At 66.7% G+C, this 115,343-nt stretch carries 95 protein-coding genes, 3 tRNA genes and 9 pseudogenes (1 of these 107 running past the window's edge); 55 read left to right on the top strand and 52 right to left on the bottom strand.

All coding sequences use genetic code 11. The annotated features are described in order from the left end of the window. Positions 1–183, bottom strand: the beginning of a protein-coding gene (locus MPSD_RS23320; protein ID WP_174524088.1) for a hypothetical protein. It extends 402 nt beyond the left edge of the window; the window shows 183 of its 585 coding nt (coding positions 1–183); it begins with the start codon at positions 181–183; its stop codon lies beyond the left edge, outside the window. Positions 184–186: 3 nt separating this feature from the next. Then, positions 187–1,254, bottom strand: a complete 1,068-nt coding sequence (locus tag MPSD_RS23315) for a M23 family metallopeptidase (protein WP_020786107.1) — start codon at positions 1,252–1,254, stop codon at positions 187–189. 275 nt (positions 1,255–1,529) lie between these two features. Here MPSD_RS23315 and sucC point away from each other — a divergent pair, with 275 nt between their 5' ends. Further along, positions 1,530–2,693, top strand: a complete 1,164-nt coding sequence (gene sucC, locus MPSD_RS23310) for an ADP-forming succinate--CoA ligase subunit beta (protein WP_020786108.1) — start codon at positions 1,530–1,532, stop codon at positions 2,691–2,693. 14 nt (positions 2,694–2,707) lie between these two features. Further along, positions 2,708–3,610 carry a succinate--CoA ligase subunit alpha gene (gene sucD, locus MPSD_RS23305; RefSeq protein ID WP_015357031.1) on the top strand — a complete coding sequence of 301 codons (903 nt, stop codon included), beginning with the start codon at positions 2,708–2,710 and terminating at the stop codon, positions 3,608–3,610. Positions 3,611–3,700: 90 nt separating this feature from the next. On the opposite strand, the gene MPSD_RS23300 is transcribed toward sucD, so the two are convergent. Then, entirely contained in the window at positions 3,701–5,029 is a 1,329-nt protein-coding gene (locus MPSD_RS23300) for a PE family protein (RefSeq protein ID WP_119571748.1), read from the bottom strand. 163 nt (positions 5,030–5,192) lie between these two features. Here MPSD_RS23300 and MPSD_RS23295 point away from each other — a divergent pair, with 163 nt between their 5' ends. Beyond that, entirely contained in the window at positions 5,193–6,713 is a 1,521-nt protein-coding gene (locus tag MPSD_RS23295; protein WP_086085279.1) for an acetyl-CoA acetyltransferase, read from the top strand. 7 nt (positions 6,714–6,720) lie between these two features. Here the strand turns inward: MPSD_RS23295 and MPSD_RS23290 are convergent, their stop codons facing one another. Then, on the bottom strand, positions 6,721–7,569 hold the full coding sequence (locus MPSD_RS23290; RefSeq protein ID WP_036426297.1) for an LLM class F420-dependent oxidoreductase: 849 nt from the start codon (positions 7,567–7,569) through the stop codon (positions 6,721–6,723). A 219-nt stretch (positions 7,570–7,788) separates the two neighbouring features. Here MPSD_RS23290 and MPSD_RS23285 point away from each other — a divergent pair, with 219 nt between their 5' ends. The 6 genes from MPSD_RS23285 (at position 7,789) to MPSD_RS23260 (ending at position 15,863) form a co-directional block, all read left to right on the top strand. Then, complete coding sequence (locus MPSD_RS23285; protein ID WP_015357027.1) at positions 7,789–8,694, top strand: DUF5336 domain-containing protein; 906 nt, start codon at positions 7,789–7,791, stop codon at positions 8,692–8,694. Positions 8,695–8,742: 48 nt separating this feature from the next. Continuing rightward, entirely contained in the window at positions 8,743–10,134 is a 1,392-nt protein-coding gene (locus tag MPSD_RS23280; protein ID WP_015357026.1) for a cell division protein PerM, read from the top strand. 52 nt (positions 10,135–10,186) lie between these two features. Then, entirely contained in the window at positions 10,187–10,834 is a 648-nt protein-coding gene (gene purN, locus MPSD_RS23275; RefSeq protein ID WP_015357025.1) for a phosphoribosylglycinamide formyltransferase, read from the top strand. Then, on the top strand, positions 10,831–12,402 hold the full coding sequence (gene purH, locus MPSD_RS23270) for a bifunctional phosphoribosylaminoimidazolecarboxamide formyltransferase/IMP cyclohydrolase (protein ID WP_015357024.1): 1,572 nt from the start codon (positions 10,831–10,833) through the stop codon (positions 12,400–12,402). Before purN ends, purH begins: the two co-directional genes overlap by 4 nt. A gap of 76 nt (positions 12,403–12,478) precedes the next feature. Continuing rightward, positions 12,479–13,873 (top strand): sigma 54-interacting transcriptional regulator, encoded by a 1,395-nt coding sequence (locus tag MPSD_RS23265; RefSeq protein ID WP_086085278.1) that lies wholly within the window; start codon positions 12,479–12,481, stop codon positions 13,871–13,873. Continuing rightward, a complete protein-coding gene (locus MPSD_RS23260) occupies positions 13,866–15,863 on the top strand; it encodes a vWA domain-containing protein (RefSeq protein WP_020786115.1) in 1,998 nt (665 codons plus the stop codon). The genes MPSD_RS23265 and MPSD_RS23260 overlap by 8 nt, the downstream gene beginning before the upstream one ends. A gap of 27 nt (positions 15,864–15,890) precedes the next feature. Here MPSD_RS23260 and MPSD_RS23255 read toward each other — a convergent pair whose 3' ends face one another. The 7 genes and pseudogenes from MPSD_RS23255 to MPSD_RS23220 form a co-directional block, all read right to left on the bottom strand. Then, the gene (locus MPSD_RS23255; protein WP_036426299.1) at positions 15,891–16,493 is read right to left on the bottom strand and encodes a DUF1707 SHOCT-like domain-containing protein; all 603 of its coding nucleotides are present in this window, start codon (positions 16,491–16,493) and stop codon (positions 15,891–15,893) included. Positions 16,494–16,955: 462 nt separating this feature from the next. Then, positions 16,956–17,729: an enoyl-CoA hydratase family protein gene (locus MPSD_RS23245; RefSeq protein ID WP_020729674.1), complete on the bottom strand. Its 774-nt coding sequence runs from the start codon at positions 17,727–17,729 to the stop codon at positions 16,956–16,958. A gap of 10 nt (positions 17,730–17,739) precedes the next feature. Then, a pseudogene (locus MPSD_RS23240) lies at positions 17,740–18,903 on the bottom strand (acyl-CoA dehydrogenase family protein). Beyond that, entirely contained in the window at positions 18,903–20,885 is a 1,983-nt protein-coding gene (locus MPSD_RS23235; protein ID WP_086085282.1) for an acetyl/propionyl/methylcrotonyl-CoA carboxylase subunit alpha, read from the bottom strand. Before MPSD_RS23235 ends, MPSD_RS23240 begins: the two are co-directional and overlap by 1 nt. A gap of 5 nt (positions 20,886–20,890) precedes the next feature. Beyond that, positions 20,891–22,486, bottom strand: coding sequence for an acyl-CoA carboxylase subunit beta (locus MPSD_RS23230; RefSeq protein WP_086085277.1), 1,596 nt, complete (start codon positions 22,484–22,486; stop codon positions 20,891–20,893). 49 nt (positions 22,487–22,535) lie between these two features. Continuing rightward, positions 22,536–23,684, bottom strand: coding sequence for an acyl-CoA dehydrogenase family protein (locus tag MPSD_RS23225; protein WP_086085276.1), 1,149 nt, complete (start codon positions 23,682–23,684; stop codon positions 22,536–22,538). Continuing rightward, complete coding sequence (locus MPSD_RS23220) at positions 23,681–25,393, bottom strand: acyclic terpene utilization AtuA family protein (RefSeq protein ID WP_020786120.1); 1,713 nt, start codon at positions 25,391–25,393, stop codon at positions 23,681–23,683. The genes MPSD_RS23225 and MPSD_RS23220 overlap by 4 nt, the downstream gene beginning before the upstream one ends. 265 nt (positions 25,394–25,658) lie before the next feature. Between MPSD_RS23220 and rpmF the strand changes: the two genes are divergently transcribed. From rpmF to MPSD_RS23195, 5 genes are all read left to right on the top strand, one after another. Next, positions 25,659–25,832, top strand: coding sequence for a 50S ribosomal protein L32 (gene rpmF / locus MPSD_RS23215; RefSeq protein ID WP_011742229.1), 174 nt, complete (start codon positions 25,659–25,661; stop codon positions 25,830–25,832). Between the two features lie 272 nt (positions 25,833–26,104). Continuing rightward, positions 26,105–26,797, top strand: coding sequence for a two-component system response regulator MprA (mprA, locus tag MPSD_RS23210; RefSeq protein WP_020726450.1), 693 nt, complete (start codon positions 26,105–26,107; stop codon positions 26,795–26,797). After that, positions 26,797–28,332 (top strand): HAMP domain-containing sensor histidine kinase, encoded by a 1,536-nt coding sequence (locus tag MPSD_RS23205; RefSeq protein ID WP_020786123.1) that lies wholly within the window; start codon positions 26,797–26,799, stop codon positions 28,330–28,332. Before mprA ends, MPSD_RS23205 begins: the two co-directional genes overlap by 1 nt. A gap of 100 nt (positions 28,333–28,432) precedes the next feature. Continuing rightward, positions 28,433–29,872, top strand: coding sequence for a S1C family serine protease (locus tag MPSD_RS23200; protein WP_086085275.1), 1,440 nt, complete (start codon positions 28,433–28,435; stop codon positions 29,870–29,872). Between the two features lie 44 nt (positions 29,873–29,916). Next, positions 29,917–30,414 carry a MogA/MoaB family molybdenum cofactor biosynthesis protein gene (locus MPSD_RS23195; RefSeq protein ID WP_020786125.1) on the top strand — a complete coding sequence of 166 codons (498 nt, stop codon included), beginning with the start codon at positions 29,917–29,919 and terminating at the stop codon, positions 30,412–30,414. Between the two features lie 19 nt (positions 30,415–30,433). Here the strand turns inward: MPSD_RS23195 and mscL are convergent, their stop codons facing one another. The 4 genes from mscL to MPSD_RS23175 form a co-directional block, all read right to left on the bottom strand. Next, the gene (gene mscL / locus MPSD_RS23190) at positions 30,434–30,889 is read right to left on the bottom strand and encodes a large-conductance mechanosensitive channel protein MscL (protein ID WP_011742224.1); all 456 of its coding nucleotides are present in this window, start codon (positions 30,887–30,889) and stop codon (positions 30,434–30,436) included. A 76-nt stretch (positions 30,890–30,965) separates the two neighbouring features. Continuing rightward, on the bottom strand, positions 30,966–31,640 hold the full coding sequence (locus MPSD_RS23185) for an SAF domain-containing protein (RefSeq protein ID WP_086085274.1): 675 nt from the start codon (positions 31,638–31,640) through the stop codon (positions 30,966–30,968). 67 nt (positions 31,641–31,707) lie between these two features. Beyond that, positions 31,708–32,043, bottom strand: coding sequence for an FmdB family zinc ribbon protein (locus MPSD_RS23180; RefSeq protein WP_086085273.1), 336 nt, complete (start codon positions 32,041–32,043; stop codon positions 31,708–31,710). A 74-nt stretch (positions 32,044–32,117) separates the two neighbouring features. After that, positions 32,118–32,711, bottom strand: a complete 594-nt coding sequence (locus MPSD_RS23175; protein ID WP_015357012.1) for a 5-formyltetrahydrofolate cyclo-ligase — start codon at positions 32,709–32,711, stop codon at positions 32,118–32,120. 77 nt (positions 32,712–32,788) lie between these two features. Here MPSD_RS23175 and MPSD_RS23170 point away from each other — a divergent pair, with 77 nt between their 5' ends. The 5 genes from MPSD_RS23170 (at position 32,789) to MPSD_RS23150 (ending at position 37,233) form a co-directional block, all read left to right on the top strand. Continuing rightward, positions 32,789–33,706, top strand: a complete 918-nt coding sequence (locus MPSD_RS23170) for a UTP--glucose-1-phosphate uridylyltransferase (protein ID WP_020786127.1) — start codon at positions 32,789–32,791, stop codon at positions 33,704–33,706. A gap of 51 nt (positions 33,707–33,757) precedes the next feature. Continuing rightward, the gene (gene glp / locus MPSD_RS23165) at positions 33,758–35,047 is read left to right on the top strand and encodes a molybdotransferase-like divisome protein Glp (RefSeq protein ID WP_086085272.1); all 1,290 of its coding nucleotides are present in this window, start codon (positions 33,758–33,760) and stop codon (positions 35,045–35,047) included. Positions 35,048–35,069: 22 nt separating this feature from the next. Continuing rightward, a complete protein-coding gene (locus tag MPSD_RS23160) occupies positions 35,070–35,723 on the top strand; it encodes a GNAT family N-acetyltransferase (RefSeq protein WP_012396071.1) in 654 nt (217 codons plus the stop codon). 206 nt (positions 35,724–35,929) lie between these two features. After that, entirely contained in the window at positions 35,930–37,108 is a 1,179-nt protein-coding gene (gene sepX / locus MPSD_RS23155; RefSeq protein ID WP_020786128.1) for a divisome protein SepX/GlpR, read from the top strand. A 52-nt stretch (positions 37,109–37,160) separates the two neighbouring features. Continuing rightward, positions 37,161–37,233 (top strand) — tRNA-Ala (locus MPSD_RS23150). 109 nt (positions 37,234–37,342) lie between these two features. Here the strand turns inward: MPSD_RS23150 and MPSD_RS23145 are convergent. Further along, positions 37,343–38,125 (bottom strand): FkbM family methyltransferase, encoded by a 783-nt coding sequence (locus MPSD_RS23145; RefSeq protein WP_036426300.1) that lies wholly within the window; start codon positions 38,123–38,125, stop codon positions 37,343–37,345. 335 nt (positions 38,126–38,460) lie between these two features. On the opposite strand from MPSD_RS23145, the pseudogene MPSD_RS23140 reads away from it, so the two are divergent. The 4 genes and pseudogenes from MPSD_RS23140 (at position 38,461) to MPSD_RS23125 (ending at position 43,291) form a co-directional block, all read left to right on the top strand. Next, positions 38,461–39,846: pseudogene (locus MPSD_RS23140) on the top strand (tyrosine-protein kinase domain-containing protein). Then, complete coding sequence (locus MPSD_RS23135) at positions 39,843–41,318, top strand: O-antigen ligase family protein (RefSeq protein WP_086085271.1); 1,476 nt, start codon at positions 39,843–39,845, stop codon at positions 41,316–41,318. The pseudogene MPSD_RS23140 and the gene MPSD_RS23135 overlap by 4 nt, the downstream one beginning before the upstream one ends. Continuing rightward, positions 41,315–42,436 carry a glycosyltransferase family 4 protein gene (locus MPSD_RS23130; RefSeq protein ID WP_020786133.1) on the top strand — a complete coding sequence of 374 codons (1,122 nt, stop codon included), beginning with the start codon at positions 41,315–41,317 and terminating at the stop codon, positions 42,434–42,436. The genes MPSD_RS23135 and MPSD_RS23130 overlap by 4 nt, the downstream gene beginning before the upstream one ends. A 93-nt stretch (positions 42,437–42,529) precedes the next feature. After that, complete coding sequence (locus MPSD_RS23125; protein WP_223161212.1) at positions 42,530–43,291, top strand: class I SAM-dependent methyltransferase; 762 nt, start codon at positions 42,530–42,532, stop codon at positions 43,289–43,291. A gap of 92 nt (positions 43,292–43,383) precedes the next feature. Here MPSD_RS23125 and MPSD_RS23120 read toward each other — a convergent pair. Then, positions 43,384–43,973: pseudogene (locus MPSD_RS23120) on the bottom strand (carbon-nitrogen hydrolase family protein); the annotation flags it as partial. A gap of 161 nt (positions 43,974–44,134) precedes the next feature. Between MPSD_RS23120 and MPSD_RS23110 the strand changes: the two are divergent. From MPSD_RS23110 to MPSD_RS23100, 3 genes are all read left to right on the top strand, one after another. Further along, a complete protein-coding gene (locus MPSD_RS23110; protein WP_420811969.1) occupies positions 44,135–45,337 on the top strand; it encodes an ISAs1-like element IS2404/ISMul1 family transposase in 1,203 nt (400 codons plus the stop codon). Between the two features lie 224 nt (positions 45,338–45,561). Further along, a complete protein-coding gene (locus MPSD_RS23105) occupies positions 45,562–46,185 on the top strand; it encodes a class I SAM-dependent methyltransferase (protein WP_086085531.1) in 624 nt (207 codons plus the stop codon). Positions 46,186–46,344: 159 nt separating this feature from the next. Then, positions 46,345–47,124, top strand: coding sequence for a class I SAM-dependent methyltransferase (locus tag MPSD_RS23100; RefSeq protein ID WP_232022647.1), 780 nt, complete (start codon positions 46,345–46,347; stop codon positions 47,122–47,124). On the opposite strand, the gene MPSD_RS29820 is transcribed toward MPSD_RS23100, so the two are convergent. Then, positions 47,104–47,484 carry a hypothetical protein gene (locus MPSD_RS29820; RefSeq protein ID WP_020786137.1) on the bottom strand — a complete coding sequence of 127 codons (381 nt, stop codon included), beginning with the start codon at positions 47,482–47,484 and terminating at the stop codon, positions 47,104–47,106. The genes MPSD_RS23100 and MPSD_RS29820 overlap by 21 nt on opposite strands. Continuing rightward, positions 47,466–48,074 (bottom strand): FkbM family methyltransferase, encoded by a 609-nt coding sequence (locus tag MPSD_RS29815; protein WP_020786138.1) that lies wholly within the window; start codon positions 48,072–48,074, stop codon positions 47,466–47,468. Before MPSD_RS29815 ends, MPSD_RS29820 begins: the two co-directional genes overlap by 19 nt. A gap of 436 nt (positions 48,075–48,510) precedes the next feature. Here MPSD_RS29815 and MPSD_RS23085 point away from each other — a divergent pair. Then, positions 48,511–50,473 (top strand): annotated as a pseudogene (locus MPSD_RS23085) (hypothetical protein). A 133-nt stretch (positions 50,474–50,606) separates the two neighbouring features. Continuing rightward, positions 50,607–51,476, top strand: coding sequence for a class I SAM-dependent methyltransferase (locus MPSD_RS23080; protein ID WP_232022646.1), 870 nt, complete (start codon positions 50,607–50,609; stop codon positions 51,474–51,476). Between the two features lie 14 nt (positions 51,477–51,490). Here the strand turns inward: MPSD_RS23080 and MPSD_RS23075 are convergent, their stop codons facing one another. From MPSD_RS23075 to MPSD_RS23045, 7 genes and pseudogenes are all read right to left on the bottom strand, one after another. After that, positions 51,491–52,546: a glycosyltransferase family 4 protein gene (locus MPSD_RS23075; protein WP_164497874.1), complete on the bottom strand. Its 1,056-nt coding sequence runs from the start codon at positions 52,544–52,546 to the stop codon at positions 51,491–51,493. After that, positions 52,543–54,533 (bottom strand): annotated as a pseudogene (locus MPSD_RS23070) (glycosyltransferase). The gene MPSD_RS23075 and the pseudogene MPSD_RS23070 overlap by 4 nt, the downstream one beginning before the upstream one ends. Further along, positions 54,530–56,005, bottom strand: a complete 1,476-nt coding sequence (locus MPSD_RS23065; RefSeq protein WP_020786146.1) for an oligosaccharide flippase family protein — start codon at positions 56,003–56,005, stop codon at positions 54,530–54,532. Before MPSD_RS23065 ends, MPSD_RS23070 begins: the two are co-directional and overlap by 4 nt. A gap of 14 nt (positions 56,006–56,019) precedes the next feature. Then, on the bottom strand, positions 56,020–57,525 hold the full coding sequence (locus MPSD_RS23060) for a sugar transferase (RefSeq protein ID WP_020786147.1): 1,506 nt from the start codon (positions 57,523–57,525) through the stop codon (positions 56,020–56,022). A 77-nt stretch (positions 57,526–57,602) separates the two neighbouring features. Continuing rightward, positions 57,603–58,406 carry a WecB/TagA/CpsF family glycosyltransferase gene (locus tag MPSD_RS23055; RefSeq protein ID WP_106407445.1) on the bottom strand — a complete coding sequence of 268 codons (804 nt, stop codon included), beginning with the start codon at positions 58,404–58,406 and terminating at the stop codon, positions 57,603–57,605. 188 nt (positions 58,407–58,594) lie between these two features. Next, positions 58,595–59,767: a PPE family protein gene (locus MPSD_RS23050; protein WP_020786149.1), complete on the bottom strand. Its 1,173-nt coding sequence runs from the start codon at positions 59,765–59,767 to the stop codon at positions 58,595–58,597. Positions 59,768–60,083: 316 nt separating this feature from the next. Further along, positions 60,084–60,620, bottom strand: coding sequence for a hypothetical protein (locus MPSD_RS23045; protein ID WP_015356994.1), 537 nt, complete (start codon positions 60,618–60,620; stop codon positions 60,084–60,086). A 125-nt stretch (positions 60,621–60,745) separates the two neighbouring features. On the opposite strand from MPSD_RS23045, the gene MPSD_RS23040 reads away from it, so the two are divergent. Both MPSD_RS23040 and MPSD_RS23035 read left to right on the top strand, forming a co-directional pair. After that, entirely contained in the window at positions 60,746–61,525 is a 780-nt protein-coding gene (locus tag MPSD_RS23040) for a bestrophin-like domain (RefSeq protein WP_020786150.1), read from the top strand. Positions 61,526–61,639: 114 nt separating this feature from the next. Then, positions 61,640–61,891, top strand: a complete 252-nt coding sequence (locus MPSD_RS23035) for a hypothetical protein (protein WP_012396050.1) — start codon at positions 61,640–61,642, stop codon at positions 61,889–61,891. A 35-nt stretch (positions 61,892–61,926) separates the two neighbouring features. Here MPSD_RS23035 and MPSD_RS23030 read toward each other — a convergent pair whose 3' ends face one another. After that, on the bottom strand, positions 61,927–62,673 hold the full coding sequence (locus MPSD_RS23030; RefSeq protein ID WP_086085528.1) for a class I SAM-dependent methyltransferase: 747 nt from the start codon (positions 62,671–62,673) through the stop codon (positions 61,927–61,929). Positions 62,674–62,837: 164 nt separating this feature from the next. On the opposite strand from MPSD_RS23030, the gene MPSD_RS23025 reads away from it, so the two are divergent. The 3 genes and pseudogenes from MPSD_RS23025 (at position 62,838) to MPSD_RS23015 (ending at position 65,279) form a co-directional block, all read left to right on the top strand. Beyond that, the gene (locus MPSD_RS23025; protein WP_085981874.1) at positions 62,838–63,839 is read left to right on the top strand and encodes a GNAT family N-acetyltransferase; all 1,002 of its coding nucleotides are present in this window, start codon (positions 62,838–62,840) and stop codon (positions 63,837–63,839) included. Positions 63,840–63,910: 71 nt separating this feature from the next. Continuing rightward, a pseudogene (locus MPSD_RS23020) lies at positions 63,911–64,598 on the top strand (DUF5642 family protein). 27 nt (positions 64,599–64,625) lie between these two features. Then, positions 64,626–65,279: a DUF5642 family protein gene (locus tag MPSD_RS23015; RefSeq protein ID WP_015356990.1), complete on the top strand. Its 654-nt coding sequence runs from the start codon at positions 64,626–64,628 to the stop codon at positions 65,277–65,279. Positions 65,280–65,304: 25 nt separating this feature from the next. On the opposite strand, the gene MPSD_RS23010 is transcribed toward MPSD_RS23015, so the two are convergent. Then, entirely contained in the window at positions 65,305–65,901 is a 597-nt protein-coding gene (locus tag MPSD_RS23010; protein WP_179953042.1) for an alpha-ketoglutarate-dependent dioxygenase AlkB, read from the bottom strand. Between the two features lie 79 nt (positions 65,902–65,980). On the opposite strand from MPSD_RS23010, the gene arcA reads away from it, so the two are divergent. Further along, positions 65,981–67,189: an arginine deiminase gene (arcA, locus tag MPSD_RS23005; protein ID WP_036426305.1), complete on the top strand. Its 1,209-nt coding sequence runs from the start codon at positions 65,981–65,983 to the stop codon at positions 67,187–67,189. Here arcA and MPSD_RS23000 read toward each other — a convergent pair. Continuing rightward, positions 67,186–68,742, bottom strand: coding sequence for a dolichyl-phosphate-mannose--protein mannosyltransferase (locus MPSD_RS23000; protein ID WP_036426306.1), 1,557 nt, complete (start codon positions 68,740–68,742; stop codon positions 67,186–67,188). The two genes, arcA and MPSD_RS23000, sit on opposite strands and share 4 nt — an antisense overlap. 25 nt (positions 68,743–68,767) lie before the next feature. Here MPSD_RS23000 and rsmI point away from each other — a divergent pair, with 25 nt between their 5' ends. Continuing rightward, the gene (gene rsmI, locus MPSD_RS22995) at positions 68,768–69,622 is read left to right on the top strand and encodes a 16S rRNA (cytidine(1402)-2'-O)-methyltransferase (RefSeq protein WP_020786156.1); all 855 of its coding nucleotides are present in this window, start codon (positions 68,768–68,770) and stop codon (positions 69,620–69,622) included. A gap of 7 nt (positions 69,623–69,629) precedes the next feature. Here rsmI and MPSD_RS29805 read toward each other — a convergent pair. The 4 genes and pseudogenes from MPSD_RS29805 to MPSD_RS22975 all read right to left on the bottom strand — a co-directional run bounded on the left by MPSD_RS29805 (position 69,630) and on the right by MPSD_RS22975 (position 74,567). Beyond that, a pseudogene (locus MPSD_RS29805) lies at positions 69,630–70,999 on the bottom strand (hypothetical protein). A 106-nt stretch (positions 71,000–71,105) separates the two neighbouring features. Next, positions 71,106–72,380, bottom strand: coding sequence for an aminodeoxychorismate synthase component I (locus tag MPSD_RS22985; RefSeq protein ID WP_036426308.1), 1,275 nt, complete (start codon positions 72,378–72,380; stop codon positions 71,106–71,108). Positions 72,381–72,480: 100 nt separating this feature from the next. Further along, positions 72,481–73,386: an RNA polymerase sigma-70 factor gene (locus MPSD_RS22980; protein WP_015356983.1), complete on the bottom strand. Its 906-nt coding sequence runs from the start codon at positions 73,384–73,386 to the stop codon at positions 72,481–72,483. After that, positions 73,383–74,567 (bottom strand): NAD(P)/FAD-dependent oxidoreductase, encoded by a 1,185-nt coding sequence (locus MPSD_RS22975; protein WP_011742189.1) that lies wholly within the window; start codon positions 74,565–74,567, stop codon positions 73,383–73,385. Before MPSD_RS22975 ends, MPSD_RS22980 begins: the two co-directional genes overlap by 4 nt. A gap of 497 nt (positions 74,568–75,064) precedes the next feature. Between MPSD_RS22975 and MPSD_RS22970 the strand changes: the two genes are divergently transcribed. Further along, the gene (locus MPSD_RS22970; protein ID WP_015356982.1) at positions 75,065–76,768 is read left to right on the top strand and encodes a hypothetical protein; all 1,704 of its coding nucleotides are present in this window, start codon (positions 75,065–75,067) and stop codon (positions 76,766–76,768) included. 67 nt (positions 76,769–76,835) lie between these two features. Here the strand turns inward: MPSD_RS22970 and MPSD_RS29800 are convergent, their stop codons facing one another. Next, positions 76,836–77,066 carry a hypothetical protein gene (locus MPSD_RS29800; protein WP_232022644.1) on the bottom strand — a complete coding sequence of 77 codons (231 nt, stop codon included), beginning with the start codon at positions 77,064–77,066 and terminating at the stop codon, positions 76,836–76,838. Positions 77,067–77,470: 404 nt separating this feature from the next. Here MPSD_RS29800 and MPSD_RS22955 point away from each other — a divergent pair, with 404 nt between their 5' ends. Continuing rightward, a complete protein-coding gene (locus tag MPSD_RS22955) occupies positions 77,471–78,673 on the top strand; it encodes an ISAs1-like element IS2404/ISMul1 family transposase (protein ID WP_420811968.1) in 1,203 nt (400 codons plus the stop codon). A 388-nt stretch (positions 78,674–79,061) separates the two neighbouring features. Here MPSD_RS22955 and metG read toward each other — a convergent pair whose 3' ends face one another. Beyond that, entirely contained in the window at positions 79,062–80,618 is a 1,557-nt protein-coding gene (metG, locus tag MPSD_RS22945) for a methionine--tRNA ligase (RefSeq protein WP_015356980.1), read from the bottom strand. Between the two features lie 33 nt (positions 80,619–80,651). Here metG and MPSD_RS22940 point away from each other — a divergent pair, with 33 nt between their 5' ends. From MPSD_RS22940 to MPSD_RS22910, 5 genes are all read left to right on the top strand, one after another. Further along, on the top strand, positions 80,652–81,500 hold the full coding sequence (locus MPSD_RS22940) for a TatD family hydrolase (RefSeq protein ID WP_174524111.1): 849 nt from the start codon (positions 80,652–80,654) through the stop codon (positions 81,498–81,500). A 170-nt stretch (positions 81,501–81,670) separates the two neighbouring features. Further along, positions 81,671–82,798, top strand: coding sequence for a resuscitation-promoting factor (locus tag MPSD_RS22930; protein WP_197716254.1), 1,128 nt, complete (start codon positions 81,671–81,673; stop codon positions 82,796–82,798). After that, a complete protein-coding gene (gene rsmA / locus MPSD_RS22925) occupies positions 82,795–83,727 on the top strand; it encodes a 16S rRNA (adenine(1518)-N(6)/adenine(1519)-N(6))-dimethyltransferase RsmA (protein WP_036426311.1) in 933 nt (310 codons plus the stop codon). Before MPSD_RS22930 ends, rsmA begins: the two co-directional genes overlap by 4 nt. 58 nt (positions 83,728–83,785) lie before the next feature. After that, on the top strand, positions 83,786–84,748 hold the full coding sequence (locus tag MPSD_RS22920) for a 4-(cytidine 5'-diphospho)-2-C-methyl-D-erythritol kinase (RefSeq protein ID WP_179953019.1): 963 nt from the start codon (positions 83,786–83,788) through the stop codon (positions 84,746–84,748). A gap of 365 nt (positions 84,749–85,113) precedes the next feature. Further along, complete coding sequence (locus MPSD_RS22910; protein ID WP_020786165.1) at positions 85,114–86,748, top strand: fatty acyl-AMP ligase; 1,635 nt, start codon at positions 85,114–85,116, stop codon at positions 86,746–86,748. 90 nt (positions 86,749–86,838) lie between these two features. On the opposite strand, the pseudogene MPSD_RS30470 reads toward MPSD_RS22910, so the two are convergent. Then, a pseudogene (locus tag MPSD_RS30470) lies at positions 86,839–87,802 on the bottom strand (PE family protein); the annotation flags it as partial. On the opposite strand from MPSD_RS30470, the gene MPSD_RS29785 reads away from it, so the two are divergent. After that, the gene (locus tag MPSD_RS29785; protein WP_020786167.1) at positions 87,693–88,019 is read left to right on the top strand and encodes a hypothetical protein; all 327 of its coding nucleotides are present in this window, start codon (positions 87,693–87,695) and stop codon (positions 88,017–88,019) included. The pseudogene MPSD_RS30470 and the gene MPSD_RS29785 sit on opposite strands and share 110 nt — an antisense overlap. Positions 88,020–88,269: 250 nt before the next feature. Next, positions 88,270–89,112, top strand: a complete 843-nt coding sequence (locus MPSD_RS22900) for a DUF302 domain-containing protein (protein ID WP_232022642.1) — start codon at positions 88,270–88,272, stop codon at positions 89,110–89,112. A 13-nt stretch (positions 89,113–89,125) separates the two neighbouring features. On the opposite strand, the gene pth is transcribed toward MPSD_RS22900, so the two are convergent. From pth to MPSD_RS22860, 8 genes are all read right to left on the bottom strand, one after another. Then, a complete protein-coding gene (gene pth, locus MPSD_RS22895) occupies positions 89,126–89,701 on the bottom strand; it encodes an aminoacyl-tRNA hydrolase (RefSeq protein WP_020726405.1) in 576 nt (191 codons plus the stop codon). A gap of 12 nt (positions 89,702–89,713) precedes the next feature. Beyond that, entirely contained in the window at positions 89,714–90,358 is a 645-nt protein-coding gene (locus MPSD_RS22890; protein ID WP_020786169.1) for a 50S ribosomal protein L25/general stress protein Ctc, read from the bottom strand. Between the two features lie 229 nt (positions 90,359–90,587). Next, positions 90,588–91,469 carry an oxidoreductase gene (locus tag MPSD_RS22885; RefSeq protein ID WP_020786170.1) on the bottom strand — a complete coding sequence of 294 codons (882 nt, stop codon included), beginning with the start codon at positions 91,467–91,469 and terminating at the stop codon, positions 90,588–90,590. Then, complete coding sequence (locus MPSD_RS22880; RefSeq protein WP_181005692.1) at positions 91,469–92,077, bottom strand: LpqN/LpqT family lipoprotein; 609 nt, start codon at positions 92,075–92,077, stop codon at positions 91,469–91,471. Before MPSD_RS22880 ends, MPSD_RS22885 begins: the two co-directional genes overlap by 1 nt. 44 nt (positions 92,078–92,121) lie before the next feature. Next, complete coding sequence (gene arsC, locus MPSD_RS22875) at positions 92,122–92,490, bottom strand: arsenate reductase (glutaredoxin) (RefSeq protein WP_020729728.1); 369 nt, start codon at positions 92,488–92,490, stop codon at positions 92,122–92,124. Next, the gene (locus tag MPSD_RS22870) at positions 92,491–93,471 is read right to left on the bottom strand and encodes a ribose-phosphate diphosphokinase (RefSeq protein ID WP_020786172.1); all 981 of its coding nucleotides are present in this window, start codon (positions 93,469–93,471) and stop codon (positions 92,491–92,493) included. It abuts the gene before it with no gap. Positions 93,472–93,583: 112 nt separating this feature from the next. After that, a complete protein-coding gene (gene glmU / locus MPSD_RS22865; RefSeq protein WP_086085541.1) occupies positions 93,584–95,062 on the bottom strand; it encodes a bifunctional UDP-N-acetylglucosamine diphosphorylase/glucosamine-1-phosphate N-acetyltransferase GlmU in 1,479 nt (492 codons plus the stop codon). 111 nt (positions 95,063–95,173) lie between these two features. Next, positions 95,174–95,245: transfer RNA gene (locus MPSD_RS22860), tRNA-Gln, on the bottom strand. Positions 95,246–95,538: 293 nt separating this feature from the next. Between MPSD_RS22860 and MPSD_RS22855 the strand changes: the two genes are divergently transcribed. The 9 genes from MPSD_RS22855 (at position 95,539) to MPSD_RS22815 (ending at position 106,000) form a co-directional block, all read left to right on the top strand. Further along, complete coding sequence (locus MPSD_RS22855; protein ID WP_011742173.1) at positions 95,539–96,132, top strand: TetR/AcrR family transcriptional regulator; 594 nt, start codon at positions 95,539–95,541, stop codon at positions 96,130–96,132. A 66-nt stretch (positions 96,133–96,198) separates the two neighbouring features. Then, positions 96,199–99,867: a transcription-repair coupling factor gene (gene mfd, locus MPSD_RS22850; RefSeq protein ID WP_086085540.1), complete on the top strand. Its 3,669-nt coding sequence runs from the start codon at positions 96,199–96,201 to the stop codon at positions 99,865–99,867. Continuing rightward, a complete protein-coding gene (locus MPSD_RS22845; protein ID WP_020786175.1) occupies positions 99,864–100,964 on the top strand; it encodes a nucleoside triphosphate pyrophosphohydrolase in 1,101 nt (366 codons plus the stop codon). Before mfd ends, MPSD_RS22845 begins: the two co-directional genes overlap by 4 nt. A gap of 354 nt (positions 100,965–101,318) precedes the next feature. Then, positions 101,319–102,050, top strand: coding sequence for a lytic transglycosylase domain-containing protein (locus MPSD_RS22840; protein WP_020786176.1), 732 nt, complete (start codon positions 101,319–101,321; stop codon positions 102,048–102,050). An 80-nt stretch (positions 102,051–102,130) separates the two neighbouring features. Then, positions 102,131–103,417 (top strand): phosphopyruvate hydratase, encoded by a 1,287-nt coding sequence (gene eno, locus MPSD_RS22835; RefSeq protein WP_012396016.1) that lies wholly within the window; start codon positions 102,131–102,133, stop codon positions 103,415–103,417. 33 nt (positions 103,418–103,450) lie between these two features. Then, a complete protein-coding gene (locus tag MPSD_RS22830) occupies positions 103,451–104,152 on the top strand; it encodes an FtsB family cell division protein (protein ID WP_011742168.1) in 702 nt (233 codons plus the stop codon). After that, positions 104,145–104,636 (top strand): DUF501 domain-containing protein, encoded by a 492-nt coding sequence (locus tag MPSD_RS22825; protein WP_020786177.1) that lies wholly within the window; start codon positions 104,145–104,147, stop codon positions 104,634–104,636. Before MPSD_RS22830 ends, MPSD_RS22825 begins: the two co-directional genes overlap by 8 nt. Positions 104,637–104,655: 19 nt before the next feature. After that, the gene (locus MPSD_RS22820) at positions 104,656–105,603 is read left to right on the top strand and encodes a Ppx/GppA phosphatase family protein (protein ID WP_036426313.1); all 948 of its coding nucleotides are present in this window, start codon (positions 104,656–104,658) and stop codon (positions 105,601–105,603) included. Between the two features lie 103 nt (positions 105,604–105,706). After that, positions 105,707–106,000 carry a hypothetical protein gene (locus MPSD_RS22815; protein ID WP_011742165.1) on the top strand — a complete coding sequence of 98 codons (294 nt, stop codon included), beginning with the start codon at positions 105,707–105,709 and terminating at the stop codon, positions 105,998–106,000. 86 nt (positions 106,001–106,086) lie between these two features. On the opposite strand, the gene MPSD_RS22810 is transcribed toward MPSD_RS22815, so the two are convergent. From MPSD_RS22810 to MPSD_RS22780, 7 genes are all read right to left on the bottom strand, one after another. After that, positions 106,087–106,785 carry an aspartate/glutamate racemase family protein gene (locus tag MPSD_RS22810; protein ID WP_020786179.1) on the bottom strand — a complete coding sequence of 233 codons (699 nt, stop codon included), beginning with the start codon at positions 106,783–106,785 and terminating at the stop codon, positions 106,087–106,089. A 79-nt stretch (positions 106,786–106,864) separates the two neighbouring features. Continuing rightward, a complete protein-coding gene (locus MPSD_RS22805; RefSeq protein WP_119571747.1) occupies positions 106,865–108,409 on the bottom strand; it encodes a sensor histidine kinase in 1,545 nt (514 codons plus the stop codon). Between the two features lie 7 nt (positions 108,410–108,416). Next, positions 108,417–109,181 (bottom strand): response regulator transcription factor, encoded by a 765-nt coding sequence (locus MPSD_RS22800; RefSeq protein WP_012396010.1) that lies wholly within the window; start codon positions 109,179–109,181, stop codon positions 108,417–108,419. Positions 109,182–109,450: 269 nt separating this feature from the next. Then, entirely contained in the window at positions 109,451–109,735 is a 285-nt protein-coding gene (locus MPSD_RS22795; RefSeq protein ID WP_015356960.1) for a WXG100 family type VII secretion target, read from the bottom strand. Between the two features lie 38 nt (positions 109,736–109,773). Continuing rightward, the gene (locus tag MPSD_RS22790) at positions 109,774–110,070 is read right to left on the bottom strand and encodes a WXG100 family type VII secretion target (protein WP_086085871.1); all 297 of its coding nucleotides are present in this window, start codon (positions 110,068–110,070) and stop codon (positions 109,774–109,776) included. Between the two features lie 147 nt (positions 110,071–110,217). After that, positions 110,218–111,390 (bottom strand): PPE family protein, encoded by a 1,173-nt coding sequence (locus MPSD_RS22785; protein WP_086085870.1) that lies wholly within the window; start codon positions 111,388–111,390, stop codon positions 110,218–110,220. 69 nt (positions 111,391–111,459) lie between these two features. Further along, positions 111,460–112,284 carry a PPE family protein, SVP subgroup gene (locus MPSD_RS22780; RefSeq protein ID WP_036426319.1) on the bottom strand — a complete coding sequence of 275 codons (825 nt, stop codon included), beginning with the start codon at positions 112,282–112,284 and terminating at the stop codon, positions 111,460–111,462. Between the two features lie 358 nt (positions 112,285–112,642). Here MPSD_RS22780 and MPSD_RS22775 point away from each other — a divergent pair. Both MPSD_RS22775 and MPSD_RS22770 read left to right on the top strand, forming a co-directional pair. Continuing rightward, positions 112,643–112,716, top strand: a tRNA-Leu gene (locus MPSD_RS22775). Between the two features lie 160 nt (positions 112,717–112,876). Further along, a pseudogene (locus tag MPSD_RS22770) lies at positions 112,877–114,431 on the top strand (adenylate/guanylate cyclase domain-containing protein). Positions 114,432–114,569: 138 nt separating this feature from the next. On the opposite strand, the gene MPSD_RS22765 reads toward MPSD_RS22770, so the two are convergent. Continuing rightward, the gene (locus MPSD_RS22765; protein ID WP_015356955.1) at positions 114,570–115,274 is read right to left on the bottom strand and encodes a hypothetical protein; all 705 of its coding nucleotides are present in this window, start codon (positions 115,272–115,274) and stop codon (positions 114,570–114,572) included. Positions 115,275–115,343 lie beyond the last annotated feature (69 nt).

Raw genomic sequence — 115,343 nt, 5'->3', positions numbered from 1 at the left:
GTCTGCCCGCGCAGTCTCGTCAAGGGAGGTTGGGCGGTGCGAAATCTTGGCGGTCGCGGAGTCCGTCGTCACCGGTTGTGGTCCCGTCGGCGCGCGCCGAATGATGCGGGTCCGTGGCTCGTCGGCGGACGGGGACGGATCGGGTGGGGTCTCGCTCGCAGCGGGGTCGCCCGGTGCGGTCAACGGTCAGCCGGCGTAGTTGCCGACATTCAGGCCGCGCTTGGCGAGCCAGGGCACCGGGTCTATCCGCTCAGTGCCGCCCTGGAGCACTTCGAAGTGCAGATGCGGGCCCGTGGAGAAGCCCCGGTTGCCCATCGTCGCGATCTGATCGCCGGCCATCACCCGCTGTCCAACATTGACCAGCGTGGTGTTGACGTGCCCGTAGAGCGTCACGGTGCCGTCAGCGTGGCGGATTTTCACCCACATGCCGTAGCCGGCGGTGGGGCCCGCGTCGATCACCAGGCCGTCCGATACCGCGTAGATCGGGGTTCCGATGGAGTTGGCGAGGTCGATCCCGGCGTGCAGCACACCCCAGCGGTAGCCGAAGTTGGAGGTGAAAATGCCTTTGGTGGGCATGACGTACAGAGGCTGTTGCAGTCGAGCCTCGCGCTGGGCGCGTTCCTGGGCAAAGGCCACACCGCGAGCGAACTCGGCCTTGTGTGCCTCGACATTGGTCGCCGGTTGTGCGGCGATGACCTGAACCCCGCGGGCCTCGTTGCTGTCCGAGCCTCCGATAAGGGCCGATGCGTTCGCGGTCAGCACGGTGTCCATGCTGGTGACGTCGGATTGGTGGGTCACGGTATGCGCTGCGGCGGCGGCTGCACCGGCGGCCATGGACCCAATCAGGAGTCGACCCTTTGCCGCGCTGGTGGACTGCTTGCGGTGCTGGCCACCACGGCGGGGTGCAGGGGCGACGTTCGCGGCCCGGGGGACAGCAGCGCTTGGCTCGGGGAGAGCCTCGCTGGTCGTGCCGACCAGTACCGGGCTGGGGGTTGCCAACCACGCCGGAATCAGATTGTCGATCTCGTCGAGATCGTCAAGCTCGGGCGCTTGAAGGAGCTGTCGACCGGTGTCGAACTCGGGATAACCAAAGTCCAAGTCGTCGAGATCGGCGAGCTCTAGCTCGTCAAGCTCGTCGAAACCATCCAGTGGGATGATCTCGGTGACTTCGTTGCGATGGTGCTGGAGCCAACGATGGCGGGATGTGCGAGGGTCGCCAACGACGGCAGTGCGGGCGTATCGGTGCTGGGACAATGCTGAAATGTCCTCGTATTGTGACCATAACGTTATCTGAACCCTGAGACGGTATCCGCTCTCGGAGGTAGCTGGCAACCTCAGTTTGGGAACCTGCCTCAAAATGTGAGTTGGATCACGTTTAGATCCGCGGATTTTCGGTGACCTGCGCCACACCGGTGGATGCGATCGCCGGGCTCATTTGGCGCCTAGATACAGTTTGCAACCGTGCGAGTTGCCGAATCTTGGTATCGCCTCCCTATTGGTCTAGCAAGTCGAGCGAAGACAGTGAGCCCATGGATCTATTCGAGTATCAAGCGAAGGAACTGTTCGCCAAGCACAATGTACCTACTACGCCGGGGCGGGTGACTGACACCGCCGAGGGCGCGCGGGCTATTGCCACCGAAATCGGTCATCCAGTAATGGTCAAAGCGCAGGTCAAGATCGGTGGTCGCGGCAAAGCCGGTGGCGTCAAGTACGCTGCCACGCCCGACGACGCCTACGAACACGCCAACAACATCCTCGGCTTGGACATCAAGGGCCACGTGGTCAAGAAGTTGCTGGTCGCTGAGGCTAGCGACATCGCCGAGGAGTACTACATCTCGTTCTTGCTCGATCGTGCCAACCGCACCTACCTGGCGATGTGCTCGGTAGAGGGCGGCATGGAGATCGAGGAGGTGGCCGCCACCAAGCCCGATCGGTTGGCCAAGGTCCCGGTGGATGCGGCCAAGGGGGTTGGCCTGGCATTCGCCCGCTCCATCGCCGAACAGGGCCACCTGCCGGCCGAGGTGCTCGACGCTGCCGCGGTAACCATCTCCAAGCTGTGGGACCTGTTCGTCGGCGAGGACGCCACCCTGGTTGAGGTCAACCCGCTGGTGCGTACCCCCGACGACCAGATCCTGGCGTTGGACGGCAAGGTCACCCTGGATGCCAACGCCGACTTCCGGCACCCCGATCACGTCGAGTTCGAAGACCGTGCGGCCACCGATCCGCTGGAACTCAAGGCCAAGGAACACGACCTCAACTACGTCAAGCTCGACGGCCAGGTCGGCATCATCGGTAACGGTGCTGGCCTGGTGATGTCGACCCTGGACGTGGTTGCCTACGCCGGTGAGAAGCACGGTGGGGTCAAGCCCGCCAACTTCCTCGACATCGGTGGCGGCGCCTCGGCCGAGGTGATGGCCGCCGGCCTGGATGTCGTGCTGGGCGATTCACAGGTCAAGAGCGTGTTCGTGAACGTGTTCGGCGGCATCACCTCATGCGATGCGGTGGCCACCGGGATCGTCAAGGCGCTGGAAATCCTCGGTGCCGAGGCGAACAAGCCGCTGGTGGTCCGGCTCGACGGCAACAACGTGGAAGAGGGCCGTCGCATCCTGACCGACGCCAACCACCCGCTGGTGACGCTGGTGCCGACGATGGACGAGGCTGCCGACAAGGCCGCTGAGCTGGCCAGCGCCTGAAAGGACTTTGAACAATGTCGATCTTCTTGAACAAGGACAACAAGGTCATCGTCCAGGGCATCACCGGCAGCGAGGCGACCGTCCACACTGCGCGCATGCTCAAGGCCGGCACCCAAATCGTCGGCGGGGTGAACGCGCGCAAGGCGGGCACCACCGTGACGCACGAGGACAAGGGTGGCCGGGTAATCAAGCTGCCGGTATTCGGCGGTGTCGCCGAGGCGATGGAAAAGACCGGCGCCGACGTCTCGATCATCTTCGTGCCGCCGAAGTTCGCCAAGGACGCGATCATCGAGGCCATTGACGCCGAGATTCCGCTGCTGGTGGTCATCACCGAGGGGATCCCGGTGCAAGACACCGCCTATGCCTGGGCCTACAACCTGGGCAAGGGCGGCAAGACCCGCATCATCGGGCCCAACTGCCCGGGCATCATCACCCCGGGGCAGGCGCTGGTTGGCATCACCCCGGCCAACATCACCGGCGCCGGCCCGGTCGGGCTGGTCTCCAAGTCCGGCACGCTGACCTACCAGATGATGTTCGAGCTGCGCGATTTCGGTTTCACCACCTCGATCGGTATCGGTGGCGACCCAGTGATCGGCACCACCCACATCGATGCCATCGAGGCGTTCGAGAAGGATCCCGACACCAAGCTGATCGTGATGATCGGTGAGATCGGTGGGGACGCCGAGGAGCGAGCGGCCGACTTCATCAAGGCCAACGTGTCCAAGCCGGTTGTCGGTTACGTGGCGGGATTCACCGCGCCGGAGGGCAAGACCATGGGGCACGCGGGTGCCATCGTGTCCGGCTCCTCGGGCACCGCGGCGGCCAAGAAAGAAGCCCTGGAGGCCGCCGGGGTACAGGTCGGCAAGACCCCGTCGGAGACCGCGGTGCTGGCCCGGGAGATCCTGAAGGGTCTCTAGACGCCGAGCAGACGCAAAATGGCACGCTTCCGTCTGGAAGCGTGCCATTTTGCGTCTGCTCGGGCACTTGTCGCGCCCCGTGTTCGGCGGCTACGGCAGGCCGGGGTTGCCTGGCACGCCAATCAGCTGGCCGCCGTCGCCGCCCTGGCCGCCGGTGCCGGTGGTCGCCGTCCCCACCCCGCCGTTGCCGCCGTTCCCGCCGAAACCGATGAGCAACGCGGCACGCCCGCCGTTGCCGCCGTTGCCGCCGGGATCAGTGCCGCCGTTGGGTCCTCCCGAGCCGCCGGCCCCGCCGTCGCCGATCAACAAGCCCGCGTCACCGCCGGCCCCGCCGGCACCGCCGCCGTCTCCACCGGCGCCGTACCCGCCGATGCCGCCGTCCCCACCGGAGCCGGACAGTGTGCCGCCGGCCCCGCCGGCCCCGCCAGCCCCTCCGGTGGGGCCGAATCCGCCGGCGCCGCCGGTACCGCCATTGCCGTTGAAGAAACCGCCGTGGCCACCGATCCCGCCGGTGCCACCGGTGGTGGTGGTCCCGGTCCCGTTACCGCCGCCACCGCCGCCTCCGCCGGGGCCGAGCAGGATCCCGCCTGCCCCGCCGGCGCCACCCGCGCCGCCCGCGCCGGCGGCCGGAGTCGTGCCGCCATGGCCGCCGGCGCCGCCGGTACCGATCAATCCGCCCGCACCGCCGGCGCCGCCGGCCCCGCCGTCGCCGGAGATCAGCGTCGCTCCGCCGTCGCCGCCGGCTCCGCCGGTGCCGAAAAACAGCCCGGCAGACCCGCCGTTACCGCCGACACCGCCGAGGCCGGACCCTCCGGTGCCGCCGGCTCCGCCGTTGCCGAACAGCAACCCGCCGGCCCCGCCGTTGCCGCCAGCGGCCTGGTTGCTGCTGGGCTTGGCGGGTCCGCCGGCTCCGCCGTTGCCAAACAACCCCGCCGCGCCGCCGTTGCCGCCGGCGGGATGTGCGGCGGTGCCCCCGCCGCCGGCGCCGCCATTTCCGATCAGCAGCCCGCCCGCTTGGCCGTCTGCCCCGGGTGCCCCGTCAGCCCCGTTGCCGATCAGCGGGCGTCCCAGCAGGGCGTTGGTGGGGGCATTGATCACACCGAGAAGCTGCTGCTCCAGGGTTTGCAGAGGCGACGCGGCGGCGGCTTCCGCGGTCGCATACCGTCCGGCGCTTGCCGCCATGAGCTGTGCGAACTGGGCATGAAAAGTCGCCGCCTGAGCGCTCAGGGCCTGATAGGTCTGCGCGTGTGCCCCGAACAGTGCCGTGATGGCGGCCGACACCTCGTCGGCGCCGGCGGCCAGCACCCCCGTCGTCGGGGCAAGGGCGGCCGCGTTGGCCTGACTGACTGCCGTGCCGATGCTCGCCAGATCCGACGCTGCCGCGTTGACAAACTCGGGCGCTGTGGTGAGAAAAGACATCTGCGACCTCCACGGCGCAGGGAATGACAGATGCATTCCGGACTGCTAATCGTACGCGCCCACCGGCGGTGTTATCCCAGTTCCGGGCGATATCTCGGGCGTGAATGTGCCCCCGCGACGCCCCGGCGCAGACGTGTGATTCGGCTAGGTAGATAGTGATGCTATGGATCTTGATCCGGGTACGCCGGTCATTGTCGGTGTCGGACAGGCTGTCGAACGCATCGATGACCCCGACTACCAGGGGATGTCGGCCGTTGAGCTGGCCGCCGCCGCTGCCCAGGCCGCTCTCGAAGACTGTGCGGCCGACGTGGCCGCGGCCATCGACACCGTCGCGGGCGTCCGACAGTTCGAGATCTCCGGGCCCGTCCCCAAGGCCCCGTTAGGCCGGTCCAACAACTATCCGCGCTCGGTGGCCCAGCGGATCGGGGCGGATCCGGCCCGCGCGATCCTCGAGATCGTCGGCGGCCAGGGGCCCCAGCACCTGATCACCGAGCTGGCCGGCGCGATCGCGGCAGGCAGCTCCGAAGTCGCGATGGTGTTCGGCTCTGATGCGACGTCGACCAGTCGTCACTTCGCTGGGCGTGCCGACAAACCGGACTTCACCGAAATCGTCGACGGGGAGCTGCAAGACCGCGGCCCTGGCATCGACGGCCTGATCACGCGCTACACGATCATTCACGGCCTGGTGGATGCGCCCACCCAATACGGCTTGCTGGAGAATGCCCGCCGGGCCGCAACGGGCCTCGGCCCGGCCGACTACCTGCGGCGGATGGGCGAGCTGTTCGCGCCGTTCACCAAGATCGCGGCCGGCAATCCTTTTGCCGCGGCGCCAATCGAGCGCACCGTCGAGGAGCTGATCACGGTCACCGACCGTAATCGGATGATCGCCGAGCCCTACCCCCGGCTGCTGGTCGCGCGCGATCAGGTGAACCAGGGCGCGGCCGCGCTGGTGATGTCGGTTGCGGCCGCACGCCGGCTCGGGGTTCCCGAGGAAAAGTGGGTCTACCTTCGCGGGCATGCCGACCTGCAAGAGCAGGCCCTGCTGCAGCGCCCCGATCTTGGGCACGCCCCGTCAGCCGTGCTGGCGGCGCGCGAGGCGCTCCGGGTGGCCGGTGTCGGTGTCGACGACATCGCCACCTTCGACCTGTACAGCTGCTTTCCGGTGCCGGTGTTCAACATCTGCGACGGTCTGGGGATTGCGACCGATGACCCGCGCGGTCTGACGCTCACCGGTGGGCTGCCGTTCTTCGGCGGGGCGGGAAACAACTACTCGATGCATGCGGTGGCCGAGACCGTAGCCCGAATGCGTAGCGAGCCGGGACGGTTCGGGCTCGTCGGCGCCAACGGCGGGATCATGAGCAAGTACTCGGTCGGGGTCTATTCCACTGCCCCGGCGCAATGGCAGCCGGACCGCAGCGCCGAGCTGCAAACACAAATCGACAGCGGGGCCAGCCGACCAGTTACCGAGCAGGCCGACGGCCCCGCCACGATCGAGACGTACACGGTCCGCCATGACGGTGGGCGTCTCACCGGGATCGTCATCGGCCGGCTGGCCGCCGACGGCCGCCGCTTCCTGGCGAGCACCGAAGACGACGAGCTGATCGGGTTGCTGACCGACGGCGACCCGCTGGGGCAAGCGATCCGGGTGCGCTCGTTCGACTACGGCAACCGCTGCGTTCTCTAGCTCGCGCCTAGACCATGGCGGCCAGCTTGCCGGCCAGCCGCTCTACGTACGCGGCGATCTCATCCTCGGGGCGATCCGGTAGTCCGAACAGCACCTCGGTGACCCCAAGCTCGGCCCAGCGGGCCAGCTTCTCGGGGACCGGCTTGAAGTCCAGCGCCACGATCTGTGGGGCCCCGTCGCGGCCGGCGGCCGCCCAGGTGTCCTGTAACAACTTGACCGGCGCGTCGATGTCGAAGTCACGCGGTGTGGTGATCCAGCCATCGGCGCTACGCGCTATCCATTTGAAGTTCTTCTCGGTGCCAGCGGCGCCCACGAGCACCGGAATGTGGGACTGCACCGGCTTGGGCCAGGCCCAGCTGGGGCCGAACTTGACGAACTCGCCGTCGTAGGCGGCTTCCTCCTGCGTCCACAGCGCCCGCATCGCCTCGAGGTATTCACGCAACATCGTGCGGCGCCGTCCGGGTGGAACGCCATGGTCGGCGAGTTCGTCGGTGTTCCAACCGAACCCCACGCCGAGGCTGACCCGTCCGCCGGACAGATGATCCAGCGTGGCAATGCTCTTGGCCAGGGTGATCGGGTCATGCTCGACGGGCAGCGCCACCGCAGCCGACAGCCGTACCCGCGAGGTCACCGCCGATGCCGCGCCCAAACTCACCCAGGGGTCCAGCGTGCGCATATAACGATCGTCGGGAAGCGAGGAATCGCCCGTCGTTGGATGAGCGGCTTCTCGCTTGATTGGGATATGGGTGTGCTCAGGCACATAGAAGGTGTGAAAGCCGTGGTCGTCAGCGAGTCTCGCCGCCGCCGCCGGAGCGATGCCGCGGTCGCTGGTGAAAAGCACAAGCCCATAGTCCATAACAGAATTAGAACGTGTTCTACCTCGGCCGGGCAAGCGCCCCCCGCGCCAATCGGCTTGGCGGGATCGACGGAGGTGATGGCGCTGGTCGAGCGGGGCAGGTCGCCGCGGCGCGAGCACCGGAACGTGCGCTAGCGTGGTTGTCGAATCGCGTCGCAGGGACCAAGCGTCGCAATGCAGCAGTGGCGCCGCGACGGCGCGCAAGTAACAGGAGGAGCCATGACCTACACGCCGGGTAGCCCCGGATATCCGCCCGCGCAGTCGGGCGGCTCCTACGGAGGCGCCACACCGTCTTTCGCTCAAGCCGACGACGCGGCGAGCAAGCTCCCGATGTACCTGAACGTTGCGGTGGCGGTGCTCGGTTTTCTCGCATATCTCGCCAGCTTCGGGCCGATGTTCACGATCAGCTCGGAACTCGGCGGCGGCAGCAGCGAAGCTTCCGGCGACACCGTGCTGGCCGTCGGGATGGCGTTGCTGGCCGGGCTGCTTGCCGGAGTGAGCCTGCTCCCCAAGGTCAAGAGCTACGGGGCCGTCGTCGCGGTCGTCTCGATACTGGGCGTATTCCTGATGATTTCGTCGACCTTCAACAAGCCGAGCGCCTTTTCGACCGGTTGGGCACTGTGGATTGTCCTGGTGTGCATTGTGTTTCAGGCTGTCGCCGCAGTCGGCGCGCTGTTGCTGGAGACCGGCGTGGTGTCGGCGCCGGCGCCGAGGCCGAAATTCGATCCCTATGGCCAGTACGGCCAGTACGGGCAGTACGGCGGCCAGCCGGGCGGGTACTACGGTCAACCGGGTGCACAGCAGTCCGCGCCCAATCCGCAGCAGTCGCCGCAGCAGCCGTCCGGGTACGGGTCGCAGTACGGCGGCTTTACCTCCAGCCAGGGTTCCAACCCGTCCAGCGGTGGATTCAGCGCCCCGCAAGCACAGTCGGCCCCCCAGCCGATGCACCAGACCCCGTCCACTCCGCCCACTGGATTCCCCAGCTTCAGCCCGCCGCCGTCCGTTAGTGCCGGGACGGGATCCCAGGGTGGTTCGGCTCCGGTCAACTACGCCAATCCCGGCGGTGCGCAGCAGAACTACGGCCAGGGCCAGCAATCTTCGTCACCCGGGTCGGCGCCGGTCTAACCGGGCGCTCTCGCGCCTAGTAGGACACGTGCGCGGAGAGTGACACGGGTGGAGGACAGTCGAGCAGCGGGTGCTCGCCAGGCTCGCGACCTGGTCAAGGTCGCGTTCGCCCCGGCTGTGGTGGCGCTGGTCATCATCGCGGCGGTCACGCTGATTCAGCTGGTGATCGCAAACAGCGACATGACGGGCGCGCTGGGTGCGATCGCCAGCATGTGGCTGGGTGTGCACCAGGTGCCGATCTCGATCGGTGGCCGTGAACTGGGCGTAATGCCCCTGTTCCCGGCCATGTTGATGGTGTGGGGCACGGCCCGCACGACGGCGCTGGCGACCTCGCCGTACTCGTCGTGGCTGGTTGTTCGGTGGGTTATCGCATCGGCGTTGGGCGGGCCGCTGCTGATCGCGGCGATCTGCCTGGCGGTGATCCACGATGCGTCGTCGGTCATCACCGAGTTGCAGACGCCCAGTGCGTTGCGTGCGTTTGTCAGCGTGCTGGCGGTTCATGCCATCGGTGCGGGCCTGGGGGTCTGGTCGCGGGTGGGTAGACGGGCTCTGGCGGTTTCACCGCTGCCGAACTGGCTGGGCGACTCGCTGCGGGCCGCCGCCGCCGGGGTGCTGGCACTGCTCGGGCTCTCCGGCCTGGTGACCGCGGGGTCGCTGGTCGTGCACTGGGCGACGATGCAGGAGCTATACGGCATCACCGATTCCGCGTTCGGCCAGTTCAGTCTCACCGTGCTGTCGGTGCTCTATGTGCCTAACGTCGTCGTTGGCGCCGCGGCGATCGCTGTCGGGGCCAGTGCGCACATCGGCTTCGCGACGTTCAGTGCGTTCACGGTCTTTGGCGGCGACATCCCCGCTGTGCCGATCCTGGCCGCGGCTCCCACCCCGCCGCTGGGGCCGGTGTGGGTAGCCCTGCTGATCATCGGGGCGTCCTCCGGAGTGGCGGTCGGGCAACAGTGTGCGCGCCGTCCGCTGCCGCCCCTGCCGGCTATGGGCAAACTGTTGGCCGCGGCCCTGTTGGGGGCATTGGCGATGGCGCTGCTCGGTTACGGGGGGAGCGGGAAGCTAGGCAACTTCGGCGCCGTTGGCGTCGACGAGGGAGCACTGCTGGTCGGCGTGTTCTTCTGGTTCGCCGTGGTCGGGGGCGCCACGCTGGTGATGGCGGGTGGAATCAGACGGCGTCCCAGGCGGCCCAAACCGCGGCCGGTCCCACCCGCTGAAGCAGACGTTGACGAGCCCATTCATGAGCCCGTTGATGAGCCCTTTGTCCCACTTTTCGATCAGGACGCCCCGCTGGATGATGTGACTTCGCGCGAACCCGTTGCGCCCGGTGGCGACGACGCCGACGTCCCCCCTGCCGCACCCGACGAGGTCGATTGGTCAGATGGGCCAGACCGGCAGGACGGGCCTGACACCAGCCATCCGCCCGAACATTTGACCTGACAGCGGATGCCCGCCCGCCGCTGCGGCCGGGTAGCCCGACTAGGCTCGCCGTGTGCAGGAACCGGTCCGGGTACCCCCGAGTGCACCGGCGCGGCTTGTGGTGCTCGCGTCGGGCACGGGGTCATTGCTGAACTCATTGCTGGACGCCGCCGTGGCCGACTACCCGGCGCGAATCGTCGCCGTTGGGGTCGATCGGGATTGCCGGGCCACTGAGGTCGCCGCGCAGGCGTCGGTGCCCGCCTTCACCGTCCGCGTCTCCGATCACCCCAGCCGCGATGCTTGGGACGCCGCCATCACCGCCGCCACCGCCGCCCACTCGCCTGACCTGGTGGTATCCGCCGGATTCATGAGAATTCTTGGGCCGCAATTCCTTTCGAAATTCCACCAACGGATCCTCAACACCCATCCGGCACTCCTGCCGGCGTTTCCCGGTGCCCATGGGGTAGCAGATGCGCTGGCCTACGGCGTGAAGGTCACCGGTTGTACGGTGCACCTGGTGGACGCCGGGATGGACACGGGACCGATACTGGCGCAGCAAGCCATTGCGGTGCTCGACGGCGACGACGAAGCAACCTTGCACGAACGGATCAAGGTAGTGGAGCGCAAGCTTCTGGTGGACGTGGTGGCCGGGATTGCCACCGGCGGCGTGACGGTGATCGGACGAAAAGCGATGATTGGACGAAAGGCGACCATAGGATGAGCACCGACCACATAAGACGGCCGATCCGCCGCGCGTTGATCAGTGTGTATGACAAGACCGGGCTGGTTGACCTGGCGCAGGGGCTGACCGCGGCCGGTGTCGAGATCGTCTCGACCGGATCAACCGCGAAGACCATTGCCAGCAAAGGGATTCCGGTGACCCGGGTGGAGGAGCTGACGGGATTCCCCGAGGTACTCGACGGGCGGGTCAAGACGCTGCATCCGCGCGTGCATGCCGGCCTGCTGGCCGATCTGCGAAACCCCGAGCACGAGGCGGCGCTGGCCGAGCTCGGAGTCGAGGCATTCGAGCTGGTCGTGGTCAACCTGTACCCGTTCAGCCAGACCGTGGAATCCGGTGCCAGCGTCGACGAATGCGTCGAACAGATCGACATCGGCGGCCCCTCCATGGTGCGGGCGGCGGCCAAGAACCATCCCAGTGTGGCCGTGGTCACCGACCCGCAGGGATACGACGGCGTGCTGGCCGCGGTGCGTAGCGGCGGATTCACCTTCGCCGAACGCAAGAAGCTGGCCTCGCTGGCCTTTCAGCACACCGCCGAATACGACATCGCGGTCGCGAGCTGGATGCAGTCCACGGTGGCGCCCGAGCAGCCCGAAACCGACTTTCCGCGCTGGTTCGGCAGAAATTGGCGGCGTCAGGCGATGCTGCGCTACGGCGAGAACCCGCATCAGCAGGCCGCGCTCTACGCCGACCCCGGCGCTTGGCCGGGATTGGCTCAGGCCGAGCAGCTGCACGGAAAAGAGATGTCCTACAACAACTTCACCGATGCCGACGCGGCCTGGCGGGCCGCCTTTGACCACGAGCAGAAATGCGTGGCAATCATCAAGCACGCCAACCCGTGCGGCATTGCCATCTCGGAGGTTTCGGTCGCCGACGCGCATCGCAAGGCCCACGCCTGCGACCCACTCAGTGCCTACGGCGGCGTGATTGCCTGCAACACCGAGGTCAGCCCAGAGATGGCGGAGTACGTCAGCACCATCTTCACCGAGGTGATCGTCGCACCGGCCTACGCTCCCGCCGCCCTTGATCAGTTGACGAAGAAGAAGAACATTCGGGTGTTGGTGGCATCCGAGCCCCAAGACGGCGGCGCCGAGCTGCGTCCGATCAGCGGGGGACTGCTCATGCAGCAGCGTGACCAGCTCGATGCCGCCGGTGACAACCCGGCCAACTGGACCCTGGCCACCGGCTCGCCCGCCGATCCGGCGACGCTGACCGACCTGGTCTTCGCTTGGCGCAGCTGTCGTGCGGTCAAGTCCAACGCGATCGTCATCGTGGCCGACGGCGCCACCATCGGCGTCGGGATGGGCCAAGTCAACCGCGTCGATGCCGCACGGTTGGCGGTGGAGCGCGGCGGCGAACGCGTCAACGGCGCCGTCGCTGCCTCCGATGCGTTCTTCCCGTTCCCCGACGGCCTCGAGACGTTGACGGCCGCCGGGGTCAAGGCGATCGTGCACCCGGGAGGGTCGGTGCGCGACGAGGAAGTCACCGCGGCGGCTGCCAAGGCGGGCATCACCTTGTACCTCACCGGTTCGCGCCACTTCGCGCATTAGGCGGCCGGTGTGGGTGCATTTGTGCCTGGCTAGGCCCCGTTCCCAGGCGCCTGTCCCTGACTCGTCGTAGCGTGGAGTGGTGACTTCACCGAGCAATCTGCCTCGCACCGTCGGCGAGCTGCGTGCCTCCGGTCATCGCGAGCGGGGGGTTAAGCAGGAAATCCGGGAGAATCTGTTGACCGCGCTGGCTGATGGGCCGGATAACGCGGCCGTCTGGCCGGGCATCGTGGGCTTCGACGACACCGTGATTCCCCAGCTCGAGCGGGCCCTGATCGCGGGCCACGAGTTTGTGCTGCTGGGCGAGCGCGGCCAAGGCAAGACTCGGCTGCTGCGCGCGCTGACCGGATTGCTCGACGAGTGGACACCGGTGATCGCCGGTGCCGAACTTCCCGAGCATCCTTACCGGCCGATCACGCCGGAGTCGATCCGCCGGGCCGCGCAGCTAAAAGACGATCTGCCGGTGGCATGGAAGCATCGCAGCGAGCGTTACACCGAAAAACTGGCCACCCCCGACACCAGTGTTGCCGACCTGGTCGGTGACATCGACCCGATCAAGGTGGCCGAGGGCCGCAGTCTCGGAGACCCCGAAACCATCGCCTACGGGCTGATTCCGCGCGCACACCGCGGCATCGTGGCCGTCAACGAGCTGCCCGACCTGGCCGAGCGGATCCAAGTGTCCATGCTCAATGTGATGGAGGAGCGCGACATCCAGGTCCGCGGCTACACCCTGCGCCTGCCGCTGGACGTGTTGGTGGTCGCCAGTGCCAACCCCGAGGACTACACCAACCGGGGGCGCATCATCACCCCGCTCAAAGACAGGTTCGGCGCCGAGATCCGCACTCACTACCCGCTGGAGCTGGAGGCGGAGATGGGTGTCATCGCGCAGGAGGCGCATCTGAGCGCTCAGGTGCCCGATTATCTGTTGCAGGTGATCGCGCGGTTCGCCCGCTACCTGCGCGAGTCCAGTTCGGTCGACCAGCGCTCCGGGGTGTCGGCGCGCTTCGCCATCGCGGCGGCGGAGACCGCGGCGGCCGCCGCCCGCCACCGCGGGGCGGTGCTGGGCGAGACCGACCCGGTCGCCCGGGTGGTCGATCTGGGCACCGTGATCGACGTGCTGCGCGGCAAGCTCGAGTTTGAGTCCGGTGAGGAGGGGCGCGAGCAGGCGGTGCTCGAACACCTATTGCGCCGGGCCACCGCGGATACCGCGTCCCGGGCGCTGGGTGGCATCGACGTCGGCACACTGGTGTCAGCCGTCGAGGGAGGTTCGGCGGTGACGACCGGTGAGCGGGTATCGGCCAAGGATGTGCTGGCGGCCGTTCCGGGACTGCCGGTGGTGGAGACCATCGCACGCAAACTCAACGCCGAATCCGAAGGGGAGCGCGCCGCAGCCCTGGAGCTGGCCCTGGAGGCGCTGTACCTGGCCAAGCGAGTCGACAAAGTGTCCGGGGAGGGCCAAACCGTTTATGGCTGACCGGGCGAAGGGGCACTCGACGCGGTACTCGGCGTACACCGGCGGACCTGATCCGCTGGCTCCGCCGGTAGACCTGCGCGAGGCGCTGGAGCAGATCGGTCAGGACGTCATGGCGGGCACCTCACCGCGCCGGGCACTGTCCGAGCTGCTGCGGCGCGGCACCAAGTCCATGCCCGGCGCCGACAGGTTGGCGTCCGAGGCGAACCGCCGCCGCCGCGAGCTACTGCGCCGCAACAACTTGGACGGCACCCTGCAGGAGATCAAGAAGCTGCTGGACGAGGCGGTGCTGGCCGAGCGCAAAGAATTGGCCCGGGCGCTAGACGATGACGCTCGATTCTCCGAATTGCAGTTGGAGGCATTGCCGCCGTCGCCGGCCAAAGCCGTACAGGAACTCTCCGAGTACGACTGGCGCAGTGGCGAGGCCCGCGAAAAGTACGACCAGATCAAGGATCTGCTGGGCCGCGAGCTACTCGACCAACGCTTCGCCGGCATGAAGCAGGCGTTGGAAGGCGCCACCGACGAGGATCGCCAGCGCGTGAACGAGATGCTCGACGACCTCAACAACCTGCTGGACAAGCACGCCAGGGGACAGGACACCCAGCAAGACTTCCAAGACTTCATGGACAAGCACGGCGAGTTCTTCCCGGAGAACCCGAGCAATGTCGAGGAGCTGCTGGACTCGCTGGCCAAGCGGGCCGCCGCCGCGCAGCGGTTCCGCAACAGCCTGTCCCAGGAGCAGCGTGATGAGCTGGATGCGTTGGCGCAGCAGGCTTTCAGATCGCCTTCGCTGATGCAGGCACTCAACCGCCTCGACGCCCATCTGCAGGAGGCGCGTCCGGGCGAGGACTGGACCGGCCAGCAGCAGTTCTCCGGCGACAACCCGTTCGGCATGGGTGAAGGCACCCAGGCGCTGGCCGACATCGCCGAACTCGAGCAGCTGGCCGAGCAGCTCTCGCAGGCTTATCCGGGCGCCACCATGGATGACGTCGACCTCGACGCGCTGGCCCGTCAACTCGGCGACCAGGCCGCCATCGATGCCCGCACGCTCGCCGAACTGGAACGGGCCTTGGTGAATCAGGGTTTCTTCGACCGAGGATCCGACGGCCAATGGCGGCTGTCACCCAAGGCCATGCGCAGGCTGGGTGAGACCGCATTGCGCGATGTGGTGCAACAACTTTCCGGACGCCGCGGTGAGCGGGATCACCGGCGTGCGGGGGCGGCCGGTGAGCTGACCGGCGCGACCCGGCCCTGGCAGTTCGGTGACACCGAACCGTGGCACATCTCGCGCACGCTGACCAACGCGGTGCTGCGCCAGGCCGGTACGGCGCCTCCTGGCGGCGGCGCCGGCCCGATCCGGATCACCGTCGATGACGTCGAAGTCTCCGAGACTGAGACCCGAACTCAGGCCGCGGTTGCGCTCCTGGTGGACACTTCGTTTTCGATGGTGGTGGAGAATCGGTGGCTGCCGATGAAGCGCACGGCGCTGGCGCTCAACCACCTCGTGTGCACGCGGTTCCGCTCGGATGCGCTGCAGATCATCGCGTTCGGCCGCTATGCGCGGACCGTGACGGCCGCGGAGCTGACCGGTTTGGAGGGCGTCTACGAGCAGGGCACCAACCTGCACCACGCGCTGGCGCTGGCCGGGCGACATCTCAGACGCCACCCGAACGCGCAGCCGGTCGTCTTGGTGGTGACCGATGGGGAACCCACCGCCCATCTCGAGGACTTTTCCGGCGAGGGAGCGGGTTCTGCGGTGTTCTTCGACTACCCGCCGCATCCGCGCACCATTGCCCACACCGTGCGCGGGTTCGATGACATGGCGCGGCTGGGCGCCCAAATCACCATCTTCCGGTTGGGCAGTGACCGGGGCCTGGCCCGGTTCATTGATCAAGTCGCGCGTCGGGTCGAGGGACGTGTCGTCGAACCCGATCTCGACGGACTCGGTGCGGCCGTGGTCGGCGACTACCTGAGGTCTCGGCGCAGGCGCTAGGGCCGTGCGTTTGACCGACTGATGGGTCTACTTGCGCGCCTTGCGTGGTTTGCGTTTGATGCCCACCCCGCCCCAGAACGAGAAGCCCTGAATCTTGACGTTGGGGGCCCCGCGACTGCCCTCGCCCGCGACTTCCCGGTCAAAGTTGCCCATGATTCCGCGGCCGTCGATCTCGACGTTGATCTCGGGCGGCAACAGGATGGTCTGCACGCCCATGATCGAGTAGGCGTGAATTTCGACTTCGGTTGAGGTGAAGTCGGCGTAGCGCAGATCCAATACTCCGCTGCCCCACAGGGTCAAGGTGGTCAGCTTCTTGGGCACGTTCCACCGGCCGCGACGCTCGAACCCGCTCAGCAAGGCCAGCAGCAGAGTCGAAGGTGCCGGGTTGCAGTTGCCGCCGCGGCGCGGACTTACCGCGGCGCCGGGCAGATCGGCGCTCAGCTGGTCCAGCTCCTGATACGTGGTTGCGGCGTAGGCCCTGGTCAATCGGTCTTCATACTCGTTGAGCTGCAGTCGTCCCTGCTCGGCTGCGTATGCCAGCAGCTGTGCGATCTGGATCCGATCGGTATCCGCAGCGAGCGACGAATCGTCGCGCGTGTCCTGTGCGTCACGTCGGGCTGGATTGCTCATCACCCACGAGCCTACGACTTCGCGATTTTGCTGCAAGAGGTGTTGGCTAAACTGCAACGTTCGCGCGGCCGGTGGGCTCTGGTGACCCGGTGCGAAGTGCGCGTTTCTACGGGGCCTGAGATCCGGCGACCGGGCCGCGCGGGGATGGTGATTTGTGATGGCAACGGCGGGGCACGCCGGCTACCCCAGTGTGGCGGATGCGCCGAAGAGTAGGCCGCCGTTGCCCGGGGTACCACCGGTTCCGGCGGATGCGCCGGTGCCGCCGGCTCCACCGTTGCCGCCGCTGCCGCTAAAGCTGGTTCGAGCTCAGCGCGGGCCAGCTCGAGTCGGTCGCGGTGGGTTCCGGCTATCGAGATTCGAGCGGGCATACATGGAGTTTGGTCAATGTATGTTAGTTCGCTGTGCGTCACCAGCCCCGGGCCCGGGGCGGCAGCCTGTCCGGCGGCTTCGGCTGCCGGAGGTTCAGTCGGAGGCCCAGCTGGGTTGGCGTTTCTGCAAGAACGCGAGCATGCCTTCGCGGGCTTCCTCCGAGACGAACAGCCGCGCCGATTCCTCGGTGAGGCGTTCCGCATCACGGTCGAAACCGGCCAGGACGGCCGCGGTGGTCAGTGCCTTCGACGCCGCAAGGCCCTGCGGCGAACCGCGCCCGACATCGGCGATCAGCGCGGCCACCGCGGCCTCCATGTCGTCGGCGGCGATGGTGACCAAACCCATCTCCGCCGCCTCGTCGGCGCCGAACTTCGCTCCGGTCAGGTAGTAGCGGGCGGCCGCCCGCGCCGACAGCTTCGGCAGCAATGTCAGCGAGATGATTGCCGGGGCGACCCCGATCCGGGCTTCGGTCAGCGCAAAGGTGCACGCCGGGCCGGCGACCACGATGTCGCAGGCACCGACCAGGCCGAAGCCTCCGGCGCGCACGTGCCCGTTGATGGCGCCGATCACCGGTCGTGGCGACTCCACAATGGCGCGCAGCACCGTGGTCATTTCCCGGGCCCGCGCGACAGCCAGGTCATAGGGGTCGCCGGAGCCGGCCTCGCTCAAATCCGCGCCAGCGCAGAAGGTGCCGCCGGTGTGCCCGAGCACGACGACCCGAACGCCCGGATCGGCCGCGGCATCCCGCAGCCCCTCATGCAGCTGGGTGACCAGGGTGGTGGACAGGGCGTTGCGGTTGTGCGGGGAGTTCAGCGTCAGACGGGCAACCACGCCGTCACGCGCGTACTCGACGAGACGATCAGCCATCGGTGGGGCCTCAGTAGCTTCGGGGCAGGCCCAGCGACGTCTGCGCGACGAAGTTGAGCACCATTTCACGGCTGATCGGGGGAATCCGGGCCAAGCGCGACGAGGTCAGCATGGCCGCGCCGCCGTACTCCTGGGTCAGCCCGTTGCCGCCCATCGACTGCACGGCCTGATCGACCGAGCGGGCCGACGCCTCCGCCGCCGCGTACTTGGCCATGTTGGCGGCCTCGGCCGCTCCGCCGTCATCGCCGTGGTCATACAGCGTCGCGGCCTTTTGCATCATCAGCTTGGCGAGCTCGACTTCGATGTGGCATTGCGCCAAGGGATGCGCCAACCCCTGGTGGGCGCCGATCGGGGTGGACCACACCTGGCGCGTCTTGACGTAGTCGACGGCCCGGTTCAGTGCGAACCGTCCCATGCCGACCGCGCTGGCCGCACCCATGATGCGCTCGGGATTCAGCCCGGCGAAAAGCTGGGCGATGGCCGCGTCCTGGGCTCCGACCAGCGCGTCGGCGGGCAGCCGCACATCATCGAGGAAAACCTGGAACTGCCGTTCGGGGCTGACCAGTTCCATGTCGATCGCCGTGTAGGTGAAGCCGGGGGTGTCGGTGGGGACCACGAACAGCGCCGGACGCAGCTTCCCGGTCTTGGCTTCCTCGGTGCGTCCCACCACCAGCACCGCCTGGGCTTGGTCAATACCGGAGATTTAGACCTTCTGCCCCTTGATGATCCAGTCGCTGCCGTCACGGCGGGCGGTGGTGGTGATCTTGTGCGAGTTGGATCCGGCTGCGGGCTCGGTGATGGCGAAGGCCATCGTCAGGGTCCCGTCCGCGATGCCGGGAAGCCAGCGCTGCTTCTGCTCGTCGGTGCCGAACTTGCTGATGATGGTGCCGTTGATGGCCGGCGAGACCACCATCAGCAACAGGGCGGAGCCGGCCGCGGCCATTTCCTCCATCACCATCGACAGCTCGTACATGCCGGCGCCGCCGCCGTACTCCTCGGGCAGGTTCACCCCGATGAAGCCGAGTTTGCCGGCTTCCGACCACAGCTCGGTGGTGTGCTCGTGAGCACGAGCCTTCTTCAGGTAGTACTCGTGGCCGTAGTTGGACGCCCATTCCGATACCGCCTTGCGTAGCGCCCGGCGGTCCTCATTCTCGATGAAGCTGGTGTCGGTCATCACGAATCTCCTTCTGCTTCAGGCGCTTCCACTCTGGCTAGGACGGCGCCGACGTCGACTTGTTGGCCGGTTTGGACGTTGAGCTGGGTAAGTACGCCATCGGTCGGGGCGCTGATGGTGTGCTCCATCTTCATCGCTTCCAACCAGATCAGTGGCTGACCGGCGGTGACGGTATCGCCAACATCGGCGCCCAACCGGATGACGTTGCCCGGCATGGGTGCCACCAGCGATCCTTGTTCGACGGCCGAACCCGGCTCCGGGAAGCGGGGCAGCGCAACCAGGTGCACCGGGCCGCTGGGGGAATCGACGAAGACGTCCTGGCCGTAGCTCGCGACCGTGAAGCGTCGGGCCACCCCGTTTTCGCCGGCCAGCACCACCTCGTTGGGTGTCGCCGATACCAGCCGCACCGAGTCGTCACCGGCAATCTGGAGTCCCGTTCTGGTGAATCGGTATTCGATGCGGTACTCGACGTCACCGCCGTCGCGGTAGGTCTTGACCTGATAGCCCGACGCCACGTTGCGCCAGCCGCTGGGAATGGATCCGAACACCGTCGCGGTTGCCCGGTTGTGGGCGGCGTCGGCGAGGGCCGCGGCGATCGCCGACAAGCGGATGTTGTCCGCGTCGGCCAGCGGCGCGGCCAGTTCGGCCAACCCGTGGGTGTCGAAGAATGCTGTGTCAGTAGCGCTGTCGAGAAACGCCGGATGCCGCAGCACGTTCACCAACAGCTCACGGTTGGTGCGCAGCCCATGCAGGTGGGCGCGGGCCAGCGCATCGGCGAGTACCAGTGCGGACTGCCGGCGCGTGGGGGCGTAGGAGATGACCTTGGCCAGCATGGGGTCGTAATGGATGGACACCACCGAGCCGTCGACAATCCCGGAATCCAGCCGAATTCCGGTGCGCTGTCCCAGCGTGGCGAATTCGGCTCGGACCGACGGCACCTCGATGGTGTGCATCGCGCCCGCCTGCGGCTGCCAGCCCTGCGCGGGATCCTCGGCGTAGAGGCGGGCCTCGATGGAATGACCATGGGCGGGCGGAGGTTCCGCCTCGAGACGGCCACCGTCGGCCACCGCGAGCTGCAGTTCAACCAGATCCAGGCCGGTGGTCTCCTCGGTGACCGGATGCTCGACCTGCAGTCGGGTGTTCATCTCCAGGAAGTAGAACTCGCCCGCATCGTCGGCGAGGAACTCCACGGTGCCGGCGCCGGTGTAGCCGATGGCTTCCGCGGCCAGCCGGGCCGCGTCGAACAGCTTGGCCCGCATCCCCGGGATGCGCTGCACCAAGGGGGAGGGTGCCTCTTCGATGATCTTCTGGTGGCGACGCTGAATGGAGCATTCGCGTTCCCCGACGGCCCACACGGTGCCGTGGGTGTCGGCCATCACCTGAACCTCGATGTGGTGCCCGGTGGGTAGGTAACGCTCGCAGAACACGGTCGGGTCACCGAATGCGGACTGCGCCTCGCGGCGGGCGGCCTCGACTTCGGCGGGCAGGGCCGACAATTCGCGGACCACACGCATGCCGCGACCACCGCCGCCGGCTGAAGCCTTGACGAGCACCGGCAGCTGTGCCGCGGTGACGGTCTCGGGGTCGAGTTCGTCGAGCACCGGCACACCGGCGGCGGCCATCAGCTTCTTGGACTCGATCTTGGAGCCCATCGCGCGCACCGCGTCCACCGGCGGCCCGATCCAGGTCAGGCCCGCCGCGGTGACGGCGGCGGCGAACTCGGGATTCTCCGAAAGGAATCCGTAGCCGGGGTGGATCGCGTCGGCGCCCGCCGCACGGGCGGCGGCGATGATGGCCTCGGCGTTGAGATAGTCGTTGGTCTGCGCCAGCCGCACCCGGGCGTCGGACTCGGCGACATGCGGCGCGGCCGCATCCGGGTCGGTATAGACGGCGACGGTGCCCAGGCCGAGCCGGCGGCAGGTGGCGAACACCCGCCGAGCGATCTCGCCGCGGTTGGCAACTAGCACTCGAGTGATAGACATCGGCATCACATCCGGAAGACGCCGAAGTTCGACGTCCCCTTGATCGGGCCATTGGCAATGGCGGACAAACACATTCCCAGTACGGTGCGGGTGTCGCGCGGGTCGATCACCCCATCGTCATAAAGCATTCCGGACAGCACTAGCGGCAGCGACTCCGCTTCGATCTGGCCCTCGACGGCCGCGCGCATCGCGGCGTCGGCGGCCTCGTCGACCTGCTGGCCGCGAGCCTCCGCGGCCGCTCGCGCCACGATCGACAGCACGCCCGAGAGCTGCGCACCGCCCATGACCGCGGATTTGGCACTGGGCCAGGCGAACAGGAAGCGCGGGTCATAGGCGCGCCCACACATGCCGTAGTGACCGGCACCGTAGGAGGCGCCGAGTAGCAGGGAGATGTGCGGGACCTTCGAGTTGGACACGGCGTTGATCATCATCGAGCCGTGCTTGATCATGCCGCCTTCTTCGTAGTCCTTGCCCACCATGTAGCCGGTGGTGTTGTGCAAGAACAGCAGTGGCGTGTCGGCGCGGTTGGCCAGCTGGATGAACTGGGTGGCCTTCTGTGACTCCTCGCTGAACAGCACGCCGCGGGCGTTGGCCAGGATGCCCACCGGGTAGCCGTGCAGCCGGGCCCAGCCGGTGATCAGCGACGACCCGTACAGCGGCTTGAATTCGTCGAATTCGGAGCCGTCGACGATGCGGGCGATCACTTCACGGGGATCGAAGGGGACGCGCAGATCCGAGGGCACGATGCCGATCAGCTCCTCGGCATCGAAGAGCGGCTCGGTCACCGGCGCGGGGGCTGGGCCCTGTTTGACCCAGTTCAGCCGAGCCACGATGCGGCGCCCAATGCGGATCGCGTCGAGCTCGTCGACGGCAAAGTAATCGGCCAAACCAGATATGCGGGCGTGCATTTCGGCGCCACCGAGCGACTCATCATCGGACTCCTCGCCGGTGGCCATCTTCACCAGCGGGGGACCGGCCAAGAACACCTTGGACCGCTCCTTGATCATCACCACGTGATCGGACATCCCGGGCACGTAGGCGCCACCAGCCGTCGAGTTTCCGAATACCAGTGCAATCGTGGGAATCCCGGCCGCGGACAGCCGGGTCAGATCGCGGAACATCCGCCCGCCGGGGATGAAGATCTCCTTCTGGGTGGGCAGGTCCGCCCCGCCGGATTCCACCAGCGAGACGACGGGAAGCCGGTTCTCGAAGGCGATCTGGTTGGCCCGCAGGATCTTCTTCAACGTCCACGGATTGCTGGTGCCGCCTTTGACCGTCGGGTCGTTGGCGACGATCATGCACTCGACCCCCGCCACCACCCCGATGCCGGTAACGGTGCTGGCGCCGACCTTGAACGCGCTGCCCCAGGCGGCCAGGGGGCTAAGCTCCAGAAAAGGGGAATCCGGGTCGACGAGCAACTCGATGCGTTCCCGGGGAGTCAGCTTGCCGCGGGCATGGTGGCGGTCAACGTACTTGGGCCCGCCGCCCGCCAGCGCGTTGGCGAGTTCGGCGTCGATCTCATCGAGCTTCGTGGTTGCGGCCGAAGCCGCCTCGCTGAAGGCGGCCCCGTTCGGGTCGAGTGTGGAGCGCAATACGGTCACGCGCACCGCCTGCGGTGGCGGGCGAACCGGTGGCGAACTGGTGTTGCAATCATGATTGATACCCCAGGAGTTTGGCGGCCAGTGCGGTCAGGATTTCGGTGGTGCCACCGCCAATGCCCAGGATTTGCATGTCCCGGTATTGGCGTTCGATTTCGGATTCGGCCATATAGCCCATGCCGCCGAACAGCTGAACGGCTTGATTGGCTACCCATTCGCCGGCCTCGACGGCGGTGTTCTTGGCGAAGCAGACCTGCGGGATCAGGTCGTGCTCGCCGGCGAGTTGGCGCTCCACCACGCTGCGCGAGTAGACCCGGGCGACGTCGATGCGGCGGGCCATCTCGGCCAGCGTGTTCTGCACCGATTGGCGCGAGATCAGTGGGCGGCCGAATGTTTCCCGGTCGCGGCACCATTGCACGGTGATGTCCAGGCATCGCTGCGCGCTCGAATACGCCTGTGCGGCAAGCGCGATGCGCTCGGAGACAAACGCCTGCGCGATCTGGGCGAAGCCGCTGTTCTCGGCGCCGACGAGGTTGGCCGCGGGAACCCGCGCATCGGTGTAGGACAGCTCGGCGGTGTCCGAGGAGCGCCAGCCCATCTTGTCCAGCTTGCGGCTGACAACGAACCCCGGGATGCCCTTTTCCACGACCAACAGCGAAACCCCACCGGCTCCGGGGCCTCCGGTGCGGACCGCGGTGACCACGAAGTCGGCGCGTACTCCGGAGGTGATGTAGGTCTTGGCGCCGTTGACGATGAAGTGGTCACCTTCGCGCACCGCGCTGGTCCGCAGATGCCTCACATCCGAGCCGCCGCCGGGTTCGGTGATGGCAAGCGCGCCGATTTTGTTCCCGGCCAGCGTGGGCCGAACGAACTCCTCGATCAGTCGCTCATCGCCCGAGGCAATCATGTGCGGCACCGCGATACCGCAGGTGAACAGCGATGCGAAAACCCCACCCGGGGCACCCGATTGGTGCATCTGTTCGCAGATGATCACCGAGTCGGCGCCGTCGCCGCCGCCCCCGCCAGCGGATTCGGGCAGTCCGGCGCCCAACAGGCCGGCCGCCCCGGCGCGGCGATGCAGGTCACGGGGCAACTCGCCGGTGCGTTCCCATTCGTCGATGTGCGGTAGCACTTCCCGCTCGGCGAATGAGCGCACCGACTTGCGCAACTCTTCGCGCTCGGGGGTGTTCCAGATGCTCATAGGAGGCTCTCCGGGATATCGAGGTGGCGGCTGCGCAGCCATTCGCCCAGCCCTTTGGCTTGCGGGTCGAATCGCGCCTGATAGGCCACGCCTTGACCGAGAATCCCCTCGATGACGAAGTTCAGCGCCCGCAGGTTGGGCAACGCGTAGCGGGTGACTTGCAGATTGGCCGCCTCGGGCAGCAGTTCCTTGAGCAGTTCCACGGTCAGCGTGTTGGCCAGCCAGCGCCACTGCTCGTCGGTGCGCACCCATAGTCCGACGTTGGCCGACCCGCCCTTGTCCCCGCTGCGGGCGCCGGCAATCAGGCCCAGCGGTACCCGTCGGGTCGGGCCGGTGGGCAGCGGATCGGGCAAGGCCGGGGGATCGACCGATTCCAGTTCCAGGGTCTCGGTGGCGCAGGGGATATCGGTGCGCGTGCCGTCGGCGTGCACGGCGATGTGTGGCACCAGCTTGGCGTCCACGTAGCCGGGCACGAACACCCCATACACCTGGCCGTCGCCCGGGGGCGCGGTCGAGGTGAATCCGGGGTAGCTGGCCAACGCCAATTCCACCGCGGCCGAGGAGAATTTGCGGCCCACATTGGCGGGGTCGGGGTCACGGACCACGCAGTGCAGCAGGGCGCCGGCGGCTTCCTCGGTGTCGGCGTCGACGTGGTCGGTGCGGGCCAGGGTCCATTCCAGTTCGGCGGGTTTGACGGTCAGGGTGGCCTCGAGCTGGCGTTGCACGAGCTCGGCCTTGGCCTCGATGTTCAGACCCGTCAAGACGAACGTCATGGCGTTGCGGAACCCGCCGATGCTGTTCAGCGACACCTTCAGGGCCTGTGGGGGCGCTTCGCCGATCACGCCGCCGATGCGCACCCGATCCGGGCCATCGCTGGACAGCTGGATGGTGTCCATCCGGGCCGTCACGTCCGGATTGGCGTAGCGGGCGCCGGATATCTCGTAGAGCAGTTGTGCGGTGACGGTGTCTGGGCTGACCAGCCCACCGGTGCCGGGGTGTTTGGTGATCACCGAGGTGCCGTCGGCGCTGACCTCGGCCAGCGGGAAGCCGGCGTAGGTCAGATCGGGGACCTCGGTGAAGAAGGCGTAGTTGCCGCCGGTGGCCTGGACCCCGCATTCGATGACATGGCCGGCCACCACGGCGCCGGCCAGCTGGTTGTAGTCGGTGCGGCCCCAGCCGAAGTGCGCCGCCGCGGATCCGACGATCACCGAGGCGTCGGTGACCCGGCCGGTGACCACGACGTCGGCCCCGCTGTTGAGGCAATCGACGATGCCCCACGCGCCCAGGTAGGCGTTGGCTGTCAGCGGTGTGCCCAGGCCGAGTTCGGCCGCGCGGGGCGCCAGATCGTCGCCTTCCACGTGGGCGATGCGGGCGCCGATGCCCAGGCGCTCGGCTAGGGCCCTGATCGCATCGGCCAGCCCGGCGGGATTGAGGCCGCCGGCGTTGGCGACGATGCGCACTCCGCGATCGTGGGCCAGTCCCAGGCAGTCTTCGAGCTGGGCCAGGAAGGTCTTGGCGTAGCCGCGCTCGGGGTTCTTCATCCGGTCGCGGCCCAGGATCAGCATGGTCAGTTCGGCCAGGTAGTCGCCGGTGAGGTAGTCCACCTCGCCGCCGGTGAGCATTTCGCGCATCGCCGAGAGACGGTCCCCGTAGAAACCGGAACAGTTCGCGATGCGTACGGCGCCGGACGCATCAGAACGAGACGCCATCCGCGTCCTCCTTCATCGGGGTTACCGGTGGGCAGGGTTTGCCGGTGCGTGAACCAACCAACCGGTGGGTCAGCATAGCGGGACTCCTGCCACGGTGTGATACCCGCCTCACTCGGTGCGCGAACACGGCGGATCCGGCGGTGCCCGGTTTTGGCAACCAGCAGGTCACCGACTATCGTTGACGTCATTCGTCGCCGCTGTGCCGATTGGCCATGCCGTGCGACATGTTGAACCCGAAACCCCGACCGAGGAGTTAGGTCCGACCATGGCCACACCAAAGCGCAGGATGTCGCGCGCGAATACTCGAAGCCGGCGCTCGCAGTGGAAGGCCACCAAGGCCGAACTCGTCGGCGTCACCGTTGGCGGTCAGAAGCACAAGGTGCCTCGCCGGCTGCTCAAGGCGGCCCGGCTCGGTCTCATCGATCTCGACCGTCGATAGCCCGATTACCCTGGGCCATCGCGCCTGGGTGTCTCTGTCCTCTTAGCGGCGACTGCCGTCGCTGCTGAGTGGGCGCAACCCGGCCCCTTCCTAGTGGGGCCAATGTGGCGGTTGTGATACGGCGCGGCATGACGGCCGCGCGGTGCATCGATGCCGGCTGCCTGGCGGCGCTGGCAAACCGTTGGTTATTGATCCCGATCAAATTGTGACGCTGTCGTCATTTCGGCGCGCCTCTCAGGCCGCTCTCAGGCGTTAGGACGAAACTAATGTCCGTGCGGATACTTGTCGTCGACGACGATCGCGCGGTGCGCGAGTCGCTGCGCAGGTCGCTTTCCTTCAATGGCTACACGGTTGAGCTGGCACACGATGGTGTGGAAGCTCTCGAGATGATTGCCAGTGATCGGCCTGACGCGTTGGTGCTGGACGTCATGATGCCGCGACTGGATGGCTTGGAGGTATGCCGTCAACTTCGCAGCACCGGTGATGATCTGCCCATTCTCGTGCTGACCGCCCGGGATTCCGTCTCCGAACGGGTCGCGGGGCTCGATGCCGGCGCGGATGACTACCTGCCGAAGCCGTTCGCGCTGGAAGAGCTGTTGGCGCGGATGCGCGCGTTGCTGCGCCGCACCAAGCCCGAAGACGACGAAGCCGCCGATTCGGTAGCCATGACGTTCTCCGACCTGAGCCTGGACCCGGTGACCCGGGAGGTGACCCGCGGGGCGCGGCGCATCAGCCTCACCCGAACCGAGTTCGCCCTGCTGGAGATGCTGATCGCCAACCCGCGACGGGTGCTGACCCGCAGCCGCATCCTCGAAGAGGTGTGGGGCTTCGACTTTCCCACGTCCGGCAACGCGCTCGAGGTCTACGTGGGCTACCTGCGGCGTAAAACCGAGGCCGAGGGCGAGCCGCGGCTGATCCACACCGTGCGCGGGGTGGGTTACGTGCTACGCGAAACGCCACCCTGATGGCGGGATTCCGTCGCGGACCGCGCGCACCGCTGCGTGCCACCAGCTCGCTGTCGCTGCGCTGGCGGGTGATGCTGCTGGCGATGTCCATGGTGGCGATGGTCGTGGTGCTGATGTCCTTCGCCGTCTATGCGGTGATCTCCGCCGCCCTTTACAGCGACATCGACAACCAGCTGCAGAGCCGGGCGCAGTTGTTGATCGCCAGCGGCTCGCTGGCCGCCGATCCGGGCAAAGCCATCGAGGGCACCGCCTACTCGGATGTGAACGCGATGCTGGTGAACCCGGGCCGGTCGATCTACACGGCCAACCAGCCGGGGCAGACCCTGCCGGTCGGGGCGCCGGAGAAAGCGGTGATCCACGGGGATCTGTTCTTGTCCCGGCGCACCGTGTCCGATCAGCGCGTGCTTGCGATCCATCTGCCCAACGGCAGCTCGCTGCTGATCTCCAAGAGTTTGAAACCGACCGAAGCGGTCATGACAAAGCTGCGCGCCGTGCTGCTGATCGTTGGTGGCGTTGGCGTCGCGGTCGCCGCCGTGGCCGGTGGAATGGTGACCAGGGCCGGGTTGCGCCCGGTGGGTCGGCTTACCGAAGCGGCCGAGCGGGTCGCCCGCACCGACGACCTGCGGCCCATCCCGGTTTTCGGCAGCGACGAGTTGGCCAGGCTTACCGAGGCATTCAACTTGATGCTGCGAGCGCTGGCCGAGTCCCGGGAACGGCAGGCGCGGCTGGTCTCCGACGCCGGCCACGAGTTGCGTACCCCGCTGACTTCGCTGCGCACCAATGTCGAGCTGCTGATGGCGTCGATGGAGCCCGGCGCGCCACGCCTGCCGGAGCAGGAGATGGTTGGCTTGCGCGAGGATGTGGTCGCCCAGATCGAGGAATTGTCCACTCTGGTGGGCGACCTAGTCGACCTGACCCGTGGCGATGCCGGTGTCGTGGTGCACGAACCCGTCGACATGGCCGAGGTGGTCGACCGCAGCCTGGAGCGAGTCCGGCGCCGTCGCAACGACATCCACTTCGACGTCGATGTCGTCGGTTGGCAGGTCTACGGCGATGCGGCCGGGTTGTCGCGGGCGGCACTGAATTTGATGGATAACGCCGCCAAATGGAGTCCGCCGGGCGGCCGGGTGGGCATCCGGCTGCGCCAGCTTGATCCATCGCACGCGGAGCTGGTGGTGTCCGACAACGGGCCGGGCATTTCCCCGCAGGAGCGTCGTCTGGTCTTCGAGAGGTTCTACCGGTCCACTTCGGCGCGGGCGATGCCGGGCTCGGGCCTGGGGCTGGCCATCGTCAAGCAGGTGGTGCTCAATCACGGGGGATCGCTGCGCATCGAAGACACCGTCCCGGGCGGTCAGCCGCCCGGAACAGCAATCTGCATGCTGTTGCCTGGGCGCCCGATGCCGGATTCGGCCTACCCGGCGGCCCCCGATGACAAAAAAACCGAGCCCGTAGACACCCGCGGCGCCAATGGCGCGAACTCTCGGGGTTCGGCGAACGTTATCTCAGTGGATTCTCAGTCCGCGCGCGCAAGGTAGTTGTGCAGTTACTGTTGACCATCAAGCCCATGCAAGCAGCGCATGGCTGGAAAATCGAGGGCCAAACAAAGCCCGAGCAGAGGAAGAGCGACTTAGCGACATGACGAATCACCCGAGGTATTCGCCACCGCCGCAGCAGCCGGGATATCGTACCGCGCCTAACCAGCCAGTGCCGCCCGCTTATGCCCAGGGGCCGCAGCAAAATTACAACCCGCAGTTCGACTGGCGCTATCACCAGTCCCGCCCGCAGCCGCGCCCGCCCTACGAGGGTGTGAGCGGTATCGGGCCGGGCCTACTGCCGCCCGCCACCGGTCCGGGACCGATCCCGCCCGACACCGGGCCGGGCCCGATCCCCGGCGGCACGGGGCCGGGGCCGATTCCCGGCATGCTGCCACCGATGGCGCCCCCTCCCAACGTAATTCGCGAACGTCGACCCCGGGCCGGAATGTTGGTCATGGGTGCGGTGGTGATCGCGGTGGTGTCCGCCGGTATCGGCGGTGCGGCCGCATCGATCATCGAACTCAACCGCTCGCCGGCAACGAGCAGCGGTCGTGAAATGGTTGCCAGCGGGGCTCCGAGTGTCCCCGCAGCAAACATGCCGCCGGGTTCGGTGGAGCAGGTGGCCGCCAAAGTGCTGCCCAGCGTCGTGATGCTGGAAACCGACGTGGGCCGCCAGTCCGAAGAGGGTTCGGGCATCATCTTGTCGGCCGACGGATTGGTCATGACCAACAACCACGTGGTGGCCGCCGCCGCCAAGCCGCCCGCCGGTGCGCCGGAGCCCAAGACCACGGTCACGCTCTATGACGGGCGTACCGCGTCGTTCACCGTGGTCGGGGCCGACCCCACCAGCGATATCGCCGTCGTCCGGGTGTCCGGGGTCAGTGGCCTGACCCCGATTGCGCTGGGATCGTCGGCGGACCTGCGGGTCGGCCAGCCGTTGCTGGCGATCGGATCCCCGCTGGGCCTGGCCGGCACCGTGACCACGGGAATCGTCAGCGCCCTCAACCGTCCGGTGTCCACCACCGGTGAGTCGGGTAACCAGAACACCGTGCTGGATGCCATCCAGACCGACGCCGCGATCAACCCGGGTAACTCCGGTGGCGCGCTGGTCAACATGAACGCTCAACTGGTGGGCATCAACTCGGCCATCGCCACGCTGGGCGCGGACTCCGGCGATGCCCAAAGTGGTTCCATCGGCCTGGGCTTCGCGATTCCGGTCGACCAGGCCAAGCGCATCGCCGACGAGTTGATCAGCACCGGCAAGGCATCACACGCCTCGCTGGGTGTGCAGGTGACCACCGACAAGGGGGTACCCGGCGCCAAGGTTGTCGAGGTGGTGCAGGGCGGTGCGGCCGCGACCGCCGGGTTGCCCAAGGGCGTTGTCGTCACCAAGGTCGATGACCGGGCGATCACCAGCGCCGACGCGCTGGTCGCCGCGGTGCGGTCCAAGGCGCCGGGTGACAAGGTGTCGCTGACCTTCCAGGATCCCGACGGCAGTACTCGTACCGTGCAAGTCACCCTCGGCAAGGCGGAACAGTGAACGCCGATGCACAGCTGTCCGACCTCGGATATAGCGTTGCACCCATGGAACAGGGTGCGGAGTTAGTAGTCGGCCGGGCACTCGTCGTCGTCGTGGACGACCGCACCGCGCACGGCGATGAGGATCACAGCGGGCCGCTGGTCACCGAGCTGCTCACCGAGGCCGGTTTCGTCGTCGACGGGGTGGTTGCGGTTGAGGCCGACGAGGTCGACATCCGAAACGCGTTGAACACCGCGGTGATTGGCGGGGTGGACCTGGTGGTATCGGTGGGCGGCACCGGTGTGACGCCGCGTGACGTCACCCCGGAGGCCACCCGCGAGATTCTGGACCGCGAAATTCTGGGTATTGCCGAGGCCATCCGGGCCTCGGGATTGTCCGCCGGAATCACCGACGCCGGGCTCTCACGTGGCTTGGCCGGGGTATCCGGGAGCACGTTGGTGATCAACCTGGCCGGGTCCCGCTATGCCGTGCGGGATGGGATGGCGACGCTGAATCCGTTGGCCGCCCACATCATCGGCCAACTGTCGAGTCTGGAGATCTAGGCCCGGGCCCGGTGACGGGTCAGGTGTCCGCGCGGGGTCCGTAGTTCGGCGGGGGCGTCCCGGCTGTCCCCGGGGCCTCGTGCCGGCCGGACGAGTTGGAGTTCGTCTGTGCGAGCAAGTCGCGGATTTCGGTGAGCAGGACGATTTGGGCGTCGTCGGCCTGCTCGACCTCACCCTTCTTGCGCAACGTGTTGTAGGGCACCACCACCAGGAAATAGACCACCCCGGCGACCAGGATGAAGTTGATGGTGGCCGACAGCAATACGTTCAAGTCGATGCTCTGGCCGCGGCCGATGCCGATCTTCAAGATGCCCAGATCGGACTGCTCGTTGACGCCCACCCGGTTGATCAGCGGCGTGATGATGCTGTCGGTGAACCTGGTGACCAGCGCCGTGAATGCCGTACCGATGACCACGGCGACGGCCAGGTCGACGATATTGCCCCGCGAGAGAAACTCCTTGAACCCTTTGAGCATTGGGATGTCCCTTCAGGAATGGACCGAGACTGGACCGCGTTTGCTGTCGATCACCTGTCCAACGGCGGCGAGCTGCTCAGTGCAGGGTCAGGGTGAGAGTCTGCCCAAGCGCAGAGCCCGCCACCATGTTCGCCAGGCGAGCCGGCAGCGCAACCAACACTACGCGGTGAGCGTGCGTTTGTAGCTCCTGCTTGGCCGACACCAGCACGACGACGGCGTCGGTGGCCACGACCTTCGCGGCCGGTGGGGAGAGCTGATTGGCCGCCGGCGCGTCGGTGGGCGGCGCGGCCAGGACGTCCACGACGTCGCCGACCCGGATCAGATCGATCAGCGCACTGTCGGCCAGATGCAGCGGCACGACCCGGGCGCCGGGGCCGGCGGTGGACTCGGCCAGCCGGCTGCCCAGGATTCGGACGTCGGTGAGCACCTCGCCGCGCCGGGTGGGGCTGGCCAGTGTCGCCCCGACCAATGCGCCCACATCGGTTTGGGATCCGTCGGGAAGGGTTGCGGCCGAACGCGTTTCCAGGCGGACGTCCGCGATGGTCAACGGTGTGCCCGGCGACAGGTCACGCGCGGCAACCACCACCTCGCAGAGGTTGGTGTCAGGGCTGGGCCACAGGGCGGCGACGGCGGCCAGCACGACCAGAACGCCCGCGACAACGCGGCGGGCCAGGACGGTCCGGGTCCACTCGGGACGCACCGACACCGCTATGCGGCTGAGCAGGGTTGGGTTCAGCGAGGGATCCGCCACGGTGCAAACGGTAGGCGGGTGGCGGGGCGGCCGGGTGCCGGTCAGACGGCTCCCTGTGGATGACCCGCTAGCTCGAGGTGCTGGCTGCGGCCGGGGTGGCGCTGCTTGTCGACTTCTCCTTGGAGCTCGACGACGTGCTCGACGTCTTGGCGTCGCTCGACCCGGAGCTGCTGGAAGATTCGCTCGACGACGACCCGCCGCTGGAGCTCTTCGATTTCTTTGTCGCTTCGCGGCTATCGGTGCGGTAGAAACCGCTGCCCTTGAACAGGACGCCAACTGCGTGGAACAGCTTGCGCAGCCGACCGGAGCATTCCTCGCACGTGGTGAGCGAGTCGTCGGTGAACGACTGCACAACGTCGAAGCGGTTGCTGCACTCAGTGCACTCGTAGCTGTAGGTCGGCACAGAAACCTCCGGATTTGGTCAGTCTGGGTTAGCACTCTACCGTTTCAAGTGCTAGAGCCGCCACGTGAGCTCGATCATTCCCGGTGTGGAAAGGAAATGATCCCGCGCTGGGGGGTAATCGCGTGCGTCATCCGCACGTCGTGCGGCTCCGAGGGCAACCGGTCGACCACCTCCTCGTCGCGCACGATCGCCAGCAAGCGGGCTTGCGGGTTGCGGTTGGTCAGGGACCGGTCGTAAAAGCCCAGCCCCTTGCCGAGCCGGACACCCTCGAGGTCGACGGCCAGGGCGGGCAGCAGCACCAGGCTGGCCTGGCCCACGGCTGACTCCGGCAGCCAGGGCGCCGGCGGTTCCAGCAGTCCCCAGCGGCCGCGCACCAGCTCACCGGGCCGATACTCGCCCCACATCAGCGGCAATGGGCCGTCGCCGTCGGTGGTGCGGGCGACCGGCAGCAGCACCCGCGCCCCATGCTGCAACAACACGTCGAGCATGGTGATCGAGCCCGGCTCGGTGCCGACCGGAACGTATCCGCAGACGGTGGCGCCACCGTCGATGACCTGCGCCAAGTGCGCATCGAGGAGCAGGGCTTCGGCGGCGTGAACGTCGTCGGGGACCACGCGCCGGGCCTGCCGCAGCCGCGCCCGCATCGCCGCCTTGTTCACCGACGTCATGGCCTCAACGATGACAGGTCACGATTTCTACCGGCCGGACCGACTCGGCGATTCCTGGCGAGGTTATCGTTTGAACGATGTCACAAGAAGTTGCGATCCCCTTTACGGCGATCGTTCCCGCTGCCGGCCTGGGTACGCGGTTCCTACCTGCGACTAAGACGGTGCCCAAGGAGCTGCTGCCGGTCGTCGACACGCCCGGTATCGAGCTGGTGGCCGCCGAGGCGGCCACCGCCGGTGCCGAGCGGCTGGTGATCGTCACTTCGGAGGGCAAGGACGGGGTTGTCGCGCACTTTGTCGAGGACTTGGTGCTCGAGGGCACGTTGGAGGCCCGCGGCAAGACGGCCATGCTGGCCAAGGTTCGCCGGGCCCCGGCACTGATCAAGGTCGAGTCCGTGGTGCAGGCCGAGCCGCTCGGACTGGGGCATGCCATCAGCTGTGTCGAGCCGACGCTGTCCGATGATGAGGACGCCGTATCGGTGCTCTTGCCCGACGACCTGGTGCTGCCGACCGGCGTGCTGGAGACGATGTCGAAGGTGCGGGCCCGGCTGGGCGGCACGGTGTTGTGTGCCATCGAGGTATCCCCCGACGAGATCAGCGCCTACGGCGTGTTCGATGTCGAGCCGGTGCCGGGCGGGGAATGGGCGGCAAATCCCGATGTTCTCAAGGTCAAGGGCATGGTCGAAAAGCCCAAGACCCAAGACGCGCCGTCGATGTTCGCGGCCGCGGGGCGCTATGTGCTCGACCGCGCCATCTTCGATGCGCTGCGCCGGATCGAGCGCGGCGCCGGGGGTGAAGTTCAGCTCACCGACGCGATCGCGCTGCTGATCGCCGAGGGGCATCCGGTCCATGTCGTGGTGCACCGCGGATCCCGACACGACTTGGGAAATCCCGGCGGCTACCTCAAGGCTGCGGTTGACTTTGCATTGGATCGTGACGACTACGGCCCGGATTTGCGGCGATGGTTGGTGGCGCGATTGGGCCTGACCGAGCAGTAGCCGAGCGGGTTGGGCCCAGCTCGCCCACTTGGCTCGACGGAAAGGCGCGCTGTGCGTTCTGTAGAGGAGCAGCAGGCCCGAATATCGGCCGCCGCGGTGGCCCCGAGGCCGATCCGTGTTGCCATCGCCGAGGCGCAGGGCCTGATGTGCGCCGAAGAAGTGGTCACCGAACGTCCCCTTCCGGGTTTTGATCAGGCCGCCATCGACGGGTATGCGGTGCGCAGCGTCGACGTGGTGGGGGTCGGGCAAGACCTCGCCTCCGGCGCCGCCGAGTTCTTTGTCGACGACGGCAGCGCTACCAGCCGTGATGCGGTCACGCTGCCGGTGATGGGCACCATCGAAGCCGGTGCTCGCACACCCACCAGGTTGCAGCCCAAGCAGGCGGTTCGGGTGCAGACCGGGGCCCCGCTACCGACGCTGGCCGACGCGGTCCTGCCGCTGCGGTGGACCGATGGCGGAATGAATCGGGTTCGGGTGCTGCGCGGGGCGCCGTCGGGCGCCTATGTGCGCCATGCCGGTGACGATGTGCAGCCCGGTGACGTCGCGGTGCGCTCCGGCACCATCATCGGGGCCGCCCAGGTGGGGCTGCTGGCCGCGGTGGGGCGCGAACGGGTGCTGGTGCACCCGCGGCCGCGGCTGTCGGTCATGGCGCTGGGCGGGGAGCTGGTGGACATCTCCCGCACGCCGGGCAATGGGCAGGTGTACGACGTCAACTCCTACGCGCTGGCGGCCGCCGGCCGGGACGCCGGCGCCGAGGTGAACCGGGTCGGCATCGTCAGCAACGACCCCAAGCAACTCGGCGAGATCGTCGAGGGCCAGATCAACCGGGCTGAGGTGGTGGTGATCGCCGGCGGGGTGGGCGGCGCGGCCGCCGAGGCGGTCCGCTCGGTGCTTTCCGAGCTCGGCGATATGGAAGTGGTTCGCATCGCGATGCATCCGGGATCCGTTCAGGGGTTCGGCCAACTCGGCCGCGATCGGGTCCCGACGTTTCTGCTGCCCGCCAACCCGGTCAGCGCCTTGGTGGTGTTCGAGGTGATGGTTCGTCCGCTCATCCGGCTCTCCCTGGGCAAACGCCAACCGATGCGCAGGATCGTGCAGGCCCGCACGCTGTCGCCGATCACCTCGGTGGCCGGCCGCAAGGGCTACCTGCGCGGCCAGCTCATGCGGGATCAGGAGAGCGGCGAATACCTGGTTCAGGCGCTGGGCGGGGCTCCGGGGGCATCCTCGCACTTGCTGGCCACGCTGGCCGAGGCAAACTGTCTGGTTGTGGTACCCACCGGAGCCGAACAGATCCGTACCGGCGAGATCGTTGACGTCGCCTTCCTGGCGCAGCACGGGTAGAGCGACCCACGGCAAGATCTTCGTGAACCTCATGCGCGCTGGGCAGCGCCATCCCGGTTGGCCGATGGATGTCGGTCCGCTGCGGGTTCGTGCCGGCGTGATCCGGCTGCGCCCGGTTCGAATGCGCGACGGCGCGCAGTGGAGCCGGACCCGGCTGGCCGACCGCGCTCACCTGGAACCGTGGGAGCCCAGCGCGGAGGGCGACTGGACCATCCGGCATTCGGTCGCGGCCTGGCCGGCGGTGTGTTCGGGGCTGCGTTCGGAGGCGCGTAAGGGCCGGATGCTGCCGTATGTGATCGAGCTGGACGGCAGGTTCTGTGGCCAGCTGACCGTCGGCAACGTGGTGCACGGGGCGCTGCGTTCGGCCTGGATCGGCTATTGGGTCGCCAGCTCGCAGACCGGTGGGGGAATCGCCACCGGTGCGGTGGCACTGGGGCTGGACCACTGCTTCGGGCCGGTGGGGCTGCACCGGGTGGAAGCCACGGTGCGCCCGGAGAACGCGGCCAGCCGAGCGGTGCTGGCGAAGGTCGGGTTCCGCGAGGAGGGGCTGTTGCGCCGCTACCTCGAGGTGGACCGGGCATGGCGCGATCACCTGCTGGTTGGCCTCACCGTGGAAGAGGTCGAAGGGTCGGTGGTCTCGACGCTGGTTCGTGCGGGGCAAGCCAGCCGGCTCTGAGCGCCGGCGGCAAACCGGCCGGTGCGAATGGCGAAATCCCGCTGGCGGGAGCCCTAGGGAAAATTGGGGCTATCGCGACACGTGTGGCGTGTGGTGCTTGTGGGAGGCAAATTACAGGTGTGTAATTGCCCTTGGGCGCTTTTGACCCGGCCGCGTTGGCCACTGATGTGCCTCGCGGGGATCGGAACCGAAGAGAGCAGGTCACTATGCCAAGCATCCCGCAGTCGTTGTTGTGGATATCGCTGGTGGTGCTGTGGCTGTTTGTGCTGGTACCCATGCTGATCAGCAAACGCGAAGCGGTCCGTCGCACCAGCGACGTCGCCTTGGCTACCAGGGTGCTCAACGGGGGCGCGAGCTCGCGACTGGTCAAGCGCGGCGGTCCGGCCGCCGGTCATCGCAGCGACCCCGACTGGAAACGCCAGCGAGAGTGGGACCACGAGGCCCACGACGATGAAGACGCCGAGGACGACGCCGAGCCGGAAACCGACCAAATCCCGGAGTTGGCGCACGGCGATGACGAGGTAGCCCAGGACACGGGCAGCCAGGGTGCGGTCATCATGAAGGTGGCGGCCACTCGCGACACCGCGGTCGACGAGCCCGACTACCTCGATGTCGATGTCGTCGAGGAAGACTCGGGTGTGCTCTGCCTGGGCCCCGGCGCTCGATCGGCGCAGGAGCAGCCGATGGCGCGGGCGGCCGGCACGGCGGTGCCGGAGGCCGAACTCGACGGTGAAGAAGAGCCCGTTGACGAGTCGCAGCTAGGTGATGAGCCGGAATTGGCCGACGACTCCGAACTCGACACCGCGGAGCTCTTCGCAGCGCGCGCGGCCAACCACGAGCACGCCGAAGACGACTACGAATACATGGACGACACTTCCGGTTTGGAGGCGCAAGCCGACGACGAAGAGGGCTACGAGCCGACGCCGAGGTACACCTCCGGTGCCTCGCGGCGGCGCCGATACGACACCAAGACCGCCGCAGCGGTCAGCGCTCGCAAGTACGCGTTCCGTAAACGCATGCTGGTGGCGATGGCAGTGGTGCTGGTCGGCTCGGCCATTGCCGCCTTCGAAGTGACGGCTGCCGCGTGGTGGCTCTGCTCGGCAGCCACCGTGGTGACGATGCTCTACCTGGCGTATTTGCGCCGCCAGACCCGCATTGAGGCCAAGGTGCGGCGGCACCGGATGCAACGACAGGCCCGGGCGCGGCTCGGGGTGGAAAACACCCACGACCGCGACTACGACGTGGTGCCGTCGCGGCTGCGGCGTCCCGGCGCGGTGGTGCTCGAGATCGACGACGAGGACCCGATCTTCGAGCATCTGGACTACGCCGGCCCGGTGCGCGGCTACGGCTGGCCGCGGGACTTGCCGCGCGCCGTGGGCCAGTAGGGGCAGGCGGTTCGGCCGTTGCGGCCGCGGCTGGTAGCCTGCATAGCGTTCAGGGGCTATGGCGCAGTTGGTAGCGCGACTCGTTCGCATCGAGTAGGTCGGGAGTTCGATTCTCCCTAGCTCCACAGATTCGCAGACTCGGTTCACAAGTGAGCGCTGAGTCGCGTGGCGGATGCCCCGGCCGTTGGCTGGGGTTTTTTCGTTCGGCCGGCGGTTGCCGGGTGATGGCCCGGTCTAGGGGACGAAGACGAAATTGTTGACGTAGACGCCCCGGGGCGCCCAGCCATCCCGCTGGCCGCCGATGTTCGCCGGGTTCTGATGCCGGGCGACGTCGAACTCGGCGATCGGGCGCCGCTCGTCGCCGAGTTCGAAGAAGCCCCGGTACCCGAGTCCGCCCAACAGGGTGGTGATCTCGGCCACGGCGTTGGGGCGATGGCGTTCCTCGGCTTCCACCAGAATCGTCGGCCGGTTGCGCATGAGAGTGTCGGTGGCGCCCCGCAACACCGCCAGTTCGTGGCCTTCCACGTCGACCTTGATCAGGCCGACGTCGCTCAATTGCAGATCGTCGAGGCGCTTGACCGCTACGTCGATGCTTCGGATTCGGCCAGCCACATCGCCCAGGGCGTTGCCGGTGTCTATCGTGCTGCGGCCCGGTTCGGACTCCACGACGCGCATGGACAGGCAACCGGGCTTGTCGGATAGCGCCACCGCTTCCACCCGCGCCGCGGCGCCGACCGCGTCGAACATCGAGGCCAGCTCGCGCGCCTGGGCGGGCCGGGGCTCGAACGCGACGACCGAGCGTGACGAGGCCAGCATCGCGATGGTGAACTCGCCGACGTCGGCCCCGATGTCCACCGAGATGCGATCCGGATCGCACAGCGACGCGGCCAGCCGGACATCGGCGCGGGATTCCCCGAGGCGTTGCAGCACCCGGTACTTGCGTTGCCAGAAAAGACCCGGCGCGACGGTTCGGACCACCGGAGCGAGCCACCGTTTGATCCGGGCCGCGGCTGTCATCGGCGGCAGTCTTCCCTCGCGATCGTGAGCCTGGCGTCGCATCGGCATCTCCTACGGCCAAGCCATTGCCGGGTTAGAACGCGTTTGCGCCGCGGCTTGTCGGTGACACGCTACGCGAACCGGCGTGGTCAGCGCTGCGCGCTTGGGGGCCACCGCGCGGTGTCGGGGCTGGTCGGGGCTGGTCCGGATGTCGGTGCCGGGTCCGGGGGCAAGGACCGCCGTATCTCCTGCGCGACGGCGAGAATGCTGCATAATTCCAGAGGAATTCCCAGTGCGGGTGCCCAGGGAACGCGATCGGCCCTCTTTGTGTGGCGCCGGCTCAGAGGGGGTAATGGATGGATTTCCGCACCTTTGTTCAGACCCTCGCCAAGCGCTGGAAACTTGTGGTCGGCGCGCTGCTCGCGTGTCTGGCCGGCGCGACAGCCGTCACCGCATTTCAGACCAAGGTCTATCAATCCTCGGCCACCATCTTCATCTCGGTATCCGGGCAGACCGACGTCAACGACGTGTACTGGGGCGGGTAGGCCGCACAAGACCTGTTGTCGTCATATGCCGAGATCGCCGAGGGCCGTGAGGTGGCGCAACGCGCCATCAGTCAGCTGCAGCTGCCGATCAGCCCCGAAGCTCTGGTGCAGCAGACCCAGGTGAAATACACGCCGAAATCAATGCTGTTCACCATCGCGGTTTCCGACACCGATCCAAAGCGTGCCGCGTTGCTCGCCGGGGGCATGGCCGATTCGTTCGCCACGCTGGTTGGGACGCTCGGTTCGGCCCCGCGCGCACTCGGCGCCGAACCGCAGCAGCAGGCGCCGCCCACCGCCCCGATGGCCAGGGTGACGGTGGTCAAGCGGGCCGAGGTGCCCGTTAGTCCCAGCCGGCCGCTGCCCAAGCGCAACTTGGTGATGGGGCTTGCGGCCGGGTTGCTGCTCGGGATCGAGGTGGCGCTGGCCCGTGAGGCCAGTGATCGCACCGTGCATAGCCGCCGGCAACTCGACCAGCTTTCGGGTCTGCCGACGTTGGCCGAGCTTCCCGGCCGGCGCGGCGGCGTGCCGCAGTTCGGTACCGACGTCGCCATCGACGACGCGGTGCGCGGCCTGCGTACCCGCCTGCTGCGGGCGATGGGGCCGCAGGCCCGGCGCCTGGTGGTGGCGGCGCCGTTCGCCGGCGAGGGAACCACGACCACCGCGCTGAATCTCTCACTGTCCTTGGCCGAACTCGGTGAAGACGTACTTTTGGTCGAGGGTGACACCCGTCGGCCCGTGATTGCCGGCTTGCTGAAGGTGGAATCCCGAGAAGGGTTGGCCAACGCGCTGGCCAACCCCGAGATCGCGCTGGAAGTCGTCAACCCCACCCGGATCTCGAAGCTGTTCATTCTGGCGTCGCGAAGTGTCCGCCGCGAGACCGCGTCGGCCAACGCTTACCTGCCGGAAGTGATTGACAGCGTGCTGATGGATCTTTCGGCACGCTTTTCCCGATTGGTGATCGACGGCCCGCCGGTGCTGGCCACCGCCGATACCGGCTTGCTGGCCGGGGCCGTGCAAGCCACGGTGCTGGTGGTGCGCGCGGGACGCACCACCGTCGATGAAGTCGACGACGCGCTGTCGGCGCTGCGCGCGGCCGGGGCGAACGTCGTCGGCACCGTATTGACCGACGCCCGAATTTCGCGCCACACCAGCGCCGCCGCCCGGATCTACCGCGGAAAGCTAAGCGGGCTGTCGTGATCCTCTACCTGCCGCGCCGATATCGCTTGGCGATGGGTGCGGCACTGCTCGCGGCGTTCTTGTTCGGATGTTTCGTTTTCGGCGTGCTGTCGGTGCGTCACACCGGCCAAGGTGTGATGCTGATCGCCGGGATGTTCAGCCTGGTCGTGTATTGGGCGAAACCCGAAGCGATGGTAGGGATCGCGTTGTTCTTGGCGTTCGCGGCGCTGCCGGCAAGCCTGCACGTGGGCAAGGTCGTCGGCCCGGGCGTGATCTACGCCTATCAGGTGGCGTTGGTGCTGGCGATCTGCTACCTGATTCCACTGGTGCGACCGCGGGTCTCCGATTTCGTGCTGCCCGGCATCTTCGCGGTGGCGGTGCTGCTGTATGCGGTGGTCGGGCTGGTGCTTGGACACCCCGACTGGGTGGTGATGCGGTCGGCGCAAAACCTGTTGGAGATGGCCGGCGGGTTCGTCTTGGCGCTGTTGGTGGTGTACGGCAATTACCTGCGGATGGCGATTGTCACGATGGTCGTGACGCTGTGGTTCTCGGCGGGCATGGCCATTGTCGGTTCGGTGCATGCGATCCGGCTGGCCGGCCGGGCGGAAAGCCTTGCCGAGACGACGGGAGCCGACCAGGCCCTGCGGATCATCTTGTCCGCGCAAACACCGGCCACCGCCGTGCTGAGCGCATTGGTCGCCGCGGTGATCGTCGGGCGGGTCAGGCCGGCCTTCTTTTTCGCGCTGGGCCTGCCCGCGTTGATCATCGTGTTGCTGGCCTTCGCCCGCCATGTGCTGATCTCGCTGGCGGTGGCCGCCGTCGTCGCGTTGCTGGCCACCTTCAGCTGGCCGGCGCTGCGCCGGACCGCCACGCTTTTCCTGGTCGGCACCGCGGTTGTCGCGTTTGTGGTGCCGACCTCATTGTTTCTGCTGCAGCAGTCCAGGGCCGGGGCGTGGCTCGCCGATCAGTTCACCGCATTCAACCAGCGTGTGCTGCATGGCCTTTCGGGCGGCGCGCTCGCCGTCGACGAATCGACGCAAGATCGGCTGCGCGAAATCGACAGCCTCGACCGCGCGATCGCGGAAGCCCCGGTGTTCGGCCACGGCCTGGGCTACGCCTATCAGCAACCGTACGGAGACGACCCCGACGACTTCACGATGAAGCTCTACCCGACCTTCTCGCACAACTTCTATCTCTGGTGGCTGGCCAAGGCCGGGGCGGTGGGCATGGCGGTGTTTGCGATCTTCGCCCTCACCCCGCTGTTCGGGGCGCTGCGCCGCGGGTCGGACCGCGCCAAGATCGCTGCGGCCACCAGCATCGGCTTGCTGGCCATCTCCGCCGTCTGGCCATTGCCGGAGATGCCGGTGGACGCCCTGGGCTTGGGTCTGGTCTTGGGGTTGACGATGGGATTTGCCACGCAGCGACGCGGCGGCGCCGATGCCCAGGCCGCGGATACCGACGCGGCGCTGGCGTCGGCGGGCACGCCCGAGTGAACTCGGTCGGGGTGCCGACGCCGCAGGGCCGGCTGCGCGTGCTGGTGGTCGGCCCGGCCCCGGCCGCGGCGACCAGCCGGGGCGGTATGGCCACGGTGATCGCGCTGATGGCGGCCCATCCTGACCCACACATCCACATCACGGCGGTGCCCACGTTCATCGACGGCCCGCTATGGCCGCGGCTGATGCTCGGTGTCCGCGGAATGCTGCGCGCCACCTGGCTGGTGCTGCGCAAGCGCACCGATGTCCTGCATGTTCATCTGGCCCACGGCGGCAGCGTGATTCGCAAAGCCCTGCCGCTGTTAGCGGCGCGACTGACCGGTACACCGGCGATTGTGCATGCCCACAGCTACGACTTCGGCGGCTGGTTCGATCAGCTCGCGCCGCCAGCTCGGGCGGCGGTGCGCCGGATGCTGGCCGCCGATCACTGGGTGGTGCTGGGGGAGCGCCATGTCCAGGAGTACGCCAGCCGGCTGCGGTTGCCCACCAACCGGATCAGCGTGCTACCCAACGCGGTTCGAATTCCGAACACCCCGGTGAATCAGCTGGGGGTCCAGCGGGTGCATGCGGTGGCCCTGGGGCGGCTGGGCGTGCGCAAGGGCAGCTATGACCTGATCGACGCGGTAGCGGCGCTCGATGAGACGGTGCGCAACCGGCTGCTGGCCACGCTCGCCGGGGACGGCGACGTCGCCCAGGTGCGTGCGGCGGTCGCCAAGGCCGGTCTGGGCGCGACGATCGACGTGGTGGGCTGGCTCGATCCGATGGCGCGCGACGAGTTGCTGTGCCGTGCAATAATTTTCGTGTTGCCCAGCCGCAACGAGGGCCTGCCCATGGCGTTGCTCGAGGCGATGGCGAACGGGCTGGCCCCGGTGACGACAACGGCGGGCAGCATCGGCGAAGTGGTCACCGATGGCGTCAACGGCCTGCTCGTTGGGCCCGCCCACGCCGATCAGCTCGCGCACGCGCTCGGCGCCCTGGTGACCGATGAGAACCTGCGCGCCCGCCTGGGCGGGGCCGCCCGAGAGCGGGCCGGTGAGTTCGGGCTCGACCGCTGGTATCAGCAGCTGACGCGGTTGTGGGCAAGCCTGGCCAGCGATCCGCACCCGTCCCGGCGATGACGATGTCAACCAACCATCCCCGACGGTGTTCTCATAAGGTACGACGATGACGACAGGCACGGTGGCCGGCGGCGATGCCATGCCGACACACGGATGGGTCGGGTGGCGTTGACCGAGAGCGAAGAGTACGCCCGGCAGTACTTCGATGAGCAGGCGGAGTCCAACAACGAGTATTGGCGTCGGTTCGGGGTTGTCCCCGACTGGGCGGGCAAGCGGGTCCTCGACGTCGGCTGCGGCCATGGCGCGTTGTCGATCGACATCGCCCAAGCCGGCGCCAGCGTGCTCGGCGTGGATCTGGATGAAGGGCGCGTCGCGTTCGCCAATCGCAACCTGGCGCAGCGATTTCCCGAGCTGGCCGATCGGGTGAGGTTTCGGGCGGTCGATGTGCGGTCGCTTCCGGTGGACGAACCGTTCGACGTGATCGTTTCCAAGGACACCTTCGAGCATGTTGCCGACGTGGCGTCGTTGCTTTTGGCCCTCGGCGAACGGTTGACCCGGCCCGGCGGGCGCATCTACGCGGGATTCAGCCCGCTGTATTACAGCCCCTTCGGCGACCATGGGCGCACCGGTTTGAAGGTGCCCTGGGCGCACGCGATCCTGCCGAAACGGCTGGTGTTTGCGGCCGCAGCACGCAAATACGGCCATCCGGTGGGCTCGCTGTTGGACATCGGCCTCAACGGCAACACCCCCGATCAGTTCCGGGCGGCGTTCGACAACAGCGGACTGCTACAGCTCGACATCGGCTACAACCGGGGCGCCAAGCGGTTGCTGCCCGCATTGGAGAGGGCGCGCCGGCACTGGCGGCGCTTCGACAGGTTCACCACCGTCAGCATCTATGCCGTCTTCGGGGTGTGATCGTCGCCGGCCCGACCCGGCGGGGTCCGGCCGATCGTGGCGTGTGCGATCTGGTCCCGTCCGGCGCCGGCCTCGGCTACCAGCGTCGACGTCGCCGACCAGATAGCCGAATGGCCCGCTGTGTGTAGGTAGCCACCTCCGGTGGGCCCGGCGAAGCTTGCCATGGCAACCGGCGCGGTACACGTCGCGGCAATGGCGCGAGCACGGTGCCGTTGCTCGCCGAGTTCCCCGTCATGATGAACGACACCGCAGGCATACAGGTCCACCCCGAGCCGCGCGGTGCCCCGCACGTGCTCGGGCACACCAGTGTCACGACATATCCCCAACCCAATGCGCCACCCGTCAAGGTCGATCGTTGGGGGGCGGGACCTGGCCGGAACCGCGCCTTTTCGGCGGCGCCCAGGTGCGTCTTGCGGTAGACTACCTCAGCGCCCGAGGAGTCGACCAGCACCATCGCGATGTAGCGCCGCCCGCGGTCTTCGACGGGTGCGCCGACCAAGGCACTGCAACCCGTTGCCGCACATGCCAATACGAACCGATCAACGACTGGGCCGGCGACATCGACCGGTGCCACCTCTAGCTGGTAGCCCGTGAGCGAAAGCTCCGGAAACACCACCAGGCGTGCGTTGGCCCGTTGGATCAGGGCCGCGTGGGCATCGACATTCGCGGCCACCGCGCCCATCACGGTTCGTGGCTGTGCCAGGGCTCCGGCGTTGTTGATTAGCAGGCTTGTGAGCTGGGTTGATGATCTTTGGTGCCGCGCTATTGGGGCCGGAGTGTAGGCACGGGCTATCTGGAGAACGATCGAGTTGGTTACTGTTCGTCGTTGGTCTGGAGTTGCCCGTGCCTACCGTTTCAGTATTGCCTGTGTCGTCGGTTCCAGAGGTGTTCGACCGCTGGAGTCCTGGTGAGCGCAGCGAGTTCATCGGATCGGAGTTTCTCGATGTGTTGGCCTCGGTGCCAGACCCGAGGGGCCCACGCGGTCGGAGGTATTCGCTGATGGCTTTGTTGGCGATCGCGGTTCTGGCCACTGCCGCGGGGATGCGCGGCTATGCTGGTTTTGCCGCATGGGCGGCCACCGCTCCCGATGATGTGTTGGCCCAATTAGGGGTCCGGTTCCGGCGGCCCAGTGAGAAGACCTTCCGCGCTGTTTTGTCTCGGCTAGACCCCGCCGACCTCAACGCCAGGATGGGCAGTTACTTCACTGCACACGTGGCCAGCAGCGACCCCAGTGGATTGGTGCCGATCGCGTTGGACGGCAAGATGCTGCGTGGTGCTTTACGCGCCAAAGCGACAGCCACGCATCTCGTGCCGGTGTTCGCCCACCGTGCCCGATTGGTGCTCGGTCAACTCGCTGTCGCCGAGAAAAGCAATGAAATTCCCTGCGTACGTGCCCTGCTCACGCTGCTGCCGGGTAGCTTGCGGTGGCTGGTCACCGTGGATGCGATGCATACCCAGGTCGTCACCGCGAAGTTGATCTGCGCCACCTTGAAGTCGCACTACCTGATGATCGTCAAGTCCAACCAAGCCAAAATACTTGCGCGTATCACCGCGCTGCCCTGGGCCGAGGTGCCCGCAGCCGCTACCGACGACTCCCGCGGCCACGGCCGTGTCGAGACCCGCACCCTGCAAATCATCACCGCTGCACGAGGAATCGGCTTCCCCTACGCAAAACAAATCATCCGGATCACTCGTGAACGCTTGATCACCGCCACCGACCAGCGCAGCGTGGAGGTGGTCTATGCCATCTGCAGCCTGCCGTTCGAGCACGCCCGCCCTACCGCGATCATGACCTGGATGCGTCAACACTGGGGAATCGAGAACAGCCTGCACTGGATACGCGACGTCACCTTCGACGAAGACCGTCAAAGGGCACATACCGGAAACGGCGCACAGGTCCTAGCAACGCTACGCAACACCGCGATCAATCTGCACCGCCTCAACGGCGCCGACAACATCGCCGAAGCCTGCCGGATCACCGCTTTGACCGCCAACCGCCGCCTAGACCTCCTCAATCCACAATTCCCCAGCTCACAAGCCTGCTAATCAACAACGCCGGAGCCCTGGTGGCTGTGCGACGGCAACCACCAACTCCGTCTTCACCTGGTGCATTCTCGCCGAACGCCGCGTTTTCCGCAGCGGGGCGTTTTCTTGCGGTGCTCACCGGCAGCCATTAGTTTCGTTATGCGGCGGTCGCTGGCAGGATCCGGCTCGAAACGCCACACCGGAGATTCCGATGTCATCGGGCCGACGTCAAAGACTAGGGATAAATGTCGAACTGGTTGCGCGACACCGCCACGGACATCAATTCGCGGCTATCCCTTTCGGGGCGCGCCCGCGCGAGACGATGGCGGCACCTCATCGAGGTTTTTCCGTCGTTCGCCGAAATGCGAGTGCTCGATCTGGGCGGAACACCGGAGTCGTGGCGGTTGGCCCCAGTGCGGCCCACCGCGGTCACCACGGTCAACCTGCTGCCCATCGAATCGCAGATCACGGGCATCACCGCGATCCAAGGCGACGCATGTGAGCTGCCCAGCACGATCGCGAACGACCACTTCGACCTGGTGTTCTCCAATTCGCTACTGGAACATGTCGGCGGCCATGTGCGGCGGCAACGCTTGGCCGACAATGTGCACCGGCTGGCCGACCGGCACTGGGTGCAAACCCCCTACCGCTATTTTCCGATCGAGCCGCACTGGTTGTTCCCGGGCATCCAGTGGTTGCCTTACGAGGCGCGGGTGCAGATATCGATGCGCTGGAATCGCGGTTACATTCGGACGCATACTCGCGAAGAGGCACAAGAGCAGGTCGATGAGATCGACTTGATCGGTATTGCACAGATGCGCCGATACTTCCCGTCATCGTTGATTTGGTACGAACGATTCGCCGGCTGATCAAATCGCTGGTCGCCATCAAAACCGACCACGACGGATAGGTAACGGCGGCCGCGGCACCGGCGGGGCCCCAACCGGGCGGAGCCGACATACTGAAATTGTGCGTTTACCGTCGCACCGGGCCAGCGTTAAGGGGACTAGATGAGCAGTCGAACGGACTTGAAGACCGTCGACAGCTGGAGCGACGAAGTGGCGCTGTGTTCCTCGGTCATCAAAAGTCTCGGCGGTCCGCTGGAGATACTCGAAGCCGGATGTGGGCTCGAATGGCCAATCAATCTGGATGGCATCGATTATCGGTTGACCGGTATCGACCTCAATGCTGATGCGCTGCAAAGGCGTGTTGAGAAGGTCGGAGACCTCGACGAGGCGATTCTGGGTGATTTGACCGTCAAGGGAACGATCCCGCCCGGGCGCTACGACGTCATCTACAGCTCGTTCGTGCTCGAGCACATCTACGACGCCGAGGCCGCGCTCGCGTTGATGCTCGACGGGCTCAAACCTGGCGGGCTGCTGCTGCTGCGTATCCCGGACCGCGACGCGGTCTACGGCTGGACCACGCGGCACACACCGTTTTCGGCTCATCTGGCCTACTACCGCTACTTCGTGGGTTACCCCGACGCCGGGAAGCCCGGCCATCCGCCGTTTCGCACCTACCATGCGCCGGTCATCTCCCGGCACGGCATACGGGCGTTCTGCGACAACAACGAGTGCACGATTGTCGAAGAGCGCGGGCACACCTATTACGTCCGGGGCAAAGGCTTACGGGTCCGGATCGTTCGGGCATACGCAAAAGCGCTGTGGGCCTTGTCCTTTGGTGTTCTGGCCTGGCGGCACAATAACCTCACCTACGTGATCCGCAAGGCGGAGCCGGTCAAGTCCGCCAACGCCGTGCACCGCGCCGCCGGGTTCGGCCAGAGTTCAACGACCCCGACCGGGTGAACGGGTCCACTTCGCGGCGCTCGCCCGCAGTCGATGCTTTAGCCGGCTAGCGGCGTTTTGCGCGCGCCAGAGCGCTGATTTGTGGCGAACCGCGCGCCGGTAAATATCCGGGTAGCGTTGCGCGCTTGCGGGGCCCACCGCGCCCCTGGCCTGCAGCAGCTGCACGCACCGGAAGGACAGGTCGAACGAGCCAGAGCAATGATGCGAAATCATTGCCAGGTGCTTGAGCTGTTCGGCGGTCATCGCGTCGGGGTCAAAGAAGTCCCGGACGTAGACGATGTCGGTTTCCAGGATCTGGTTCAGTGGGCGGCTTGGACTCCCGCCGACGACAAAGTCGCCGATCACCTGCCGATCACCCATCTCTTCACCGCGTTGGGGATGCAGTGCGGGACAAACCCCTGACTGCGTAGTTCCAGGTCGACATCCCCGAAGCGCGGCTGATCCCGATACAAGGTGATGAATGAGACCTCGGTCTGAACTGCCACCGCTTCGGCCAGTTTTTCCCGGCCGTTCTGAAAAACAGCCAGTTTGCCGCCTTGGATATCGATTTTCAAGAGATCAAGATGTTCGATTTCACCGATGTCGTCGAGGCGATGAGTCTGGATCGGGAGGCGCTCGATCACCTTGCCGAACGGATCGAAGAGCGTGAACAACCCCTGCGTTGTCGGGTCGGGTTCGAGCAGGCTGGTCATTCCCCCCGGTGGCGGGCAGACCTGCAAAGTCTGTGGCGTGCCGTCGCCGAGGGTGTAGGGCAGGTAGGACTCGTTGGGGCCGCGCGTGCGCTGCAACTCGAGCAACGCTTCGGGCCCCGGCTCGAAGCCGGTGAGGTGGCACAGGCCTGCGTTGAGCATGGCCGTGTACGGCCAGTCGCCGCAGCTTCGGCTGGCCCCGACATCAACGATGTGGGTGAGCCGCGACGGGGACAGGATGTCTCGCAACCCGCCGGTCACTCGAGCACCGCCGAATGTCTGTATGTTTGCTGCGCCCTCGTGAATTGGGGCTTGTCGCGACGGTATTGGCAGCGACGGCGGTGGCCGCGCGGCGTTGGCCGTTGATCGCTGCGCTTGGCCACGCCGTCACCTTAACCATCCGCGGTGGCGCCAACCAAACAGCGGCGCGGCTTGTTGGTTGGCTCAGGCGGGTCAGCGACACCGCGTGAGTGCCTCGCCGGCCGCGTGACCAGGTCGAACGTTACCCACAGGTTCGGCGCCGATCTGTAGTAGTGTGCACCTGTGAGGGGTGCTCTATTACCATTTCGGCTTGCTGTGCGACGTCGATTTTCCTTGAGGCAGAACATCTTTGGTGTCTGCGGAAGTTGATCAGGCCGGATTTCCTGGAACGTATTGAGGCATATTGATGTACCGCAATTCTGTGCGCATAGCTCGCATGGCTCTGGCGCTGGCCAGCGTGGTCGGATTCCTGGCCTTGAGCGCGCCGGCGTCCTGGGGTGCGCCCGAGGAGACCGATACCACGCTCGTGGACGCGCCGACCATGACGTTGAGCAGTCTCGGATACAACTCCGTCTTGTCGTTCTATGGTCTGCAGGGCACCCAGCAGCTGACCATTCCCGCTCCGCACGGGCTCAAACCGACTGCGTTGAACGCGACCGCCGTACTGCCGGTCAATCTGCGCTCCGGCTTGATCACGGTCACCCAAAACGACCGCGAAATCGCGAGGGTGAACCTGCCCGCGGCGGACCAATCGCCCATTGTCATTTCGCTGGCCGACGCAACGGTGGTCGATGACGCGGTGACCGTGATCTTGCGGGCCTACCTGGTGCCATTGGAGGACTTGTGCGTCTACCCGTGGAGTCCGTTTAGCCTGGTCAACGGCTCGGTAAGCTTCGTCGGCGTGGAGCGGCCGCCCGTCACGGTGGCCCATTTCCTGCCGCCGGTGCTGCGGCGGCTGAGCATCTTCGTGCCGCCATCGCCGTCGGTGGCCGAGTCCGACGCGGTGGTCCAGTTGGTCGCCGCCGCGGCGGCCCACTACGGCAAACAAGCCCCGGAAATCGCGGTGGTCCGGTTGCCCGAGGGGGAGCTCGCCCCGCCGGCGCCGCCGCGACCGCTGGAACGCCAAGTCGTCATCAAAGAGGGGCAGGACGAGGGGCTTTCCCTTCGGGGGGGCCACCGGTGTGCCCTGGCTGCCGATCTCCGGGCCGCTGGGTTCGGCCGCGGAATCATCGATAACGTTGCTGTTCAGCAGCCTGTCCCAGCTGGCTCTGGCTTCCAAGGCCGTGGTGGGATCGTTCAAGCCCAGCCTGCACCTGCCCGGTGACACCACCACGCTGCGCGAACTCGGGCAGCCCGGCCTGAACTCCGTTGGACTGCAGCCGCGGGTGACCATCGGGCTGGACCAGACTCGGTTCGCGAGATCGGTGCACTCGATGCGGGTGCATCTACAAGGCTCATACTCGCCGATACCGCCGAGTATGGCCGGTCAGATCGTCGCAACGATCGGCGCGGAGACCATCGACCGCTGGCCAACCGAAAGCAGTGGTGTCATCGACCGCTGGGTGGACGTTCCGGATCGGCTCCTGCAACGGTGGACCGGCGTTGACCTGATGCTGGATGTGTCGGGCAACGTTGGGCGCTGCGGAGATTTCTACACCGCCGGGGCGGGAGATCACGTACTTACCCTGACCATCGACGGCGACACCGCCGTGCAGAGCAGCCCGGCGGCGCCGCCGGTGCCCGACGGACTGCGATCGGTGCCCCAAGCGCTGATGCCGCAGATCCAGGTGGGCATCGAAGAGCACTCCTTTGACGACACCGCTCGCGCCGTCAGGATTGTGGTTGGTCTGCAGCGAACCAGTTCGGTGCCGCTGCAGACCACCGTGACCAGCGTGCAGCAAGCGATCGATTCGTCGAAGTCGGCGATATTGATTGCGGCCGACGGATGGAACCACGCCGATATCGTGCTTCCGGTCTCGGCCGGACCCGGCGGGCCGATCACCATCAACGCGGTCAAGTCGGACGGCAAACCGGCCACCTTGACCCTGGACCCCGCACTGCGATTTGCTTCTCTGCAAACGGTTTTCCAGCACGGCCGGTCGCTGCTGGTGGCGACGTCTAATGGCGCCCCCGAACAGCTCGACGGGCTTCTCGGGTGGCTCGATGGCGACAGCGCCCGCTGGCCCGGGATCAGGGGCGTGGCGCTGGTGGCCATGCCCGGGCAAGACCCGGTTGTGGTGGAACGTCCGAACGCGGGTTCGGTGGACGACGCGACATCCGAGCAGCGTTCCGGCTCGGGATGGATTTGGTGGTTTGGTGGCGCCTGGCTTGTTGCGGCCGTCGTCGGCGCCGGGGTGATCCTGTTCCGTAGCCGGCTCGGCCCCCTGCGGCGCAGATAGCCCGGATAGCCCGGATAGCCCAGATAGCTCAGATAGCAAGGGAATAGCTTTTGTGGAACCGCGGGGCGACAAGTTAATCGCGCGCTACAAGCAAACGTACGGCATTGCGGCCGAGGCGGATATCACCGAACTCATGATCCTGGAGCATTGGAACTTGGAGAAGCGGCTCACGCGCGAGCTGCTGCAATCGGATCCCGAAACCCGATGGGAAACGTTCGACCGGTGCTACACGCGTCTATACACCGAGTTGACGTGGCTCAACGAGTTCTCCCACACCGCGTCATCAGCATCTGCACAAGAGCGATTCGGAAGATGGCTGGAACTCATCGGGCCACCGCCGCAGTCGATATACGAAATCGGTTCGGGCAAAGCCGGTCTCATCTCGTTCCTGGCCCTCAACGGCTATGACTGCAAGGCCACGGAGATCACCCGCGAACGTGGACCCGCGCTGCTCTCGGACTCGCACGAGAACCTGTCCTGGGGAGTATCCGACGGAGTCCATCTGGATCGGTTCGAGCCCGCGCAGACCTACGATGTGGTGGTCTCGGATCAGGTGATCGAGCACCTACATCCCGATGACCTGCAGACCCACCTGCGCAGCGTCCATCGCATATTGAAGACGGGTGGGCGCTACATATTCAACACGCCCAGTAAATACACCGGGCCGCACGACGTCTCGCGCGTGTTCAAACGCGCTGAGCCGGAGGGAATGCACCTCAAAGAATATGACTGCCGCGAAATCGTTGAGGTCACGAAGCGGGCCGGCTTCAGCGCGGTGCGCTACGGATTTGTGCCTCGAAGGTTCCGGCTTCTGCTCGTCGCTGTGGGGGCAAGGAAGCTCGCCGAACCCGAGCGGGTGGGAGTCCTGTTTCTGCGGATGGTGCTATTCGTGGAGAAGGTGTTGTGCGGGTTGCGCGCCCACTGGCTGCGCCGTCTTTGTGCAAACATGCTCTGCAAGCTGGGTGTTTTCTCGGGCACCATTTCGGTGGTGGCCGAGAAATGAGATCGCGGCCCGCTCTAGGGCCGCCGGGTGGCCACTTCCTCGATGACGGCCAGCAACGCTTGCGCGGCCCGGTCGACGGCGAAGCGCTGCTGGTAGTAGCGCGCCGCGGTGGCACCGTGGCGCGCCGCGGTGAGCGGCTCGGCGAGCGTGTCGAAGGCGGCGGCGAGGCCGCGGACATCGTCGATGCCGACTGGCGGGCAGCCGGGCGGCTGGTATTCGGGCAGGCCGCCGGCGTTCGACACGATGGGTGTGACGCCCAGCTGCATTGAAAGCACCTGTACGCCGCTTTGCGACGCGCGACGGTAGTGGGCAACCGAGGCCTTCGCGGCGGCCAGGGTCGCGACAACGTCGCAGTAGCGGTAGTCGCCGGGCAGGCAGCGGGTGTGCTCGGGCAGGGCGCGGGCATCGAATGGTCCACCGATGAGCAGCAGATCGTCGCCGCGCCAGCCGTTTCCGCCGACATGGCGTTGCCAAGCCTCGAGCACCACATCGGCGTTCTTGTAGGGGTGCAGCCGGCCGATCATGACGAAGTCGTGACGGTCCTCGGGTCCCACGAGTGGCGGAACCAGTGTGGGGTCCAGGTCACTGGTGAGGGGCACCACGTGCACCGGCGTGCCGGCGACATCACGGCGCGTGGCGACCGCTCCGGCGACATAGTCGCTGTAGGTGATGGTTGCCGCCGAACGGGCGCCCCAGCGGTCGAATATCGCCCTTTCGTAGGCGCGCCGGTGTTCGGCCGTGTCGTGCGGGCGGTCGTCGTGCACCAGCTGAATGCGAGGAGCCGGCCCGGCCAGTGCGATCCAGCGCGGATCGCGAACCAACTCGGCGATCACCACGTGCGGGCGGTACCCGCGCACTCGGCGCCCGGCCGCGACGCCCGCGGGCCAGCTGGCGGCCGCACGCAACCGCGGATCAAGCACCACCTCGTAGTCGCGGGCCGCGTCCGACTCGGGATGTTGGTCGGTGGTCACCAGCAGTACGTCGATCCCGCGGCTGCGCAGCGCCTCCGCCTGGATTCGTGCCAGCGGCCGCATCCACGGTGAAAGCCAAAGCAGACGAGCCGAGTTCATAGCACCGCGTGGATGGCGTCCAGGTAGGCGTCGGTCATCGCGGCCACCGTGTAGTGCTTGCGCATGCGCGCGAAACCGCGTTGTCCGACGGCGGGCAGCCCGCCGGGGTCAGCCAGGATCTGGGCCAGCCGCTCTTGCCAGGCCGACACCGTCACCGGCTCGACGACAAAGCCCGCCCCGCCGAAATCCAGCATCTCCGGGACGGCGCAAATCGCGGACGCCGCGACCGGTACCGCCCGTGCCATCGCTTCGAGAATTACCAGTGGGAACGCCTCTGAGCGGCTCGGTACGCAGAGCAGGTCGGCATCGGCAAGAGCCGGCCCGGGCCCGGGTGACCAGCCGCGCCAATGGACGCGATCACGCAGCCGTTCGGGAGTGCGGGCCTGCAACCGCTCGCGGTCCGGTCCGTCACCGAAAATGGAAAGAGTCCAAGGTAGTTCGGTAATCCCGCTGAGCGCTTCGATCAGCAGATGCGGGTTCTTGTGCTCGACGATGCGCGAAAGCATGACCAGATGCGGCGGTGCGCCGGCCGGCCTGCTGCGACCGGCCGGGCGGTCGGTCACCGCGACGCCGTTGGGTGCGACGAACCGTGGTCCGCCAAGGCGATGGTAGGGGGTCAACATGTCCCAATGGCGTTGTGCCAGCACGATGAAACCGTCCGCACGGCGCATCGCGGCGGTCAGCGGCCGGGAATAGATGGGCCCATCCTCGAGTGGCGGGATGTGGGCCGCGACCAGCCAGCGCCGCCGGCGGCCGGCCGCGCGCCACAGCGTGGCGAAGCCGGTCTCGGTGTTGGTGTCACCGCTGATCAGCACGGCCGGACCCGGCCCAACGTCGACGATCGGTGCCCACCAGGGTTGGCGCACCACGCGGACGGTGTCCGGGATCTCCTTGATCAGCGGGCCGAACCGCTGCACGCACACGATGGTGACGGGGTAGCCGCGGCGGTCCAATTCCGCTGCCAGCAATGCCTTTTGCCGCTCGGCGCCGCCGTAGACCAATCGGTTGGTGGCGATCACGATCGCCGGGCGGCGCTTGCCGGCATCCGTATTGCGGATCGCGCGGCGCTGGGCCCGGCGCAGCCGCTGCAGCACCTTGGTGGTGGCCAAGTACGCGTTCGCGTGATGCAGGCTGCACTGATGCTCGAGCAGTAGCGCGTCGTTGGCGCGGATCACGTCTCGAGTGCGGCGGCGTTCGCCGGCCGTCACGGTCGGGCCGTTTTCGGCGCCGGTCGGCGGCGCGCCGCCCTGCTGGGCGCCGAGTTCGTCGGCCAGCAGCACCCGCCAGCCCGCCGCGCGGGCACGCGCTTGCCAATCGGCCGGGGCGCCGTGGCTGAAGTACTCCTCGTCGAAGCCGCCGACGGCGTTCCACGCGGCACGGCTGATGGCCAGGCAGGTCGCCTTCAAATAGCCGCTGACGCTTTGTGATTCGCGGGGCCGTTGGGGTAGAGGGGCGAGATGGGGGTGGCCCGCAGCGAGCTAGACAGTCCGGTCGCTTCGACCACGCCCCGGACCAGTGTCAACCGCTGGGTCGCGATGTCCCATGGCGGCCGATCCGGTGCCGCCTCGTCGCGCACCAGCGGCGAGACCGCTGCCACTCCCGGTTGGCGCAGCAACTGTCTGGTGCGGGTCAACGGCCCCCGCAGCCGGGCATCGGCCTTGAGTAACAGGAGATCGCTATCGCCGGGCGACTGCCGCGCCAACGCGTTGCAGGCCGCGGCGAAGCCGACGTCGGCCGGACCCGAGATCCAGTGCACCGCTGGGTGGCCGGCGGCTAGTTCTTGCCGGCCGGGATATCCCTGAGCATTGTTGTCGTACACGTAGACCGGGAGCCCGGGCAGCTGCTCCGCGACGCTGTGCAGGCAGCTCTGCACCGGGTCGTGGCCGTTCTCGATCACGATCAGGACCGCCAGCGAGCGCTCGGCGGGTAGCGGGGCCGGGTCGCCGACCGGGCGCCGCAGATACGCGCGGTCCATCTCGTCGGTCATGGCGTGAGCTGCTCGGGCTGCGCATTGGGCCGTAACGAGGCCATAGTCGACCAGGTGAGCGGGCCGATGGCCGCGTTGATCGCCAGATAGGCGACCGCGGCGGCGGCCAGCACGACGATGACGTGGTGACCGGCCAGGAGTAGGACCACCGCGACGCTGGCCGCCGTCGGGACCGATAACCGCAGCAAGAACAGCACCGGTGTGTGGTAGCCGCACTGACGATGCAGCCACCAACTGGCGATCGTCATGTTGAACAACTCGGTACACACCAGCGCGATCCCGGCTCCCGCGGCGCCCAAGCGCCCATCCAGGGCGAGATTGAGGACGATGTTGAGTGTGAGGGTGGCGACCGACAGCCAGAACCAGAACCGCTGACTGTGGCTGGCGAACAGACCCTCGCCGAGGGTGGTAGCGATGAAGCGTAGCCCCACCGCGATGAACAGCAAGGCCAGCGTGGGCGTACCGCGGCTGACGAACGCCTGGCTGCTCAGGAGCCGGATCAGGGGTTGCGCCACCAGCACGCCGACCACGGCGATCGGCACGGCAAGGAAATACATCAGCTCGACGCTGCGGCGGATGAAACCGGCGAATGCCGCCAGGTCGCGGGAATACAGTTCGGTCGCGGTGGAGAGCGTGGACTTGAGGAAGAACACCGACAAGACCAGGGTGTTGAGTGCGATCGAGGAGGCCAACCCGTAAACGCCGACCTCGGAATGGGTGTTCAGCAGGGACAGGATCACCCCGTCCACGCGCCAGTACAGCACGGTGATGACCGTGACGCCCATTGGAAAAAGGCTCTCCCGCAAGAGATCTGCGGCCTCGCGCAGCGCGAGGATGGGGCGCAGCCGGACCCGCTGGGACGCCGCGCGGCTCTGGATCAGCAACTGCAGCGCCGTCTGAATGAGTTGCGGTACCGCGAACCAGATGACATCGGCTCGGCTGGCCACCAGAAAGCTGATCACGCCCAGCGTCGCCAACCGGCCGACGACGTCGGAGACGGCCACGGCGGTGAACCGCACGGTGACCAGGAACACCGGTTCCAGTCGCGTCAGCATCGTCACGATGAGCAGCTGGCACGAGAGCACCACGAGCATGGCTCGCACCTCGTGGTCGTGATACACCAGCAATCCAGATCCCGCCGCCACCAGGGTCAGCGGAATGCAATAGACCAGGGACAGGCCGTTGTAGATCCGGACCAGGCGTTCCAGATCGTCGGGGGATGAGGTGACGCGGCGCACGATGACCCGGCCGATACCGAGATCCACCAGGCTCGCCCACATTCCGATGAACGCCACCGCAATGGTGAGCTGGCCGTAACGGCCGGGCCCGAGATAGCGCGCGGTCAGCATCACCGAGACCACCGAGGCCAGCATCCCGAGTATCCGGCAGATGAGCTGGATCGAGAACGCCTGCGCCAACCGTGCTACCGGCACCGATGGCACAACCGGGCTGGGCGCCGTCGGTTCGGTCATGGTTCGCGGGCCACCTAGTAGGCGCCGCGGCTGGCCAGAACGGCCTTCACGGTTTTGGCGATGATCATGAGATCACCTGCCATCGACCAGTTGTCGACATAGTAAAGATCCAGCCGGACCGATTCTTCCCAGGAAAGTTGGGACCGGCCGCTGACTTGCCATATCCCGGTAACGCCCGGCTTCACCAGCAGCCGCCGCCGGACATCCCCGTCGTAGCTGTCGACTTCTCGACTCAGCGGCGGCCGGGGCCCGACCACGCTCATGTCCCGCTTGACCACGTTGATGAACTGCGGAATCTCATCGACGCTGAATCTGCGAAGGATTCGGCCGATCGGTGTCACCCGCGGATCGTCGCGCATCTTGAACAGAATGCCGCCGGCGCCCTCATTCCGGGAAACCAGGTGGTCGATTTGGCTGTCGGCACCCACCACCATCGTTCGAAGTTTCAGCATGGTGAAGGGTTGGCCGTTGATGCCTATGCGTTCGGCGCGGTAGCAGACCGGCCCCTTGCTGGTCAGCTTGATAGCGACGGCGGCGGCGATGAGCAGTGGCGATGCGGCGATCAGAGCTGTCAGTGCGAAGCAGAAGTCGAAGGCCCGCTTCTGAAACCGTTGCGCCCCTGAATACTGCGGCTTTTCGACATGCAGCAGTGGGAAGCCGGCCACGGGGCGCAGGGTCAGTCGGGCCTGCGCGATGTCCATCACCCCCGGCGACACCACCAGGTCCACATCCAGCGTCTCCAGCCGCCAGATCAGGTTCCTGATCGCGTGCACGCCGAACTGCTCGGTCTGGGTCACCACCACCGTGTCCGCGCCGCACTCGTCGATCGCCGCCATCGCGTGCGATTCGTCGCCCAGGATCGGGACTTGGCGGCCTTCGACCTGCAGCACGTCGCCGCGCGGGGACCCGTAGCCCGGTATGCAGACCCCGACCACGGAGTAGCCGTCGCGCGGATTGCGGACCAGTTCCTGGATGAGGCGCGAAACCCCTTGCCGGTCAACGATAGCCAGTGCGATCGTCTGGCATTGGCCCCGAGCGCGTTTGCGGCCGACATACTTGCGCCACCCGTTGCGACTCGCCAGCAATGCGATGGTGCCGACCGGCAGGGCGACCGCCAGATAGCCGCGGGCCAGGTCGATCTTGGCGAGCAGGGTGACCATTGCGATGGCCCCGAATGTCCAGAATGATGCGCTGCTGATTCGGCGGTATTCGTCGATTCCCACCCCGATGACGTGCTGTGATCTCGTGTTGAAGATCGCCAGACACGACAGCCACAGCGCCGCGAACAGAACCGAGAACAGCGTCATAACCGGGCCCGGGTAGCCCGATCTGTTCGGTGAATCGCCGAAGCGCACGTATTGCGCGAGCATGACCGCCGCGAAGACGATCGCCGAGTCGGTGATGCGCAGACGGCGTGAATACTGCAGCCGCCAGCGCCGCACCGTGTCGCGATTGGGCGAGCCCATGGGATCCGGAGTTGCCGGACAATCACCGGTTCGCCCGTGCAGCAACGAGGTCACGCTGGCCCGCTTTCCCTTACGCAGTCGCAGGTTCGGGCTGGGTGGTGTCGCGGACGGAGGCTGGGATGTCGACATGATCACTCGATGGCGGGCCCCCGCAGTAGGTGTGGGGGTAGTAGATCAACTGCGCGCGCCGCGCGGAGCAAGGCAATGGGGCCCTGCAACAGATAACGGCGGGCCAACCGGCGGGGCTCGCTGGCCAACCGGTACAGCCATTCCAGGCCGGCCTTCTGCATCCAACCGGGGGCTCGGTTGGTGGCGCCGGCCAGGAAGTCGATGGCACCGCCGCACGGCAGGAAAACCCGGGCCCCGGTCGCGCAGCCGTGCTGGTCGACCCACCGTTCCTGGCGAGGTTTGCCCAAGCTGACGATCAGGATGTCGGTGCTTGCGTTGCGGATAGCGGCCGCCAGGTGTTCTGACGATGATTCGATGTCGTCGGGGGTCGGCGCCCACATGCCCGAAATTGCCAGTGTCGGGTGTCGCGTCGCCAAGGACTCGGCGAGCAGCCGATGGGTCCCGGCGCTGCCGCCAAAAAAGCCGACGCGCTGACCCGAGCGCTCGGCCAACTCCAACAGGCTGGGGAGTAGGTCGGCCCCGGTGATCCGGGGCCATGGCTCGCCCGTGAGCAGCTTGCCCCGCCATGCGATCGGCATGCCGTCGGCCAGCAGCAGCCATTCCAGCCGGCCGCGGGGCGCGGCCGCGATTTTGCGGAAATGGAAGAGGTGGTCGAGATTCACCGAGCCCACCGAGAGGCACCCCTGGGAGGTGGATTGCAGGCGTGACGCGATGATCGACAGCACCTCATCGAACTCGTGGCGCTCGACGATGGTGCCGCTGACGGCCATTCGCACCGCGGGCGCAGACTGGATGCCCTGGTTCATGTTCTCGCGCTTCCTGTCTCGCCCGGCAGGGGTGCGGCTATTGCGACCGCGCCCGCGGTGGCATCGAGTGTCACTCGCCGCTCCTTCCGGAACGGGGTGCGGCGACCGGCACCGTGCGATTGCGGTCACCGCGTGCACCATCCCCGACGGAATCCGGGAAGTCAGCCGCTCGCTGCTCATGGCGGGGCTTACGCGTATCCGCCAGAGGGCGGCCGCGACATGATCGTGGGGACCACGCCGTATCGGGGCCCGGGTGATCTGGGCGCGCCGGCCAACGCTCCCCGCGGCGCCGCACCAAGGACTGTTGGCGCCGCGTTGGCGGCGTCGAGCCCGGCGTTGGGTAGCCCGGAAATCGCGCCCCCGTTCAGCGTTGGGATGACGCTGGTCCAGTTGGCCGGTACCGACAACGGGCCCAGTGAGGCGGCGTTGCCCAGGCCGCCCACCACGCCCGATCCCAACGATCCGAGCGCGCTCGCCCCCGAGCTGGCCGCCCCCGCCGCCGCCCCCTGCACGGCCGCGGCAGCTCCGTTCGCCAAGCCCTGTGCGGTCTGTGCCATTCCCAGGATGGACGACATCGCATACAGCGGGGTGCCGGCCGCCATGAAATAGCTCGGCAGGGCGTAGATCGGGGTGGTGCCGAGTTCGGGGAGTAGCGACGACGTCGCCGCGGTAAGCGCGGAGGTGGGTGATGCGAGCCCGCCGAGCATGGTGGGAACCGCGGAAACCAGTCCGGCCAGCGATAACTGGTCTGTTCCCGTGACCGCGGCGGCCTGGGCTCCCGAGGCGGCGGTTGCGTGGGTGACCGCGGTGGTTTGGGTGGCCGCCCCAGCCGGATTGACGACCTCCGGTGGCGAGTTCAGCACCGTCAGCGCGCACGCGCTTGCCGAGTTTGCCGCGTAGTCATACATCGCCAACGCGTCTTGCGCCCACATCTCGCTGTATGTGGCCTCGGTGGCCGCGATTGCCGGCGAATTCTGACCGAAGAAGTTGGTGGCGGTCAGTGTTGCCAGCTGGACCCGGTTGGCGGCCACCACCGGTGGTGGCACGGTCATTGCCAGGGCGGTCTCGTAGGCTCCCACGGCCAGCGTGGCCTGGCTGGCGGCCTCGCCGGCCTGGGTGGCCACCATGGACGTCCACGTCACATACGGCCAGAAGGCAGATGCCATGGAGAGCGATGCCGGTCCCAGCCAGCCGCCACTGGTGAGTCCCGAGACCACCGATTGGTAGTAGCCCGCGGCGGTCTGCAATTCGGCGGCCAGGCTCGCCCAGCTCGCCGCGGCCGCCGACAGCGATCCGGGGCCGGGCCCGGTGTAGATCCGCGCGGAGTTGATCTCCGGCGGCAGGGCGCCAAAGTCAATCACTTCATGCCTCAGCTCGTGGCCGCTGGGTGCGATTCGAATCGTGAGGCTGCTAGCAGCGGCGCTGGCGGCGCAGCTGGATTTGTGATGGTCGTGATGGCGTGACCCCCTGCCCATCCCTTCCGCCGCGAGGCGGGCGCGGTGTATGATCCAGTCTGGCCGTCGGCGTCCAGGTACGGTCTGTTAGTCACGCCCTTAAATTTCTGCGCTCAGAATATCGAATCAACCAAAAACTTAACTAGTTTTTGCGAAACCCGCTGTGTGTGCTATGTCACCGCCAGGCTGTTCGAGCGGCCGGCGCGGGAACGGGTCGGGGCGGTCAAGGCGTTGTCTGCGCGCTGAGCGATAACAAGGCGGGCGCGACCGGCCGGGTCGCATAGGTACGTCCACCGGCCGACACGGTAAGCGCGATGCGCGGGGGTTGATCCTCGACACGTTCGGTGGCCGCCGCGAAGCGGTGTGCGCGGTGCAGCTCGGTGAGGAAGATGGCGCTGGCGCCGGGTGGAATCTCGTGCGGCACTTCGGTACCGCCGATCGGTGGATCGACCGGCACCAATGATGTGCCGCTAGGATCGGCGCGTATCGCCCAGCCGGTTACCAGGCATGGTGTTCGCGCGCTGTTGACCACCTTGACGCCGATGAAAAACGGGCCGGAGTGCAGTTTCTCCGCGGCGGACGCCAGGGATTCGCGGACGTCGCAGCCGGCATCGTTGGTCACCAAACCGTCGGGTGTCAGCAGGCCGACTATCGGCGTCAACCTCGGTCGTGCGCCCCGTAGCAACATCGCCTGCCAGGTAATCGACGCCACCGCCAGTACGGTCGCGACGATGCCGAGGACAAACGCGGCGACTGTCACCGAATGTCCAAGATGTCGAGCATGATGATGAACGCTACTGGTGATCCGCGCATGAAGTCGAAATGCCTGCCTGCGTGTCCACCCTGTGTCGTTCTCGGAGGCCTGCGATGGTGAGTCGTTGGGTAGTGATCAACATCCCGGCATGGCTGCTGCTGGTCGCCTTGGTCATCCTGGTGGCGGGCGGGGCGGTGCTGATCCAGATGATCGTGCGGCGCCGGTTCCCGAAACTAACCCAGGACGCACACAATGATGCCACCCGATTCGCTTACGGCGTAATCGGATTCGTCTACGCCTTCTTTGTGGGATTCATGGTGTCTGCGCTCTGGAGCCAGATCAACAACGAGGATTCTCAGGCCCGCAGCGAGGGGGCGGCGGCGATCCAGCTGGCGCGAGACCTCACCGTTTTCGACACCGCCGACCGCGACCGGATCCGGCTCGCCCTACTGCAGTACGAGCGCGCCGCCGTGGCGGAATGGCCCATCGCCGCAAGCGGATCCGACTACCCGCAGGCGGACTCCACTCTGCAGGATCTCTACGCCGCCTACCAGCAGGTGCAACCGCGCGATGACACCCAAAAGATTTTTCTCGCCGCATCTTTCAGAAACCTGGAAAAGATGTACCAGGCCCGGGTGGAACGGGTGATTCAAGCTTGCACCGACGAGGGGCCGTCCTGGCTGTTGTGGTCGGTCATCCTGTTGACCAGTGGGTTGGTGTTGGGCTGCTCGATCGTCTTCGGCGTCGAACAGCCCCGCATTCACTACACCTTGGTCGCTACCGTGGGGGTCCTGGTGGCGGTGAACCTGTTCTTGCTACTGGAGCTCGGCCATCCGTTCACCGGCGCGTTGGCGACTTCCCCTGAGCCGCTGCGCGACGTCATCCACGTGCTGTCGCCGCCCTCGTCGTAGTCACGACACGGCCCGGGCGCCAAGTCTGATGATGATCCAAAATTCAGCTGAGCATTTGCTAAGACGGTGTTTTGCCGGGCGGCTCAGGATCGCATCGGTCCTAGGGTCGCTGGCATGAGCACGAAGTACTACCTGCAGATGGTGCCCGTTGAATCCGTGGAGCCGGGTTTTTCGCTGGCCGTCGAGCACCGCGGCGACTACCGCTTGTTCCAGGTCGATTGCACCCAGATGTCCCGGCGCACCGGGCAGCCCGTGATGATCAAGCTCACCTCCGAGCGGCCAGGTGGCAGCGATCCCTGGATTCTGGAATACGAGGCCGGCGCCCCGGTGGCGCGGCTGCTCGGTGTTTGCCAGGTCGCCTCGTAGTGCGGGCCGGCCTGGTCCGCCACCGTGCGTCGGGCCTACTTCGGTTTCGCGGCGACCACGAACTGCAGCCCACGTTGGGTCTGCTGGTCGATGTCGACCAGACCGGCTGAGGAGAACAGGTCGACGAAGCTGTCCTGGTCGAACATGGTGAGCCCGATGGCGCCGGCCGCGGCATCGAGCGCATGGCGGATCGGTGCCCGCTGCCCGGAGTAGGTGGTGAGAATCGCGATGCGGCCGCCGGGGCCTAGCACCCGGACCATCTCGCGGGCGATCCGGAACGGCTCGGGCATCAGGTACAGCGCGCCGAAACAGCAAACAGCGTCAAACGTTTCGTCGTCGAACGGCAACAGGCGGGCGTCGCCGCGCACGTAACAGGTCTGTGGTCCGCTGTTGTCCAGCACCGCCCGAGTCAACATCGGCTCGGAAATATCGAGCCCCACCGCCAGGCTTCCGGCCGGCAGCTGCTTGACCAACGGGGCGGTGAAATTTCCTGGGCCGCAGGCGACGTCGAGTAGGCGGTGGGCGGTCGACAGATGCAACGCTGCCGCCGCCCGGTGTTGCTCGGCTCGTGTGGTGACGCCGCTGGCGAGGTAGAAGGCCGCCGGACGCCACAACCGCTCGTACACGGTCGCGACGAAGCGACTGTTCATGGCCCGTTGGGCAACCGTGGGAACGGGTGAACTGGTGGATTCACCCAGCACGTCGAGGAAGCCGTGCCGTAGATCGCCGGGCTCGGTGAGCAGGCCGCGGGTCACCTCGCGCGGATCTGGGGTGGCACTCATAGCCGGTGCCCTGGTGTCTGGTCCATCTGCCCATTCTGATGCCGAGTCCGGCCCGACTCGCCGGTGCCGGGCCAAAGGGCGCCGGTGGCGTATTGCCGCGGTGGCACGCAACGCCATAACCTGGGTCGGAGCGGACGGCGAGCCCTGCTTGGCGCTGTGGCGGATTGGACGGGATGGCCGAAGTGACCGGCGCGTGGGTAGGAGAACTCGCGGGCATGGACATCTTTGCCGGATGCGCAGCGCAGGATCTCATGCCCTTGGCGGCCCGCCTTGCGCCGCTGCGGGCGGCGGCCGGGCAGATCCTGATGCGCCAGGGTGAGCAGGCGGTCTCATTCCTGCTCATCTCGTCGGGCAGCGCCGAGGTCATCCACGTTGGCGACGACGGCGTGGTGATCGTCGAGCAGGCGTTGCCAGGCATGATCGTCGGCGAAATCGCGCTGTTGCGTAACGTCCCGCGCACCGCGACCGTCACCACGGTCGAGCCGCTGACCGGCTGGATCGGCGGCACCGACGCCTTTGACCTGATGGTTCACATACCCGGCATCATGGATCGGTTGGTGCGCACCGTCCGCCAGCGATTGGCCGCCTTCATCACCCCGATCCCGGTGCCATTGCGCGATGGCACGCAGCTGATGTTGCGCCCAGTCCTGCCCGGCGACAGTGAACGCACCGTGCACGGGCACGTTCATTTCTCCAGCGAGACGATCTACCGGCGATTCATGTCGGCCCGGGTGCCCGATTTGGCGATGATGCACTACCTATCCGAGGTCGACTACGTGGACCACTTCGTCTGGGTGATGGTCGACGGCAGTGATCCGGTGGCCGACGCACGCTTCATCCGCGACAGCGTCGATCCGGCCGTTGCCGAGATCGCCTTCACCGTCGCCGACGCCTACCAGGGCAAGGGCATTGGCAGCTTTCTGATCGGCGCCCTAGCGGTGGCCGCCCGCGTCGACGGTGTGGCCAGGTTCTCCGCGCGGATGCTCGCCGACAACCTGCCGATGCGAACCATCATGGACCGCCACGGCGCGGTCTGGCAGCGCGAGGACGTCGGGGTCATCACCACGGTCATCGATGTGCCCGGCCCGCGCGATCTGGGCTTCGGGCGCGAGATGGCCGGCCAGATCAGGCGCGTCGCGCGCCAGGTGATCGAGGCGGTGAGCTGATCGGGGGCCGGTGCGGACTCAAGCACCGGCGAACCCCCTGACGGGGCCCACGCGGCGTGATATGAACGGTCATGCGCCCGCTCTGGATCGGTCTGCTGGCCATCCTGCTGGTGGGCTCATGCGCGCGGTCCCCGGCGCCGGTGATCGTGCCGGTGCGATCCTCCCCGGCGGCGCGCTCCGCCGTCATCAACCCGGCCAACATCAAGCGGGTCGCCCGCGAACTGCCGCCCGGCTACGAAGTGGGCAGTGATGTCCCCGAAGGCGCGCCACCGCGCGCGCTCTGGCATCTGGGGGCCGGTGCGACCGCCACGCCGGCGCGATGCGCGACGCTTGCCGATCCGGGCGATGGGCGCGACCAGTTCGCCCAGGGGGTGTCCGGTTCGGGCGCCGGCGGCATCGTCAATGCGGTGGTGGTCTCGGTGCCGTCGGGCCCGGTGATCGTGGACGACAGCGTGGTCGCTGAGTGTGCGCAATGGACCATGTCCGACGGGAGCACCCGGGCCAACGTCGAGCTGGTCGAAGCTCCCCGCATCGAGGGCGCCCGAACGCTGGGCATGGTTGCCAGGGTTCGGACACCGGTGGAAGCCGGCACCGAAATCGACTCGCAGACATACACGTTCACCGCCTATCTGGGCGACTACTATTGCGTTCACCGCAGTGACCACCGACCCGGGTTCGGTGCTGCCGCCGCTGCCGCCGCTGCCGCCGCAGTTCGCCGCGGATCTGCTGGTCAAAACGGTGGCAATGTTACGAAGCTGACCTTTCGCGTTGGGTAGGGTAGCCACGATGTCGAAGGTGGCGCTGGCGCTCGGATTGGTGTGCTTGCTTGTCGGGTGTTCGCACGGAGCCGCGCCTTCGATGACCGCCGACATCTCCCGAGTTACGGAACTCAAATCGAGTTTCGGACCGGACTTCAAAGTCAGCGAGATCCCGCCCCGGGCTATCGATCCGCAGTTCTTTGCCGCCCGCAAATTGCCCGACGGACTGACCTTCGATCCGGCCATCTGCGCGACAGCGGCCGTGGGGCCACCGCTGCCACCCGGTTTGCAGGGCAATATGGCCGCTGTCACCGCCGAAGGCAATGGCAATCGATTCGTCGTCATCGCGGTGGAGACCTCGCAGACCCTGCCGACCAATGACCCGGGTAAGGAGTGCGCCAAGATCGCTTTCTCCGGTGCCGGGGTACGCGGCGGCATTGAGGTGGTCGAAGCCCCGCACATCGAGGGGGTGCACACACTCGGTGTGCATCGCGTGCTTCAGGCCCTGGTGGACGGATCGGCGCACACCGGCGAGCTTTACGATTTCTCCGCGCAATTCGGTGACTATCAGCTCAACGTCATCGCCAATCCGCTCGTCGTCCCGGGCCAGAACGTGGCGCCGGTAGACACCCACCGCGCCCGCGACCTACTCGTCAAAGCGGTGCAAGCGGTGCGTCGTTGAGGTTGTTGAGGTTTCGCCGGCGCCGCTAGCACACGCCGCGCGGCCGAAACTGGATGCTGACCCGCGGGCCCGCCGGGGTTGATGTCTTGGGTACCGAATGCTCCCAGGTGCGCTGACATGATCCGCCCATCACCAGCAGATCCCCATGCGCCAGTGGAAGCCGCAACGACGCTCCGCCGCCGCGCGGGCGCAGCGCGAAGATGCGGGTGGCGCCAAGGCTGACGATCGCGACCATGGTGTCCTCGGTGCTGCTGCGGCCGATCGTGTCGCCGTGCCAGGCGACGCTGTCGGAACCGTCTCGATAGCAACACAGTCCGACGGTGGTGAAGGGCTCGCCCAGTTCGCCACCGTAGATGTCGTTGAGCCGCCGCCGCATCCGGGCGAGCTCGGGGTGCGGCGGCTTTTCGATCATCAGGTCATGAAAACTGACCAGCCGGGGCACCTCCACCACCCGGTCATACATCTGGCGCCGCTCGGATCGCCAAGGAACGCGCGATATCAACGCCTCCAGCAGGTCATCGCCGGCTCTGAGCCAGTTCGCGCGGATATCGATGAAGGCGCCGTCGCCGAGTTGTCTTCGCTCGTTGTGCTCGAATAGCGAGCCCTGTACCGCGAACGCCACGGCACCGAGCTTATCGCACATCAGTTCGATGGCGACGTACGGCGCGACCGGTGAAGCCGGCACCGCTACGGTTTGAGTTGTGGTTGATGAGTTGGGCTCCAATTCCGAAGTGGGAACGCTGAAGGTCGTCATCCTGCACCGCCCGGGAACCGAATTGCGCAGGCTCACCCCGCGCAACAGCGACCAGCTGCTCTTTGATGGGCTGCCGTGGGTATCGCGGGCGCAGGAGGAGCATGACCAATTCGCCGAGCTGCTGCGCTCTCGTGGTGTGGAAGTGCTGTTGCTTTCCGAGCTGCTGACCGAGGCGCTGCACAGCGGCGCCGCCCGCATGCAGGGGGTCGCGGCCGCCGTGGATTCGCGTCGGCTTGGAATACCCTTGGCGCAAGAGCTTTCCGCTTACCTGCGTGGTCTGGACCCGGTTCGGCTGTCGCATGTCCTGACCGCCGGGATGACGTTCAACGAGCTTCCGGCCGATGCCCGCACCGACGTGTCGCTGGTGGTTCGGATGCACCACGACGCGGACTTTGTCATCGAGCCCCTGCCGAATCTGCTGTTCACCCGCGACTCGTCGATATGGATCGGGCCGCGGTTTGTCATCCCGTCGCTGGCGATGCGGGCGCGCGTACGCGAGGCGTCGCTGACCGACATCATCTACGCCCATCACCCGCGCTTCACCGGAATACGCCGCGCCTACGAGTCGCGCACCGCTCCCGTCGAGGGCGGTGACGTGCTGCTACTGGCTCCCGGCGTGGTTGCCGTCGGGGTGGGGGAGCGAACCACGCCGGCCGGTGCGGAAGCATTGGCGCGGAGCCTTTTTGATGACGACCTCGCCCACACGGTGCTGGCCGTGCCGATCGCTCAGCGGCGTGCCCAAATGCATTTGGATACCGTGTGCACGATGGTCGACGTCGACAAGGTGGTGATGTACGCGAACGTCGTCGATGAGCTCACGGCCTTCACCATCGAGCGCCAGCCCGATGGCGTCACCATCAGCGATGCGGTTCCGTTCGTGGAGGCGGCCGCCCGTGCGATGGGCATCGAAAAGCTGCAGGTCATCGGGACCGGTATCGATCCCGTTGTCGCCGAACGTGAGCAGTGGGACGACGGAAACAACGCACTGGCGTTGGCGCCGGGTGTCGTCGTCGCCTACGAGCGCAATGCCCAGACCAACGCGCGCCTCGAGGCGGCGGGCATCGAAGTGCTCACCATCGGCGGATCCGAGTTGGGTACCGGCCGGGGCGGGCCGCGGTGCATGTCATGCCCGGTCGCCCGAGACCCCTTGCCCTAGCGCCAGCTGGGGAGCCACATCTGCATGTCCCAGGTCTGCTGTGAGATCGGCAGGCCGGTGAGCACCGGAAACAACCACGCGAAGTTTGTCGCCACCAACGCGATGTAGCAGCAGACGAAGATCAGCCCCAAGGTGTGCCGCTCCTTGCCCTGGCCGGGCTGGTGGAGGATGTCACCGAGAATCAACGCGATGGCCATCACCAAAAATGGGGCCATGGTCGCCGCATAGAAGAAGTACATCTGTCGATCGATGTCGGCGAACCAGGGCAACCACCCGGCGCAGTAGCCAACCAGGACGACCGCGTAACGCCAGTCCCGGCGCACAAACATTCGCCACGCCGCGTAGAGCAACACCGGCACGGCCAGCCACCACATTGCGGGCGTGCCGACCAGCATCTCGGCCTTGACACAGGACTGTGGACCGCAGCCGGGAACGTTCTGCTGATCGATGGCATAAAGCACCGGGCGCAACGACATCGGCCAGCTCCACGGCTTGGACTCCCATGGGTGGTGATTGCCGGCGGAATTCGTCAGGGTGGCGTGGAAGTGAAACGCCTTGGCGGTGTAGTACCAGAGCGACCGAATGGCGTCGGGCAGCGGAACCACGCTATCGGGACCGATGGTCAGGCCCACCTGGTGGCGGTCAATCGCAGTCTCCGACGCGAACCACCCCGCATAGGAGGCCAGGTAGACCCCGAACGGGATGAGCGCCAGCGCATATCCGGTGGGGATGAGGTCGCGACGCAACATCCCCAGCCATGGCCGGGGCACCCGATACTGACGCCGCGCCGCCACGTCGAACGCCAGCGACATGGCGCCGAAGAACGCGATGAAATACAGACCAGACCACTTGGTGGCGAAGGCCAGGCCCAGCAGCACCCCGGCACCGAAGCGCCACCACCGCACCCCCAGCCGCGGGCCCCAGGCCGTCTCGCCGATACGTCCCTGCAGCATGGCGACGTGCATGCGCGCCCGCACCTGATCGCGATCGACGATGAGCGCGCCGAAGGCGGCCGCCACGAAAAACGTCAGGAAGCCGTCGAGCAGCGCGGTGCGGGCGGCCACGAAGCTGACGCCGTCACAGATGAGCAGTAGTCCGGCAATGGCTCCGACCAGGGTTGACCGGGTGATGCGGCGCACTATCCGCACCACCAGCGCCACCATGACCACGCCCAGCAGCGCGCCGCTGAATCGCCACCCCAATCCGGTGTACCCGAACAGGGCCTCACCGATCGCAATCATCTGTTTGCCGACGGGAGGATGAACGACCAGGCCGAACCCCGGGTTGTCTTCGATGCCGTGGTTGTTGAGCACCTGCCAGGCTTGCGGTGCGTAGTGTTTCTCGTCGAAGATCGGCGTGCCGGCATCGGTCGGCGAACCCAGGTTCAGGAACCGGGTCACCGCGGCGAGCAGCGTGATTACGCCGGTCACCACCCAGCCGCGCAACCGGTCGACCGGCCCGAAATCCGCGATCGGCACCAGCGGTCCGGGACTGACAACGGGTACCGCGCGTTCCCCGGCGACGACGGAGGTTTCTTGAGGCGGTGCGGTCATCGGTGTCGATCGTAGGCTGTCGGTCATGACCGTTGGTCGTCTGCTGCTCGGGGCAACCCCATTGGGCCAGCCCTCGGATGCGTCCGCGCGCCTGATCGATGCGCTCACCAGTGCCGATGTGGTGGCGGCCGAGGACACGCGCCGCGTGCGAACCCTGGCCAAGGCGCTCGACATCTCGATTGGCGGCCGCGTGGTCAGCCTGTTCGATCGGGTTGAGGCCTTGCGGGTGGGCACCCTGGTCGAGGCGATTGAAGCCGGCGCGACGGTGTTGGTGGTCAGCGACGCCGGAATGCCGATCATCAACGACCCCGGCTATCGATTGGTGGCGGCGTGTATCGAGGCCGGGATCTCGGTGACTTGCCTGCCCGGGCCGTCCGCGGTAACGACGGCACTGGTGGTATCCGGTTTGGCGTCGGACAAGTTCTGCTTCGAGGGGTTTGCGCCACGCAAGAGCGGGGCGCGCCGGGCCTGGCTGGCCTCGCTGGCCGAAGAGCCGCGCACCTGCGTGTTCTTCGAGTCACCGCGCAGGCTGGCGGCGTGCCTGCGTGATGCCGTCGAGCAGCTCGGGGGTTCGCGTCCCGCCGCGGTCTGCCGGGAACTGACGAAGGTGCACGAGGAGGTGCGACGCGGATCGCTCGGCGAACTTGCCGACTGGGCGGCCGACGGCGTGCTCGGCGAAATCACCGTGGTACTGGCCGGTGCTGCCCCGTTGCACGTCGACCTGCAGTCGCTGGTGGCGGAGGTGGAGAACCTCGTCGCGGGCGGCATTCGGGTCAAAGACGCCTGCAGTGAGGTGGCTACGGGGCACCAGGGCATCCGTACGCGCGAACTCTACGATGCGGTCCAGCTGGCGCGCCGCGAAACGGATGCGGCGCCGTAGCTGCCGATCAGTTGGGTGTGCAGGTGCTCCCGATGGGGCCGATTGTCGGCGTACACAGGCGCGGGGGCGAGATCTTCGGAGGCGAGATCTTCGGAGGGCCGGTGCCGGCAGCGCCGGCAGCTGTGGCAGCTGTGGCGGCGCCGGTGGACCGCCCAATGACGGTAGACCGACCTTGGGCGCGGGCAAACCGGCCGGCAGGGCGGGTAGGCCCGCGGCCGGGAGCGCGGGGAGGCCCGCGGCCGGCAGGGCCGGCAGACCGCCCGCTGCCAGGGCCGGCAGACCGCCCGCTGCCAGTGCCGGCAGACCGCCCGCTGCCAGTGCCGGCAGCGCCGCTGCCAGCATCGTCGGATCGCCCCCGGGCAGAATGGCCTGAAGGTTTGGCAGGCCGCCCGGCAGCTGCGGCAGTCCGCCCGTCACCATCGCCATCACATCGGTGGCCGACATGCCCGGCAGCGCGGCCTGAAGCATGGGCAGCATGGAGGCCAGCTGCGGCGCTCCGCCCATCACGGCCACCGCCAGCAGGTCGGTGGTTGACACGCTCGCCAGACCCGGCAAGGCATTGGCCGCCTCGGTCAGCAGAGTTGCTGGAGACACTCCCGACAGGGCGGGCAGGCTAAGACCCGGTATTCCGCCCATTGACGCCAGCGTGACCAGACCTGCGGGGGTCAGGCCGGGCAAGGCGGCCAGGCCCGGCGCGGCCAAGGTGGGCAGCAGCGATGATGCCGTCGCCGTGGAGGGCAGCAGCATATTGGTCACGGAGCTGATCGGTACGCTGAGGTCCGGCAGGATTCCTGCCGAGCGCAGGGTGTTGTAGGCGAGCATGACGTAGGTGACTGCCAGTGCGCCGGAAGTCACGGCGCTCGTCACTGAGCCGGTGATGCCCAGCACCGAGCCGACCACGTTCGGCACCGAGGGCACACCGATCGTGGGGAAACCAACCGTCGGAACACCCACGCTGGGAAGACCGACACCGGGGATGCCAACGCCGGGAATGCCGACGTCAGGGACGCCGGCAGGGGGCGGCAACGCGGTCAGGGCCGAGCCGCCCGCGTCCAGGCCGCCCGGTAGGCCCGATCCGCCGGGAATGCGAGCTGCTGCAGGGACCGCGGGTGGCTGCTCCAAGCCCGGCAGCATGGCCTGCGGTGCCTCGGCGGGGGTTATCTCCGCCGGTCCGGCGGGCTGTGCTGCCTCTCCGGGCGGCTTCGGTATCAGGACCGATGCCAGCCGGTCGCATTGCTGCCCCGCGGTGCATGCCCCCTGGTTAGGCGCGTGCATCGGCCCGGACATGGTCAGTGGCGAAACCGCCACCGTCCCGCCCACCATGGCCGCGGCGGCAACGCCAACGACACCGACTCTCATGAAGGTCCCCTCTCGCATTCGACCGCGGCGCGCACACGGGTCGATGCTTAGGGGCTTAGGCGTCAGCGGCCCATTGCGTGGGCGTTGGCCGAAATTCGTTGGTTATCGGGGCCTGGTTTGCTGACTAGCCCACCCTGGTGGCGGTTGTGGGCGCCGGCAAGCCAACGACGGGCGCGGCCTTATGCAGGCATTCTTCCCATTCGGCGCCGGGATCGGAGTCGGCGGTGATGCCGCCTCCCGCGCCCAGTACCGCGTTGCCTATCGTGTCGAATTCCACGGTGCGGATGGCGACGTTGAGCTCGCAACCGGCGATTGGAGAGGCCAAACCAACTGTGCCGCAGTAAATTCCACGACGGCGCTGTTCCCATTGCGAAATCAATTGGCGGGCACGGAGTTTGGGTGTTCCGGTGACCGAGGCGGGTGGGAAGGTGGCGTCCAGGAGCGCCGAGGTCGGCAACTCGACCGGGACCTGGGCCGACACCGTGGACACCAGGTGCCACACCCCAGGGGCGCGCCGCACCACCAGCAGTTCGGGCACCGTCACGGTGCCGGTAATCGCAACCCGGCCAAGGTCGTTGCGGACCAAGTCCACGATCATGATGTTTTCGGCCACCTCTTTGGGCGATGCCCGCAACGCCGACGGCCAGGCGTCCAGGGGCAGGGTCCCCTTGATCGGGCTGGATGTCACCGTGTCGCCGCGACGCTGCAGGAAAAGCTCGGGGGACAGCGATGCGATCGCGCCCCAATCGCCGGCGACATAGGCGGCCCGGGCCGGGGAAGTGCGCGCGACTCCGTCGATGAAGAAATCCAGTGGGTCCCCGGCCACCGTTCCGGTGAACTGGGTGCATACGCACGCCTGGTAGACCTCGCCGGCCGCGATCGCATCCAAGCAGGCCAGCACGCCTTCGCGGTGTGCGTGCCGGTCGGCCGTTCCCCAGTCGATCAGGCAGGTCGCCGCCGGGCGGGCGGATAGCCCCGGGGTTGCTGATAGCGCGTTGCCCAGCCAGTCCGGCATGGGCGCACCGGACAGGTTTTCGTACCACCACCGCCCGTCGCGGTCCCGGCGCAGCACGCTGTCGGTCCAGCCGCCGGCCGCTTCCGGGATTCGGCCACCGTGTCCGTCGGCGCCAGGGTCTGGATAGGACAGGTAGCCCACCCAGCCGCCACCGACCGCGCCCGGCACCGACGCCGCCGCGGTATCGGCGCCGCGCCGGATCGGGAAGGTATCTGTGCTGGTCACCGGCCGCACCGACACACTGGGGGCGATGACTGCCAGCGCGCCGAACCATTCGCCAGTGAGGGCGGCCGGCGGCGGCAGATCCAGTTGCCGGGTGGCATGGCCGACGGCGCGCAGCACCTGGGGGGCGCTGCCAAGATCGCCGAGCCGGTCGATTAACACCGCTTTAGCTTGACAGAACGATGGGTTTTCGCACGCCACGAGTCCAGCCCGGCGACGGCAGGCGGTGCGGCGGTGCCGGTGAGCGGCCGGGCCGCGACGCCTAGCCGCGGCTGATTTCGTGGGCCCGCGCCACCGCCGTCAGCTTGTCCGGATTACGCATCACATAGAAGTTGGTGATCTTGTCGCCGACGATTTCCAGCGTGATCACTCCCTCCAACTGCCCGCCGAGATAGAACAGGACCGCGGGAGCACTGTTGCACGTCACCAGCTCGACCTGCAGTTCGGTTGCTGCTTTGCGGATGAGCCCGGTGATGGCCCTGGCCACCCGTTCGGCGCCGACCACCGGCTTGCGGGCCGCAGACACCTTGCCGCCACTGTCGGCCAGCCAGGTCGCATCCGGTGCCAGCATCGCCATCAACGCTTCCACGTCGCCGCTGGCAGCGGTCTGCAGAAACTGGGCGGTGAGCTGCGCATTGCGTTGCGGGTCGACATCGCCGTACTTCTTGCGCCGCGCCTGGATGTGCGCGCGGGCCCGGTGAGCGACCTGGCGCACCGTCGGAGCGGGCTTTCCCACCGCGTCGGCGATCTCCTCATAGTCGAATCCGAACACCTCGCGCAGTACGAACACCGCGCGCTCGTCGGGGGTCAGGGTCTCCAGCAGGACCAGCATGGCCATCGACACCGATTCCGCGAGTACCAGATCAGCCGACGGGTCGCTCTCGTCGAGTAGCAGCGGCTCGGGGAGCCACGGCCCCACGTACTCCTCGCGGCGGCGAGCGCCGGCCCGCAATGCGTTAAGCGACTGGCGAGTTACCAGTTGGGCCAGGTAGGACTTGGTGTCGCGGACGGCCGACAAGTCGACCGCCGCCCACCGCAAATAGCTCTCCTGCAGCACGTCGTCGGATTCGGTTGCTGAGCCCAGGATTTCGTAGGCAATGGTGAACAACAGCGGGCGCAGCAGGGTGAACCGTTCGGCATGCTCGTCACTGTGCGACGGTGGTGTCATGGGAGCACAACCGGTTGCTCGGCCGACGGTTGGACGGGTCGGCTGCCGCCCTTCAGCCAGAAGTACGAGCCGGGTTTGGCGGCCTCGCGCCGCAGCGCCCACAGGGTGCCCTTGCAGATGGCTTCCTTGACTGCCGCGCCGGCACGGCCGCCGATGATCACGTTCACCGGGGTGTCGTCGGTGTGCGCGAGTTGAATCGTGCCGTAGCTGCGGCCCACGCTGATGCATTGTCCGACGAACGCCTGGTTCAGCGCGACGGGTTGATCTCCAGCGATCCGGCTCAGCACCGTGTTTGCCGCCTGGGCCCCCAGCGGCCCGGCGGCTTGGCAGCTCATCCGCAAGGGCTGGCCCGACGGCGCGACGGCGTCGCCGGCGGCAACGATGCGGTCATCGCTGACGCTGGTCAGCGTCTCATCGGTGAGCAATCGGCCCAGATCGTCGGTGCGGAGCCCGCTGCGGGCGGCCAGATCCGGGACACCGAATCCCGCCGTCCACACGGTGGCGGCGCTGGCGAGCACCGTGTCATCGGCCAGCACCACCGCATTCCACCGGACTTCGCTGACGGCCGCCGATTCCAGCACGTTCACCCCGAGTTTGCCCAGTTGCCTGGCCACCGAGCGGCGGCCGCGGTTGCTCAATGACGGCCCCAGCCTGCCGCCGCAGACCAACGTGACGCGGCGGCCACGCTCGGCAAGCTCGGCCGCGGCCTCGATGCCGGTCAATCCGCCGCCGACCACGGTGATGGCGGCGTCGGCGGGCAGATCGGCCATCGCGTGCCGCAGCCGTGTCGCGCCGTCGAGGTCGGCCACCGAAAATGCGAACTCGGCGGCGCCTGCCACGGCGGGCATCGCCGCGGTGCTGCCGACGGCGTAGATCAGGTAGTCGTAGCCCAGCTCGGATCCCGATGTCAGTAGCAACCGGTGTTCATCGGCGTCGATCCGGTCGACGGCGTCGACCACCAGGTGAATGCCGTCGCCGAGCATCGAGTCGTAGTCGACGGTGGCGGTGCCGCTGCCCGCGGCCAACTGGTGCAACCGAATCCGCTCGACAAAGACAGGACGCGGGTTCACCACGGTGATCTCCAGGTCCGCACGCGACCTCAAGTGGTTGGCGGCCATGATTCCGGCGTAGCCGCCGCCGATCACGACGACATGGTTGCGGTCCTCGGTCATCTCGCTCATCTGCTGCCTCCGTGTTGTTGCCGTTGTTGCGGACTCTTGGGGAACGCAACGGACTTGTGCCCTCAAGACACCGCAGACCGGCCTGCCGTGACAGTAAGGGCCCCGATTGTGAGCTGTCTCACTTTCGGCACGCCCGGTCCCACGGCCGGGCCTGCTTGCGCCAACCACCTCCGGTTAGCTGACCGGGCGCATCGTCACCGCATTGGGCCGTCGCGCGCCGGCTCGGCGGCGCGGCTGGACCGGGCGTGCGTGTTAGGCTCGCTTAACTAGAATCGAGCCGTGACTTTCCCGGTAGACCCGGCGGAAAACCAGGCGAACTGGGGTTTATCAATGCGCACTGGCGTGCATTCGAAAATCTGGGCTCGAACAGGCCGCTCGTCAACTGAAGGTAGTCAGCAACGCGTTGGCGGCGTTGTTATCCGCTCGTTGGATGCCGATGCCGTTGCTCGCCGACCGCGAGGCGTCGATGCTCGGCGCGATCTGGCTCGAATGTGAGAATGGTTCGGACAATTAAGAAACACACATCGATCGTTGTTGCGTGCGTGGTTCTTCTACTGGGCGGGGCACTCGACGGCTGCAGCAGAAGCCACGAAAACAACAGCCCACTGGCCGCGATAGTCAGTCCCGCGATTCCGGCAGCTTCCCAGGAGCTCCCCAACCCGCTGCGCGGCCAGTACGAAGACCTCTTGGAACCGCTGTTCCCGCAACGCGATCCCGCCCAGCAGCGGTACCCGGCTTGGCCGGCGTCGTTCGACGCCAGCTTGCGTCTCCCGTGGCGCCAGCTGCAGCCGGTGGATCCGGCCACGCTGGGGCCCAACCCTCCCGATGAACTCAAGTACGACTTCGGCCTGATCGACGACGCGCTGAGCAAGCTGGCCGATCGTCGCATGCGCTTGACCCTGCGCATCTACGCCTACAACTCCTGCTGCAACGACTCCTACCCGAACAACACCAACATCGCCGTGCCCGACTGGTTGCGCGCGATTCCGGGAACCACCACCAGCTATCCGGGGCCGGCCCACGGCGTGGGTGCCGGAGTGACGCAGGTGGTGCCGAACTTCAACGATCCCACCTATCTGCGCAGCTTCGGCGAGTTGCTGGCGGCGCTGGGCCGCCGCTACGACGGCGACGAACGGCTCAGCGTGTTCGAGTTCTCCGGATACGGAGACTTCAGCGAAAACCACATCGCCTATCTGCGTGACTCGCTAGGTGCGCCCGGTCCGGCCCCCGATGCCAGCGCCGCCGCCCTTGGTTACTACAGCCAGTTCCGCGACCAGAACATCACCACCGATTCCATTCGGCAGCTGGTCGGGGCGAACGTCAGCGCCTTCCCCCGAACCCAATTGGTGACCAGTCCGGCCAACCCGGAGATCGTTCGCGAACTCCTTGCCGACGACGTCACCAAGAAGCTTTCCGCGCCGGTCGGTATCCGGTCGGACTGCCTTGGGGTCTATGCGCCAATGCCGGCCTGGGCGGACGGCAATGGCGCTCACTACGTGCAGACCCAAGATCCCGTGGTCGGGCAGCTGCGGCAACGACTGGCCACGGCGCCGGTGATCACCGAATGGTGCCAATTGCCCGAGGGCACCACGCGGCAGGCCTACTACGAGAAGGGCCTGCGCGACGTCATGAGATACCACGTCTCGATGACATCGAGCATCAACTTCCCCGACGAGGACTCGCGCTCACCGATGGATCCCAAGCTGTACTTGCTGTGGGCCCAGGCCAATGCGACCGCGGGATATCGCTATTCGGTCGAAGCCAAACCCGGATCCCAAGGGATGGACGGCAAGGCGGCGACCATCTCGGTGGTCTGGACCAACTCCGGCTCCGCCGCTGCGACCGAGAAATGGGTACCCGGCTTCCGGTTGGTGGACTTCACCGGACAGACGATTCGCACGCTGCCATCGAGCGTGGACCTCAAATCTCTGGTTCCCGAGGCGCCCGGCGATCGCAATGCCATTGCGCCGATACCGGCGTCGGCAACCGAGACGGTACGTATCGATCTGACTGGCCTGCCGGCCGGTCACTACACGCTACGGGCTGCGATCGATTGGCAACAGCACAAACCGAATGGTTCGCACCTGGTGGACTATCCGCCCATGCTGCTGGCTCGGGACGGCCGCGACGATTCCGGCTTTTACGCCATTGCAGCACTCGATGTGCCCCGCGACGCGCAGACCTCGGTCAGCGATCAATGACACCGTAGGTTTGCTGACGTTGTGCTGAACGAGTTTCCTGTGCCGGTCGGCGATCTGGGTGCCGGACCTAGGAGCCCGGCCTCTGGGGGCGCAGGCCGCCCGGACGACGGTCCCTGACGACTCGGGCGGGAATGCCGGCGACCTCGACATCGTCAGGTACCGGCTTGATGACGACCGCGCTCGCGTAGATGACCACACGGCTGCCGACATCGGCGCCGAGCACCGTGGCTCCGACCGAGATGAAAACGTCATCGCCGATCGTCGGGTATTCGCCGGCGCGTCCTTCACCTATTGTCACGCCATGGTGGATTCGGCAATTCGAGCCGACTTTGGCGTTGCAGTTCACGACAATCGAGCCGATATGGGCGATCGAGAGGCCCGGGCCGAATACGTTGCGCGGGATGTCGAAGCCGAGGCGTTCGCCGAGGAACTTGGTTCGTAGCCGAAGATACCCGGCAAGGAGTCGGCCGGCCGGCGTCCGAGCCGAATTCGTCCAATACTCGGACTTGCGTAGCAAACGCTGAAAATGCGCGGGGCGCTGCAAGATCCGGTGCCGGAGCAGGGCTCCGGCGTTGTTGATTAGCAGGCTTGTGAGCTGGGTTGATGATCTTTGGTGCCGCGCTATTGGGGCCGGAGTGTAGGCACGGGCTATCTGGAGAACGATCGAGTTGGTTACTGTTCGTCGTTGGTCTGGAGTTGCCCGTGCCTACCGTTTCAGTATTGCCTGTGTCGTCGGTTCCAGAGGTGTTCGACTGCTGGAGTCCTGGTGAGCGCAGCGAGCTCATCGGATCGGAGTTTCTCGATGTGTTGGCCTCGGTGCCAGACCCGAGGGGCCCACGCGGTCGGAGGTATTCGCTGATGGCTTTGTTGGCGATCGCGGTTCTGGCCACTGCCGCGGGGATGCGCGGCTATGCTGGTTTTGCCACATGGGCGGCCACCGCTCCCGATGATGTGTTGGCCCAATTAGGGGTCCGGTTCCGGCGGCCCAGTGAGAAGACCTTCCGCGCTGTTTTGTCTCGGCTAGACCCCGCCGACCTCAACGCCAGGATGGGCAGTTACTTCACTGCACACGTGGCCAGCAGCGACCCCAGTGGATTGGTGCCGATCGCGTTGGACGGCAAGATGCTGCGTGGTGCTTTACGCGCCAAAGCGACAGCCACGCATCTCGTGTCGGTGTTCGCCCACCGTGCCCGATTGGTGCTCGGTCAACTCGCTGTCGCCGAGAAAAGCAATGAAATTCCCTGCGTACGTGCCCTGCTCACGCTGCTGCCGGGTAGCTTGCGGTGGCTGGTCACCGTGGATGCGATGCATACCCAGGTTGTCACCGCGAAGTTGATCTGCGCCACCTTGAAGTCGCACTACCTGATGATCGTCAAGTCCAACCAAGCCAAAATACTTGCGCGTATCACCGCGCTGCCCTGGGCCGAGGTGCCCGCAGCCGCTACCGACGACTCCCGCGGCCACGGCCGTGTCGAGACCCGCACCCTGCAAATCATCGCCGCTGCACGAGGAATCGGCTTCCCCTACGCAAAACAAATCATTCGGATCACTCGTGAACGCTTGATCACCGCCACCGACCAGCGCAGCGTGGAGGTGGTCTATGCCATTTGCAGCCTGCCGTTCGAGCACGCCCGCCCTACCGCGATCATGGCCTGGATGCGTCAACACTGGGGAATCGAGAACAGCCTGCACTGGATACGCGACGTCACCTTCGACGAAGACCGTCAAAGGGCACATACCGGAAACGGCGCACAGGTCCTAGCAACGCTACGCAACACCGCGATCAATCTGCACCGCCTCAACGGCGCCGACAACATCGCCGAAGCCTGCCGGATCACCGCTTTGACCGCCAACCGCCGCCTAGACCTCCTCAATCCACAATTCCCCAGCTCACAAGCCTGCTAATCAACAACGCCGGAGCCCTGGGGGCCGGAGTCGCCAGCGATCCAGGCCGTAGGCGTGTAGATCCGCGGCCAGGTATGACTCCAGGTTCTTGCGATTCTCGATCACTGCGGAAACATCCTATTGGTCCGCTTGATGCCGGGATCTAGCCTGGCGCCTGGCCGTTCGCTCTGCGAGCCCGGGAGTCTGGACAAATCCGGAGTCTTGGCGTTGAAACCCCCTGCTCACCTTGAAAGCATGCCCGGCAAAACCGTTGCGCGGGAAGCGTCCTTGGCGCCACGGCGTCGACCGGCCAAGCCGAAAGTGCGGCAGTGGGGTGGGCTCCCAAAAGTGGTTCGCTCAACCGCACTACTGCCGCAGCGGTACAGGCGATCGGCCGCGCTGGTAACGCTTACCCGGTTTCGGAAGGCGGCGGCTGGTAGCGCGGGAATACACCGGTGGGCGACGGCATCGCGGTGCCCGGGACCAGGCGGGCGCCGATGGCGTTGAACGACCGCTGATCTGGCCGCTGGCCCAGCAGGTCCAACAACTTGGCGGCCGACTCCGGCATGACCGGCGCAACCAGTAGCGCCGCGATGCGCACGGCCTCACATGTGGTGTAGAGCGTCGTGCGGAACCGGGCTTGGTCGGTCTCGGACTCGCTCTTGCGCAGCACCCACGGCTGCTGGTCGGAAAAGTATTTGTTCGCATGGCCGAGCATCAGCCAAATCGCTTCCAGAGCAAGGTGCATCGACTGATTGTCGAAGTGTTCGCGCACCCGTTCCAGCAGCCCGTCGGCGATCGCCAGCAGCTCCCTGTCGGCGGCGGAGAATTCGCCGGGCTCGGGTACCGCCCCGCCCAGGTTCTTGGCGATCATCGACAACGACCGCTGGGCCAGGTTTCCCAGCTCGTTGGCCAGATCGGTGTTGATCCGGTTGATGATGGCTTCTTCGCTGTAGCTGCCGTCCTGCCCGAATGGGACCTCGCGCAGTAAGAAGTAGCGAACCTGGTCCACTCCATACGTTTCGATCAGGCCCATCGGGTCGATGGTGTTGCCCAGCGACTTGCTCATCTTTTCGCCGCGGTTGTGCAAGAACCCGTGCGCGAAAACCCGGCGCGGCAGCTCGATGCCGGCCGACATCAAGAATGCCGGCCAGTAGACGGCGTGGAACCGGATGATGTCCTTGCCGATCATGTGCAGATCAGCCGGCCAGTAGCGCAGGAAGGCCTCCGAGCCGGTATCCGGGTAGCCGGCCCCGGTCAGATAGTTGGTCAGCGCGTCGACCCACACGTACATGACGTGGTCGGGATGTCCGGGTACCGGAACGCCCCAGTTGAACGACGTGCGGGAGACCGATAGGTCTTTGAGCCCACCGGAGACGAAGCTGACCACCTCGTTGCGCCGCACCTCGGGCGCGATGAAATCCGGGTTGGCTTCGTAGTGCGCCAGCAGTTTGTCGGCGTAGGCCGACAGCCGGAAGAAGTAGGTCTGCTCCTCGGTCCAGGTCACCGGGGTTCCGGTTTCGGTGGCTATCCGGGTGCCGTCGACAACTTGGGTCTCCGACTCGACGAAGAACCTTTCATCGCGCACCGAGTACCAGCCGGAATAGCTGTCCAGATATATGTCGCCGGCAGCATCCATGCGCCGCCAGATCTCCTGGGAGGCCTCGTAGTGGTCGGAATCGGTGGTGCGAATGAACCGGTCGAAGGAGATGTTCAACGCTTCCTGCATGCGCTGGAACACATCGGAATTGCGCCGGGCCAGCTGCGCGGTCGGGATGTCCGCGGCCGCGGCGGCTTGCGCCACCTTCAGCCCGTGCTCGTCGGTCCCGGTCAAGAAGCGGACGTCGAAGCCGTCGAGCCGCTTGAACCGGGCAATCGCGTCGGTGGCGATGTATTCGTATGCATGACCCACGTGCGGTGCGGCGTTGGGATACGCGATCGCAGTGGTGACGTAATAGGGCTTCATCTCAGAACCCACCCTATTGGTTAGTCCTATTGTGTGCGCGTGAGCTCCAACCGCGCCGCCAAACGAGAAGCACCGCCCGCCCCGCAGCCCCTGGCACCGTTGATCGACGCGCATACCCATCTCGATGCCTGCGGCGCCGCCGATGCCGCGGGAGTGATCGCCATCGTCGACCGTGCCGCGGCGGTCGGGGTGGAGGCGGTGGTGACCATCGCTGACGATCTGGAATCGGCGCGATGGGTGACCCGTGCGGCCGAGTGGGATCCGCGGGTCTACGCCGCGGTGGCGCTGCACCCGACCCGGACCGACGCGCTGACCGAGGCCGCGCGCCGTGAAATCGAAGAACTGGTAGCTCATCGGCGGGTAGTGGCGGTGGGGGAGACCGGTATGGACATGTATTGGCCGGGCCGACTGGAAGGATGTGCGGACCCCGACGTGCAGCGGGAGGCTTTTGCCTGGCACATCGACCTGGCCAAGCGGACCGGCAAGCCGCTGATGATCCACAACCGGCAGGCCGATCGCGAGGTGCTCGACGTGCTGCGCGCCGAGGGCGCTCCCGACACCGTGATCTTCCACTGCTTCTCGTCGGACGCTGCGATGGCTCGCGAGTGTGTGGCGGCCGGATGGTTGCTGAGCCTGTCCGGGACGGTGAGCTTCCGCAACGCCCGCGAGCTGCGCGAAGCGGTCCCGCTGATACCGCTGGACCAGCTTCTGGTCGAAACCGATGCACCTTTTTTGACCCCGCACCCCTACCGCGGTGCAGCGAACGAACCGTATTGCCTGCCCTACACCGTTCGGGCGCTCGCTGAGCTGCTCAATGGTAGTGCTGAGGAATTGGCCCGGGTAACGGCCAGCAATGCTCGGCGAGTGTATGGACTAGGCTAGGCCAACAGGCGATTCCCGGTCCGCGGTTGTAACACCCCGCCGCCGGAGTTGCTCAACATTGGACGGTTCGTTACCGTCTTGTTATCGAACAGGTGGGCCTCTGGGTCCATTTTGTCATTTTCTGCTGAAAAGGTCGCTGGGTTGTTGCTGAGGTCGGGGATAGACGGACGTTGAATCTGATTACGAAACTTCATCAAACTGAATCGCCCATGTTGCGCGCTGTGGTTGGCGCTCTGCTGGTGGGACTGGCCCTGGCCGGCGGCTACGCAGTTTCTGCGTCCAAGACCGTGACATTGACCGTCGATGGAACCGCGATGCGGGTGACGACGATGAAGTCGCGGGTGATCGACATCGTTCAGGAGAACGGCTACTCCGTCGGAGACGGTGACGACCTGTATCCGGCCGCCGAAGTGGCGGTGCACAACGCGGAGACCATCGTGCTGCGGCGCAGCCGCCCGCTGGAGATCTCGCTGGACGGCCACCAGGTCAAGAAGGTGTGGACCACGGCCTCCACCGTGGATGAGGCGCTGGCCCAACTCGCGATGACCGACACGGCTCCGGCCACGGCCTCTCGTGGCAGCCGGGTGCCGCTGGCGGGGATGGCATTGCCCGTCGTCAGCGCCAAGAACGTGCAGATCAACGACGGCGGTGTGGTGCGCAGCGTGCACTTGCCGGCCGCCAACGTCGCGGCGTTGCTGAGCGCGGCCGGCGCCCCGTTGCAGGGCAACGACCAGGTGGCGCCCAGTGCGGCGACTCCGATCGTCGACGGCATGCAGATCGAGGTGACGCGTAACCGCATCGAGCGGGTCACCGAGCGGGTGGAGCTGCCCCCGCCGGCGCGGCGCATCGAGGACCCCGAGATGAACATCAGCCGGGAAGTGGTGGAGGACCCGGGTGCGCCGGGAACCCAGGACGTGACCTTCGCGGTCGCCGAGGTCAACGGCGTGGTGACCGGCAAGCTGCCGGTCGCCAACGTGGTGATCACTCCGGCGCGCGAAGCGGTGGTCCGGGTGGGCACCAAGCCGGGCACCGAAGTGCCCGTGGTGATCGACGGATCCGTCTGGGATGCCATCGCGGCTTGTGAGGCCGGCGGCAACTGGGCGATCAACACCGGGAACGGCTACTACGGCGGCGTGCAGTTCGATCAGGGCACCTGGGTGGCTAACGGCGGGCTGCGGTACGCCGAGCGGGCTGACCTGGCCACCCGCGAAGAACAGATCGCGGTGGCCGAGGTGACCCGCCAACGGCAGGGCTGGGGCGCCTGGCCCGTGTGTAGTGGGCGAGCGGGGGCACACTGACCATCCGGCTGCTCGGGCGTACCGAGATCCGGCGGCTGGCCAAAGAACTCGATATCCGGCCACGCAAATCCCTTGGACAGAACTTCGTCCACGACGCCAACACCGTGCGCAAGGTCGTTGCTGTCTCCGGTATCACCCGGTCTGACCAGGTGCTCGAAGTTGGTCCCGGGCTGGGCTCGCTGACGCTGGCCCTGCTGGAGCGCGGCGCCGCCGTGACGGCCGTCGAGATCGACCCGGTGCTTGCGGCTCGGCTACCCCAAACCGTGGCCGAGCACTCCGATAGCGAGATCGGGCGCTTGACCGTCGTCCATCACGACATCTTGACGCTGCGCAGGCAGGACGTGGCCGACCAGCCGACCGCGGTGGTCGCCAATCTGCCCTACAACGTCGCGGTTCCCGCGTTGCTGCATCTACTCGCCGAGTTCCCGTCCATCCGGGTCGTGACCGTGATGGTCCAGGCTGAGGTCGCCGAACGGCTTGCCGCCGAACCAGGTGGCAAGGAATACGGCGTGCCCAGCGTCAAGGTCGGCTTCTACGGACGGGTGCGCCGCTGCGGCATGGTGTCGCCCACGGTGTTCTGGCCGATCCCGCGCGTCTACTCCGGCTTGGTCCGCATCGACCGCCACGAGACCACGCCCTGGCCCACCGACGAGAACTTCCGCCGGCAGGTGTTCGAATTGGTGGACATCGCCTTCGCGCAACGGCGCAAGACATCGCGAAACGCGTTCCTGGAGTGGGCGGGCTCGGGCAACGAATCGGCCAATCGGTTGCTCGCGGCCAGCATCGACCCAGCTCGTCGTGGTGAGACGCTGTCCATCGAGGACTTCGTGCGATTGCTCACCCGCTCTGCCGACACCTCCGGTGGGCCGCCCGACGCCGGTGTGGCAGGCGATGAGGGGCAGGTGCCGGGGCCGGTTTCGGCGACCTGATCGGTGGTGGACGCACGCCGGTAGGTGTGTTCGCAGGTTGCAGCGATAGTCTGCTGCGGTGTCGAGGACGTCGGACGGAAACACCGCTGAGTTGTGGGTGCCTACCGGGTCGGCGACCGTAAGGGTCCCCGGCAAGGTCAACCTGTACCTGGCGGTCGGCGATCGCCGCGATGACGGCTATCACGAGTTGACCACGGTGTTTCACGCGGTCTCCCTGGTCGACGAGGTGACGGTGCGCAACGCCGACCTGCTGTCGCTGGAGGTCGTCGGCGAGGGCGCCGACAAACTGCCCACCGACAAACGCAACCTCGCCTGGCAGGCGGCCGAGCTGATGGCCGAACACGTCGGCCGCGCACCGGACGTGTCGATCTTCATCGACAAGTCGATTCCGGTGGCCGGCGGCATGGCCGGGGGCAGCGCCGACGCGGCCGCGGTACTGGTGGCGATGAATTCGCTGTGGGAGCTCAACCTGCCCCGGCGTAACCTGCGCATGCTGGCCGCGCAGCTGGGCAGTGATGTGCCCTTTGCGCTGCACGGCGGTACCGCGCTGGGCACGGGCCGCGGCGAGGAACTGGCGACGGTCTTGTCCCGGAATACCTTCCACTGGGTGCTGGCGTTCGCACGCAGTGGCCTGTCCACCCCGGCGGTGTTCACCGAGCTGGACCGGCTCAGGGACGTGGGGAGTCCACCTCGGCTCGCCGAGCCCGGGCCGGTGCTGGCGGCTCTGGCGGCCGGCGATCCCGAGCAGCTGGCGCCCCTGCTGGGTAACGAGATGCAGGCCGCCGCGGTGAGCCTGGACCCGGCGCTGCGCCGGGCGCTGCGTGCCGGGGTGGAGGCCGGCGCCCTCGCCGGCATCGTCTCGGGCTCCGGTCCGACGTGTGCCTTCCTGTGCCGCACGGCCGAGTCCGCGCTGGATGTCAGCGCGCAGCTGTCGGGAGCGGGCGTCTGTCGTACCGTTCGAATCGCCACCGGACCGGTGCCGGGAGCCCGGGTGGTGCCGACGCCGGGAACCCCGGAGTAGCCGGGCACGATAGTTCGCAGAGCACCGTCTGAGAAGCGGATTGTGAAATCTGCCTCAATACGCGTGAGGGTTTGGCAGTTCTTTAAGAACTGCTTAAGATAATCCGCGGTGACGAGTAGTGATGAGCAAGATGGCGCGAGATTTTTGTCCGCCCAGCGCAGCGCTGGGCGGACGCCTAGTCACCGCCGGCTCGGCTCGCCGAGCCTTGCCCTTGCCCATCACGCGACCCGGTATCGGGTCGAGGATTCATCACTGATTCGAGACCTAACCGCTCCCCAATTGTGTGCGCGCGCCTGTCGCAATGTGACATCAAGCAGGCGGAACATGAAAACCCGGACCCTGGGGCCCGAACCGAGGAGGTTGCTTTGAGCAGGTTTACCGAAAAGATGTTCCGCAACGCTCGCGAGACCACCAAGGGCATGGTGACCGGTGAGCCGCACACCCCGGTTCGGCACACCTGGGGCGAGGTGCACGAGCGGGCCCGTCAGATCGCCGGAGGGCTTGCCGCCGCGGGCGTCGGCCCCGGCGACGCGGTCGGCGTGCTGGCCGGAGCCCCGGTGGAGATCGCTCCCACCGCCCAAGGGCTGTGGATCCGCGGCGCCAGCCTGACCATGCTGCACCAGCCCACCCCGCGCACCGACCTGGCGCTGTGGGCCGAGGACACCACGACCGTCGTCGACATGATCGAGGCCAAGGCCGTCGTCATCTCCGACCCGTTCATGGCCGCGGCTCCGGTGCTCGAGGAGCGCGGCATCAGGGTGCTCACCTTCGAGCAGCTGCTGGCATCCGAGCCCATCGACCCCGTCGAAGTCGGCGAAGACGAGCTGGCGCTGATGCAGCTGACATCGGGATCCACGGGTTCGCCCAAAGCCGTGCAGATCACCCACCGCAACCTGTTCGCAAACCTCGAGGCGATGTACATCAGCGCCGAGTACGACGCGGAAACCGACGTGATGGTCAGCTGGCTGCCGCTGTTCCATGACATGGGCATGATCGGGTTCCTGACCGTGCCGATGTACTTCGCCGGTGAGCTGGTCAAGGTCACCCCGATGGACTTCATGCGGGACACGCTGCTGTGGGCCAAGCTGATCGACAAGTACAAGGGCACGATGACGGCCGCCCCCAACTTCGCCTACTCGCTGTTCGCCAAGCGGCTGCGCAAACAAGCCAAGCCGGGCCAGTTCGACCTGTCCAGTCTGCGTTTCGCGCTCTCCGGTGCCGAGCCGGTAGAGCCGTCCGATGTCGAAGACCTGTGTGAAGCCGGCGCACCGTTCGGTCTGCGGCCGCAGGCGATCCTGCCGGCCTACGGGATGGCCGAAATCACCCTCGCGGTGGCCTTCTCCGAGTGCGGCGCCGGTCTGGTGGTCGACGAGGTTGACGCCGACCTGATGGCTGCGTTGCGGCGGGCGGTTCCTGCCGCCAAGGGCAACACCCGCCGGCTGGCCTCGCTGGGCCCGCTATTGCAGGGCATCGAGGCCCGCATCGTCGATGCGGACGGCAACGTGTTGCCCTCCCGGGGTGTCGGAGTGATCGAGTTGCGCGGCGAGTCCGTCACGCCCGGTTACCTCACCATGGGCGGATTCATCCCGGCTCAGGACCAGCTCGGCTGGTATGACACCGGCGACCTGGGCTACCAGATGGAAAACGGCCACGTCGTCGTGTGCGGGCGGGTCAAGGACGTCATCATCATGGCGGGTCGCAACATCTATCCCACCGACATCGAACGGGCCGCGGGCCGCGTCGAAGGGGTGCGTCCGGGTTGCGCGGTAGCGGTGCGCCTCGACGCCGGGCACTCGCGCGAGACCTTCGCCGTGGCCGTCGAGTCGAATGCCTACGAGGATCCCGCCGAAGTGCGCCGCATCGAGCACCAGGTGGCCCATGAGGTGGTCGCCGAGGTCGACGTGCGTCCGCGCAATGTTGTGGTGCTGGGTCCGGGCACCATCCCGAAGACCCCGTCGGGCAAGCTGCGTCGGTCCAACTCACTGACTCTGGTCACGTAGCCGCCGCGAAGAGACGGATAAAGGCAAGAAACAGGTAGAGGCCCCCGCCGCTGGCGGGGGCCTCTACCTGTTGCGCGCGCAGCCAGGTCAGCCGGATGCGCCGGGTTGCCCGGACGCACCGGTAGCACCGGTTACGCCGTCGCCACCAACCCCTCCGGTCCTGCCCCCTCCACCAGCACCCGTACCCCGGTGCCACCAACCCCGCCGGTGCCGCCGGTGCCGCCGGTGCCGCCGGCACCGCCCGCCCCCGCGGTGCCCCCGGCACCCGCGGCCCCGGACTGACCAAACAGGCCCCCGGCGCCCCCGGCGCCGCCGTTGCCGCCGTTGCCGCCGGCGCCGCCTGGGGCACCGATGCCGCCGGTGCCGACGCTGCTGGCGCCGCCGGTGCCGCCCGTGCCCCCTTGTTGGCCGGGGTTGCCGTCGGCACCAGCTCCACCGGTCTGGGCTGCGGGGCCGCTGAGGCCATCGGTGCCGCTCGCGGCCTGAAGGTAGGGCGCGGAGGGGTTGGTACCGGCCGCGCCGACAGAGCCGAGACCCCCGTGTCCGCCGGCGCCGCCGGTACCCAACAGGTAGGCGTCGCCGCCGGCGCCGCCACTACCACCGGGTTGGCCATTGCCGAACACGTAGGCGTCTCCGCCGTTGCCGCCGGCTCCACCATTGCCAAACAGCAGCCCGCCGTTGCCGCCGTTGCCGCCGGTTGGCCCGGTCCGCCGTCGGCCCCGTTGCCGATGAGCGGGCGCCCGGTGAGCGCGAGAGAGGGCGCGTTGACCGCGGACAACACGTTCTGCTCGACGGCGCTGAACGCGGCCTGCGTCTGTTGCAGGGGTGCGGCGCTGGCGGCCTCCGCGCCCGCATATGAGCTGCCGGCCGCTGCCAGGGCGTTTTCGAACTGCTGGTGAAGCCCCGAGGCCTGAGCCGCCAGCGCCTGATATGTCTGACCATAGGTGCCGAACAACGTCGCGACCGCCGCCGATACCTCATCGCCCGCGGCCGCCACCACGGATGTGGTCTGGGCCGCCGCTGCCGTGGTGGCCGCGTTGATGGCCGACCCAATTCGGGCCGTGTCCGCGGCCGCCGCGGACAATGCTTCGGGCGTTACGAGCACAAACGACATGGCGATTCCCTCTCTTGTACAGAGCCGCATTGTGGAGACCCGTCGGACTGCCGCCCCGGGCGACATCGTCGGTACCACAAGGGCATCCGGCCCCTACTGGCGCGCGCTTATGCTGGCGCGTTGGCTGCTGCCAGGACATGCACGCCTGGCCGACTGATCACGGTGTTCTCTGGGCAGCGAAGCAATGGTGGAATGTTCTTGCCAAAGTGACCGCTGCCACGGCTTTGCTAGCCGAACAGCCGGCCCCATCGCGGTGTCGAAGGGAGCAGTACCTGATGTTTCGCGGATCACGATCCCTAGCGGCGCGAGTCGCCGCACGCCTTTCTGTCGTTGCCGTTGTCGTGGCCTTTTCCGTGACCGGCTGTAGCGGCGGCAACAAGATCGCTACCGAATCGCCCAGCGCTTCGGTGACCACCGGTGCAGCAAACGGGCAGCGAACCGTTTCGACGACCTACATCACCTACACCTCGAGCCAGCCGTTCGAAGCCACCGCCGATGCGCTGCGCGCCGCCGCCGCCGACAACGGGATGCTCATCGTCGGTGACATCAACCAGGATGCTGAGCTGGCGGCCAACGGCCTGCGGTTGCCGGGCGCGCATAGCTTTTTTGTTGGTAACCCGCAGATCGGTAAGACGTTTTTCGATGCGACTCAAGCGATCGGCACGGTGGTTCCGGTACGGGTGCACGTCTGGGTGGATGGCGATGGCCCGGCGCATATCAGCTACATCGACCCGGCGCCGGAGTTCACCGCCGTCGATCCGGGCCTGGCCGACGCCGGTCAGAAGATCTCGCAAGCAATCCGCACCATCGCCGCGGCCGCGGCCGCGGGCGGCGGCACACCTCAGGAAACCAAGGTGGAGACCAGGTTCGTCACGGTCGACACATCGACCGCTTTCGAGGCGAGCATTGATGCGTTGCACTCGGCGGCCGACCAGAACGGGATGGTGATTCTCGGTGATGTGAATCAAGCTTCCAGGCTGGAAGCGATCGGAATGCAGCTACAGCGTTCACACAGCTTCTTCGTGGGTGATCCACAGATCGGCAAGACGCTGTTCGGTACCACTCAAGCGATCGGTGCGGTGGTTCCGGTGCGGGTCCATGTTTGGGCGGACGCCCGCGGTCCGGCGCACATCAGCTACTTCGATCCAGCTCCGCTGCTCACCGCCATCGACCCCGGTCGCGCTGAGGTGGGACAGCAGCTATCGCAGGCCATCCACGCCATCGCCGAAGCCGCGGCGGCCAAGCGCTAAACCCACACCGGCCTCACCAGGCGTGGACCCGGTTTTGGGCCGGCTCCAGGCCCATTTCGACGAGCAACTCGGTGGCGTCAGCGGCCTGTTCGCAGATCGTGGGTACTTCCGGACGCTCCGGTGAGCTGAAATTCTCCAGCACGAATGTCGCCGGATCCTTGCGGCCGGGCGGGCGGCCAATGCCGATGCGCACCCGCTGGAAGTCCTTGGTGCCCAGCGCCGCGGCCACCGAGCGCAATCCGTTGTGCCCGCCTTCGCCGCCCCCGAATTTGAGCCTGATGCGGCCGAAATCGAGGTCGAGCTCGTCGTGAATGACGATAAGGTCCGCCGGTGGCACCGAGTAAAACTTCGCCAGAGGTGCCACCTGGCGGCCCGACTCGTTCATGTAGCAGCGCGGTTTGGCCAGGACCACCGAGCGCTGCGCCAATCGACCCGTCACCACTTCGGCGCCGGAGCGTTTGTGCACCTTGAACTTTGCGCCCAGCCTGGCAGCAAGGAGGTCGGCAACCATGAACCCGAGGTTGTGCCGGGTACGGGCGTAGTTTTCCCCCGGGTTGCCCAGGCCGACGACCAATAACGGCTCGGCCATACTGCGAACCGCTTACTCGGACTCGGCTTCGGCTTGACCGCCCTCGCCCTCGGCTGCCGCGGACTCGGCGCTTTCTTCGCCACCCGCTTGCTCGAGGTCCTCGGCGGTCGGTGCGGTCACCACGTTCACGACCAGCATCTCGGGGTCGGAAATCAGACCGACGCCGGCAGGCAGCTCGATCTGCCCCGCGGTGAACTGGGTGCCAGGCTCCGCGCCTTCGATCGACACCGTCAGCTGCTCGGGAATCGACATGGCCTCGGCCTCGATTTCGATGGTGTTGGCCTCCTGGGTAACCAGGGTGCCGGGCGCGGCGTCGCCTTCGACGGCAACCGAGACCTCGACGACGACCTTCTCGCCGCGGCGCACCACCACCAAGTCGGCGTGCTGGATGGTGCGGCGGATCGGGTGGATGTCCAGCGCCTTGGTCAGCGCCAGCTGCTCCTCGCCCGCGATGTCGAGGGTGAACACCGCATTGGTGCCGGAGTTTCGAAGGACCGCCGCGTAGTCGTGGGCGGGTAGCTCCAAGTGCTGCGGCTCGGCGCCGTGGCCGTACATCACGGCCGGAACCTTGCCCTCACGGCGGGCTCGCCGGGAGGCGCCCTTGCCGGTCTCGGTGCGTACGGTAACCACTAGTTGGTTGACTGCAGCTTTGGCCATTGTGTCGCTCCTCTGGGCTTGGTGCCTGGTTCATGGCACGGGCGAGGATCGCGACAACCGTCGGTCTCCGTCGATAACGGTGCTCTGATCGGCACATACCCGTCAGCCACCCTCGCCGTGACACCCGGCAAGGTTAGCGCATCCGCACCTCGGAGTGGAAATTCGCGGCGGGCGGGGGTGCCCGCCGGCTACCCCAGCGACTGGTGGGGCTGGGCCGGTGTGGTGGCGCTCAGAACGGAAATTCGGCCCCCGTGAGCTGCTCGGACAGCTCCCACAGCGCGGCGGCCGTGACTGCGTTCTTGGCGCGCCGGCTGCGGCCCACCGATCGGGTGGGACCGACGTAGCCGAATCTGGGCCCGACATAGGTGTTGCCCGGCAGATCCTGAGAGGCGGCGTACAAAGTCTGGCGGGCCCCGAAATCGGCGTCGGTGGCGATCAGCCTGGTGCCGAACGACACGACCGCATCGCCGAGCTTGCGGCCCGAGGCCCCCTGCAGGTTGGTGTGGGAGAACCCCGGATGGGCGGCCAGCGCACGCAGCGGCGAGCCGGCCGCGTCCAGGCGCTTTTGCAGCTCGCTGGTGAACAGCAGGTTGGCGAGTTTGGACTGGCCGTAGGCCAGCCAGGGGGAGTACCGCCGGGACTGGTAGTTCAGGTCGGCCAAGTTGATCCGGCCCGTCCAGTGCGCCATGGACGACACCGTGACCACCCGGTCGGTGAGTTTGGGCAGCAACAGGTTGGTGAGCGCGAAATGGCCGAGGTGGTTGGTGCCGATCTGGCTCTCGAAGCCGTCCGCGGTCAGCGAGTAGGGCGTGGCCATGATGCCGGCGTTGTTGATCAGCAGGTCGGACTTGTCGACGCCGGCCGCGAATTCGCGAACCGATGACAGATCTTGCAGATCGAGGCGGCGGACCTCGACCGGGCCGGCATTGGGGCCGGTCATCTGTTGTGCGGCGGCCTCGCCCTTGCTCGTGTTGCGCACGGCCAGGATGACCCTGGTGCCATGGCGGGCCAGCTCGCGCGCGGTGACGGCGCCCAGCCCGCTGTTTGCGCCGGTCACGATGACCGTGCGCCCGGTGAACGACGGTAGATCCGCGGCGGTCCAGTCGGCCATCACTTCACCGCAACCACGAATCCGTTGATGATCGACTCGATGTCGGATGCGCTGCCGGCGGCCTGACTGGCCAGGCTGGTGATGGTCAGTTGGACCAGATACCGCTGGTTGTCCGGCGGCGGCCCGGTGGGAATGACGATCCGATTCCAGCTGTGCATGCGGGCACCCTCGAGGTCGTAGCTGCCCTGCATCATCGACGAGGGAAAACCGTGAAAGTCTGCCGATGAGGCGTCCAGCTGTTTGAAGTTCTCGAACAGTTGCGCGTCGTCGTTGCCGCGCCTGGCGACGTCGGCGGGGTCGAAGTTCCCGCGCAGCAAGAACACGACCAGTCTGGCCGTGGGGTAGTGGCCGCCCTTGGAGATGATCACCGTTTCCGGGTTGATCTTCGGGCCCTCGTAGGGGGACCAGCCCGGTGGTGTCGGGATCGACACGGTAAGGCCTTTGAGGTCGCTCGGCGCGATCTGCTTTCCGCTGACCCCGATGCTTTCCAGGTACTGCGACAGCGGCACGGGCGGGGCGGTGGTGGCGGTGGTGCTGGTTGTTGCGCTCGTGGTCCAGATGGATTTGTAGTCAGGGGGCTCGGGTGTGCTGCAGGCAACCGCCGGCATCGTGACCGCGAGTGAAACGACGGCCGCTGCGATCCGGCGAGCTGTCACAGGATCTCGCGAACGGCCTCGACCGGCCGAGCCAGCCGGGTGCCCTTCGGGGTGACCACAAACGGCCGTTCGATGAGCACGGGGTGCTCGGCCATCGCGTCGAGCAGTTGCGCATCGGTCGCGTCGGCGAGGTTCAGCTCCTCGTACAGCCGGTCGCGTTTGCGCACGGCGGTGCGCACCTCGATGCCGGCATCGCCGATCATGCGCACCAACTCGTCCCGCGTCGGTGGTGTCTTCAGATACTGGACGACGGTCGGCTCCAGGCCCTGCTCACGCAGCAATTCCAGGGTCTTGCGCGACGTGCTGCACTTGGGATTGTGGTAGATGACGGCCTCGGGTGTGGTCCCCGCGGTTCCGGCGGCCATCTACGCGTCTCCGTCGAATAGTCCTGTGACTGAGCCGTTTTCGAATACGGCGCGGATGGTGCTGGCCAGCAGCGGAGCGATGGACAAGACCGTGAGCTGCGGAAAGCGCTTGGCCTCGGTAATCGGGAGGGTGTTGGTGACGATCACCTCGCGGGCACCGCATGCGGCCAGCCGCTCGGCGGCGGGGTCAGACAACACACCGTGGGTCGCCGCGATGATCACGTCGCCGGCGCCGTCGTTGCGCAGCAACTGCACCGCACCCGCAATCGTGCGGCCGGTGTCAATCATGTCGTCGATCAGCACGCAGGTCCGGCCGGCGACGTCGCCCACCACGCGGTTGGAGACCACCTGGTTGGGCACTCGCGGGTCGCGGGTCTTGTGGATGAAGGCCAGCGGAACGCCGCCCAGCGCGTCGGCCCATTTCTCGGCGATGCGCACCCGGCCCGAGTCGGGGGAGACCACGACCATGTTGTTGTCGGAGTAGTTGTCCCTGATGTAGCCGGTCAGCAGGTTCTGCCCGCGCATGTGGTCGACGGGTCCGTCGAAGAAGCCCTGGATCTGATCGGTGTGCAGGTCGACGGTCACGATTCGGTCGGCACCGGCGGTCTTGAGTAGATCGGCCATCAGCCGCGCCGAGATCGGTTCGCGGCCGCGGTGCTTCTTGTCCTGCCGGGCATAGGGGTAGAACGGCATGACCGCGGTGATCCGCTTGGCGCTGCCGCGCTTGAGCGCGTCGATCATGATCAGCTGTTCCATCAGCCAGGTGTTCACCGGTGCCGGGCAGGACTGCAGAACAAAGGCGTCACATCCACGCACCGACTCCTGGAAGCGCACGAAGATCTCGCCGTTGGCAAACTCACGCGCGGTCTGCGCGGTCACGTGAACGTCGAGTTCTTTGGCCACCTGTTCGGCCAGCTCCGGATGGGCGCGCCCGCTGAAGAGCATCAGGTTCTTGCGGTTATCGGTCCAGTCGTGGCTCAACGCGCTGCCCTCGCCGTTTCGGGATCAAAAGTGGGATCTGAATGGGAAATCGAACGCCTCATCGTACGTAGCGAAGGGCCTGCACATGTCGCCGGGTAGCCGAGAAGCGAATTCACGGTGTCTGATCGGCGTCGGGCGGCGGTGTGGATTGTTCGGCCGAGGCCTTGCGGGCGGCCTCAGCGGACGGGGTTCCCGGACGCTTCTGCTGCACCCAGTCTTCGATATTGCGCTGCGGTCCGCCGGACACCGCGAGCGCGCCCGGTGGAACATCGTCGCGGATCACGGTGCCGGCCCCGGTGTATGCGCCGTCGCCGACATTCACCGGTGCCACGAACCTGGTGCCGGCCCCGCTGCGCACGTGCGAGCCGATGGTGGCGCGGTTCTTGGTCATGCCGTCGTAGTTGACGAACACGCTGCCCGCACCGATGTTGCTGTCGTCGCCGATGTCGGCGTCGCCGACGTAGGTCAGGTGCGGCACCTTGGTGCCGGCGCCAATGGTCGAGTTCTTGGTCTCCACGAAGGCGCCCAGCTTGCCGCCGGTGCCCAGCACCGTGCCGGGCCGCAAGTAGGTGAAGGGGCCGACCGCGGCCGCTGCGCCGATCGATGACGAGCTGCCGTGGGTGCGTACCACCGAGGCGTTGTCCCCGACGGTGACGTCGGTCAGCGTCGTGTCGGGCCCGATTTCGCAGCGGTCGCCGATCTGGGTATGGCCCAGCAACTGGGTCCCCGGCTGGATAACGGTGTCGCGTCCGATCGCCACGTCCACGTCGATCCAGGTGGTTGCCGGGTCGATCACGGTGACGCCGGCCATCTGGTGGGCGGCCACTATCCGGCGGTTCAGCTCGGCGCCCAGCTGGGCCAGCTGGACCCGATCGTTGACGCCGGCCACCAGCGCGCTGTCGTCGATGTGGCGGGCGCTGACGGTTTGCCCGTCGCGGCGCAGGATGGCGATGACATCGGGCAGGTAGAGCTCCTGCTGGGCGTTTTCCGAGCTCAGCCTGCTCAACGCGGATTGCAGTGCGGTGATTTCGAAGGCGTAGACGCCGGCGTTGACCTCGCGGATTTCGCGCTGTGAGGGCGTCGCATCGGTCTGCTCGACAATGGCCATCACGGCGTTGTCCTGGGTGCGCAGGATGCGGCCGTAGCCGTGCGGGTCGCTCAACGTGGTGGTCAGCACCGTGACGGCGGACGACGTCGCGCTGTGGGTCTCGATCAGGTCGGCCAGCGTTTCGGCGTCCAACAGCGGGGTGTCGCCCGCGGTGACGACCACGATGCCGGAGTAGTCGGCGGGAAGCGCCGACAGGCCGCAGCGCACCGCGTCCCCGGTGCCCAGCGGCCGATCCTGCAACGTCACGTTGATGGTGCGACCGAGGGATTCGGCCAGCTCGTCGACCAGCGGGGAGATACGTTCGTGGCAGTGGCCGAGCACCACCACCAGGTGCTGCGGTGCGAGCTTGGCCATCGCGTGCAGTGAGTGGGACAGCATGCTGCGCCCGGCCAGGGTGTGCAGCACCTTGGGGGTGTCTGATCGCATCCGGGTGCCAGCCCCAGCCGCCAAGACCACGACCGCAGTGTCACCACGAAACGTCATCGACTCTCCTTTATTGGCTTTTTCTCACGCAAGCTAGGGGTCGGCGTGATGACACGCCCTCCAGGGTGTCATTTCACGTGGAGGTGGGCTAGATGGTGCCACCCAAACAAGCTCCGTCGCCAGGACTCGAACCTGAACTATCTGAACCAAAATCAGAGGTGCTGCCGATTACACCACGACGGACTGCCGGTCGACGGCGAGCATTTCGCCCGCTCGCCACTATGAAACTCTAACGGGTGGGTGGGCCGATTCCCGAGCCCGCCATATCCCGCCGACATCGTCGGCGCCCCATCCACGGTGCAATCCGGGCGCCCAGCGTGCGTGTGGGGCGCGAATATCGCCACCGAAGCGCACTGGAGACACAGTCGGCGCCCGGCCCACACGCTGGGCGCCGCGGGCCGGAAAACAGATACCCTGTTGGCGTGGCAGGGCCGGAGAAAATGCCGGAAAAAGAGGCAAAGGCGCCGCGCGCCCGGATGACGGGCAGCGAACGCCGGCATCAGCTGATCGGCATCGCGCGATCGTTGTTCGCCGAACGCGGCTACGACGGGACCTCGATCGAGGAGATCGCCCAGCGTGCCAACGTCTCCAAGCCGGTGGTCTACGAGCATTTTGGCGGCAAAGAGGGCCTGTACGCGGTGGTGGTCGACCGCGAAATGTCGGCCCTGCTGGACGGCATCACCTCGTCGTTGACCAACAACCGATCGCGAGTGCGCGTCGAGCGGGTCGCCCTGGCGTTGCTCACCTATGTCGAAGAACGCACCGACGGCTTTCGCATCATGATCCGCGACTCACCGGCGTCGATCAGCTCCGGAACCTATTCCAGCCTGCTCAACGACGCCGTCAGCCAGGTCAGCTCGATCTTGGCCGGCGACTTCGCCCGCAGGGGTCTGGACTCCGAGCTGGCCCCGCTGTATGCCCAGGCCTTGGTGGGTTCGGTGTCGATGACCGCGCAGTGGTGGCTCGACGCCCGCGAACCCAAAAAGGAAGTCGTCGCCGCGCACCTGGTCAACCTGGTCTGGAATGGGCTGACCCACTTGGAAGCCGATCCGCAGCTGCAAGACGAGTAGTCCGATCCGCCCATCGGCCGCCGGGCTCGATATCGAGAAACGACCGCGCCCTAGAATGGCCGCATCATGACCGCACCGGGGGCTGCTAGCCCAGATACCCCGATCGCGGGGCTCGTCGACTTGGCGCTTACCGCGCCGACTTTCCAGCAACTCATCGCGCGTGCCTCCGATCGCCCTGATGAATTGACGTTGGTCGGCCCGGCCAGCGCGCGCTCCTTCGTCGCCAGCGCACTGGCCCAACAGGGACCGCTGCTCGTGGTCACCGCCACCGGGCGTGAGGCCGACGACGTAACCGCGGAACTGCGGGGAGTCTTCGGCGAAGCCGTGGCGTTGTTCCCGTCCTGGGAGACCCTTCCGCACGAGCGGCTCTCACCCGGTGTCGACACGGTCGGCGCCCGGCTGCTGCTGCTGCGCCGGCTGGCTCATCCCGACGACACCCGGCTGGGCCCGCCGTTGCGCGTGGTGGTGACCGCGGTGCGCTCGCTGTTGCAGCCGATGACGCCGCAACTGGGCCGGCAGGAACCGGTCAGTCTGAGTGTCGGACAAGAAATCGGATTCGATGAAGTCATCGCCCGGCTGGTCGAGCTGGCCTACACCCGGGTCGACATGGTGGGCCGGCGGGGCGAGTTCGCCGTCCGCGGGGGCATTCTGGACCTCTTCGCGCCGACCGCCGAGCACCCGGTGCGGGTCGAATTCTGGGGCGACGAGATCACCGAAATGCGCATGTTCTCGGTCGCCGACCAGCGCTCCATTCCCGAGATCGAGGTCAGCACGCTGGTCGCGGTGGCCTGCCGGGAGCTGCTTCTGACTGAAGACGTACGGGCGCGAGCCGCGGCGCTGGCCGCCCAGCACCCGGCTTCGGAGAACACCGTGACCGGCAGCGTCATCGACATGCTGGCCAAACTGGCCGAGGGCATCCCGACCGATGGGATGGAAGCGCTGCTGCCGGTGTTGCGCCCCGATGACCATGCGCTGTTGACCGATCAGCTTGCCGAGGGCACTCCGGTGCTGGTGTGCGACCCGGAGAAGGTGCGCACCCGGGCCGCCGATTTGATCAAGACGGGCCGCGAGTTCCTCGAGGCCTCATGGTCGGTCGCGGCGATGGGAACCGACGCGCCCGTCGACGTCGAAGCCCTGGGTGGGTCCGGCTTTGCCGAGCTGGAGCAGGTGCAGACCGCGGCGAGCAGTTCCGGGCACCCGTGGTGGACGTTGAGCCAGCTGTCCGAGGAATCGGCGACGGAGCTGGAGGTCCGCGCGGCGCCCTCGGCTCGTGGGCACCAGAAGGATATCGACGACATCTTTGCGATACTGCGCGCGCATGTCTCGACCGGCGGGTACGCGGTGATGGTGGAGCCCGGGACCGGCACCGCCCATCGCATGGTGGAGCGGCTGGCCGAATCCGACATTCCCGCCGCCATGCTGGAACCCGGCGCCGCACCCAAGTTGGGCGTGGTGGGCGTGCTCAAGGGGCCGCTGCGCGACGGCGTCATCGTCCCCGGCGCCAACTTGGTCGTGGTCACCGAGACGAATCTGACCGGCAACCGGGCCACGGCGGTCGAGGGCAAGCGCCTGGCGGCCAAGCGGCGAAACACCGTCGATCCACTGGCCCTGACGGCCGGCGATCTGGTGGTGCACGATCAGCACGGCATCGGCCGGTTCGTGGAGATGGTCGAGCGCACCGTCGGGGGTGCCCGGCGCGAGTACCTGGTGCTCGAATACGCCTCCGCCAAGCGGGGCGGTGGTTCCGACAAGCTGTATGTCCCGATGGATTCGCTGGACCAGTTGTCGCGATATGTCGGTGGGCAGGCGCCAGCACTGAGCCGGCTCGGCGGCAGTGACTGGACCAACACCAAGACCAAGGCGCGCAAGGCGGTGCGGGAAATCGCCGGCGAACTGGTGGCGCTCTACGCCAAGCGGCAGGCCAGCCCCGGGCATGCGTTCGCCCCTGACACACCGTGGCAGGCCGAGATGGAGGACGCGTTCGGTTTCACCGAAACCGTCGACCAGCTCACCGCGATCACCGAGGTCAAGGGCGACATGGAAAAGTCCATCCCGATGGACCGGGTGATCTGCGGTGATGTCGGCTACGGCAAGACCGAAATCGCGGTGCGGGCGGCGTTCAAGGCCGTTCAGGACGGCAAACAGGTTGCCGTGCTGGTGCCCACCACGCTGTTGGCCGACCAGCATCTGCAAACCTTCACCGACCGGATGGCCGGGTTCCCGGTCACGGTCAAGGGTCTGTCCCGCTTCACCGACCCCGCCGAGTCACGCACGGTGATCGAGGGCATGGCCGACGGATCGGTCGACGTGGTGATCGGCACGCACCGGCTGCTGCAGACCGGCGTGCGCTGGAAAGACCTGGGCTTGGTCGTGGTCGACGAGGAACAGCGGTTCGGTGTCGAGCACAAGGAGCACATCAAGTCGTTGCGCAGCCACGTCGACGTCTTGACGATGAGCGCCACCCCCATTCCGCGCACGCTGGAGATGAGCCTGGCCGGTATTCGGGAGATGTCGACCATCCTGACGCCCCCCGAGGAGCGCTACCCGGTGCTGACCTACGTGGGACCCCATGACGACAAGCAGGTCGCCGCGGCGCTGCGGCGCGAGCTGCTGCGCGACGGGCAGGCGTTCTATGTGCACAACCGGGTCAGTTCCATCGACGACACCGCCGCGCGGATTCGCAAACTCGTGCCCGAGGCGCGGGTGGTCGTCGCGCATGGGCAGATGCCCGAGGATCTGCTGGAACGCACCGTCCAGGGATTCTGGCAGCGTGAATTCGACATCTTGGTCTGCACCACGATCGTGGAGACCGGCTTGGACATCTCCAACGCCAACACGCTGATCGTCGAACGGGCCGACACCTTCGGGTTGTCTCAGCTGCACCAGCTGCGCGGCCGAGTGGGCCGTAGCCGTGAGCGCGGTTACGCCTACTTCTTGTACCCGCCGCAGGCGCCGCTGACCGAGACCGCCTACGACCGGTTGGCGACCATCGCGCAAAACAACGAGCTTGGCGCGGGCATGGCGGTCGCGCTCAAGGACCTGGAGATCCGCGGCGCGGGCAACGTGCTCGGCGTCGAGCAGTCGGGGCACGTCGCCGGAGTCGGCTTCGACCTCTATGTGCGTTTGGTGGGCGAGGCCGTCGAGGCGTATCGGGCCGCCGCCGACGGCAAGATGGTGACCACTCCCGAGGAGCCCAAGGATGTGCGGATCGACCTGCCGGTCGACGCCCACCTGCCACCGGACTACATCGGCAGCGATCGCCTGCGGTTGGAGGCCTACCGGCGGCTCGCCACCGCCACCTCCGACAGTGGCGTCGCGGCCGTGGTGGACGAACTCATCGACCGCTACGGGGCTTTGCCGGAGCCGGCACTGCGGCTGGTCGCGGTGGCGCGGTTGCGGCTGCTGTGCCGGGCCTCGGGCATCACCGACGTGTCGGCGCCGTCTTCGGCGACAGTTCGGCTGGCACCGATGGATCTGCCCGATTCCGCCCAGGTGCGGCTCAAGCGGATGTATCCGGGAGGCCACTACCGGGCTACGACGTCCACCGTGCAGGTACCCATCCCGCGTGACGGTGGCGTCGGTGCGCCGCGCATCCGGGATGTGGAATTGGTGCAGATGGCGGCCAATCTGGTGACGGCATTGGCAGGCAAGCCGCAACAAGATATTGGTAGAACCAGTTTGTCCGAAGACGATGCGGGCGCCACCGCGTCGGGTAAGGAGCGGCAAGCGCGATGATTGTCGTCCTGGTCGACCCCCGCCGTCCGTCGCTGGTGCCTGTCGAAGCCATCGAGCTGCTCGGGGGCACCGTGCAATACACCGAGGAGATGCCGATCGCCGTGCCCTGGTCACTGCCCGACGCGCATCCGGTGCACGTGGGCGAGGAGGCGCCGGTGCTGTTGTCGTCCGACCCGAACCACCCCGCGGTGGTGGCGAGGCTGGCGGCAGGGGCCAGGCTGATCGCGGCGCCGGATCGCCGGCGCGGGGAACGCCTGCTCGATGCCGTGGCGATGATGGACAAACTGCGCACCGACGGGCCGTGGGAAAGTGAGCAGACCCACGACTCGTTGCGGCGCTACCTGCTCGAAGAGACCTACGAGCTGCTCGACGCGGTACACAGTGGCAGCGCCGACCAGTTGCGCGAGGAGCTTGGGGACCTGCTGCTTCAGGTGCTTTTCCATGCCCGCATCGCTGAAGATGCGGCATTGCTTCCGTTCACCATCGATGACGTCGCCGACACGCTGATGCGCAAGCTCGGCAACCGGGCACCGGGAGTACTTGCCGGCGAATCGATTTCGCTGCAAGAGCAGATGGCCCAGTGGGAGGAAGGCAAGGCGGCGGAAAAGGCGCGCAATCCACGCGAGTCGGTATTGGACGACGTTCCCACCGGTCAGCCCGCGTTAGCGTTGGCGCAGAAGGTGATTGCGCGGGTCTGCAATGCCGGCCTGCCGGTGCAGCTGATCCCCGCCGAAATCACCTCGATTGCCGTGTCGGCGGATATCGACGCGGAAAACTGCTTGCGCGCCGCGGTTTTGGACTTCTCGGATAACGTTCGCCGCGCCGAGCGGGCGATTGTGGCCGCCCGGCGCGGCGACGCCGTGGCAGAGGAACTCGACATGGCGCCGGTCGGGACGATCACCGAGCAGGAGTGGCTGGTGCACTGGCCGTCTGGCAGCGCGGGGGCCGATGTGGCGCCGGAGCCCGTGGTCGACGAAGAACCGCCGCAAGAACCAGCAGAGCCCGAAGAACAAGTCGAGGCGCCTGCCGAAGGCGAGACCCCCAAAGAATCCCGGGAATCCCGCGGCGGCAGCAAGAAGCGGAAGGGCAGGCGCTAGGACGAGTCGTCCGCGCACTAGCGGGGACTTCGGAGGCGCTTGAGCCGGTTCTCGCCAACTTTGCGGGGACTCAGAGCCGCTCCATATCAAGCGACCTTTATGAGGTTTGCTGAAATAGCTGTTTTCCAGATAGAAGCTAAAAATTGCGCTTGCTGGCCTGATCTTCGGCTAACCAATTCCAGTACCAGGATGCACTCCTGGCCGTGTGCTGGATGAGAACTGCGACGGGGTAACTCTCAAACCCATGGGACGATGATTTAGGTCGTAGCGGCCGCCAAGTCGGAACGTGAGCGCGCGGACGGCGAAGTGGCCCAACGGACGCGTAGAGCGCCAGCAGTAGCCAAAGGGAGGATTGTGTCGCCAAGACGTTGGTTGCGCGCGGCCGCCGTTATTGGCGCGACCGCGATGCTCTTGGCGTCAAGTTGCACCTGGCAGCTCAGCTTGTTCATCCCCGAAGGGGTGCCGCCGCCACCGGGTGATCCGGTGCCGCCGGTGGACACCTACGCCAGCGGTCGGCCCGCCGATCAGCTGCGGGAATGGGTCGAGCAACGCGCCCCGGCGCTGGAGATGCCGGTGATTGCGCTGGAGGCCTACGCCTACGCCGCTCGGGTTGCGGAGGTCGAGAACCCGAAGTGCCATATCGCGTGGACCACGCTGGCGGGCATCGGGCAGGTGGAAAGTCACAACGGCACCTATCGGGGCGCGACCATAGCGCCCAACGGGGACGTGCGGCCTCCCATTCGCGGCGTGCGCCTGGACGGAACCGGCGGCACCCTGCGCATCGTCGATAGCGAGCGTGCCAACCTCGACGGTGACGACGGCGTGGAGCGTGCGATGGGGCCGATGCAGTTCATCTCCGAAACCTGGCGGCTCTACGGGGTGGATGCCAACAATGACGGCATCGTCAGTCCGGACAACATCGACGACGCCGCGCTTTCGGCGGCCGGGTATTTATGCTGGCGCGGTAAAGATCTCGCGACTGCGCGGGGATGGATCACCGCTTTGCGCGCCTACAACAACTCCGGCGTCTACGCTCGGGCGGTGCGCGACTGGGCGACCGCTTACGCGGCGGGCCACCCGCTGTAGAAAGATGGAACGCTGACCCAGGCTTTACGCTAAAGGCTGCCGGGGACCTCAACGAACGCCAGGACACAAAGGAGAACCCAGTGCCGATAATCGAGCAGGTCGGGGCCCGCGAGATCCTCGATTCCCGCGGCAACCCGACCGTCGAGGTCGAGGTGGCTCTGATCGACGGAACCTTTGCCCGGGCCGCGGTGCCGTCGGGCGCGTCGACCGGTGAGCATGAGGCCGTCGAACTGCGCGACGGTGGCGATCGCTACGGCGGCAAGGGCGTCAAGAAGGCAGTGGAAGCCGTGCTCGATGAGATCGGCCCGGCGGTCATCGGACTCAACGCCGACGACCAGCGCTTGGTCGATCAGGCCCTGGTTGATCTCGATGGCACGCCCGACAAGTCCCGGTTGGGGGGCAACTCGATCCTCGGCGTCTCGCTGGCGGTGGCCAAGGCGGCTTCGGAATCGGCCGAACTGCCGCTGTTCCGCTACATCGGCGGGCCCAACGCCCACATCCTTCCGGTGCCGATGATGAACATCCTCAACGGCGGCGCACACGCGGACACGGGCGTGGACATTCAGGAGTTCATGGTGGCCCCGATCGGTGCGCCCAGCTTCAGTGAGGCATTGCGCTGGGGCGCGGAGGTGTACCACGCGCTCAAGGCGGTGCTCAAGAAGGCCGGGCTGTCCACCGGTTTGGGCGACGAGGGTGGTTTTGCTCCCGATGTGGCCAGCACCACCGCGGCACTCGATCTGATCAGCCAGGCCATCGAGGCGGCGGGCTTCAAGCCCGGTGTGGACGTGGCTTTGGCGCTCGATGCGGCCGCCAACGAATTCCACGCCGACGGCAGCTACACCTTCGAGGGCACGCCCCGCACCGCCGCGCAGATGACGGAGTTCTACGCCGGGCTGCTCGGCTCCTATCCGCTGGTCTCCATCGAAGATCCGCTCTACGAGAACGATTGGGACGGGTGGGCCGCACTGACGGCCGAGATCGGTGACCGGGTACAGATCGTCGGCGACGACGTGTTCGTCACCAATCCCGAGCGGCTCGAAGAGGGCATCGACCGGGGCGTGGCCAATGCGCTGCTGGTCAAGGTGAATCAGATCGGGACGCTGACCGAGACGCTCGACGCGGTCGCGCTGGCGCACCACAGCGGCTACCGCACGATGATCAGCCACCGCAGCGGTGAGACGGAGGACACCATCATTGCCGACCTGGCGGTGGCCGTCGGCAGCGGCCAGATCAAGACGGGCGCACCCGCCCGCAGCGAGCGTGTGGCCAAGTACAACCAGCTGCTTCGGATCGAAGAGGCTCTCGGTGACGCGGCCCGCTACGCCGGCGATCTGGCCTTCCCCCGATTCGTTGCGGACCCGAAATAGGCCGACGGCCGACGGAAACGTGGCTGAAGCTTCATGGCCGACGCGAAACGTCCCGATCCGAAGCGCCGATCCCCGGCATCGCGCCCGGGTAAAGCCGGCGAGTCGGCGCGCGGGCGTCGCACCACTTCGGTGTCCAGGCCCACACAAGCGGCCAACACCGGGCCGGCCGCCAGTCGCAACACCGCCCGAACGCTGCGTGAACATGTCGTCGAACCCATCAAGCGCTCATTCACCGAATCGGTGGAGCAGCGATCCGACCAACGTTTGGGTTTCACCGCCCGGCGTGCGGCCGTGCTGGCCGCGGTCGTCTGCGTGTTGACTCTGACCATCGCCGGGCCGGTTCGGACCTACTTCGCCCAGCGCACCGAAATGGAGCAATTGTCCGCAACCGAAGCGGCGCTGCGCCGCCAGATCGCCGATCTCGAGCAGCGCAAGGGCCAACTGGCCGACCCGGCCTACATTGCGGCGCAGGCCCGTGAGCGCCTTGGCTTTGTGATGCCGGGGGACATTCCATTTCAGGTCCAGCTGCCGCCCGGGGCGGTGGTGGCCCCGCAACCGGGCACCGATGCCGCCATGCCCACGAAGGGTGACCCTTGGTATACGTCGCTTTGGCACACCATTGCCGACGCGCCGCACCTTCCGCCCGCCGCCGCTGAACCTCCCGCCCCGGAGCCCGAACCTGAGCCCGGACTGCCCGCACCCGTACCGCCCGAGCCGACGGCCCCCGGTGGTTGATCCCGCGGACCTGGAGGCGGTGGCGCGTCAGCTCGGCCGCGAGCCGCGTGGGGTGCTGGAGATCGCCTACCGATGCCCCGACGGCGAACCCGGCGTGGTCAAGACCGCGCCCAGACTGCCCGACGGCACACCGTTTCCCACGCTCTACTACCTGACGCATCCGGAGCTCACGGCGGCCGCCAGCAGGCTCGAGACCACCGGTCTGATGCGCGAGATGACCGAGCGGCTGGGCGACGATCCCGAACTGGCCGCGGCGTATCGGCGGGCGCACGAGTCCTATCTGGCCGAGCGTGACGCGATCGATCCACTGGGAACCAAGGTTTCGGCTGGCGGCATGCCCGATCGGGTCAAGTGCCTGCATGTGTTGATCGCGCATTCATTGGCCAAGGGGCCCGGGGTTAACCCGTTTGGCGATGAGGCGGTGGCGTTGCTGGCCGCCGAGCCGGGCGCGGCGGCGAACCTGGTGGCGGGACAGTGGCTTTGAAGGGGACGATGGGGACGTGATGAGCCGGGTCGCCGCGATCGACTGCGGTACCAATTCGATTCGGTTGCTCATCGCCGACGCCGGCGGTGGGCAGCTCAATGACGTGCACCGAGAAACGCGGATAGTCAGGTTGGGCCAGGGTGTCGACGCGACCGGTCAGTTTGCGCCGGAAGCGATTGCCCGGACCCGGGCCGCGTTGACTGATTACGCGGCCCTGCTGAAGGTGCACGGCGTCGAACGGGTACGGATGGTCGCCACGTCGGCCACCCGTGACGCCGCCAACCGGGACAGCTTCTTTGCCATGACCGCCGAGGTGCTCGGTGCAGTGCTGCCCGGCGCGATCGCCGAGGTGATCACCGGGGCCGAAGAGGCGGAGCTGTCGTTTTCCGGCGCGGTCGGCGAACTGGACAGCGCCGGAGCGCCTTTCGTGGTCGTCGATCTCGGCGGCGGATCCACCGAGATCGTGCTCGGCAAGGCGGGCAACGAAGTCACCGCGAGTTACTCGGCCAACATCGGCTGTGTTCGGCTGACCGAACGCTGCCTGCACTCCGATCCGCCGACGCCCGATGAGGTGGCCGCCGCCCGCCTGGTGGTGCGCGAAGAGCTGGAACCCGCGTTGCGTGCGGTCCCCGTCGAGGAGGCCCGGACTTGGGTCGGCCTGGCCGGAACGATGACCACGTTGTCCGCCCTGGCCCACAACATGACTACCTACGATTCTGCGGCCATTCATCTTTCGCGAGTCGCCGGCGCTGATCTGCACGCGGTGTGTGACCGGCTGATAGCGATGACGCGCGAGCAGCGTGCCGCACTCCCACCGATGCATGAGGGCCGGGTCGACGTGATCGGCGGCGGCGCGATCGTGGTCGAAGAACTGGCTCGCGAGTTGCGCAGCCGCGCCGGCATCGACGAGCTGACCGTCAGCGAGCACGACATCCTGGACGGCATCGCCCTGGCGCTCTGCGACTAGGTCACATCTGCCACACCGGTCCCGGCGGGCGAGTGGCACTCTTTTTGCCCGCCTCGCAGCGACAAGCTCGGTTGATGTCATACCCGCGTGCGACCGTTCGGCAATGAGCTACCTACTTGCCGGCATCGAGCTTCGATACGTGCTGACTATGCAGTTGTCCCAACACGGGCCAGCGACCATCGCCGAAATGATCGACGCGCTGGACTGGCACCACTTTTCGGTCCGCGGCAGGGCATCCAAGGCGCTGTCAGATGCGTTGCGCTGGGAAATCGGACGCGGCAGGGTGCGCCGACTCGGACGCGGTCGCTATGGCCCGGCCGAAATTCCGCGGGGGACCGAACACCGGATCCACCGGCGGGTGCTGGCTTTGCGCGCGGCAGCCAGGCTGTCGCTGTGAGGCGGGCAAAAATTGTGTTGCCTCAAGCGGTGACTCCTGTGGCAGAAGTGGCGTACGCCTGCAGGCGGTAGCCACGTCGGCTCTGGTTATTTCTTTGGCGGGCTTGCGTATTCACCGTGCTTGGCCGTACGCAAACCCAATGTCACGAGTGACTGCACCAGCACCGTGGCGGCGCTGACCCCGTCCACCACGGGAACGCCGATCTCCTCGGAGATCGAGTGGCATATGTCGGCCATTCCCGCGCAGCCCAGCACGATGCTGTCGGAGCGATCCACCTTGATGGCGGTGCGACACGCGTCGGTGACGATCGCGCGCGCCCGTGAGTCCGTCTCGAGGTCGAGCACCGGGATTTCGCAGGCGTGGACGCCCAGGCAGAACCGGTCCATGCCGTAGCGTTCGGCGAGCTCCGCGGCGCGTCCCGTGGTGCGAGCCAGGGTGGTGACCACCGAGAATCCCCGGCCGAGATGGCTGGCGGTATGCATGGCCGCTTCGGCGATCCCAATCACAGGCCCCCGAGCCAGCTCCCGAGCGGCGTCGAGGCCGGGGTCGCCGAAGCAGGCGATCACGTAGCCGTCAGCTCCCGAATGCTCACCTTGCTCGATGGCCTGCAGTAGGCCGGGGACGCTCATGGCCTCGTCGTAGTGACTTTCAATCGACGGCGGACCAATCGGGGAGGTCACCGCCGTGATTTCGGTGCCGGGGCCGGCCACCGCCCGCGCGCAGCGGCCGATCGCGGTGGTCATTAATTCGGTGGTGTTCGGGTTGATCACCCAGATACGGAGCACAGCCAATCTTGCACCAAGGCACCGGATAGGGGTGATGCGCATCCCGGACCTATCGGGGCGAGCCGCCCTAGCTGTGCGTTCAGTAGTCGCTCGGCTGCCTCGGCCGGCCGGGGGCGGATGCATTGAGCGGCGCGTCGATCAGCGGCAGCCTGATCCGGAATACGGTTTGGCCAGCGGCGGATTCGGCGGTCACCGAGCCGTCATGAGCTTTCACGATCGAATTGACGATGGCCAGGCCCAATCCGTGGCCCGGCGCGCTGGATCGCGACTTGCTGGAACGGACAAATCGCTCGAACAAATGAGGCAAGACCTCGGGGTCGATGTCGGGGCCGTCGTTGCTGACCGTCAGCTCGGTGTAGGGACCGTTGGGGTCGTCGGGGTAGTTGGTGATCCCGGTCTTCACCGTGACGCCGGGCGGCGTGTGCACCCAGGCATTGGTGAGCAGGTTGCTGACCAGCTGGTGCAGACGGGCGTGGTCACCGTTGACCCACACCGGTTCGTCGGGCAGGTCCTTGATCCAACGGTGGGTGGGCGCTGCCACGGCGGCGTCGTTCACGGCGTTCATCACCAGGTCGGTCAAGTCGAGGTGTTCGGTCTCCAGGTCCTCGCCTTCACCCAGGCGTGACAGCAGCAACAATTCGTCAACCAGGGAGGCCATCCGCCGCGCTTCTGACTCGATGCGGGCGAGCGCGTATTCGGTAGTCGGCGGTAGGTCCGAGCTGTCCTGGCGGGTGAGTTCGGCATACCCCTGAATGGCCGCAAGCGGGGTGCGCAGCTCATGGCTGGCGTCGGTGATGAATTGCCGCATCCGCAGATCGGAAGCCACCCGATGTTGCAGCGCGCTGTCGACGTTGTCCAGCAACCGGTTCAGCGTGTGCCCCACGATGCCGACTTCGTTGTCGGGGTCGGTGTCCTCGGGGCGAACCCGCACGCTGATCTGGTGGTCGTCGCCGGCGAGTGGCATCGCGGCGACGGTCGCGGCGGTTGCGGCGACCCGCCGCAGCGGGCGCAGGGTAATACCGACCACCCACACGGTCAGGGCCGCCGTGATCACCAGTGCGGTCGCGACAAGCACGCTGGTCGTGATTTGTTTTCGGGTGATGATGCGGTCCGCGATGCTCAGCGAAACCCCGACGATCAGGCGGTCGGATCCGGCGGCGCGGCTGTCGACTTGATAGGAACCCAGGCTGCCCAGCGTTTCGACACGTGACGGTTCGTCGGTCCAGTGTTGGGTCTCGATGGCGTGGATGACATTCGGTGGTGCCGGGCGGGGCGCGTCTTCGGAAAAGACCGCCGAACCGATGACGACACCATCGCGCATCACCGCGATGAGGTTCCCGGGCGTCTGGCCGGTGAACTCGAGCAGGGCTTGGGACACCGGGGGAGTGCCGGTGTGGATCGAGGTGTGTTCGCCGTTGCGGTAGCGGGCATAGGCGTGGCTGAACGCATGCATGGACTCGACGACTTCGGCGTCGTTCATCGCGGTCACGTAGCCGCGCAGGCTGAGCACCGAGACCCCGCCCACCGCGACCAGCACGATCGTCACCACGGCCAGCACGCCAAGCAGCAGCTGCCAGCGCAACGAACGAGGAAGCCAGCGAGGGGTGTTCCGGTGGCCCGTCATTTCGGGCTCATTCCGCTGGTCGTAGCATGTATCCAATCCCGCGGACCGTGTGAATCATCGGCTCTCGGTCCGCGTCGATTTTCTTTCTCAAGTACGAGATGTAGAGGTCGACGATGCTGGTGCGCCCGGCGAAGTCGTAGTTCCAGACCCGGTCGAGGATCTCGGTGCGGCTCAGCGCGCGGCGCGGGTTGCGCATCAGGAATCGAAGTAGCTCGAACTCGGTCGAGGAAAGCGAGATCGGGGTGCCGCCGCGAGTGACTTCCCGGCTGGCTGCGTCGAGCTTGAGGTCACCAACCTTCAGGGACTCGTCGGCGGGCGGCGCCAGATGACTGGAGCGGCGCAACAGTCCGCGCAGCCGCGCCACCAGCTCTTCGAGGCTGAACGGCTTGGTCATGTAGTCGTCGGCGCCGGCCGTCAGTCCGGTGACACGGTCCATCACCGAATCGCGTGCCGTGAGGAACAGCGTGGGTGTGTATGCGTCGGAGTCGCGCACCCGCTGCAGGATCTGCAGGCCGTCGACGTCGGGCAGCATGATGTCGAGGACCAACACGTCAGGACTGATCTTGTCGAACTTGGATATGGCCTCGCGCCCGTTGTGGGCGATCTCGACGTCCCAGCCTTCGTAGTGCAGGGCCATTTTGACCAGATTGGTCAGCGCAGGTTCGTCGTCGACAAGGAGCACCCGAATGGGTGATCCGTCGGCACGGTGAATTCGGGGCAGCTGCCCCAAAATCGCCTGCCGTGGACGTTGAGTGCGCGTGGATCCGGTCATTGCTTTCAATGGTCCTACACACCTCCCGGCGCATATGCAGTCGTCAGGGACCTCATATCAACCTCAAATGTAACCGTGAAGTGCGGCCCCGGCTATGACCGCTTGTTGCTGGGGGCTGTGGGCTGACCGCGCACGATTGAGTTGTTTTGGTCCGCAAGCGATTAGGGGGCAGAGGTCGCTGCCCCGCTATTGGTGCACAGCACGGACCGGCGCAAAGCGCAGTGGCCGCGCACCTTGCGGTGCGCGGCCACTGTTGTCCTGCTCTTGTATCAGGCCCAGCTGGAGCCGACGGCGCTGTCGGTCTGCGCCATGTTGTTGCCGGCGGCCTGAACCTTCTGGCCGTGCGAGTTGGCCTGCTCGTAGATCACCTGGAAGTTGCGACCCAACTGGGCGATGAACTCCTGGCAAGCCACCGAACCGGCGCCGCCCCAGAAGTCACCGGCAGCCAGCACATCGCGAACGATGGCCTGGTGCTCGGCCTCCAAGGAGGCGGCCTGGGCGCGGATGAGCGCGCCGTGGGCGTCGACATCGCCGAACTGGTAATTGATGGTCATTGGTTTTGTCCTCCTGAGTCGAAAGTGTCGGGCCGGTGCTAGCTGCTGAGGATCTGCTGGGAGGCCTGCTCTTGCTGCTCGTAGTTGTTCGCGTCGCGAACGAGCCAGTCGCGCACCCCGTGCAGCATGTTGACGATGTTGCGGAAGGCGGTGTTCATCTGGCCCATGGTGTCCAGTGAGGTTGCCGAGGCCATACCGCTCCAGCCCGCGCCGGCGATGTTCTGCGAGGACGCCCACATCCGGCGGGCCTCGTCCTCGACGGTCTGGGCGTGCATTTCGAAACGGCCCGCCATGTCCCGCATCGCGTGCGGGTCGGTCATAAAGCGTGTGGCCATGATTCTTGTCTCCTTATGTTGAAGTCCGCATTTGTATGATTTCCAGCACCTGGACTGCTTCGGTGGTAGCCGAATCGCGGATAGATTACGACCCGCCGGTTAATTGCTGGCCTCAAACGAGTGACATGTTCCCCCTTTTTTCCGGCGTCACACGACGACCTGTTTGGGCATGACGATCGGCTTGAAGCCGTAACGCGGTCCCGCATACGCACCGGCGCCCTTGGCGGCTGCGGCCATGCCCGGCACCCCGGCCACTCCGGAAACCGGGGCAGCTTCCTCGGGAACCGTCCAGCCGCTTCCGCCCAGCGCACCGGTGGTCGCAGCTGTCTCCGGAAGGGCACTCGACCAGCTGGTGGGTACGGCCAGCTTGCCGACCAGGGTCGCCTCGCCCAAAGCCGCGCCAACGCCGGTGGGCGTCACCGTGTTCGCCAGCCCTGCGGTGGCGGCAGCCGCACCTTCGGCAGTCTCGATGGCGCCTTCGGCAGCAATTACCGGTGCACCGGTATCGAGAGCGTTTGCCAGGAAAATCGCGGCGGGAATAGTGGCCGTGGTGTACCAAGCCGCGGTGTTAACCGCACCGTTGATGACGTTGGCGACAAACGGAATGCCGAGGAAGTCTTCGATGTCCTGAATGATTCCGCCCAGTCCCGTCGCGTCGATAGCCGACGTTATCGGCGAGGCGAGTCCCATGATGGTGTTGGGCAGGTTGCTCAGCAGGCTGGTGATGCCGTCGGTTGCCGCGGCGGATGCGGCGGCCTGACTAACCGCCGCCGACTGTGCGGCGAGCCCGCCCGGGTTGCTGGTCTGCTGCGGTGTACTCAGCGGCTGCAGGGATCCCGAGGTCGAGGAAGCGGCCGCGTAGCCGTACATCGCCCCGGCGTCCTGCGCCCACATCTCGGCGTAGAGCGCCTCGGTTGCCATGATCGCCGGGGTGTTGATGCCCAGGAAGTTCGTCGCAACCAGTGCCGCCAGCAGCGATCGGTTGGCGGCGACCACCGGCGGCGGCACCGTCATCGCGAACGCTGCCTCGTAGGCGGCCGCCGATGCCGCGGCTTGCGCCCCGGCGTGCATCGCCGCTTCCGAGGTGTAGGTCAACCACGCCAGATACGGCTGAGCGGCGGCGATCATCGCCATCGACGCCGGGCCCATCCAAGACTCGGTGGTCAATCGGGTGATCACCGATTCGTAGGAGGCGGCCGTTGTGCCCAACTCGACGGCTAGGCCATTCCATGCGGCGGAGGCGGCCATCATGGGGCCTGCCCCGGCACCGGCGTACATGCGTGCGGAGTTGATTTCAGGAGGTAAGGCGCCAAAATCCATTGCTGTATCCCTCTTTTAGTGAAAGTTGTGGTGTTTTATCGATGTGGGAGACGTGTTGCCCAATGGCGCCTAGACCGCGGCCGGCTTTGGCATGACGATTGGCTTGACGCCGTAGCGTGGCGCACCAAATCCGGCGCTGTTGCGTGCGGCCGAACCCAATCCGGCCGGCACGCCCATGAACGTTCCCGGGGCGGCCGTCGGCGCGGCGGCTGTCCAGCCGGCGCCGGCCAGCGGGGTCGTGCTCGATACCAAGGTGGCCGATCCGGCCCAGGTCGGGGGCACCGAGAGCATGCCGACCGCGGATGCCCCGCCAATGCCAGCGGCGATGGGCGCACCCAGGGCGGCCTCGGCTCCTCCGAGCTCACTGAGCGCACCCAGCCCGGCTTCTGCTCCCAGGCTGACGTCGGCTTCGGCGGCTTCCTCGGCGGGAAGCAGACCGCCACCCGCCAGACCGATCAGAGTGGATGAGGCCGAGGCCCAGTTCCCAACGCCGATGTTGGTGAGGTTGCCGATGTTGCTCGACCAGGAGTCGGGAATTATCGAGCCGGTGTTTTGGATGAAGCCGATGATTCCCGAGGTAATGCCGTCCAGAGGTGAAGCGGCCGCTGCGGAGTTGAGGTTTTCGGTTGCGCCGTATGTCCCGGCGCTGGCCCCCAGGGTGTTCACGAACATGTCGTGCATGGCCCCTGCATCCGCGCTGACCTGCTGGTAGTAGGTGCCATACGCGGTGAAGAGTGCGGCCTGCAGTGCCGATACTTCATCGAGGGCGGCCGGAGCGATTACGGTGGTCGGAGCTGCCGCGGCGGCATTTTGCGCCGACATAGAGCTACCGATGGTACCCAGCTGCGCGGCCGCGGCCGTCAACTCTTCAGGCACTGTTTTAAGGAATGACATCCAATGCTCCTTGCTTATGAGCTCCCCGCCCCTGGCCACCCGAGCTGAATCTGTGGGTAGGCATAAGGGCCCCTGTGTGTTGGCGTAACGCTAGCCACCCACGTGTCCACATTCGCGATTGAATGACGTAAGGTGATAGCTCGTTACGGCTTTTTAACGAAGGCGCCGACAGTTTTTACAAGCTCTTGTCGGCCGACATAGTCGTGTCATATGGCCACAGACGGGCGACACAGTAGTCTGGCGCGCGGCGCGCGGATGTTACGCGCATCACGGCTGGGACGCACGTCGGTGTTGGGGGCGATTTCCACAGGGGAGGGGCGTCTCGAGCCCGGCGGGTACGCGATAGATTCGCCGGCGGGCCCCCATAGCCCAATTGGCAGAGGCAGCGGACTTAAAATCCGTCAAGTGTCGGTTCGAGTCCGACTGGGGGCACAGGCCCGTATGGCCAGTGGCGGCCATTTTTGCGATTGACACTGCGTTGATCAGGATTGCGGCTCGCCTAGGCGCAACGCTGCCTGCCCTTACCCGCTAGCGATGGCTCCGATCGGGCAAATATCCGCAGGTCGGTGGGCGTTGCGTCTACTGTCCCGCTATGGAACGCGTTTGGCAGTGCGCCTGGGATCGGTGCGGGGCAAGATATTCGTGGGCGATTTGTGTAGTCACGTTCGCCGTGGTGCTGCCGGTTTATCTTTTGCTGTCTTTTTGGGTCGTCGCCTTCGAGAACTCGGGTCACTACATTGAGGCGGCGGTGGTCACCGTTGCCGTCGTATCGCTCGGATTGTGGGTGATCTTTCTTCCCAGCGTCGTGCGGCGCCGCCTCCCAGAGAAGTGGGCCGCCGATCATGACGTCGATCGGCTCAGCGCATTGGAAGCGACCTATGTGTACGGCCGGGGTGCGGTGGTCCGGGGGCTGGGCAGCAATGTTGTCTTGGGAGCATTCAACCTGGTCGCTGTCGGCGCCGTCGCCGGAGCAAGTGGGTCGCGGCTGGTTCAGTACGGGATCGTGGGCGCCGCCACCGGGATTGGAATCCAGCTGATCGCTATTCACAGTTTCGTAGAGGCGGCGCTGCGCCCCGTCCGGGTGGCGATACGGCGATACGGCGATACGGCGATACGGCGATACGGCGATCGGCGACTCGCTGCCTCGTTCTCGCCCCACTTTCGCGGCGTGGTCGAACCTGTCCGTGTTTGGAGTCGCGTTCAATTTCGCCATTGTGGGCGCCATGTTGGCGGGTCTGATCAGCCAGGCGCATACGGTGCCGCTCGTTTCTCTGGTGATCGGTGCCGGTATGGCGGTTGTCTTTGGAGTGCCGGTCATCGTTGCTCCGTCGTTCTCGCCGTCGATGCAGCCGATTAGGGATCTTGCCGCCGGGACCGAACGTGTCGCGGCCGGTGACTACAGCCGGCGCCTCCCGGTGGTTCAAGACGATGACCTCGGCGCGCTGGCCGCGTCGTTCAACCACATGCAGGCCGGTTTGGTTGAGCGGCAACGACTTCAGGCAGCATTCGGGACGTATGTCGATCCCGGTCTGGCGGCGCGGCTACTGGAGCAAGGCGACGATGTCTTCACCGGTGAGCGTCGCCAGGTCACCGTGATGTTCGTCGATGTGCGTGACTTCACCCCGTTCGCCGAAGCCCACACCGCCGAGGACACCGTCTCGCGCCTCAACGAGTTGTTCGAGATCGTGGTGCCCACCGTCGTGGACGCTGGGGGGCACGTCAACAAGTTCCTCGGTGACGGGGCGCTGGCCGTCTTTGGCGCCCCCAACGACCTTGCGGACCACGCCGATGCCGCTGTCGCCGCCGCTGTTCTGATTCACCGCCGTGTCGTTGAGCGATTCGGCGAGGAGTTTCGCATCGGCATCGGAATCAATACCGGGGTTGTGATCGCCGGAACCATCGGCGGCGGCGGCAAACTCGAGTTCACCCTCATCGGTGACACCGTCAACGTCGCAGCTCGGGTCGAGCAACTGACCAAGGCCACCGGTGACGCGATCCTTCTCACCCAGCAGTGCGTCGATGCGCAGGGGTCACGCCCCGCTGGACTCATCGACCGTGGACTGCATGTGCTGAAAGGAAAATCGGCCGCCATCCAGGTGTTCGGCCTTCACCAAGAGAGCGACATGCGGGCTGACCTCACCCACTGAGCAGCGGGCATATCAGGGTCTGTCGCCTCACCATCGAGGTCCGCCAATTCCGTTACTGCAGAACGTATTATCGGCCACGTCGATACGGAAAGCGGATGTGTGCACAAGTCTCCGTAACTCGCACAATCGCACCAACGCTTACGCGCAGGAGCGGTTTGATGTTGCCGCCGGGGCCGACTGACTGCCGATGCCGCGGGGGGTGAGTAGTTCGTCCAGCCCGTACTGGCTCACCAGATCGATGTGCTCCGGCGCGGCTTCGGGCGATGAGCGCCGCTCGGACCGGGGGGCCTGTCCGAGGTAGAGCTCCGTGGCGGCCTTGGCCTGAAACATTCCGATGACGGCCTCGTTGTGTCGGTCCGTGCCGAACTGTGTCAACGCGGTGGTGAGCTTGGCGTCGACGTAATCCAGCGTGTACTCGATCTGGTGCAGCGCTCTCGTCTCCTCGCGGGCATTTTCGCGCTGCGCCTGGGACTTGCGACGATCAGCCAGGAACCGCATGGTGGTGGCGCCGATCGCGGCCGACAGCATCGGGATGAACACCACTATGGACGCCACGCCGAGCGAGCCCTTGAAGGTCAGCGCGGCGACGATGCTCGATGCCAACAACACCGAGAGCAGCGCGAGCAGCAGCGTGGTGGGAGATGCTGCGGCCACCCGATCTCCGGCTCGGCGCACGACTGGGCTGAGCTTGGCCGACACCGTCGCCGCCTGCTGGGCCAGGGTGTGGCCCCACTGTTGTTTCGGGCGCGATGTCGCCGGTGTTGCCGCTGGCGCATCGGCCGCGGGCACCGACTCGGGGCGCGCTTCGTCAGCGGGTGGCGGGGTCTCGGAGGGTTGGGCCATGGGGCCATTGTGGCCTGAGTGGTCTGTGATTCGGGGGAGGTGATCCGGCCCGTCCAGATCTTCTTCCAG

This window comes from Mycobacterium pseudoshottsii JCM 15466 (assembly GCF_003584745.1).
GTDB classification, from domain to species: Bacteria; Actinomycetota; Actinomycetes; order Mycobacteriales; family Mycobacteriaceae; genus Mycobacterium; species Mycobacterium marinum.
This window is presented reverse-complemented; position numbering and strand designations above follow the sequence as displayed.

Bases quoted from the DNA above. Each gene is read 5' to 3' on its own strand.
- sucC (WP_020786108.1), top strand. From the start codon at position 1,530: ATGGATCTATTCGAGTATCAAGCGAAGGAACTGTTCGCCAAGCACAAT.
- sucD (WP_015357031.1), top strand. From the start codon at position 2,708: ATGTCGATCTTCTTGAACAAGGACAACAAGGTCATCGTCCAGGGCATC.
- MPSD_RS23300 (WP_119571748.1), bottom strand. From the start codon at position 5,029: ATGTCTTTTCTCACCACAGCGCCCGAGTTTGTCAACGCGGCAGCGTCG.
- MPSD_RS23295 (WP_086085279.1), top strand. From the start codon at position 5,193: ATGGATCTTGATCCGGGTACGCCGGTCATTGTCGGTGTCGGACAGGCT.
- MPSD_RS23290 (WP_036426297.1), bottom strand. From the start codon at position 7,569: ATGGACTATGGGCTTGTGCTTTTCACCAGCGACCGCGGCATCGCTCCG.
- MPSD_RS23285 (WP_015357027.1), top strand. From the start codon at position 7,789: ATGACCTACACGCCGGGTAGCCCCGGATATCCGCCCGCGCAGTCGGGC.
- purH (WP_015357024.1), top strand. From the start codon at position 10,831: ATGAGCACCGACCACATAAGACGGCCGATCCGCCGCGCGTTGATCAGT.
- MPSD_RS23260 (WP_020786115.1), top strand. From the start codon at position 13,866: ATGGCTGACCGGGCGAAGGGGCACTCGACGCGGTACTCGGCGTACACC.
- MPSD_RS23255 (WP_036426299.1), bottom strand. From the start codon at position 16,493: ATGAGCAATCCAGCCCGACGTGACGCACAGGACACGCGCGACGATTCG.
- MPSD_RS23245 (WP_020729674.1), bottom strand. From the start codon at position 17,729: ATGGCTGATCGTCTCGTCGAGTACGCGCGTGACGGCGTGGTTGCCCGT.
- MPSD_RS23235 (WP_086085282.1), bottom strand. From the start codon at position 20,885: ATGTCTATCACTCGAGTGCTAGTTGCCAACCGCGGCGAGATCGCTCGG.
- MPSD_RS23225 (WP_086085276.1), bottom strand. From the start codon at position 23,684: ATGAGCATCTGGAACACCCCCGAGCGCGAAGAGTTGCGCAAGTCGGTG.
- MPSD_RS23220 (WP_020786120.1), bottom strand. From the start codon at position 25,393: ATGGCGTCTCGTTCTGATGCGTCCGGCGCCGTACGCATCGCGAACTGT.
- rpmF (WP_011742229.1), top strand. From the start codon at position 25,659: ATGGCCACACCAAAGCGCAGGATGTCGCGCGCGAATACTCGAAGCCGG.
- MPSD_RS23205 (WP_020786123.1), top strand. From the start codon at position 26,797: ATGGCGGGATTCCGTCGCGGACCGCGCGCACCGCTGCGTGCCACCAGC.
- MPSD_RS23200 (WP_086085275.1), top strand. From the start codon at position 28,433: ATGACGAATCACCCGAGGTATTCGCCACCGCCGCAGCAGCCGGGATAT.
- MPSD_RS23195 (WP_020786125.1), top strand. From the start codon at position 29,917: ATGGAACAGGGTGCGGAGTTAGTAGTCGGCCGGGCACTCGTCGTCGTC.
- mscL (WP_011742224.1), bottom strand. From the start codon at position 30,889: ATGCTCAAAGGGTTCAAGGAGTTTCTCTCGCGGGGCAATATCGTCGAC.
- MPSD_RS23175 (WP_015357012.1), bottom strand. From the start codon at position 32,711: ATGACGTCGGTGAACAAGGCGGCGATGCGGGCGCGGCTGCGGCAGGCC.
- MPSD_RS23170 (WP_020786127.1), top strand. From the start codon at position 32,789: ATGTCACAAGAAGTTGCGATCCCCTTTACGGCGATCGTTCCCGCTGCC.
- sepX (WP_020786128.1), top strand. From the start codon at position 35,930: ATGCCAAGCATCCCGCAGTCGTTGTTGTGGATATCGCTGGTGGTGCTG.
- MPSD_RS23145 (WP_036426300.1), bottom strand. From the start codon at position 38,125: ATGACAGCCGCGGCCCGGATCAAACGGTGGCTCGCTCCGGTGGTCCGA.
- MPSD_RS23125 (WP_223161212.1), top strand. From the start codon at position 42,530: ATGGGTCGGGTGGCGTTGACCGAGAGCGAAGAGTACGCCCGGCAGTAC.
- MPSD_RS23105 (WP_086085531.1), top strand. From the start codon at position 45,562: ATGTCGAACTGGTTGCGCGACACCGCCACGGACATCAATTCGCGGCTA.
- MPSD_RS29820 (WP_020786137.1), bottom strand. From the start codon at position 47,484: ATGGGTGATCGGCAGGTGATCGGCGACTTTGTCGTCGGCGGGAGTCCA.
- MPSD_RS23080 (WP_232022646.1), top strand. From the start codon at position 50,607: ATGATCCTGGAGCATTGGAACTTGGAGAAGCGGCTCACGCGCGAGCTG.
- MPSD_RS23075 (WP_164497874.1), bottom strand. From the start codon at position 52,546: ATGAACTCGGCTCGTCTGCTTTGGCTTTCACCGTGGATGCGGCCGCTG.
- MPSD_RS23065 (WP_020786146.1), bottom strand. From the start codon at position 56,005: ATGACCGAACCGACGGCGCCCAGCCCGGTTGTGCCATCGGTGCCGGTA.
- MPSD_RS23055 (WP_106407445.1), bottom strand. From the start codon at position 58,406: ATGAACCAGGGCATCCAGTCTGCGCCCGCGGTGCGAATGGCCGTCAGC.
- MPSD_RS23035 (WP_012396050.1), top strand. From the start codon at position 61,640: ATGAGCACGAAGTACTACCTGCAGATGGTGCCCGTTGAATCCGTGGAG.
- MPSD_RS23030 (WP_086085528.1), bottom strand. From the start codon at position 62,673: ATGAGTGCCACCCCAGATCCGCGCGAGGTGACCCGCGGCCTGCTCACC.
- MPSD_RS23015 (WP_015356990.1), top strand. From the start codon at position 64,626: ATGTCGAAGGTGGCGCTGGCGCTCGGATTGGTGTGCTTGCTTGTCGGG.
- MPSD_RS23000 (WP_036426306.1), bottom strand. From the start codon at position 68,742: ATGACCGCACCGCCTCAAGAAACCTCCGTCGTCGCCGGGGAACGCGCG.
- rsmI (WP_020786156.1), top strand. From the start codon at position 68,768: ATGACCGTTGGTCGTCTGCTGCTCGGGGCAACCCCATTGGGCCAGCCC.
- MPSD_RS22980 (WP_015356983.1), bottom strand. From the start codon at position 73,386: ATGACACCACCGTCGCACAGTGACGAGCATGCCGAACGGTTCACCCTG.
- MPSD_RS22975 (WP_011742189.1), bottom strand. From the start codon at position 74,567: ATGAGCGAGATGACCGAGGACCGCAACCATGTCGTCGTGATCGGCGGC.
- MPSD_RS22970 (WP_015356982.1), top strand. From the start codon at position 75,065: ATGGTTCGGACAATTAAGAAACACACATCGATCGTTGTTGCGTGCGTG.
- metG (WP_015356980.1), bottom strand. From the start codon at position 80,618: ATGAAGCCCTATTACGTCACCACTGCGATCGCGTATCCCAACGCCGCA.
- pth (WP_020726405.1), bottom strand. From the start codon at position 89,701: ATGGCCGAGCCGTTATTGGTCGTCGGCCTGGGCAACCCGGGGGAAAAC.
- MPSD_RS22890 (WP_020786169.1), bottom strand. From the start codon at position 90,358: ATGGCCAAAGCTGCAGTCAACCAACTAGTGGTTACCGTACGCACCGAG.
- MPSD_RS22885 (WP_020786170.1), bottom strand. From the start codon at position 91,469: ATGGCCGACTGGACCGCCGCGGATCTACCGTCGTTCACCGGGCGCACG.
- MPSD_RS22880 (WP_181005692.1), bottom strand. From the start codon at position 92,077: ATGCCGGCGGTTGCCTGCAGCACACCCGAGCCCCCTGACTACAAATCC.
- arsC (WP_020729728.1), bottom strand. From the start codon at position 92,490: ATGGCCGCCGGAACCGCGGGGACCACACCCGAGGCCGTCATCTACCAC.
- glmU (WP_086085541.1), bottom strand. From the start codon at position 95,062: ATGACGTTTCGTGGTGACACTGCGGTCGTGGTCTTGGCGGCTGGGGCT.
- MPSD_RS22855 (WP_011742173.1), top strand. From the start codon at position 95,539: ATGACGGGCAGCGAACGCCGGCATCAGCTGATCGGCATCGCGCGATCG.
- mfd (WP_086085540.1), top strand. From the start codon at position 96,199: ATGACCGCACCGGGGGCTGCTAGCCCAGATACCCCGATCGCGGGGCTC.
- MPSD_RS22845 (WP_020786175.1), top strand. From the start codon at position 99,864: ATGATTGTCGTCCTGGTCGACCCCCGCCGTCCGTCGCTGGTGCCTGTC.
- MPSD_RS22830 (WP_011742168.1), top strand. From the start codon at position 103,451: ATGGCCGACGCGAAACGTCCCGATCCGAAGCGCCGATCCCCGGCATCG.
- MPSD_RS22820 (WP_036426313.1), top strand. From the start codon at position 104,656: ATGAGCCGGGTCGCCGCGATCGACTGCGGTACCAATTCGATTCGGTTG.
- MPSD_RS22815 (WP_011742165.1), top strand. From the start codon at position 105,707: ATGAGCTACCTACTTGCCGGCATCGAGCTTCGATACGTGCTGACTATG.
- MPSD_RS22805 (WP_119571747.1), bottom strand. From the start codon at position 108,409: ATGACGGGCCACCGGAACACCCCTCGCTGGCTTCCTCGTTCGTTGCGC.
- MPSD_RS22800 (WP_012396010.1), bottom strand. From the start codon at position 109,181: ATGACCGGATCCACGCGCACTCAACGTCCACGGCAGGCGATTTTGGGG.
- MPSD_RS22795 (WP_015356960.1), bottom strand. From the start codon at position 109,735: ATGACCATCAATTACCAGTTCGGCGATGTCGACGCCCACGGCGCGCTC.
- MPSD_RS22790 (WP_086085871.1), bottom strand. From the start codon at position 110,070: ATGGCCACACGCTTTATGACCGACCCGCACGCGATGCGGGACATGGCG.
- MPSD_RS22785 (WP_086085870.1), bottom strand. From the start codon at position 111,390: ATGGATTTTGGCGCCTTACCTCCTGAAATCAACTCCGCACGCATGTAC.
- MPSD_RS22780 (WP_036426319.1), bottom strand. From the start codon at position 112,284: ATGTCATTCCTTAAAACAGTGCCTGAAGAGTTGACGGCCGCGGCCGCG.
- MPSD_RS22765 (WP_015356955.1), bottom strand. From the start codon at position 115,274: ATGGCCCAACCCTCCGAGACCCCGCCACCCGCTGACGAAGCGCGCCCC.